The organism is Ruegeria sp. CDSB086, assembly GCF_059611065.1.
The window spans coordinates 288,129-392,162 of sequence record NZ_JBXWOV010000005.1; the positions used below are offsets into that span (position 1 = coordinate 288,129).

Genomic DNA, 104,034 nt, shown 5'->3' on the forward strand with positions numbered 1-104,034 from the left:
TCAACCGGCCCCGCCCCAAACAGGTTCTGAAAAATGAAATATACACGCTCGGACTTCCCCAAAGATTTTCTCTTTGGTGTCGCAACCTCGGCTTATCAAATAGAAGGCCACGCACAGGGTGGCGCAGGGAAAACCCATTGGGATAGCTTTGCCGCTTCACCCGGAAACGTGGTGCGAAACGAGAATGGAGATCTGGCCTGTGACCACCTGAACCGTTTTCCACAGGATTTCGATCTGGTGCGGGACGCGGGTTTTGATTGCTACCGGTTCTCGACAAGCTGGGCGCGCGTTTTGCCTGAAGGGCGTGGCCCGGTAAATCAGGCAGGTCTGGATTATTACGACCGACTTGCCGACGCCTTGTTGGAACGCAGCATTCGGCCCTGTGCGACCCTTTATCATTGGGAATTGCCTTCTCCGCTTGCTGATCTGGGCGGCTGGCGCAACCGGGATATCGCAAGCTGGTTTGCCGATTTCACCGAGGTCATCATGGGCCGCATCGGCGACCGTATGTACAGCGTCGCCCCAATCAATGAGCCATGGTGTGTCAGTTGGCTGAGCCATTTTGAAGGACATCACGCGCCTGGAATGCGCGACATCCGCGCCACGGCTCGCGCGATGCACCATGTTCTGCTGGCTCATGGCCGCGCCATTGAGGCGATGCGTGGTCTGGGTATGTCAAACCTGGGCGCTGTGTTCAATCTGGAATGGGCCGAGCCCGCTGATGACAGCCCCGCCGCGCGCAAGGCGGCTGAGCTTTATGACGGGATCTACAACCGGTTTTTCCTAGGTGGTGTGTTCAAAAAAGCCTATCCGCAAAACGTTCTAGACGGGTTGGAACCTCATCTTCCATCCGGCTGGCAAGACGACTTTGACACCATTGGTGCACCCGTCGATTGGTGCGGTCTGAACTACTATACCCGCAAACTGATCGCGCCTGCCGATACCGCATGGCCAAGCCTGGAAGAAGTACCCGGCCCGCTTCCCAAAACACAGATGGGGTGGGAGATTGAACCCGATGCCCTGACGCGCTTTCTGACCCGTACGGTGCGCGATTATACCGGCGACTTGCCGATTTATGTCACCGAAAACGGCATGGCAAGCCCGGAACGCAAGCAAGATGACGACCGCATTGACTACCTCAACAAACACCTTGGTGCCGTTCAAAACGCGCTGGACGACGGCGTTCCAGTCAGGGGCTATTTCATCTGGTCCCTGTTGGATAACTACGAGTGGTCCTTTGGCTATGAAAAGCGGTTCGGGTTGGTTGATGTAGATTTCGATACGCTCGAACGGACGCCAAAAGCCTCGTACAACGCGCTGAAATCGGCCTTGTCCGGTGGGCCTGTTTCTCTGCCGATGGCTCAGCCTGCCGGAACAATGCACGAGCACTGGAATCTTGTCGCGGACATCGGTGGCACAAACACACGACTGGGTGTCATCTCGAACGGACAACTGACGGACCTTCGCAAATACCCAACCGGGTCGTTGCCAGAGCTTCTAGATGCGTTCCACAGCCTGCGTGACGAGATTGGCACCGACCCACGCGCCGTCGTCGCGGCCGGAGCAGGTCCGGTCAAAGACGGGACAATCCGCCTGACAAATGCACATCTTGATTTGTCCGAAAGCGACATCGGCAAGGCAACAGGCGCGCAACACACATTTGTTATCAATGACTTCACCGCGGCCGCCTGGTCGGTCGCCGAAATCACCGGTGATCATGTCGAGGTCCTGCAAGGGGCTGAGACACCGCCGGTCGGAACCCGGCTGGTTGTGGGCCCCGGCACTGGCCTAGGCGTAGGCGCATTGCTGTATTCCCAGGGGCGATACCATACCGCGTCGGGCGAAGGAGGCCATGTCGGACTGTCCCCACGCCACGAGGATGAGGTCGAAGTCTTCAAAGCGGCGCGCCATATTGCGCCCGAATGCTTCTTTGATGACAGCCTAGTGCTCGAAGCGGAAATGTTCCTTAGCGGAACCGGCCTTCCCATTCTGTACCAAGCCGCCAGCATGGCCGCTGGACAGTCCGATGCTCCAAGGCGCAGCGCCAAGGATATACTGCAGGACGCGCTGGCGGAATCCGACCCGATTGCGGTCAATACTGCGCATATGTTCAAAACCCACCTTGGGGCTATTATGGGCGATCTGGCTGTCGCCTACATGCCGACAGGAGGTGTTTTCCTTGTGGGTGGCGTCGCCGAGAAAAACCGGTGGCTGTTCAAGGATGCGTTCCGGGATGCCTTTAACGCCGGTGGGCGTTTCAGTGACTTGCGGCGTTCAATGAACCTGTATGTGTCCGAGCAAGATGAATTTGGCATTGTTGGCGCTAACAATTTCTGTAAAAGTGCGCTCGCGCGGTAAACTGGCCGCCTGACCTGATTACAGAAAGGACCACGGCATGATTTTGTGCTGCGGTGAAGCCCTGATCGACATGATCGCCGAGCCAACCGTTTCTGGGTCGCGCGGTTTCGTACCCCATTCCGGTGGTGCCGTCTTCAACACAGCCATTGCTTTGGGTCGGCTGGGCGCGCCGGCAGGTCTGTTGACAGGCTTATCGACAGATATGTTCGGACAGCAACTGGCAGACGCGCTGCAAGCCAGCCATGTGGAAGCAAGCCATTTGATCCGATCGGATCGCCCCACGACACTGGCCTTTGTGCAGCTAGTGGACGGCCATGCCACCTACAGCTTTGTCGACGAAAACTCGGCTGGGCGCATGTTGATGCCTGAGGACATGCCAAAACAGCTGCCTGCTGTATCCGCCTTGTATTTTGGTGGGATCAGTCTTGCTTGTGAACCCTGTGCGGACGCCTACGCGGCCCTGCTGGAGCGCCACGGATCAGACCGGGCAGTCATGTTGGACCCAAACATCCGACCCGGATTTATCAAGGATCAATCACGGTATCGTACACGATTGAACCGTATGATCGCTCAATCTGATATCGTGAAAGTCTCGGACGAAGATCTGGACTGGATAGTTCCAGGGCCTGAAACACTGGCCGAGAAAGTCCCACTACTCCTGCAAGCAGGACCTTCCGTAGTTATCGTAACACGCGGCAGTGATGGGGCGTCGGGATATCTGGTGGACGGGTCCGAAACTTCGGTGCCTGTCAAAGCGGTCGAGGTGGTCGATACGGTGGGTGCCGGTGACACGTTCAACGCCGGTGTCCTTGCTGAATTGGACCGAACAGGTCGATTGACCAAGTCCAATCTGCGGACGTTAGGCCAGGACAACTTGCGCGCGGCGTTAGCCAAAGGTGCAGACGTCGCCGCCATCACCGTTTCCCGCGCTGGCGCAAACCCGCCCTGGGCGCATGAACTTTGACCCCCTGAGGGACCGAGATGAAAAGATCAGATATCAACAACATCAAAACCGAAGCCGAGGCCTTCATTCGCTCGTTCGGGGCCGTCCTGCCCCCCTTTGCCAACTGGTCGCCGGAACAAATGCGCAGCTCACAGGCACAAGGCATACGTGACCGCGGCCTCGGGTGGGATATTACCGATTATGGTCAAGGCCGGTTTGATGAGCTTGGCCTGTTCCTATTTACCCTGCGCAATGGCGATGTGCAGGATCTGAACAAAGGTCGCGGCATGCTTTACGCAGAGAAGCTTTTGGTTTCTCGGGACAAACAACTCTCCCCGATGCATCGCCATATCATCAAGGCCGAAGACATCATCAACCGGGGCGGCGGCGATCTGGTCATGGAGATTTATGCCTCAGACCCTGAAGGCGGTATAGACCGGGAAAACCCGGTGGTTGTCCCCAGCGACAACTGCCCTGTCACCATCCAACCTGGTGAGTTGCTGCGGCTGAAACCCGGTCAGAGCGTAACCCTGATGCCGGGTATCTGGCACGCATTCTGGGCGGAACAGGGCGACTGCCTGATTGGCGAGGTGTCAACTGTCAACGATGACCGGACCGATAATGTATTCGAGGATCCCATTCCGCGCTTTGCAACGATTGAAGAAAACACAAAGCCCGATTTCCTGCTGGTATCGGACTATTGATAAACGGATAGCACGTGCGCCGCTTTGGTCACATCCGGGCCAGGTGCTGATCGCTGCATCGGGATAACACCCTTTCCCGAATTCAAAAAATCGAATTAACATGGCCCTCGACAAAGGAAAAAGTCGCGAGCCTGATTTTTGCGCGACCATCGAAGGACCCAAGTGATGGTAACCAAAGCACAGCTAGAAGCCGAAGTCGCAGAGTTGCGGCGCCAGCTGGCCGAACAATCCAGCGCACGAGAAGGCATCTCAGATTCGAACAGCGGCAAACAAGCTGATCCACACAAATCGATGACGGACGGAATTGTCGAAAGCCTGGATGAGTGGTCAACGCAATTGGAAGAAGTCATGACAGAGCTTGAAGAATTTCCCCATAAAAGGCCGATCCTATTCGCCCTTGGGATTTTCACACTTGGCTATCTTCTAGGCCGTTCCCGGTAGGAGCCCGAACATGAACCGCATTTCACGCAACATTTCGATCATCCTGCGAGCCGAGCGACTTATTGCTCAAAGGCAACTGTCCGTCGCGGCAAAACGCACAGGCTTTTACGCTGCTGCCGGGTTAGCCGTTGGGCTTGCAGTAATCATGCTGAACGTCGCCGGGTTCTTTTGGCTGTCCGAGACCATGTCAAAGTCTCTTGCCGCGATCATAGTGGCCGGGGTGAACCTTGTTCTGGCCGTGATCCTCGCACTGGTCGCAAATTCCATGACCGCCGAAAGTGACACTTCGGCTGCCGTCGAATTGCGGGATATGGCGCTGCACGACATCGAGGACGAAGTCCGGGACAACTTCGCCGAGGCGCGCAACACAATCGTCGGCCTAAAGCGCGATCCGATCGGGATGTTGTCACCCGATATTATCAGCACGGTTCTAGGCGTTCTGCTCAGATACGCGCGACGTGGAAAAAACAAACCGGATTAGGAGTTATTCTGCCATTCTGGCCGCTGCACGCGCGATCACCATCTCTTCGTTCGTGGGAATAGCCAGAATACGTACCCGGCTGAAATCAGTGGACAGAACCGTAGCGTTGTCTGCATTTCGGTTCGGGTCCATATCAATCCCGATCCAGCGCATCCCTTCGCAAACCATCTGACGGATACGGGCGGCATTTTCACCGATGCCTCCGGTAAAGACCAAAGCGTCAATGCCTTCCAGCGCGGCAGACAAGGCGCCCAGTTCACGGCGGATGCGGAAGACATAATACTCAATCGCTTTGCGCGCATCCGGAGTATCTGCAGCCAACAGGGTGCGCATGTCCGAGGACATGCCGGACAGGCCAAGCAAGCCGGACTTTCGATAGAGAAGCTCGGCGATTTCGTCTGCCTCCATCCCTTCTTGCTGCATCATGTAAAGCACGACCCCCGGGTCCAATTGCCCGCTGCGGGTGCCCATGGGCAGACCGTCGAGCGCCGAAAACCCCATGGTCGAGGCCACGGCCCGACCACCCGACACCGCACACATCGACGCGCCATTTCCCAGATGCGCAATGACGACGCGGCCGTCGTACAAACCCGGCGCAATTTCTTTCAGCTTTTGCGAGACGTAGTCATAGCTGAGCCCGTGAAACCCGTATCTGCGAACGCCCTTTTCGTAGAATCTTTGAGGCAATGCGAAGGTATCATTCACCCAAGGGTGTGTCCTGTGAAACGCGGTATCGAAGCACGCAATCTGGGTGGTACCAGGAAAGGCTGCGGCGGCCGCCTTGATACCCGCAAGGCTGTAGGGTTGGTGCAAGGGCGCGAAGGGAATGAAACCACTTAGCGTATCAAAGACGTGCTCGTCCACCACGACAGGTTCCGAATAGACTGGTCCGCCGTGAACGACGCGGTGGCCCACGGCCCGGACGTAAATGTCCGGCAGGTATTCGCGGGTAAGTTCAAGAAACGCGCTGATGGCCTCGTCATGTGTTTTGGCTCCAGACAACTGACGGTCGACAGACCGCCCCCCTGCTGATTGGGCCAACAAGCGTGGTGCATCCCCCAACCGCTCGATCTGACCGCGCCAGCGCATACTGGGACGTCGGTCCTCGACCAGTTCGTAAAGCGCGAATTTCAACGAGGACGACCCGGCATTCAGCGCCAAAACATGTTCAGCCATGGATTTTGCTTTCATTCGCAATTGCATGCAGCGCCGCGACAGCACAAGACGCCAGCCGCGAAGCATCATCATCTGCCCGAGATGTCAGGATAATCGGTGCCGCAGCACCTATCACAACGCCGGCAGCCTCGGCATGAGAGATATATGTCAGCTGTTTGGCTACCATGTTGCCGGCTTCGATATTCGGAACAACCAGAATGTCTGCGACCCCCGCGACTGGTGAGGTGATGCCTTTTGTCCGCGCCGCGTTCAGATCAACCGCGTTGTCCATGGCCAAAGGACCATCGACCAGCCCGCCGGTGATCTGTCCACGCTCGGCCATTTTCGACAACAGCGCGGCATCGACAGACGACGGTAAATGCGGATTGATGGTTTCAACCGCTGATAAGACACCAACCTTGGGCATCTCGATGCCAATAGAATGCGCAAGATGGATGGCATTCTGAACAATGTCGGCCTTGGTTTCGAGATCCGGTGCGATATTCACCGCCGCATCTGTAACCATGATGGGCCGGGACATGCCTGGCACGTCCATCACGAACACATGCGACAGCCGCCGCCCGGTTCTCAGACCTTTTTCCCTGCGCAGAACGGCGCGTAACAAGACATCCGTGTGCAAATGACCCTTCATCAGCATCCGGGCCTTACCTTCAACGACAAGCCCGACCGCGCGTTGGGCAGCCACTTCGTGGTCTCGCGCTTCAATGATTTCAGCTCCGGACAAATCGGCCCCAAGCTGGGCGGCAGCGGCGGTGATTTTGTCCGGATCGCCAACCAAAATCGGAGTAATGATGCCGTTTTCCAACGCGAGTAATGCCCCGCCTAGCGAATTCGGCTCTTCCGGGGCGACGATCGCTGTGGGCATCGGGTCCAAAGGACGTACCCTTTCCAACAAAGCGTCGAAATGCCGGTGACGCTGAACGATCAGTCCCGGCACCTCGACCGAGTCGAAGGTCAAATGCCGCGACGGTGGCGTGACCTGTACGGTACCGCTCAGGATCAATGCGTTATCCCCGACCCGGCGCACCTCGGCGGAACAGGTCAGGTCGCCGTCTTCACGCTTTTCGGTAACAGCCACAAAGGCGGTCAGTTCTTCGCCCGCCATAACCGGAGCATGAAAACTCAGGTCCGCCCGACGTGTTTGCGTACCGGCCCCCGGTAAGATGTTTCCAATGACTGCAGCCACCAGACCCGCGGGCCACAAGGCGGGCGCGACAGCCTCGGGGTGTCCATCTCCATCTCCGTCATAGGCCGCCAGATTCAGCGGGTTGTGGTCACCCGAAGCCGAGGCAAACGCGTACAAGTCGTCCACGGTGCACAATCGGGTGACCTGCGCCTTGTCGCCTACTTTCAATTGAGAATAGGTTCTGTTTTCTTGAATTTTCATCTCGTCCGGCTTTGTTTTTGAATGCGTGTTCGTCGTTTCAAACATTGGATGTGCGGCCCCCCGGAACCAGAACATATCCACCTTTGCCCCTACATTTCTGCGACGCAGCGTAGTCAGATCGTTGGCAAATGACAAATGACCTCTGTGCGTGGGGCGCTGAGTATTATCGCTTGACCCAAAATCGGAACTCGGGCAAGCATCACCGCGATGGTTCCCTGTGGTTCGCCAAGGGATGAAAAGGGAATACGGTGAGGTAGCCAACAAGCGCCAAGTCCGTGACTGCCCCCGCAACTGTAAGCGGTGAGCGACGCCAAATACCCACTGACCCCAAATGGGTCGGGAAGGATGGCCAAGCCACGACCCGCAAGTCAGGAGACCTACCATCCGATGTTCAACCAACCCGGGGCGGGGCGTCCTGGAAGGAGGCTTTATGACACGTCTAAGACGTGATGGCATGATTGGTACCTTCTGTCCGCGCTTGGCAACAGGCGGAGTGGGCCATGTCGATCAGTCCTGATCATTTCCTTCTGATTTGCGAGACCTGCGAGGGTTCTGACCGGGCGGATTCATTGCGCGCTGCGCTTGCAAACAAGCTTCCATCCAGTTTTGACATCCAAAGCGTTTCCTGTATGGCCGGTTGCGGTCGTCCCACAACCGTCGGGTTTCAGGCATTAGACAAAGCGCAGTACCTTTTCGGTGACATCCAATCGGCTGAGGACGTGGATGCTTTGGCCGAATTTGCACATCAATACCATCGCATCGCGGATGGGTGGACCAACGCAACGCAGCGCCCGCCTGCCCTTCTTGAAAAGACTCTGGCGCGCCTGCCGCGGCTAAAAGTGGAGACAAGCGCATGACCTGCGGAGCTTTCCTTGAGGCGCGCGGGCTGGAGTTTTACGCCCTGAACGGCGACGTACTGCTGCAAAACATCAATTTCGAACTGAATGAAGGGGCCACTCTGGCAATTGCCGGCCCAAACGGTGCGGGTAAGACAACGCTGCTGAATCTTTTGTGCGGCGGTGAAGAGATTGTGCTGGGGGACGTTTTGGTAAAGGGGCGCAGCCTTCGGCAGCTTTCGGCGATGGACCGCGCCCGAATGATCGCCGTGGTCAGTCAGCAGGAATCGCCGGACGGGCGTTTGTTTCTGCGCGACTACGTGGCCCTTGGGCAAATCCCAATCCGCGCCGACCGATCTGCGGCTGAGCACGCCCTGGAATTGGACCGCATCCTGAATCTGACCGGACTGGTTGCCCTCGCTGACAAGCGGATGGCCGTGTTATCCGGCGGGGAACGCCAGCGCGCTCATATCGCAAGGGCGCTGGCGCAGAACCCGTCGTTGCTGTTTTTGGATGAGCCGACGAACCATCTGGATCCGGACGCCAAGGGACGCATGCTGTCGCTGGTCGCCGAGCTGGGCATTACGGTGGTCATGATCGTCCATGATCTGGTCATGATCCCGGAATTCGCGACCCATGTCGCGTTGATGAAATCCACACGCCTGACCGGTTTCGGCCCAGTGCACGAAGTGCTGACACCCGAAAGGGTCCGTGAAACGTTTGGTGTCGATTATCTTAGCTTTCAGCATGAAGGCCGCATGATCCCGGCACTGGATATCAGAAGAACCACTACCTCAAACTAGGAAAAATAACATGAACAAAACTCTCTGGTGCGCTGCACTGATCAGCGGCATTGCAACTGCCGCAACAGCGCGCGAGATCACCGTCGACAATTGCGGCGAGCCGATGGTGTTTGAAACTCAACCCGAGCGGCTGGTCGTACACGACATGAACATGACCGACATGGCCTTTGCGCTGGGTTTGCAGGACAAGATCGTGGGCCTGACGGGCATCACCGGCTGGTACAAAACCAGCCCCGAGTTTGACACCCTGCGCGGCGACATCCCGGAACTTGCACCCAAGTATCCGTCAGTAGAAAATCTGGTCGCTGTCGAACCCGACCTTTTCTTTGCGGGCTGGTACTATGGCATGAAGCCGGGCGGTGACGTGACCCCCGACACGCTTGCGCCGTTTGGCATCAAAACGATGATCCTGACGGAAAGCTGCGTACACCTGGATAAGGATCGCCCAGAAGCCAGCATGGATTTGCTGTTCACCGACGTCCTTCGCTTGGGCAAAGTAATGCACGTTGAAGACAAGGCAGAAGAGCTGGTTTCCGGCTGGAAGGAGGAACTGTCCGCGATTCAAACACAGACAGCCGACCTGCCGAAGCCCCGCGTTTTCCTGCTGGACGGCCCCGCCGATGCCCCGTTTACGGCTGGTAAGTTTGCCATTCCCGACGCGATGATTGCTGCCGCTGGCGGCGAGAACGTCACCCATGACATGGACACCAGCTGGGGACGTTCCTCGTGGGAGGCTGTTGCCGCTTCGAACCCGGAATTCCTGGTTTTACTTGATTATCAAACTGGAAATGGCGCCGCAGATACCTTCAAGTTCCTGCAGGACCATCCCGTGATGTCTCAGACGGACGCGGTCAAGAACGAACGCTGGATTGGTCTGCGCTACGAGGAACTGACACCCGGACCGGCAAATATCGAAGCAATTTCGAAAATGGCCAAAGCCATGCACCCGGGCCTGAACTGATATGGGCCGACTTGGCCTTACACTCTTTCTGGGGGCGGCTGTATTGGCCGCCCTTTTGCTAACCTCGACGGTCTACGGGACCACATCCATTCCGGCCTCTGACGCACTGGCCGGTGTCTTGTTGGGCACGGGAATAGTGGAAGGGGAAATGTCTCCGCTCCACCGCATCGTGTTTGACCTGCGCTTACCACGCGCGCTGTTTGCCGCCGTGATCGGTGCCGGGCTGGGCATCGTCGGCGTTGTCCTGCAAACCACCACACGCAACGATCTGGCGGACCCGTTTCTGTTCGGCCTGTCCTCTGGCGCTGCGGCGGGAGCTGTCTTTGTCATTACAGTAACCGGAGATGTGCTGGGCTTTTGGACCCTGCCACTGGCCGCGTTTTTCGGAGGGCTTGTCGCATCAGGTATTGTGCTGGCTTTGGTTCATGGGCTGCGCACAAGCGCGCCCGAAAAACTGATCCTCGCGGGGCTTGCGGTTTCGTTTTTGTTTTCAGCTATTACCAATTATCTGATTTTCGCGGGCGACAGCCGTGCGGCCCATTCGGTTATCTTCTGGATGCTTGGGGGTTTGGGTCTTGCCCGGTGGGAGACATTCCCGCTGGTCTGCGCAGGTTTAGCATTGATCCTCGCCTATGCAATGTACCGTAGCCGCTGGCTTGATGCACTGCTGACTGGTGATTTGACGGCCGCCACCCTGGGTGTGCCCGTTCAAGGCCTACGGTTCCGAATGTTCTTCGTCGCAGCTCTTGCAACCGCTGTATTTGTGTCCGTCGCGGGTGTGATCGGTTTTGTCGGCTTGATGGTTCCCCACATCGCACGCGGTATCGCGGGGCCTTTGCACAGCCAGCTCGTGCCTACCGCCGCCATTGTCGGAGCAGCTTTGCTTACAGGCTCGGATATCCTGAGCCGTCTGTTGCTTGCCCCGCAAGAGCTGCCTGTTGGGATTGTCACGACATCGCTGGGATCGGTTTTTGTTTTTCTTCTACTAATCCGAACCGCGCGCCCTCGCAGATGATCTCAAAGGGTCGCTTCGGCAAAAAAATTAAAGTTTCCTAAATGACTAATATTTAACAGGCCAAATGACCTAAATCAAAAAAGGCCCCCACAGATCACGGTATGCGATACACTCGATTACAGGAATCGAGTGTAGCCAGGTCGCATGCAATGCAACAACTGACCAGCCGACGCGCGTTTCTAAGCGCAAAGATCAGACCAGAGGACGGCAATATCGCCAGACCTCCGGGCTCGGTTGAGCTGTGCTTTGTTGAAACATGCAGTAAATGTGGTGATTGCGCAGATACTTGCCCCGAAGATGCGATCGTCATCGGGACAGATGGATATCCCCGCTTCCAGCCCACTGACAATCCCTGCACCTTCTGCGGTGACTGCGCCCGTATTTGTCCAACCGAAGCGATATCGATTGACCGTTTGCCAGATTGGCCATGGCGCGCCGCGCTTACATCGGACACCTGCCTATCTATGAAAGGCATCAGTTGCCGCATCTGTCAGGACAATTGCGAACAAAGCGCGATCCGTTTCAAACTGATGACCGGCGGCCGCGCAGAGCCGGTGCTTGACCTTGATACATGCAACGGCTGCGGGATTTGCCCAAGTTTATGTCCCGCCGATGCCATTGCGCTGGAACGCCAACCTCAACCACAAATGGAAGCTACTCAATGAACATCTGCGGTTGTCTCGCCCATGTCGCACCTGATCACACGAGCGCAGCAGCGCGCGTGATGAAGGGCACGCCGGGTGTCGAAATTCACGCTGAAACGGAAGATGGCCGATTTGTTGTCGTCGTCGAAGACACTCCAACCCGTCTTGCATCCGAAACCATCATGGATCTGCACCAGATCCCAGGCGTCATCTCTTTGACCCTGACTTATCACCATTTCGAGGATCTCGCGGACGCCCATCCGCAGCCCGATGCCCCAAGCCCAACCACCAGCCGGAGGCCCACGCAATGACACATTCTGAATCCCGTCGGACTTTTCTCAAGGCCTCTGCGGCCGCAGCAACGGCGTCAGCCGCTGGTATTCCGCTGGCGGCCGGTCAAGCCAATGCCCAGGCCGGAGCGCCAGACATCCGGTGGGACAAGGCGGCTTGCCGGTTCTGTGGTACAGGCTGCTCTGTTCTGGTTGGCACCAAAGAAGGTCGTGTCGTTGCGACGCAAGGCGACCCCGACGCGCCGGTGAACCGGGGGCTGAACTGTATCAAGGGTTATTTCCTGTCCAAGATTATGTACGGCAAGGATCGACTGACTACACCTTTGCTACGCAAGACCAATGGCGAATACGACAAAAACGGTGAATTCGAGCCGGTAAGCTGGGACGAAGCGTTCGATGTCATGGCCGCAAAATGGAAAGAGGCGCTGGCCAAGAAAGGCCCGACCAGTGTCGGTATGTTTGGTTCCGGGCAATGGACGGTTTGGGAAGGCTATGCGGCATCCAAACTGATGAAAGCCGGGTTCCGGTCCAACAATATTGACCCCAACGCACGGCACTGTATGGCATCAGCCGTTGTGGGCTTTATGCGCTCCTTCGGCATTGATGAGCCAATGGGATGCTATGACGATTTCGAGCACGCGGACACGTTCGTTCTGTGGGGTTCGAACATGGCCGAGATGCACCCGATCCTGTGGTCGCGCCTCACCGATACACGTCTGACCAAACCGGGTTGCGAAGTGCATGTACTGTCGACGTTTGAGCATCGCTCGTTTGAACTGGCGGACAACGGCATCGTTTTTGAACCGCAGACCGATCTGGCGATCCTGAACTACATCGCCAACTACATCATTCAAAATGGCGCGGTAAACGAAGACTTCGTCAAGAATCACGTCAACATCACCAAAACCGCCACCGATATCGGCTATGGTCTGCGCGACACCAACGCGCTGCAGCAAGAAGCTGAAAATCCGAACTCGGGCAAGATGGATCCGATCAGCTTTGAAGAATACGCCGAAGCCGTCGCGCCCTACACGCTGGAATATACCTCTGAACTGTCTGGTGTCCCTGCAGACAAGCTGGAGAAACTGGCCCAGCAATATGCCGACCCGAACCGTAAAGTGATGAGCTTGTGGACCATGGGCTTCAACCAGCACACCCGTGGGTCCTGGGTGAATTCGCTGATGTATAACGTGCACTTGCTGGTGGGAAAGATTTCCGAACCCGGAAACTCACCGTTCTCGCTGACGGGTCAACCGTCGGCCTGTGGTACGGCGCGTGAGGTGGGGACCTTTGCCCACCGTCTGCCGGCGGACATGGTTGTTACGAGTGATAAGCACCGCGAAATCTGCGAAACCGCATGGAACATCCCCGAGGGCACTATCCCGCCCAAGCCCGGCTTCCACGCCGTGTTGCAGCACCGCAAACTGAAGGACGGCGAACTAAATGCCTATTGGGTCCAGTGCAACAACAACATGCAAGCCGCGCCCAACATCAACGAAGAAGGCTATCCTGGTTACCGTAACCCGGAAAACTTCATCACAGTCTCGGATCCTTACCCAACTGTCACCGCAGTTTCGGCCGACTTGATCCTTCCCACGGCCATGTGGGTTGAGAAAGAAGGCGCCTATGGCAACGCCGAACGCCGTACGCAATTCTGGCGTCAACAGGTGCAGGCACCGGGTGAGGCCAAGTCGGACCTATGGCAGCTGATGGAATTCGCGAAACGTTTTACCATCGAAGAGGTCTGGGGCGAAGAGCTGCTGGCCAAGATGCCCGAGCATCGCGGCAAGACCATGTATGACGTGCTTTATGCCAACGGTAAGGTCGACCAGTTCCCGCTGTCGGAAACGGCGGAAGGGTTCCACAACGACGACGCGGAGCATTTCGGCTTCTACGTTCAGAAAGGTCTGTTTGAAGAATATGCCGATTTCGGACGCGGCCACGCGCACGACCTTGCTCCGTTCGAGATGTATCACGAGGCCCGTGGCATGCGCTGGCCTGTCGTCGACGGCAAGGAAACACTCTATCGCTTCCGCGAAGGGTATGATCCGTATGTGCCGGAAGGCGCAGACGTTAAGTTCTACGGCTACGAGGACGGCAAGGCCAAGATCATCTTTGCCCCCTATGAGCCCGCCGCCGAGGAACCGGATGAGGAATTCGATCTATGGCTATCCACCGGTCGTGTGCTGGAACACTGGCATTCGGGTTCGATGACCCGCCGCGTGCCCGAACTGCATCGCGCGTTTCCGTCAGCCGTTGTCTACATGCACCCGGAGGACGCCAAGGATCGCGGTCTGCGCCGTGGGCAAGAGATCGTACTCTCCACCCGCAGGGGCGAGGTGACCAGCCGGGTTGAAACGCGCGGCCGCAACAAGGTGCCACGCGGATTGGTCTTTATGCCATGGTTCGACGAGCATCAGCTGACCAACAAGCTGACGCTGGACGCAACTTGCCCGCTGTCGAAAGAGACCGACTACAAGAAATGCGCCTGTAAGGTCGAGCGCGCGTAACGGACAAGCGAGGCAAAGGCCGTCCCCATGCCCTTTGAAGGTAAACCTCTTTCGCCGCAACGGCGTCGCTTCCTGCAGGATGCGGCGCGTGCGTCGGGCGGCTGTGTGGTCGCCGGGTCATTGTTGGCATGGCTTGCCCGCGATGCCCGCGCGTTGCCGGCCGAAGCGTTGCGCCCCCCCGGCGCGCTACCGGAAGAGGCGTTTCTGTCCGCTTGCATTCGCTGCGGGCTTTGCGTGCGGGATTGCCCTTACGACACATTGAAACTGGCAGAATTGGGCGTGGATGCGGTTGCTACTGGGACGCCCTATTTCACAGCGCGGGATGTGCCTTGTGAAATGTGTGACGACATCCCTTGCGTGGCCGCCTGCCCCACCGGTGCATTGGATCCAGCCCTCGACAATATTGATGATGCCAAGATGGGCGTTGCCGTCCTTGTCGATCAGGAGAACTGCCTGAACTTCCTTGGCCTGCGCTGCGATGTCTGCTATCGCGTCTGCCCCGTGATTGATGAGGCAATCACGCTGGAAACGGCCCATAACGAACGTTCAGGCCACCACGCACTGTTCATCCCGACAGTTCATGCGGACCACTGCACAGGCTGCGGCATGTGCGAGAAAAGCTGTGTTCTGCCCGAGGCTGCGATCAAGGTCCTGCCTGCGCGCTTGGCCCGCGGCAGCAGTGCCGATCACTACCGCAAAGGCTGGGAAGAGAAAGAGGCCAAAGGCGGTCCCCTTGTTGAAGGCCTCATCGATCTGCCGGACCGACTGCCCGGACCGGGCACCGACAACCTTGCCGCACCGGGCGGGTTCGCACCAGCATACGATTTGCCGGGGGTCGGACAATGAGTGCACGCACACATATGCCGGCCGGAATGGAGGCCATCGAAGAAAAAGGTTGGGTGCGCGCCCACAAATACCTGCTGCTGCGCCGCGCAAGCCAGTTGCTCTTTCTGGCTGTGTTTCTTCTGGGACCGTGGTTCGGCATCTGGATCGTGCAAGGCACGCTCGCGGGTTCTTTGACGCTGGGCGTGCTACCGCTGACCGACCCATTTATCTTACTGCAAAGCGCGATCGCCGGGCATTGGCCGGAATTGACGGCCCTGATCGGCGGAGTGATCGTTCTCGCCGCTTACGCTCTGATTGGTGGGCGCGTCTATTGTTCATGGGTTTGTCCGATCAACCCAGTCACCGACGCAGCCAACTGGTTGCACAGACGTTTGGACCTGCCGAAAGGCTGGCAGCCCAAGCGCAGCACCCGCCTTTGGATATTGGCTACCGTCCTAATCGTCTCGGGCGCTACAGGCATGATCGCATGGGAGCTGGTCAACCCGATCACCATGCTGCATCGCGGGCTGATTTTTGGCGCGGGGTTCGTGTGGGCCATGATCATTGCCATCTTCGTGTTCGACCTGTTCGTTTCGCGCCACGGCTGGTGCGGTCACATCTGTCCGGTTGGCGCATTTTACGGCCTGATTGGTGCCAAAGGTTTGCTGCGGGTCAGCGCCTCAAATCGCGCAGCCTGCGATGATTGCATGGATTGCTATGCCGTTTGCCCAGAAAATCAGGTCATATCTCCTGCGCTGAAGGGTAAGTCGGGTTCCACACCACTGATCCTTTCCCCTGACTGCACCACCTGCGGTCGTTGCATCGACGTGTGCGCCGTCGACGTCTTCAAATTTACTCACCGGTTCGACGACAAGGTCGCCGCACCTACTGATCCAGTTCCCGCGCCCGATCCGCGCGCAGCCAGACCTATCTGAGGGAGTGCCAAGATGAACAAGCCAACCCGAACAGGCCTTATAGCCCTTATCCCCGTTTTACTCTTGGGCGGATTCGCCCTTGCGCAATCAGCTCAGGTAGAATCCCTGCGGGGTGCCGATGTGGATGAACTGATCCCTCTGGAACAGATCCACAAGAACGTCGAAGGGCGCATGCAGCGCAACTATCGCCAACAACCGCCGCTGATCCCGCACTCGGTCGAGCAATACCAGATCGACACGCGCACAAATCAGTGCTTGTCCTGCCACGACTGGACCAAAGCCGGCGAACGCAACGCCCCGACATTGTCGATGACACACTATCTGGATCGCGACGGCAACGAGTTGGATCACATCGCAGGCACACGTTATTTCTGCAACCAATGCCACGTACCGCAAGCAGACGCGCCGCCATTGGTTGACAACGTCTTTCAACCGTCCTCGGGCAATTAATCCAACGCAAGAATGAAAGGAGCACCAACATGGCAGACTCTCCTGAAAAACGCGGGTGGATTGGCCGCATCTGGAACTGGATCTGGACCCCGGCGGTTGCCTTTAGCTCGGGCTTTCTGATCCTTGCGGGTTTTCTGGCTGGGATCCTGTTCTGGGGCGGCTTCCACTGGACGCTTGAGCTGACGAATACCGAGGAGTTCTGTACCTCATGCCATACGATGGAGACTAATCTGGGCGAGTATCGTGAGACGATCCACTACAACAACCACTCCGGTGTGCGGGCCATCTGTTCCGATTGCCATGTGCCGCATGAATGGAACCACAAGATCAAAGCCAAGATCATGGCGGTCAAGGACGTCTATCACGAGCTGGCAGGCACGATCAGTACGCCCGAGAAATACGAAGAGCATCGTCTGAGCATGGCGACCGCCGTCTGGAAGAAGATGAAGGCCTCCGACAGTCGCGAATGCCGGAATTGCCACAACTTCGACTATATGGATTTCACGTTGCAGGAAACGCGCGCTGCCTCTGAGCACCAACGCGCCATTGATGAAAGCATGACCTGTATCGATTGCCACCAGGGCATCGCCCATAGCCTGCCACCCGGCTATCAGGAGCGGTATCAGGAAGTGACCGAAACTCTGGCCAGCAAAGCGCAGGGTTCGTTGCAACAACAGGCCGCAGCTGACGGCGATGACATCAAGTCATTCCTGAGTACTCGGGCAGACTGAAAAGGGACACGACATGCTGGAAATTCTGGGAACAATCGGGGCCAACGTCATCAGTCTGCCGGGTATCCTTGGGCTGGCCCTGGGAATGATGACTCGCCGCGTTTGGCTGGGCGCATTGATGGGGGGCATTGTCGGGGTGTTGGCAACCTTCGTATTCGCTCATGGTTCATTTGCCACGGTCGATACATTTGAGCTGTTGGTCGCAATTGGCATTGGCCTTTGCGCTGGTAGCGTGGGATCGGCCATACGCATCAAGGGTGCAACGGTCTGACATTATTGGCGAACTAAGCTCCTAATAAATTTACTTTGCCGCATGTGAAATTGCGGCAAACACGCCCAACGATGCCTCAACGTAAAAGTTCAGGAAACGCGACAAACGATATCAATTCAGTAGTATAACCCTGTTAAAGCCTTTGGGCTTGGCGTGATGGTCAATGAAAACAAACCATTCAGACGGGGGCATCTATGCTGCGAACATTACAAGATTGGTGTTTTTTCACCCGTGTTTTAGCGGCTTCGATTGCATTTTTGCTTGCTGATCAGGGTTTGGCCCAGTCAAACGCAGAAGCACCCGGCGCGACCATTGACGACAAGCTGGAAAATGCGGACTGGGCTAACGTGCAGGATATCCTGAACCACCGCTGCGTGGTGTGCCACAGCTGCTACGACGCACCCTGCCAACTCAAGCTGACATCCCCTGCCGGCCTTTTGCGTGGCGCCAGTAAAGAGGCGGTCTACCACTCCGAACGACTAAAAGATGCGCAACCAACACGGCTTGGCATCGACGCGCACACAATTCCCGGGTGGCGGGATCTTGGTTTTTTTCCCGTTCTTCCGTCATCCGAGGTGACCGGCACGGGCGGGTCGGTGTTAGAGCTCTCTCTTAACCTCGGCAGGCAAGCCCGTTTGACGGCTAACGCACCTGTCCCAACCCAACTTGGTTTGTCGATTGATCGCCCCTTGACCTGCCCTACAACGCAGGAATTCGACGCCTTCAGCACGGCAAACCCAAGGGCGGGAATGCCCTACGCCACAGCCCCACTGAGTGAGCAAGAATACCAAACCCTCATGTCATGGCTTAAAAATGGTGCGCCCTTGCCATCGGCCACTCCACAAATCCCTCAGGACATTCAGGATCAGATCACAAATTGGGAGGCCTTTCTGAACGTGCCCGACCTGCGCCATCAATTGATGAGCAGATATGTATACGAACATCTGTTTCTGGCGCGTCTCCATTTTCCATCCGACAATCCAAGACAGTTTTTTCAGCTGGTGCGGTCCGCCAGCCCGCCAGGATCAAAGATTGAAATCATCGCGACACGCCGTCCCTTCGATAGTCCCGGCCCAAGGCCGTTCTACTATCGCCTGCAGGCATTCGACGAAACGATCGTGCACAAAGATCATCTGGTCTATAGTTTTGGTCCGGATCGTCTGGCGCGATACCAGCAGCTATTCCTTGATCCGGCGTGGTCCGTCACCGAGTTGCCTGCGTACGGAGAAGACGAAGGCGGCAACCCGTTCAGCACCTTTGCCAACATACCGGCCCGCAGCCGTTATCAGTTTCTTTTGGACGACGCATTGTTTTATGTGCGCAGCTTCATCCGCGGACCGGTCTGTCACGGCGAAACCGCTGTTGATGTGATTGAAGATCGGTTCTGGGTCAGTTTCCTTGATCCGGATGCGGATCTGTCCGTCACAGACCCCAGCTTTTTGGCGGACGGGGCGGCCTTTCTGGAATTGCCAGTGAGTACTGCAGATATAGGGTTCTTGGGTGACCTTCACGGAATGTCCCACGAAAACCAGATCAAGTACCTTGAGTTTAGGGATGCCCGATATCGCAACAGCGCGGCGCACAAAAACGGGTTTGGATATGACGCAATCTGGGATGGCGAGGGCACCAATCCCCAGGCGCTGATTACCGTGTTTCGGCATTTCGATAATGCCTCTGCTATGACCGGGTTCCACGGCGGCATCCCCGAAACCGCATGGGTTATCGATTATCCGGTGTTCGAACGCATTTATTACGACTTGGTCGCAGGCTTTGATGTTTTCGGTCGGCTCGAACACCAGCTTTCAACCCGGTTATACATGGACGAACTGCGGATGGAGAGTGAGGATAACTTCCTGAACTTCATGCCGCGCGGTGACAGGCAAAGGATACACAAAACCTGGTACCAGGGGGCACTGGCCGAGCTACACACCTATTGGCACCGGCGTCGTGTCGATGACAGTTTTCCGACTGGCATAGATTTTGGATCGGGCACGCCAAAGCAAGAGTTCCTTCTGGAACTTCTAAATCGCGGCAACGGACTTTGGGCTGTCGAGGACACGATCAACAGATGCAAAGGGGCCGTCTGCTCGAATGGCAATTCAGATGTTGTGGACAACTTGCGGGCGCTCGCGGTTCAAACCGGCGATTGGGTCAGGTATCTGTCAGATGTTTCCCTGCTTTTGGTGGACAACGAAGATGGTTCCACATCTCTCTATTCGCTGCTCCACGACAAGGCCCATTACAATGTGGCGTTCTTGTTTGAAGAAAAAGATCGCAGGAATCCGCAAGCCGACGTGCTGACCATCCTGCCCGGAGTGATCGGAAGCTATACTAACTTCTACTTTCGAATTCAGGAAACCCAGCTGGCGTCTTTTGTAACCGACCTCAAATCAGTGCGGTCGCAGGCCGAATGGATCGATTTCGTAGCCACTTATGGGCTGCGCAGGACAAACCCGGGGTTCTGGGAAACCAGCGATCAGGTGATGACCATGTTTCAGGCAAGCGACCCTATTCAGGCAGGCGTGCTGGACCTGAACCGATATAAGGACCCTCGATCCGATAGCGATCCTGAAAACAACTAAGTCCGCCCATTGAAAAAGGGGCGCCTGATCATTCGCATTTTATCAACTCGACGCAGAAAGAAAGCCTAATACCTAGGCCACGTCATCGGGCCAAACTGAAGTAGCAGGAAGCACAGCAAACGCGGTTGATACAGCATTTTCAAAAGCCGATGCCGCCTCGTTTACTTTATTTTCTGGCATGACAATATACTGCATGCAAGAGCTCCGTCAGCCCCAGATAATCGGCGGGAATCCTTGTTTGTAACCCGAGCGGAAACAGAACGAAAATAAACCCCGGCAAGCGAATAGCGAGATGGCGGAGTATTGGTCCGCAACTTAATTTTCACCCGTCAGGTAGCCTATGATGCTTTTTAGGTGCTGCGCGATGTCCTCGGCGGTGATTGGCATCCCGGCAATGCTTTGCTGGATGTAATACCGATAGGCGCCATCCAGCATCACATAGATGTCCACACCACGCACATCATTGATCGCAAACTTCTTTCCAAGCTCGTCACAAATTGCGATATACCGGGCCTCGACGTCAGCAACTCGCGGCCAGAGCAAACCATCGAACATAGCCTGATTGCGGATATCATACCAAAGCCTGTGCAGATGCGCATAGTTGATGATCGAATGGGCAAACAGATCGATATAGGCGCTGCGCGCCTCGCGCGGGCTGAGTTCTGCATCTAGAATCTCGTTCAGCTGTGACGTGAAACGGTCGACCGACAGATCTACGCAATATAACAGCAATCCCTCTTTTTCGGGAAAATAATACTGTATTTTGCCCAGCGACACGCCTGTCGAGGCCGCGATATCCCGCAAGGTGGTGTTGGCGTATCCAGCCCGCGCAATTGTCGCAATCGCGTTCTCGGCAAGATCGCGTCGCTTCTGTTCTCGGTTCCTGTCGCGCTGTTTGGCCCGATTCTCTTTCAAATTTTGCGTCATCCGCCTTTCCTAGCGCAAATCCCGCAAAAGTTTGAGCGGAACCCTGGTGTTTGCGGGAACTGGATCAAAGCCCTGAAAATACAACGTTTACCACGAAATAATATTTCAATTCAAACGTTCAATACAAACGTATTGAAAAGGTGTCAGCTATGTGCAACAAATAACTGTCATAATCGACAAACAAATAACCAACAGGCAAGCAACAGGAGCAAATCCGTGACCTATCCAGAATACGTTCGGGTCGTTGGTAGGGTTCGCGCAGAACAGTTGTTCCGTAACGCGGCGCAGACCCAAGAGGAGCGTGCCAATCAAAACATCTAAACAACGAGGAGGTGTCAGCCCGGGGATACTCGCACCGCAATAATCAGATCAAAACCCGGCCTAAGACTGGGCTGCAATAAACGACAGGGACTATGAAAAATCGCGCAATCGGCTTGTTTGCCGAACCAATTGGTATTGCCTGCTGCAAAGCGGCCCACATCAGGGTCGAGGCATTGCATTCAACGGAAAACAACGTTCCGCCATCGCACCTAATTGCGACGGCCTCACGCTGCGCGCCTCCCTGCTGCACCACAAACAGTTTCACAGGCCGGAAGCGCAATCATTTGAAGACACGTCATTCGATGGTTGCACGACCATGCGCAAACCACGGCGCTTTCAACATGCCGCCGCGCCCTAGCGCCACGGTCACATCAGGTTCCCTCGGCACAATCAAAGACACAAAGCCGAGGAAAGGGAGGGAAGAATGAATAAAATTGCAACATTGGCATTGGGCGCGGGCTTGATTTCAAGCCCAGCATTTGCCGGCGGAATCGAGGGGTTTCCATCGGTAAACCGGTTCCTTTTTGAGCAGGGCCGTTATGTCGAAATCACCGGAGGATGGGCCGATTCAAAAACCGAAGGCACTGAGTTTGGACAGCCAACAGGTAACGTCACCCCCAGCATTAGCGGCCTGTCCCTGGCTTACAAACAGGATGTAGGCGACAAATGGGCAGTCGCAATCCACGGCTTCAACTCGGTCAACTATAAGCTACTGTACCCAACCGGTACCGGCGCTCCGTCAGCTGGCACCAACGTCCGGTATCGCGGCACTGAAGTCGCCCTGATGGCGCGGTACAAGTTCAATGAAAATTTTAGTGCCTTCGCCGGGGTACGGTTCGAAAAGATTAACGATTTCAGCGGTGCACTGATCAATCCTTCTCTCAGCTACTCGCTGGATTCCGAGGGTGACTTCAACCCCGGCTTCCTTGTGGGTGCCGCGTATGAGATCCCGGCGATCGCGTTTCGCGCCGACCTGACATACTACTCGGAAATCGATCACGATCTGGATGGTGTCGAACAACTGCAACCCCTTTCGCCATCTGACGTGACGACGCAATTGAGCACCCCTCAGACAGTCGCACTGAACGTGCAAAGTGCGATCAGGGGCCCTTGGGGTGCCTTTGGATCGATCCGTTGGAGGAACTGGGATGATGTCGCCGTAGAATCTCCGGTTCTTGGCGGTCCGCTTGCGGAATTTGCGGAAAACTCGGTCGACTACCAAATTGGCGTCGGCTACCTGCTGAACCCGAAATGGTACTTCTACGGCATTCTGTCCCGCTCTGAACCTGAAGGCGGTTTTGTTGGCTTTGACTATGAAGGCGGCGGCAAAGGTATCACACTGGGTGCCGTGCACTCGATTGGTCAGACCCGAATTCTGGTTGATGTCACGTATGGCACGCTTGGCGATGTGAACGAACCTGACGCGGGCCTGCAGATCCGGGATGTTTCCGGCACCGCTGTACGTGTGAGCCTGTCGCATAACTTCTGATCAAGCACCCGACTGCGAACGCGGTCGGGACTTGCACTCCACTACGCGAATGGCCCCTGCTTGTTGCCTGTTGAATCGGCGGTCATTTGCTTCTCAAACGCGGTCGTTAGGCACCTTTTCTAACACCTTTGACAAAAAACGATCCTTGTGATCTGCTTTGAGTGATCGATCACTCACCGTTTTGCTGCAAGAAGATCCGGAGGAGAAAATGAACACCAGTACTGAAAGCCCACCGGTCAGCATGCAACTGTTTTACGGGGCGGGCGGCATAGCCAACGGCATCTTGTCGAACGGGCTGAGCTTTTTCCTGCTTATCTACTACAATCTGGTCATCGGCCTTCCGGCCGAGACGGTGGGGTTTGCGCTTTTCATTGCTCTGATGTTCGACGCTGTGTCCGATCCTGTTGTCGGTTACTTGTCGGATAACACGCGCTCTCGGGCCGGCAAGCGCCACCCGTTCATCTACGCGGCGATAATACCTGTCGCGCTCCTTTTCTGGTTAATTTGGAACCCACCTGCAGCACTGACCTCAGAGACCCAGCTGTTCTGGTTCCTGCTGATCACAACGATCCTTCTGCGGACGGCGATGACGTTGTTTGACGTTCCACACAACGCGATGGTGCCAGAGTTGACCAAGGACTATGGCGGAAGAACCATGTTGTCTGGCCTCAAGGTCTCGGTCACCTGGATTGCCGGTCAGATCATGGTCATCGCGATGTATGTGATCTGGTTGGTTCCGACCGAAACGATGCCTTACGGCATCCTCAACCAGGCCGGCTATCAGGAAGCAGGCCTTGTCGGTGCAATCCTCATAGCGCTGGCTATCACTGTCACCGCCTTGGGCACGCGCAAATGGCAGAATAGAATGCTGGATATTTCGCATGTGGCGACCTACAGCATCTCTGGGTTTTTCAGACAGTTTTTCGCGGCGTTCAAGCTGCCTGCATTACTTGCCATCTTTGTCAGCTCGGCGGTTTTCGCGGTGGGCGCTGGGATCGGAGCAGCTTTGTGGACCTACCTGACCTCGTTCTTTTGGGAGCTGAACAATGACCAAATAGCTCTGATCCTGATGGCCAACCTGATCGGTGCTTTGATAGCGGGCGTAACCCTGAAACCTATCGCAGGATCCGGCGACAAAAAATCGAGCGCCATATACTTGTCGATCCTCTCGGCAATTGTCGGTGTCGCCCCTTACGTGCTGCGTGAAATCGGGTTCTTCCCTGCAAATGGCACCGAACTTCTGATCTGGTTGCTGTTTGTTCACGGCATTCTGCAAATCATCCTGATTGTCTGGACCACATCTCTGCTGACGTCGATGACCGCGGACGTCGTTGAATTGGGTATCAGCCAGAACGGTTTCCAGAACGAAGGGATCATCACATCGGTCATCACATTCGTGCTAAAGGCGGGCACGGCTGGCGGGTTAGCGATCTCAGGAATGTTTCTGGCATATGTAGGCTTTCCGGAAGCGCCAGACCAATCGAACCTTACCCCCGAGGTCACCCGTGCACTGGGATGGAACTATGCCTGCCTTAGCCTCGTCATATACATGGCCTCGATTGTTGCCCTGATGTTCTACCGGTTGGACAAGGCGCAGTTCGACCAGCTTCAGGCAATCCATGACTAAACAGCTGGCAGGTCGCCCGCGTGGACGGAACTTCAACTGATCAGCAATGGCGGCAAGCCAGAATATTACACAGCCTCTTCAAAGCCACGCAGTTTTTTGAGGCATAGGTAACCCATCGTCGTGCCCACTTTGATGCGGGCACAAACCCCGAAAATAGATAGAGAAGTTCAATGCAATACCTCAAATCCCACCCCCTTTCTTGGATCATCTTCTTATGTTTGCTGTTGGCCACATGGTTTCAGGTCTACGCGATCTGGGGGTTGCTGTTCATGTGGTGGGCCGCCTCATCCTTCATGACCGGCCAGGCCTTTTTGATTGAAACAATCGACAGCCGAGAAAACCCGCCGCTTTTCTACGCCATCACGATCATGTGGTTCACCTTCGGGCTGCTTTACGTCGTGCAGGATCTCGCATGGCGTCTGTTTGGAATTTACATCGGTTAACTGTTCAGGAGAAACTCAATGACCAAAACTGCATTCATCGCTGGCCTTATGGCTCTTGCAGCATCTCAGGCGGCGGCCGGGGATATACAGATCGATATCTCTGGTGTCGATTCTAGACGCGGAGGCGTCCTTCACATCCTGGCCTTTGACGATAAGACCGCGTTCGACCAAAGCCAGATGGCGAAAATCGTAGGCTACGCGAAGATCCCCGCCTCAGGTAGCACAGTTTCCGGAACGCTCGAGAACCAGAAACCCGGACAGCTTGCGATCATGATACATCATGACCAGAACGACAACGGCCAGTTCGAGATGAAAGGGCCGATCCCGCAAGAAGGTTGGGCATATTCCAAGGGCGCAGGCGTCAGATCGTTGCCGGCGTTCGAAGACGCAGCGATTGAATACGATGGCAATACCTCATCGCTTGGTTTGAAAATGAATTACGCAAACTAAAGCTACCTTTCAAATTTGACCCCAACTGCCCCGGAAACGGGGCATTTTTTTTGCGGATTTCGAATTCTTCGAGTTGAAACGGCGGGGCTAAGTTTTATTTTGTCTCAAATGACAATTTATGCCAATCCCAGTTACTGTCGTAAGATCTAAAGGACCGCCATCCACCATGAAGTCATCCTTGGAAGACACCAGTCAATTCTTGATGCAGGCCACGCTTGGGGCCGATCAGAGATTACTGCATCAGGTCAGCAAGACCGGCCCGGAACGCTGGTTGGATGATCAGCTAAACGCCTCGATCGGTAACAATGGGCCGTTCGAAAAGTCCACTCGCAAGATTTGGAAGAGCTTCCGAAAGCGCCTAAAACGCGCGCATGGCGAATGGGCGATCAACGGCGACGGCAACAACCCCGCCCTACCCTATAAATGGTATTTCCACATGGCCTGGTGGAACCACACGCTGACGCAGCGCGACGACCTATTGCGTCAGCGTGTTGCGCAGGCGCTGTCCGAGATTCTGGTTATTTCGGACGCATCTTCGCTGGAGCTGGATGCCATCGGGATGGCGAATTACTATGACCTGCTCTATAAGCACGCGTTCGGCAGTTATTCAGACCTTCTGTACGATGTGTCGATGCACCCGATGATGGGTATCTACCTGTCGCATATGACCAATCAAAAGGCGAACGAGGCCAAGAACATCCATCCGGATGAAAACTATGCGCGTGAGATCATGCAGCTGTTTTCCATTGGCTTGTTCGAACTGAACCCCGATGGCACGGAAAAACTGGATGCCAGTGGGGATCCGATCCCGACCTATGACAATCGCGACATCAAGGAACTGGCTCGGGTCTTCACCGGCTTGCTGCCCGCGGCCTATGAATACGAGTGGAACACATCGTTCTGGGAAGACAGCTATAATGGTTATCCAGTTCAGTTCGATGATGGGGTCGAAAAGGCCTATAAGACAGTGCCCTTCATTGACGCGACCAAACCGATGATCGTGGAAGAAGCCTTTCACGACCGTGGCGCAAAATCCCTGCTGAACGGTCGTCTGACCTTGCCCGGCGATCAGTCCGGCCCAAAAGAAATCCGTTCGACCATCGACCAACTGGTTGCCCACCCTTCGACCGCGCCGTTCATCGCAACCCATCTGATCAACCGGCTGGTCACCTCCAATCCCTCGCCCGCCTATGTCGAAGCGGTGTCGCAGGCATTTGGCCCAAACGGAGATCTGAAAAGCGCAGTTCGCACAATCCTGACCTACCCATTGACCAATGAGGTTGCCGCTAAACGTCTGCCGTCGGCATACAAATCCCCGACAAAAATAGTACAGTCCCAAAAGCTGAAATCGCCCCTGCATCGCGTCACGCAGGTTCTGATTGCGTTTGGAGCGCATAACCAGACCGGCAAGCTGTGGCTGCTGGGTGATGACATTCAAGAGGCGCTGCAGATGCATCCACTGTCCGCGCCCACTGTGTTCAATTTCTACAAACCCGATTTCACCCCTCATGGCGCATTGCAGAAGATGGGCCTTCGCGCTCCCGAGTTTGAGCTGCACACGGCCGCAACCTCGGTCGCTTATGTCAACAACATCTACTACTGGTTCTTTGGCGGCTATCTCCCGCTGGTTTCGACCCAGATCGGCGCGGGTCCCGAGCAGATGATGGTGATGGAGTTTGACCCCGATACGCTATGGGCCAATTCCAAGAACGCGCTGAGCTTCGATCTGAGCGAAGAGATCAAAATAGCAAAGAACCGAGGCCGTCATGATGAGCTGATAGATCGGATTTCGGTCCTATTGACCGGTCGGACTGATGCCGTAGTGCGCAAACGGATCAAGCAAGCCTATGTGCAGTATGCGGACAATCCCGAATGGGTGGTGCAGACCATCGCCTTCATGATTGCCGTTTCCCCAGAATTCACCGTGCAGGAGACCTGAGCCCATGCTGACCAAATCCTTTACGCGCCGGCAGTTTTTGGCCTCGACCGGTGTTGCCGCAACTGGCGCATTGATGGGTGCCGCCCTGCCCGGCTTGGCGCAAGCTGGGACGGGAATGATCAAGCCCGCCCGCAGGGCGCTTGTTTTTGTTATGCTGGATGGCGGCAATGACAGCTTCAACATGCTGGTACCAAAGGACAAAATCGCGCATGGCCAATACTCGGAAACGCGGGCGAATCTTGCCCTTTCGCGAGGTGAGCTGCTGGACTTGGATACGCCCAAAGATCGGCTGGGCCGCAGCTTTGGCCTGCACCCGTCGATGCCCGAAATGGCCGAGCTGTTCGATCAAAGGCGCCTCTCTTTTGTCGCCAATGTTGGGCCCTTGGTCGAACAGGTCCGGAAAGAGCAGTTCTATGACGGCTCGGCCGCACTCCCCCTAGGACTGTTGAGCCACGCAGACCAGTTCAAACATTGGCAAACCTCGCGCCCGGATCTGCGTGTGAATGTCGGATGGTTCGGGTTCTTTGCCGACGACCTGCAGCCCTCAAAGTCGGCGCACGAGATCGGAATGAACATCTCATTGGCCGGAAACAACATTGCGCAAAACGGCAAGATCGACTTGCCATATTCAATCACAGACAAAGGCAGCGTCGGTCTGTATGTGAAAGAAGAGAAGAGCCCACTCAACGATCTGCTTTTGGACAGTTTCAACCGAATGATGAACGCCGATCAAAACGGCGATCCCTTCCGCGCGACATATCTGAACCTGACCCGCGACGCGCAGTCCAAACACGAGACGTTCAAATCAGCGACCCGCGGGATCAAGATACCCCGGTCCTTCCCGTCTTCGGACCTTGCACAGCAATTGCGCATGGTCGCCAAAACGATTGCTGCCTCGGACCGGCTGGGTCACGAGCAGCAAACGTTTTTTGTGCGCTATATCGGCTGGGACCATCATGATGAACTGTTGGCGAACCATGCCCGTATGCTGCGCGTTTTGTCCGAAGCGTTGGGAGCGTTTCAGGCAACGCTTGACGATATGGGCTTGGCGGATCGTGTTGTGACGTTCACGGGATCAGATTTCGGCCGGACGCTGACGTCGAATGGCAACGGTACGGATCATGGTTGGGGGGGCAATACCCTCGTTATGGGAAATTCTGTCAAAGGTGGGCAGATTCTGGGGGACTACCCCGAACTTGGCCTAGCCAGCGACAACGCGCTTGATGTAGGCGACGGCGTTTTGATTCCAACGACCTCGACCGATCAACTTTATGCTGACCTGTCTCTTTGGTTTGGTGTGCAACCTTCGGCATTGAACACTCTGTTCCCAAATCTCAACAGATTTGCGGATGCGGCGGGCGGAGAAAGGCTTGGGCTTTTCGCCTAGACCCACCGCCCCAAACAGGTCGCCCAACCGGGAAGCTTGAACACTGCTTGCGTTTGATTATCGTCTGGAACGATGGGCACTAATGTAGAAAGCGCTGAAGAGTGGTAGACACTCTAAACTTAAATTGACTGTCAGTATTGACAGTCAATTTCAACTAAGATATCTCTAAAATTCCGTTTCTGTGTAAGGGTAATCGCATGGGTCGCCCCTCGGTACAAGATCAACGTAAAAAAGAAGTCCTCGATGCCTTTATGTCGTGCGTCGTTCGCTACGGCGTCGAAGGGGCCACACTTGAACATATCGCGGCACAAGCCGGGCTGAAGCGCCCACTGATCCGCCATCACCTTGGCAACCGCAAAGCCATGGTTCTGGCGCTAGGTGAGCATGTCGTCGAAACGTTCAGCAAACAGACCGAAACATTGCGCGTTGCGCTGGACGAACATCCCGATGTCCGCAATCTGATCGAGGCCCTGTTCAACTCTGACGGTGAGATGGATCCCCGGATAAACATTTGTTACCAGGCACTCGTCAACTCGATTGAGATCTACCCGGAGCTTCGCAAACCGTTGCTGGAATCGATGGAGGCTTTTTACAAGGTCGCGATAGATATTGTTCTTGCCTCACACCCAAAAGCCGACAAACAAGCCTGCGAGATCGTCGCACACGGAATCATAAACCTTTTTATCACCACGGATGCTTTCGTTCCGCTTAAACCGCCAAAAACATGGGGTTATTCGTCCTACTTCGCCGCGCTGAAACTGGCTGAAACATTGGAAGAAAAAACCTGACGGCGACGGCCAGGCCAACGGCCGGGTTAATCATAACTAACCGCAAGCTTGTCCGTCGTGGCAACCGCCTGGCAAGACAGGACCGCACCTTTCGCGATCTCATTATCATCCAAAGCGGTTCGCGCCCGCATATGAACTGCGCCCTTTTTCACCTGACACCGGCACGCGCCGCAGACCCCAGACTGGCAGGAATATGGCGGCTCCAACCCCGCCTGTTGAGCAGCTTGTAAGATCGTCTGACCGGATGCCATCTTAACCGATTGTCGCTGACCGTTCAGCGTTATGTCCACAACAGCATCAACGCCCTTGATACTGTCATCGGTCTCTTGAACGCCGCCGTAGCTTTCCATGTGAATCCGATTGGCAGGCACATCCAAAGACATAAGCGCGTCTCGAACCGCTTTGTTCATCCCGCCGGGACCACAGATGTAGTACTGGGCATTCTGGGCATAAGGCGGATTTTCTGTGGTCAGCGCCTCGATCGCATCCTTGTCGATGACACCCCGGCGCCAATAAGCGAAACTGGACCACATTGAGGGTTTGGACAAAAGGTGATGCACCGTCAGGCGTTCAGAAAAAGCCTGCTGGTATGCGGCAAACTCATCTTTGAACAGGATACTGTCTGCGTTCGCATTACCATAAGCCAGATGTGCAACCGACCAAGGTTCGGCCAAAAGCACGGACTGAAGCATGGAATGCAACGGGGTGATGCCACTGCCAGCCCCAAAGAAGTAGTGTGTGCGCCGTTCCTCCGGGTCTGTATCCAGACAAAAACAGCCAAATGGCGGCATGACGTCGATCACATCACCCTTTTGAACCGTATCGTTGATATGGTTGCTGACGAGTCCCTTTTTCACCCGTTTGACGGTGATACGCAGCGGATCCCCTGAGACGGGCGAAGACGAGATCGAATAACTTCTGCGCACCTCTTCACCTTTAATCCAAAAGCGAAGGGTCAGGTGCTGACCGGCACGCCAGGCAAAGTCTTGGGCCAGATGTGGCGGCACGTCGAACATGACGGATTTGGCCTGCCCGCCGATCTCGTTGCGCGTTTCAAGCACCTCAAGCGGGTGAAAATCTCTGGTCATTTAAGCCTCCGAAATTCGTGCCAAGCGAATGGGCGGGATGTGTGATGATACCCGAAATGGGCCGGGTGTTTGAATTGAACGGTTTAGGCATTGGCACCCTGTTTTGATGCTGGCGCGTTGATCCGCTCGGTAATCTCGGACAAGCGCGCGAGGCTTTGCAGGACCATCGGCAAAACCACGACCGATTGCACAAACTCGAACGAATAGGTGACAACCGAGAATATCTGCCCTGCCGTCGCCCCGCTTTGCGTCGCCGCAAACCACAGATTGAAGGCCAGCATACTGAGCAAGACAGCAAAAATCGCAGCGTAGACAAGTGCCTCGGAATCCGACAACCGAACCTCATGCGTGCGCAATCGAAACAAGTGTTGGCCGATCTTTTTCAGATCCATGCTTTGCAACGCAGTCACCTGTCTTTCTGACTGGTGGTTCAACAGCCCATTCAGGCGGAAGAAGCGACGCGAAAACAGGGTAAAGATGATCAGGATAATCACAGCAGCGGTCCCTGCGGCGGTGGCAAGTGCCCCGTGAAAGGACATCAGAATACCGACCGAGACCAGAACCTGCACAACTGCACCCATCGATTCAGGGGCCTCATTTTCCAGAAAATCAACCAACTCGCGGGCCATCAGAACACGCGCATTCAGCACCGAGACTTCGCGCCCCGCATCCCGTTCGGCCTGCGCCTTGCCCAATTCGACGCGGATCGTACCATAGGCCCGCGTGTCGTAAACACGCCGCAACGTCGACACAACCAGCAGCGCTGCCATCGCAACACCGAAATGGATGAACGACGTGTAGTCCCCATTCGACAGGCCGTCGATCGAATAGCCGATCAACAGGGGAAGGAAGATAAACAACCCCGTTGCAACCAAGGTCAGACCCCAGGTCGTTGCGATCTTTGTGCGGAAGACCCGCAGCAAGGTCGCAATCGACAACCGGTCGTCGGAGTTGATCATTCTTCTTGCAACCAATCGCGAACGACCCTTTGGTGTTGAACCACGGGGCTTTCCCCAACGGCGGCTGGACCGACCTCAAAATAGGGCGATGTCAGGGATTTCTGTTGCTGTTCACAGGCATAGATGTCCTCTTGCGTGAAATCGCCCGAGGCCATCGGATCGTTTTCATCATACGCATCATCACCGTCATATTTGCCTTTGATACCAAAATTGTTCCAGAAAGACGCCGACCGGGTGGCCTGTTTCGAAAACTCCCAGCCCGAGGCATTGGCAACACGCGTCCGGTTCAGAATCCGCGTCCTGTCCGGAGCAAGCGGGGTAATGATAAAGACGTTCCACACGTCCTCAGACGCGCCAATTCCAACCCCTGGAAACAGCATCGGCACCCATGCACCATTCTGATCTTCAGGAACGACCCGAGGCATCTGAAGCTTTTTGTTCTGATCTTTGGCGAACTCTTCGACCGGCGGTTCCCAAAAGATGTAGTGCGGCCCGTACCAACCATATTGCGCATTGGCGTGGTCATACATTTGTAGGGTGTTCGAATGAAGGTGGCTCAGATGGTAGACGTCGATGTAATTCTCGACAACGATCTTCCAATTGGCTTTGATTTCATAGGTGTTCGAGGTGTCCTCGTGTTCCACCAGCTCTTCTGGCACGTGTGGTCCAACCTTATCGTCCACGTCGCCAAACCATTTCATGATCGACCCTGCGTTCGGGTCGGGATGCACAAACAACATACCCTTCCAGATATCGACCGAAGCAGGTTTCAGGCCAAGGCAGGATTTGTCGACGGACTTATATTCGCGATGCTCATCCGGGACCGAGATCAGGTTGCCCTCAAGATCATAGGTCCAGTCGTGATAGGGGCAGGTCAGCGCTTTTTGGGTCTTTCCCACAGCGCGGATCAATTGGGTGCCCCGATGTCTGCAGATATTGTGGAAGGCCCGCAGCCTGCGATCCCTCCCCATGACGATGAACAAGTTGTTCAATCCCGCCTGAACCGAAAGATAATGGCCTGGCTCGGGCAAATCTTCCATAAAACCAGCAAAACGCCATGTTTTTGAGAATATCTCTCGCTGTTCTCGGTCGAACCACTCCTGCGATGTATACGCCTCTGCAGGTAACTCATGGTACATTTGCGGCATGCTGTCCCCTCCTAGGGCCGTCGTCTTCACGGTTGGCAAGCTAAACGTTTTGACCTCAGCAACAGTGGTTAACACATGCCCGATCTTACGGTGCTTTGAAACGAGATAGGCAAACAGCAAACAACTGTCAATGGTGACAATTTAAAGAATGAAATCAGCCGAAACATGTAAGCAATTTTTTGCGATGTCCGCTGTTTCGATCGGTGTCATCTCGCATATTACCTAACGATACAATTGGATTAAGGCGCCTGCAGAGATTTGGCACTCAACAAAATATGCTTGGCAATATACAGAACGGCACCACTTTCAAAACAGACAATTCACCGATGCCCTCATTCAAGATTTGTGTCAATTTCGCCCTCGCGCTGATGCTAACCGCATGTGCCGGCAGCTATGATCGGACAGCACTTACGCCGACGCCCGAGAATTACGAGACCTTTCTGCCGGTTGGAATAACCCCGGACAGCCAGTATTTCGAGGATGATAGCCGCGACCCTCTGGCAACTCTCAATGCGGAAATGCGCAAGACGCTAGCACAGGTTCCAAGGGGGCAAGGTCTGAACATTCTTGCGCTGTCAGGCGGCGGCCAGCACGGCGCTTTTGGAGCCGGCGTTCTAAATGGTTGGACCGACAAGGGCACCCGCCCTTCCTTTGGTGCGGTCACCGGAATCTCCACCGGCGCGCTAATTGCGCCCTTCGCATTCCTCGGCCCGGATTATGACAGCCGCCTGAAGCGGTTCTACACCGAAACCGCGACCCGGGATGTCGTGCGATTAGACGTTTCGGGTACCGTCTTTGGGCGCGGTTTTCTGACCAAAGCAACGCCACTGAAAGCGGCAATCAAGCAAGAACTGACCGACGATCTGATCCGCGAGATCGCGGAGCAGCACAGATTGGGCCGCCAGCTTTTGATCGGCACCACCAACATCGACGCGGAACGTCCGGTGCTGTGGAACATCGGAGCTATGGCCCAAACCGACACACCGGGCGCACGGGAGCTGATCCGGGATGTAATTTTGGCCTCGGTCTCGATACCTGTCGTATTCCAACCAGTTACAATCAAGGTGACCAATGGCGAAGTTCAACGCGAAGAACTGCATGTGGATGGCGGTCTGACCCGCGAGATTTTTGCCTACCCATACGACTTGCAGATGCGTCAGCTATTGCGGGACGCTGGGCTGAGCAACCAAAAAAACCGCATTTGGTTAATCCACAACAAAACGCTGGAACCGAGTTTCGATCCCTTGCCCGGAAATGCAACCGCAGTGGCTAACCGCGCGTTCGAGATGCTGATCCGTTCGCAAAGCCTTGGCAATATCGAAAGCATCCTGACCCTCGCGAACCGGGACGGGTTTCAAGCCAATATCACCTATATCCCCAAGGAACTTCAAAGAAAGCCGCAGGAACCCTTCGACCCCGAATACATGACCGAACTGTTTGCGATCGGTTATTGGGCCGGACAGCATAAGGAAGGGTGGATCTATGATGCGCAGCAGTGGCAGTGACGAGGACTTAAGGCCCGGCCAATTACTGAAGCAGACAATCAACAAGATGTTTGAACAAAGCGCAAATAACTGCAAGATAACGGGGCAATTCATGAGCAGATCGCATAGATGGTAACGCCACGCCGCCTCTTCCCCTCAATTTCATCACTCCGCGCCCTTGAAGCGCTGGATCGCTTAGGCTCGGCTTCTGCGGTCGCTGATGAGCTTGTCCTGACCCAAAGTGCCGTCAGCCGGCAATTGCAAACATTGGAAGCCCAGCTAGGTGTCGATCTGATCCGTCGGGATCGCAAACGCCTGCTGCTGACGCCAGTTGCGCAGGAATATGTTGCCGAGGTTCGGCAAGGCCTGAACCAGATCGCTCAGGCCTCGCTAAAGCTGCACATGGCTCCTATTGGTGGCACCTTGAACCTTGCGATTTTGCCGACGTTCGGAATGCGGTGGCTAGTGCCCAGATTACCCGAATTTGCCCGAATGCACCCGGAAATAACCATCAACATGTCGACCCGCCTGCGTCCGTTCAGTTTCACCGCTGAACCCTTCGACGCGGCGCTGCATTTTGGAGAACCCGATTGGCCCGGCACGGATCGGCTGTTGCTGCGTGTGGAAAGTGTATTGCCGGTTTGCGCGCCATCCCTGCTGCCCAAAGGCGCGCCGCCATCACCGCGAGATCTGCTGAAACTACCATTGCTGCACATCCAGACCCGGCCCCACGCCTGGCAAGAATGGTTCAGTCATATGGGGACAAGCCATCCCGACGCATTGCCCGGAACGATTTACGATCAATACACAACGATCAATCAGGCGGCGGTTCACGGTCTTGGCGTTGCGTTATTGCCCAATTATTTGATCGAACAGGACCTCGCGACAGGCAAACTGATCGCAGCCTTCCCGGACGCGGTTGAGATGATGGGCGCCTACTATCTTGTTTGGCCGAAAACCAAGTCGGACGACCCGTCGCTGCGCAGCTTTCGTCACTGGCTGTCCACGCAGGCCCAAACCGAAGAGGGCCTGCCGCGCTGACGTCGTCGGATGCGACCCGACTTGGCAATCACAAAGTTTCCGTCAGCAATGAAGCCGCCCGCCTCAATTCGGTGCGCCAATTTGACGGCGCATCAAGTGCGGCCAGTGAATCGAGGGACAGGAAGATCGTTGAAATGCCCTGCGCCACGGCCTTCACCCGTTCTGGTGTGGCGTCGGGCGACACGCGAGCAAGGAACTTCTCAAGAACCGCCACAAAACGTGCCAGGACTTCCAGCAACGCCTCCGCGAGTCCGGGATGATCCCCGACTGATGCCGATAACCCCTGCCACGCAGCAGCAAGCCGCGGATCGATCTCTTCATCTTCGGCAAATAGGATTTCCAAGAACTGATCGCCTGTTTCGATCTGTGTAAGATGACAATCCAACTCCAATGTCAGATTGTTGAACGCGTCTGCGACATGCTGATTTAGCGCACCAATCATCTGGTCACGATTGCCAAGGTAGTGCCGTAACAAAGGTCGCTTCACACCCGCCTGGGCCGCGACACGCTCTTGAGTGGCGCCATCAAGCCCGTACCGGGCCACGCAGGTCATATAGGCATCAAGGATTTCTTCTGACCGTTGCGGTTTTAAGCTCGGGCGCGGCATAGCGTTTCCAGTCTCTTCATCAGGCTCAGGACAAGAGCCCTTGAAATCGTGATTATCCGCAGTTTTTGCGGCCAATTTCTTCCAAATCGTCAAAATTAGTGAACGATCACTTTGCATTGACTTATGCCGCGCTCCAGGTTACCTGTCAACGTTGACAATAATGAAAACTTAGCAGCCATTTGTGAGATCCTTCATGCAACAGCCAAACCAAATGCCAGAGGTCGCTACCCAGGAATTGCCACCCGAAGCCTACACATCAGATGAATGGCTGGCGCAGGAAAACAAGAAGCTGTTTTCGCGCAGCTGGGTGTTTGCTGGCGTCGAGTCAAAAGTTGCCAATGCGGGCGATTACATGACGACCAAGGCAGGGCACTTTACCCTGGTCGTAATCCGCGGAAACGACGGCGAACTGCGTGCGTTCCACAACATTTGCCGACATCGCGGAACCGAACTGTTGGACCACGGCTGCGGCAATGCGGGCAAGACGATCGTGTGCCCCTATCACTCGTGGACTTTTGGCCTGGATGGCGCGTTGCGTGGTATCCCCGACCAGCAAGCCTGTTTCCCTGACATTAACAAAAAAGAAAACGGCCTGCACAGGGCTTCGGTCGCGGTCTTCAAGGGCATTGTCTTTGTCAATCCCGAACCCGATCAGGACTTGTCAGAATGGCTCAGCGGATTGGAAGATGTCGTCTGGCCGCACGACATCACCAGCCCTGAACTGATATCTTACGGTGAACTTGTAACCTATGAAATGCAGTGCAACTGGAAAGTGTTCTTCGAGAACGCCATCGACGGATACCACCTGGCCTATCTGCACAAGAACACACTGGGCGGCCCAACTCAGGACAAGAACATCTGGGACCCTTATGGCGACAATCAGGTTTGGTACTCGACTGAAAACGAAACCGTGCGTTCGCGTGTTCCGAATTTCGTGTCAACGCGAATGGACAAATGGAACGCGAAGAAAATCCCGCATGCTGAGAAAGAAGGCTATGGCGGCGTCTACATGTTGTTCCCGACAACCCTGATCGTGGCAAGCCCGTGGTCCTACTCGATATCCGTGATGGAACCTGTAAGCGCCGGTGTGACACGGTTGCATGCTTATGTCTGGGCCGCAAAATCATGGATGTCGAGCCGCGGTTCCGTCAAGGATATCCCCGGCTATGACAAAGTATCCGGCATGATCAAAAGCTCGCACTGGAAAGTGCATCCGCTGGAAACGCAGGACTTCCAGACCGAGGATGTATATGTCGTCGAGAAAATGCAGCGTGCGATGATGTCGCCCAAATACACGGTCGGCAAAATGGCCTCTGGTCCGGGTGCTGAATCTCCGCTGACCTACTTTCAGAGATCGGTTCTGCGCCACATGGAAGCGTAGGTACACGCGGCAAGCGACAGAGATTTCACTGGGTCACTTTCTCAACCGGATGGCCTGCTTCATTTGAGGTGGGCCATTGAAACGACGAGGCTTGACCGCATTTCAACGATCAAGCCTCACACTGTTTTTCGAACTTTCATTTCCTGACCAAGAGCATTCGGTCAGGAACGGTGCTTATGCCGCACCGCTTTGGTCGTCGCGACTGCAAATCTCGATGATCTCGCGTTTTTGAATTTTACCTGTCGGGCCTTTGGGCAATGCATCCCAAATCTCGATATCTTTCGGGATCTTGAAGTTGGCAATCTTACCCCGGCAGTACTCACGCAGTGCCGCGCCGCTAACAGCGGTATCCGAGTTCAGGGTGACAACGGCATGAATCCGATCCCCCCATTTTGGATCGGGCAAGCCGAACACACTGACTTCGTCGATTGCATCATGTTCAGCCAGACAGTTTTCGACCTCGATCGGGAACACGTTATAGCCGCCGGACTTGATACGGAACTTTGCCCGGTCCTTGAGATGCACGTAACCCTCTGCATCGATCACTGCGATATCCCCGGTATGCAACCAACCATCGCGGACAGTTTCCGAATACTCCACCGCTTGGTTCCAATAGCCAGGTATCACATAGGGCGAGTGTATCAGCAGCTCACCCGCCTCACCGCTGGGAAGATCATCGCCCTGCTCATCCACAACACGGACGTCCACGTAGTAAAGTGGTCGACCCGCGCTTTCCAGACAGTTGTGCCCGTCTTTCAAGGCGCGTTCGTGATCGGTTGCTGTCAGCATCATACCCATGCCCATCAGCTCGGTCGTGCCAAACATCTGCAGGAATTTGCACCCGAAAGCCTTGAGCGCATCCCGCACCGTCGCAGGTGGAATTGGCGCCGACCCATACCCCAACTGCCGGATCGACGAGCAATTGTATCGCGTGATCAGCCCGGAAGACAGCAGGTCATTCAGCATCGTTGGCACCAGAACGCAGATCGTCGCCTGCTCGCGGTCAATAAGCTTAAGCGCCGTTTCGGCATTCCATTCGCCGACAATAGCGCATTTGGTGCCGTGGAACATGTTACGCAGCAGGTGAATGATCGGAACGCCCGATGCCGGCATCGCGTGCAGCCAGACATCATCCGGACCCGCACCTTCCGTCAGAGCGATTACACCCATCGACTCGATCATCAACGCGTGAGGATAGATCGCACCTTTCGGCAAACCGGTTGAACCGGTGGTGTAGCAGATCATCAATTGCTCATACGGGGTATGGATGAAGGCTCCGCGATCAGATGCTGATGCGATCAGGGTTTCATAATCCCGCTCCAGCGTATGCTGCGCACCAACTCCCACCAGCACCGGCTGGCGTTTGCTGAAGGTCAGTGCCTCTTGGGCGATTGCAACTTTCGTGTCCTGCACGATCAGAACATCCAAGCCTGCGTCGTCAATCAGCGCGCCAATCTCGCGCGGGGCAAGGCGATAGTTCAGACCCACTCGAATCGCACCGGCCTTGGCGCAAGCGCCTATGGTTTCCGCAACCTCGATGCAGTCAGGCAGGATCACCCCGACCCTGTCACCCTTGCGGACATCCAGCGGCCGCAACGCATGCGCCAGCGCATCTGTTCGCTGGCCTAACTCGCGCCAACTGCAACGGCGGTCCAGTTCCACATAAGCATCTTGATCCCCAAAGCGGTCTGCGTTTCGGTCGATCAGCTGTCCAAGCGTCGGCATTGGTGTCTCCTCCCGGGCATCACGGCAATTCTTAAGTTACGTGATTGTCGTTTTTGGTGGTGTGGGGCGTGCGAGGTCAGGTGAAAATTCACTTTGACCCTACATCAGCCTTCCAGCGGTGTGAGTTTGTGAAATCCCTTGCGCCCATAAATAAGCGCCGACTTTTCCGGGTTCAGGTGAACTTCTTTCACCATACCGAAGAACACCGCATGTGTCTTCGTGTTTGCCCAGTTGTCGACCACGCATTCAAAGGACACGACGGACTCTTTCAAAACAGGCAGACCCAGATCTCCTTTGATCCATGTCCCGGCTGCCTGGAACTGTTGTTCCTTGTCCATTTTCGACGAAAAGGCACCGACAACCTCGGTCATGTCATCAGGTATGAGGTTTACGGCAAACTTTCGGCTGTCCATGACGACGCCATATGTTCGCGCTGTTCGGTTGATGCAAACCAACAAAGCTGGCGGATCGGCCGTTAGCGAACATACCGCTGTCGCCGCCATTCCAGCACGCGAATCTTCGAATTCTGAAGTGATGATGGTCGTTGAGGCCGCCAGCAACTGCATGCCGGTCTTGAACCTGTCTTCTGTGGTCAGGGTCATACTGCGCTCTTGCTAATTAGTGAACGATCACTTACCTTCCACATCGCCGGATAAATGTCAACGCAGACTTCGCAGCCCGGCGGCAAAGAAACGAAACCCGACCCTTGTGACCAAGGGGACAGAACGGGCACACAGACCAACAGGAAGGCGGTTGCACACCGCAAAGCCAACCGCAGGAGACGCGTATTGAACCAGCATAGCCCCAACCCCGCCGAGAGCCTCGCGACGCTTTTGGAGACACAAAAAGCCCACCAGGCCGAACATGGCGTGCCAAACGCGGCTGAACGCAAGGATCGCATCACGCGGTTAATCGACCTAGTACTGGATAATCGCGATGCCATGATTGACGCGATCTCGTCCGATTTTGGCAATCGGTCACAACATGAAACGATCGCGGCCGACATCGTTGGCACGGTAAAACAGGTAAAATTCGCGCGGGACAACCTTGATCGTTGGATGCGCCCTGAGAAGGCAAAAGTCGAGTTTCCCCTGGGATTGCTGGGCGCGCGCGGTCGCATCCATTATCAACCCCTGGGTGTCATTGGAATTGTCAGCCCCTGGAACTTTCCGATCTATCTGGCCATCGGCCCAATGGCCGAAGCCTTTGCGGCAGGCAACTCGGTTATGCTGAAGCCGTCAGAGTTCACACCCCGCACATCCGACCTTTTGAAGTCGCTGATAGAAGCAGACTTCGCCCCGCACGAAGCCGTGGTTGTGACCGGTGGCGTCGACGTCGCACAGGCGTTCACTGCCCTTCCTTTTGACCACCTGCTGTTTACCGGCGCCAGCACCATTGGCCCGCACGTCCTTCGTGCAGCAGCAGAACATATGGTGCCCACAACACTGGAACTTGGAGGCAAGAACCCCGCCATCATCGCCCCCAGTGCAGATATGAATCTTGCGGTCGCCCGGATCGCTGCGGGCAAAGGGTTCAATGCGGGTCAGGTTTGCCTGGCACCGGACTATGTCTTGGTCCCACGCGCAAAGATGGAAGAATTCGCCACCCAGCTTGCGGCAAAACTTGCCGAGGCCTTCCCGACCCTGTCCGGCAACCCGGATGTAACACATATCGTGACCGATCGCCAATTCGACCGGCTCAAGGGCCTTGTGGAGCAGGCACGCTCGGCAGGGGCGCGGGTCGTTCAGGTCAATCCCGCAAACGAAGATCTCTCAGCCACAAATGAGAAAATTCTGCCCCCGACACTGATCGTCGGCGCCGATCCGGCGCTGGACGTCATGCAAGATGAAATCTTCGGGCCGATCCTGCCAATCCTGCCTTACGACTCGCTGGATCAGGCCATTAGCTTTGCCAACACCCGTCCGCGCCCTCTGGCGGCTTACGTGTTTGCCAAGGACGCGGGCGAGCAGGAACAGGTGATGGAAAGCACCATTTCCGGCGGAGCGTGCATCAACGAGACCATCATGCATTCGACCCAGAACACCCTGCCCTTTGGCGGTGTCGGAAACAGTGGCATGGGCGCTTATCACGGCCTGCATGGCTTCCAACGGTTCAGCCACGCAAAAGCTATTTTCAAGCAGATCAATATGGATGGCGTCTTCAAGGCTCTTCGCCCGCCCTATGGCGAGAAGTTCTTTAAGACAATGGCGCCGTTCCTGAAAAAATAATCTGGTGCACCAAAAAAGAAGGGAGCTCTGCATTTGCGGAGTTCCCGTCAGTCGTTTTGCGGTAATGCCGGCAGCGCGGCTTGTTATAAGCAAGATGCCTGCGGCGATACCTCAGACCTCCAGCCATTCCTTCCGGATTTCGTCATTTTCGCGCAATGCCTGCGGGGTGCCTTCGTAAACCATGTGCCCGTGACCCATGACGTAAACCCGGTTGGTCACACGCAAAGCGATGGTCAGCTTTTGCTCGACCAACAGGATCGAGACGCCACGCTCGGCAATCTGCAGCAGCAGATCCCCCACTTGCTCAACAATCTTCGGGGCCAGACCTTCGGTCGGCTCGTCGATCATGATGAAATCGGGGTTGCCCATCAAAGCGCGGCAGATGGTCAGCATTTGCTTTTCGCCGCCCGACATGACCGAGGCATCCACATCCGCACGATTGCGCAGGTTCGGAAACATCTCGAACATGTCCTCGATACGCCAGCGGCCATCGCCGTCCTTTTGGCCGGGTTTCAGCCCCAGCATCAGGTTCTGGCGAGTTGTGAGACCGGGAAAGATATCCCGATTTTCAGGCACATAACCAATCCCGGCCTTGGCAATCTCAAAGCTCTTGCGGTCAGCGATCTCCTGGCCGCGGAACTGGATCGACCCGTGCGGGGCGACCTCGCCCATGATGGCCTTGCAGGTGGTAGACCGCCCAACCCCGTTCCGCCCCAACAGCGATACGATTTCGCCCTCGCCCACCTTAAGGTTAACACCCTGAAGAATGTGGCTCTTGCCGTAATAGGCGTGCAAGTCGGTGACCTGAAGCATTACACAGCCTCCTCTTCCAAACTTGCGCCCAGATAGGCTTCTTTCACTTTCGCCGATGCGCGTACAACATCCGGCGTGTCGGATTCGATCACTTCGCCATAAACAAGGACCGAGATCTTGTCCGCCAAATCAAAAATCACGCCCATGTCGTGCTCGACAATCAAAAGCGTCTTGTCCTCGGTCACGTTGCGGATCAGGTCGACGATCAGGTCGGTTTCCGAATGGCTCATCCCGGCGCAGGGTTCGTCCAGCAGTATGATATCCGCCCCGCCTGCGATCGTGATCCCGATCTCAAGCGCGCGCTGCTCGGCATATGCCAGCGTGCCAGCCAGTTCATTCCGGCGCGAACTCAGATTGATCTGCGTCAGAATACCGTCAGCCTTTTCGGTAACGTCCAGCTGGCGGCCAATCATGTGCCAAAAAGAATACCGATACCCCATTGTCCACAACAACCCACACCGAATGTTTTCGAACACGGTCATGTTGGGAAATATGTTGGTGATCTGGAAAGATCGGCTGAGGCCGCGGCGGTTGATCTCGAAGGGCTTCAATCCGGTGACATCTTCGCCGTGCAGAAACACTCCGCCCGAGGTCGGCGCGAACCGCCCGGTGATCAGGTTGAACAGGGTCGATTTCCCGGCCCCGTTCGGCCCGATGACCGCGTGGCGTTCACCCTTGGCGATCTGCAGGTTCACGCCTTGGATAATCTTGGCCAGACCAAAGCTCTTCTCGAGGTTTTTTAGCTCAATAGCAGGAGCGCTCATGCCCGATCCTCCGCATGGTTCGCATTGTCCCAGGCTTCACGGGTTTCCGGCAAAACGCGCGACACTAGGAAGAGGGAGATTGCGGCGATGATTGTTGCAAACGCTACGGCCTGATAGCCGCCACTATCAAAGGCAATGCCATAGAGATGCATCTCGTGATCGCCACCGTATCCGTGGCGCTTGTGGAAAAGGATTTCCAAAATGGCGGCCAGGGACAAGACACTCGTGATCGTAGGGATTGCCACTTTGAGATACGGCTTGATCAGCAATTTCAGTTTACCCAAGGCGAGCGGGCGTCGATGCATCGCGATCAACCCGGCAAAACCAGACGGGAAGAACATCACACAGGCCACGAACAAAATGCCCAGATACAACGCCCATAATTCGGTATGCAGGCCAAGAACCGTTTGCAGCAAGGTGAACACGACCGCCCCGATAATCGGCCCGACAAAGAAGCCAGCACCACCAATGAAGGTGATCAGCAGGATCGAGCCGGACGTCGCAAGGTTCAGGTTTTCCTCGGTCAGAATCTCAAAGTTGATCGCGAACAACGACCCGGCAACACCGGCAAAAAAGCCCGAAGCACAGAAGGAAATCCAGCGAACGTTGCGCTGGGAATACCCCAGAAACTCGGCGCGTTCTTCGTTGTCGCGCACAGCGTTGGCAATCCGCCCGATCGGCGTGCGCGAGAACAGATACATCAGCAGCGCTGCCACCAACAGCCACACGACCGTAAGGTAATAAACCTCTTGCTGTGTAAGGAATTCATACCCGAACACTGGCGGACCCATGGTCCGGTCGCCCGAGATGCCTTCTTCGCCGCCAAAGAACACGACGATGATGACGGAACAGGCGGCGATCAGCTCTCCGACACCAAGCGAGATCATAGCGAATACAGTGCCTGCCCGACGGGTCGAAAAACTACCGATCAGGAAGGCGAAGACCATGCCGAACAAGCCTCCGACTATCGGAAGAAACGGCAAAGGCAACCACAGCCCGTCCTCGACCATGTTCATCACGTGCATGGCGAAGAACCCGCCAAGACCCATATAGACCGCATGACCAAAGGACAGCATACCACCCTGCCCCAGCAACATGTTGTAGCTCAGCGCGAAGACGATGGTGATCGCCATCTGGTTCATGATCGTCAGCGCCGAACTGGACTGGAACACAAATGGCAGGCACAACAGGAACAGAGCGGCAAAAGCCCAAGGCATCATGTTCGATAGCGATATCAGCCGGGTAGTCCCCGCAGTTAAGGGTGTCTTACTGGCGATACTCATGATTCACGGTTCCCCATGAGACCTTGCGGGCGCAGAACAAGAACGATGATCATCAGCAGGTATGGCAAGATCGGGCCAAGCTGAGGCAGCGTCAGTGTCCACAGGTCCTGCAGCGGATGATCCCAGATCATCTCTGGCTTGGTAAAGCCGATCGCGGTCAGCACTTGTTCGGCCGTGACGTCATAGGCGGTGGCAAAGGTCTGAAGCCAGCCAATAATCAGGGATGCAACCAAGGCGCCCCAAAGCGAACCCAGACCGCCGATCACAATGGTCACAAAAACGATCGAACCAAGCTGCAAGGCCATGCCTGGGAAAACGCCCAGAACCGGACCGGCGATGACGCCAGCCAGACCGGCCATCGCGGTTCCCACGCCAAACACGCACATAAAGACCAGCGGTACGTTGTGACCCAGATTCTGCACGGTTTCGGGATAGCTGAGCGCGGCCTGAATGGTCATGCCGATACGGGTTTTGGTCAGAATGTATAGCAGCGTCAGGAAGATCCCCATCGCAACGGCGATCATGAAAACCTTGTAGGCAGGAAAAGCATTTCCAGCGATAGCGAAAGCTGCAAAATCCAGCGCGGCAGGTTCCGAGAATGGAAGCTGACTTTTGCCCCAGAAGAATTGAATCGTTTCTTCAATCAGCAGCGCAAGACCAAAGGTAAAGATCAGTTCTGGCACATGCCCGTATTTGTGAACTCGCCTTAACCCGTATCGCTCGATCAGAGCCCCGATCAAACCGACAATCAATGGCGCGACAAGCAAGCCGATCCAGAACCCGGTGACGAGGCTGATCTGATAGGCGAAATAAGCACCCAGCATGTAAAAACTGGCATGAGCAAAGTTCAGAACGCCCATCATGGAAAAGATCAGTGTCAAACCGCTGCATAGCATGAACAGCAACAAACCAGTCACAAATCCATCCAACACGTTCACGAGGAACAGCGCCATTACGTGTCTCCCTGCATATTATTGAGTGGCAGCCTGGTGGCCCGCCCGAATTTCAGACGGACCACCAGAGTGGTTAGAGGCTTATGGGCGCTTCATCTCGCATGTGGTGGACGAGTCATTGGACGCCAGTTCGACAACAGTTTCTGCAACCATACCGCGGCCAGACTTGTCGTATTCAAAAACGACCTCGGGTGTCTGGCCCTGCACGGTCACGGTTTGGATCGTCTGGTGATCGCTTTCACGCATCACGGTCTTGCCAGTGACAATACTGTCGTATTCCATGCCTTCCAGCGCGTAGGCGATCGCCTTGATATCCGTGGCGTTGCCAACTTCGTTGATCGCGGCTGCCAGCATCGGTGCGACATTCGCCATCTGAGGTTGACCAAAGTCCAGATCCGGGAAGCTTACATAGAAGGCCTCGATGAACTCCTGCGCTTCTGGTGTCGGGGCCGGATTTACCTGACCTGCACCGACCAGCTTGACGATTCCGTCGCCTTCTTCACCAAAGGCCGCGGTGATGCCTGAGGTCGCGCCATAGTAGGTGTAGATCGGCTTGTCGAAACCGGCACCCATGACCGCTTTTCCCAGGCCGACCATATCGCCACCCCAGTTACCGGTGATCACGGCATCTGCGCCCGAACCAACAATCTTGCGCGCGTAGGGCGTGAAGTCTTTGACTTTGCCGATCGGGTGCAACTCGTTCCCGACAATCTCAATATCGGGGCGCTTTTCCTGAAGGAACCGCTGAGCGGCCGCAGCAACAGCCTTACCGAACGAATAGTCCTGACCGATCACATAGACTTTTTTGATATCCGGGTTGGCTGCAATGTCATCGGTCAACGCGTCCATTTTGATGTCAGCATTGGCGTCAAAGCGGAAATGCCAGAACTGGCACTTGTCATTGGTCAACGCCGGGTCAACGGCCGAGTGGTTGAGGAAGATAACCGGATCATCAGGATTGCGACGATTGTGCTTGGCAACGGCTTCGGTCAGCGCGTTCGCCACACCGGATGATGCGCCCTGAGCGATGATGCGAATGCCCTGATCCATGGCAACCTGCAACTGGATGAGAGATTCCTTTGCGCTGATCTTATTGTCGAAAGGCACCATCTCGAATTCGGCATTCCCATCCAACAGCCCGCCAGGTTCGTTCACCAGCTCTTTGACGCTGTGGCGATAGATCGCCAGGCCTTGTGTGCCCGTCGTCGCAAATGGCCCGGATAGCGGATCAATGAAAGCGATTCGTACTTTTTCCTGTGCCGCAGCGGCCCCTGCAACAAGACCAGCAGCAAGTGCGGTCGCCATCATCAAATTGAACTTGTTCATCTCTTCCTCCCTATTGACACCAGGCGGTAGGTTTCAGCCCGCTGTAAGATCCACACATGGGTGAGTGATCGATCACTATATTTATGACTGTTTGTTAGTGTGTCAACGAATTACTGACCGAATTTGGAACTTCTGGACATTCGTGAAACAAAATCGGCATTGCGCCGTCACATCGCCCAATTTTATCGCGACTAGAGTGGCTGCTCCTCAATTAGCTTTGAAAATAAGGGGAATGATCAATCGACTGAATATCCGTGATCCAATCTTCTGCCCGCGCTCATGATAAACAAAACTGGCCCAAACAAATCGTTGACATTTTTTTTGTTCGCGTAATATCATTTGTGTACTAACGAGAAATTTCTCATCAGGATAGACACTTTGCGGTATCTTTCTCCCAACACGCTCGATGATGCATTTGACTTGCTGACCAGCAATGATCTGACGGTTGTCGCTGGCGGCACTGACTTTTTCCCATCCCGGCAGCGTCATGAGCTGCACACCGACATATTGGACGTCACACGCATCAATGGTCTTTCGGGCATCCAACTTGTGGATGACCGTTGGAGAATCGGAGCCACAACAAGCTGGACAGACATTGCCCGGGCCAATCTGCCCGTAGCATTTAAGGGCCTGCAAATGGCAGCGCGGGAAGTCGGTAGCCTGCAGATCCAGAACAGCGGCACGATTGCAGGGAACCTGTGCAATGCCTCGCCTGCCGCTGACGGCGTGCCACCGCTGCTGACGCTGGAGGCTAGCGTTGAGCTTGGCTCGGCCCGTGGCTTTCGCGAGGTTCCGCTGTCAAAGTTCATCACTGGCGTGCGCAAAACGGCGCTGTCCGGCGATGAGATTGTGACGGCGATCTACCTGCCCGACCCGCCCAAAGGGACTGTTGGACATTTCGAAAAACTCGGCGCGCGACGATACCTTGTGATCTCGATCACGATGACTTCTGTCATCATCGGCCTCGATGAAAACCGCCGGATCAACTATGCGCGCGTCGCCGTGGGGGCTGCGTCAGCCGTGGCACAAAGGCTGGTACAGCTCGAAGCCGATTTGATCGGGAAATCCCCTGAAACGGTTGAAGTTTCATCAGAGCATTTGGCACCGCTTAGCCCCATTGATGACGTCCGCGGGGACGCCGCATTCCGACTGGACGCGGTGGCAGAACAATGTGTCCGGGCAATCGCAGAGGCGGGACAACATCATGGATAAACGCGCTGATGAAATCACGACCGAATTCACCCTGAATGGCCACCCCGTCAGCGCGGTGCCGCGCGTGGGTGAGCGCCTGTCGGAAATGCTGCGCGAGCGGCTGTCAGCACGCGACGTCAAGATCGGATGCAATGCCGGCGACTGCGGTGCTTGCACCGTTCTGGTCGATGGTGATCCGGTCTGTGCCTGCCTGGTTCCGGCGCAACAGGCTGCTGGGCGGTCTGTGGAAACGGTGTCCGGGCTGACGCAAGATGACCAGATTGCCAAACGTCTGGCAGAAAGCTTTCAAAACCACGGTGCGGCGCAGTGCGGTATCTGCACGCCGGGCATGATGACCGCTGCCGTCGCATTGCTGCGCGAGACTCCTGAGCCAAACAATGAGCAGGTCCAGGATGCCCTAGGCGGCGTTTTGTGCCGCTGCACCGGGTATCGCAAGATTATCGATGCCGTTGTTGCCGCTGGTGCGCCTGCTTTGCCCGAAGCATCATTGGGACACGCGGGCGAAGCCATCTGGCGCGTGGATGGGCACGACAAGGTCACAGGCACAGAGCTTTTTGGCGATGATGTTGCCCCGGCAGGTACATTGGAAATCTATGTCATCCGTTCCCCTTACCACCGTGCCAGGTTTACACTTGGCGATCTGGACACTTGGGCCAATAAGACCCCTGGGATCGAAGCAGTCCTGACTGCGGCCGACATTCCCGGGCGCAACAACTTTGGCGTTATTCCCGACTTTGCCGACCAACCTGTATTCGCGGAGACCGAGGCTCGGTTCCGTGGCGAGGCTGTCGCCGCCATCATTGGTCTGCCCGAGATTCTGGCAACATTCGATCCAGCAGATTTTCCAGTAACGTGGGAAGAAAGACCCGCAGCGCTGGATTCACCGGACGCCATGACACCCCTAGCCGCGCAGCTACACCCAGATCGCGACGGCAACGTTATGTGTGCCGGTTTCGTGAAATGCGGAACACCAGAAACCGCGTTGGATAACGCAGATGTTGTGGTCGAAGGCCATTTCCGCTCGGGCTTTGTCGAACATGGGTATATCGAGCCTGAGGCCGGGTTCGCCGAGATCGTGAACGGGCGGGTCGAAGTCCATGCCTGCACGCAAGCCCCGGTGATGGATCTGGACGCGCTGGAGATCATTCTGGGGATGCCGCGCGATCAGATCCGTATTGCCCCGACCGGGGTCGGCGGCGGGTTCGGTTCAAAACTCGATATCTCGGTGCAGCCTTATCTGGCACTTGCCGCGCTCAAAACCGGCAAGCCGGTGCGACTGACCTATTCCCGAACCGAGTCGATGCAGTCCACCACCAAACGCCACCCTTCCGACCTGCAGGTCAAGATCGGGGCAACCAAAGACGGTCGTATCAGTGGGATGACTTTTGATGGGCTGTTCAACACAGGCGCCTATGCCAGCTGGGGTCCGACCGTGGCCAACCGGGTTCCTGTTCATGCCTCGGGGCCGTACAAAATCACCGACTACCGCGCCGAAGCCAAAGGCATCCATACGCATTGCCCGCCATCGGGCGCATTCCGCGGCTTTGGCGTTCCACAATCAGCCATCGCGCAGGAATGCCTGTTCGACGAGTTGGCGGACAAGCTAGGCATCGACGCGCTTGATTTCCGCATCAACAATGCGCTGGAGAATGGGGTCCCCACCGTTTGCGGGCAGGTCTTCGATCAGAGTGTTGGCATTCGCGCCTGCCTCGAAGCGCTGCGTCCCGCGTGGGCTGAAGAAAACAAAGCAGCTCAGGCACACAACGAACAAAACAATACCTTGATGCGCGGCGTTGGGCTGGCGGCAGGCTGGTACGGGTGCGGCAACACTTCGTTGCCCAACCCGTCGACGATCAAATCGGGTATCCGGTCAGATGGCAGTGTGGTCCTGCACCAAGGAGCGATGGATATCGGCCAAGGGGCAAACACCGTCATCACGCAGATCTTTGCCACGGCGCTTGGTGTCCCGGTTGCGCAGATCGAAATCATCGGGGCCGATACGGATGTCACGCCAGACGCGGGCAAAACTTCGGCCTCACGTCAGACCTATGTCTCTGGCAGCGCTTCACGTCTGTCGGGCGAAGCGATGCGGGCGCAGATTCTGTCCCGCGTGAACGCCGGGCCTGATGCTGTGATCACCCTGAACGCAGGCGCAATTGCTGTGGATGATAACGGACAGCAGCACACGATCGACCTGACCACGCTGGAACCGGACGCCGAAGGGTATGTTCTGCGTTCCGAAGAAACCTATGACCCGCCCACAAAACCGTTGGACGAAAACGGTCAAGGGATACCTTATGCTCAGTTTGGTTATGCTGCGCATCTGGCTGTTGTCGAGGTGGACACAAAACTTGGCACGGTGAAACCGATCAAATTCGTGGCCGCCCATGACGTCGGCAAAGCGATTAACCCGATGCTGGTCGAGGGTCAGGTGCAGGGCGGTATCGCGCAGGGTCTTGGCATGGCACTGATGGAAGAATACCTGCCCGGCCTTACCGAGAACCTGCACGACTATCTGATCCCGACCATTGGAGACATCCCCCCGATCGAAACCCTCATCATCGAGGAAGAGGATGCCCACGGCCCCTACGGTGCCAAGGGACTGGGAGAGCACGTTCTGATCCCGACGGCCCCGGCCCTTTTCAATGCAATCAATCGCGCCTGCGGCGTTCGGCTGACGCAAGGTCCTGCCACGCCTGCAAAGATGCGCGCAGCAATCAAGGAACTGAAAGATGGCAACTGAACGCGCCACACCAGAGAAAATTCGCTGCGATGCCTGCCCGGTGATGTGCTACATCGCGGACGGTAAAATCGGGGCCTGCGACCGCTATGCCAATCATGGTGGCGACCTAGTCCGTTTGGATGCGTTGACGATCATCGAAAGCACTGAGGACACGCGCCTTGTCCCGTTCCTGAAAGACGGTAAAGACCCCGAAGACTGGGACGGCGACATCGTGCAAGGCAAGCGGCCCTTTGTGACCGCCGTCGGTGCGGGCACGACCTACCCCGACTACAAACCTGCGCCCTTTATCGTCAGCCAGGACGTGGAAGGCGTGGATATGGTTACTGTCGTGACCGAGGGGATTTTCTCGTATTGCGGTGTCAAAGTGAAGATCGACACCGATCGCCATATTGGTCACGAGCGCGATGTCGTCCGCGTGGACGGTGAGCCCGTCGGGCATGTGATGACCTCGGAATACGGGTCCAAGATGTTGTCGCTGGGTGGGGTCGAGCATCTGACCGGCGGTTCAAAGAAAGAGGGGCGGATCACTTGCGACGCCCTACTGCGGCTGTGCAATCGCGAGGCCGTTGAAATGGTGATCGGCGATGAGGGGCACGAAACGACGATTGTGGTTCAGGCCGGTAAAGCGCCCATCATTAATGGGGTCGAAGAGAAACTGATGCGGGTGGGCTGCGGCTCGGCAACGATCGGAATGTTCGCCAAGCAGTGGATTGAACATGTGGATGACGTGGTGGTGGTCGACGACCACATTACCGGCGTTCTGTCCGAGCATCAGGCAGGCAAACTGCTGGATGTCGAACCAACGGGCATCAAGATCAATGGTCGTCGTTCCACCCCGGGTCGCTATTTTCAGGTCGCAGAGCCTGGCACCGGCTGGGGCGGTACGGATATCGAGGATCCGCTAAAAATTCTGGGCGACTTCAATCCAAAATTCGCGCGTAAAGGTATGAGCCTGTTGATGGTATCCACCACTGGTGAGCAATATGGCTATTTTGAACTGGATGCCGAGCTGAAACCTCAGCTCGTCGAGATTCCCCCGGCGCTGAAGGCGTCTGCTGAGCTGATTGCCGAAAACTGCGAACCTTCGGTCTGCTCGGTTCTGTTCATGGGCGGCGCAGGCGGCAGCCTGCGGGCAGGTGTCACGGAAAACCCGGTGCGGCTGACAAAATCGGTCAAGGACTCGCTGACCTTTGTATCCTGCGGCGGGGCCGAGGCTTACGTTTGGCCTGGCGGCGGCATCACCGTGATGGTCGACGTTCTGGGCATGCCCACCGGATCGTTCGGGTACGTGCCAACACCAGCGCTGGTCGCCCCCATCGAGTTCACGATGCGTGTCAGCGACTATGGCACGCTGGGCGGACACATGGATGAGATCAAGCCGGTTTCCGAGGTTGTCTCGGACGAAACCCGCAAGGTGGATCAGTTCGAAAACCAACCCGACCCGATGTCTTCGAAAAATTATCGCTGGGCGAAAGGAGCATAAGGCCGGATGCACCCCACCTCTGCCATATTGCCCTGCGGCCGCAGATTGCATCTGCAACACGGACCGATCGACCTGATCGTCGAGGCAGATGGCGCGCAAGATATCGCATTCGAAGCTGCCCAGTTCCGGTTCCAATCCTTGCTGCAGGGCTTGGTGGATGAACTGGGGTTGCTGAAAATGCCCATGACCGCTGAATGCGCCCGCCCTCAAGGACGGGTAGCGCGCCGCATGGATGAGGCTGCGCGCCCTCATTCCAACGTGTTTGTTACACGCATGGCCGCCGTTGCCGGAGCTGTCGCGGACGAAGTACTGGCGGCCATGCTTCACGCCACACCTCTGGATCGCGCGTTGGTCAACAATGGCGGAGATATTGCTGTTTATCTGGGCTCGGGTCAGGACTATCGCATCGCAATGAGCGGGCTTAACGGATGCGATCTGGGCCGCATTGCTATCCGTGCAAGCGACAAGATTGGCGGCATTGCCACGTCGGGTCGCGGCGGGCGCAGCTTGAGCCTTGGCATCGCCGACAGCGTTACAGTGTTGGCCAGCAACGCAGCAATGGCCGATGTGGCAGCGACGCTGATCGCCAATGCGGTTGATCTGCCCGGGCATCCGGCCATCCGGCGCCTTCCGGCCAATCAACTACGCGATGACAGCGATTTGGGCGACCTGCCCGTTCCGGTTTCTGTCGGCCAACTCTCTGCCCAAGATATTCAAGATGCCCTGTCACACGGCCTGAATACTGCCGAGACCTTGCTTGGACGCGGTTTGATCTCTGCCGCCCATCTGTCTCTTGGCTCCCACTCCCGCCAGACGGGCGCGTCTCGACTGGTGATCTCAACCACTCAAAAGGTTCCACAATATGCCTGACGTTCAACTGCGAAAAAAGCTGTTTTCGCTTGAAGAAATTTATCACGAAGGCGGACCGATGTCCGACGCGCCGCTGGTGCGGGTGGCTGCAATGGCCGTTATCGCCAACCCGTTTGCAGGGCGGTACGAACCCGAAATTCAGGGCTTTATGGAAGACCTCAAACCTCTGGGTCTGGAAATGGCACAAGCCCTGATCGACATGCTGGGCGGTCCGGAAAACGTCCAAGGCTATGGCAAAGGTTCTTTGGTTGGTGAAGGCGGCGAGCTGGAACACGGCGCACTGTGGCACGCCCCCGGCGGCTATGCGATGCGCCAGTTGCTAGGCACGGCAAACGCGATTGTGCCCTCATCCAAAAAAGTCGGTGGCGTGGGTGCGCGGCTGGATGTGCCGATCACGCATATCAACGCCTCATATGTGCGCAGCCATTTCGACAGCATGGAGGTGGGTTGCAATGACGCCCCGCGCGCAGGCGAGCTGGCTTTCTCGCTGGTCATGACAACCGGGCCGCGGGTGCATTCGCGCTCGGGCGGGCTTGAGGCGTGGGACATCAAAGGAGAGGACGGCCTAAGATGACAAAGATCCGCAAAATCGCAGTCAACGTTGAAGAAACCCATATCGAGGCAGGGCGCCCGATCTCGCCCGCCACACGCAAGGCGGTGGCAATGGCCGTGATCGAAAACCCCTTTGCCGGGCAATATGTCGAGGATCTGACACCGCTGATGGAAACTGGTGCTGAGTTGGGCGCTTTGCTGGGCCGCCGCTGCGTCGAGGCCCTTAACATCACACCGGAACAGGCCGAAAGCTACGGCAAATCGGCGATGGTCGGTGAGAATGGCGAGCTGGAACATGCCGCCGCCATCCTGCACCCCAAGTTGGGCGCGCCACTGCGCAAAGAGGTCGAAAAGGGCGCTGCCTTGGTGCCTTCTTCGAAGAAGATGGGCAGTCCTGGGCAGGTACTGGACGTACCGCTTGGTCACAAGGACGCGGCCTATGTGCGCAGCCATTTTGACGGCATCGAAGTGCAGTTGAACGACGCGCCCCGCGCGAATGAGATTATGGTGGCAGTTGCGGTCACCGACAGCGGACGACCGCTGCCGCGTGTAGGCGGACTGACGAATGAGGAGGCAGAAGGCAAAGACGGGCTGCGCTGAATGTAGCAGCTGCGCTCTTTAGGGCTGACAACACATTAAGAAGCCGGGATAACTGGCCGTGAACAATGATCATTGGGAGGAATTTGAAATGAATCTGATCAGACGCACGGTACTGGGCGCGCTTGCGGCGTTGCCCTTCACCGGTTTGACGGCTGGGGTCAGTCTGGCCCAGGACACAATCGTTTTGGGTGAAGTAAACAGCTATACCCGTCTGCCCGCCTTTACCGAGCCCTACAAGAAAGGTTGGCAACTGGCGGTCGAACAGATCAACGCCGCAGGCGGGATCGACGGCAAGCAACTGGAAGTGATCAGCCGGGATGATACCGGTGATCCAGCCACCGCAATCCGGATCGCCGAGGAACTGGTCTCAAAAGACGGTGCAGTTCTAATCTTTGGCACCTTCCTGTCCAATATCGGTCTGGCCGTTTCCGATTTTGCCAAACAGAAAGAAGTCCTGTTCATCGCGTCCGAGCCCCTGTCCGACGCGATTGTCTGGTCCAAAGGCAACAAATACACCTATCGTCTGCGCCCCTCGACCCACATGCAGGCCGCGATGCTGGCCGAACAGGCCGCCAAGCTCGACGCCGTGAAATGGGCGACTGTCGCGCCGAACTACGCCTATGGGCAGGATGCGGTGAAGGCCTTCAAATCCGAACTGACCAAATTGCGCCCCGATGTAGAATTTGTCGAAGAACAATGGCCACCGCTGTTCAAGATCGACGCGGGTTCCACCGTACGCGCACTTGAGGCCTCGAAACCGGATGCGATTTACAACGTGACCTTCGGCGGCGATCTGGCCAAATTTGTTCGCGAAGGTTCGCTGCGGTTCCTGTTCGAGGATCGCGACGTGGCATCATTGCTGACCGGAGAACCGGAATACCTCGACCCGCTGGGGGCTGAGGCTCCTGAGGGTTGGATCGTCACCGGATACCCCTCGACCGACATCGCAACGGACGAGCACCAGGCCTTTGCTGAAGCCTATATCGAGAAGTTCGGCGAAGCGCCCAAAACCGGCTCTATCGTTGGATATAACTCGATCCTCGCCATCGCCGCAGCACTAGAAAAGGCCGATTCCACAGACACTGACGCCCTGCTGGCCGCGATGGAGGGCCTGACCGTCGACAGCAGCCCGACCGGCCCTTTCACCTTCCGTGCGGCTGACCATCAGTCCACGATGGGCGCCTATGTCGGCAAGACGGGAACAGTCGACGGCAAACCGACTATGGTCGATTGGTCCTATGCCGACGGGGCTGATTACTTGCCCAGCGAAGACGACGCAGCAGCCTTGCGTCCGGCGGAATAAGCCGAATTAGGCGGGGCAATAGCTGCCCCGCCCCACAAAAAGAACACGAACAAGGGACGGTGGCCCGATGGGGTTCTATTTTGCACAGCTACTGACTGGATTGGCGAACGCTTCCTCGCTTTTCCTGATCGCATCCGGGCTTTCGATCATCTTCGGCGTCACGCGGATCGTGAACTTTGCGCATGGCTCGTTCTACATGGTCGGCGCCTATCTCGCTTACACGCTGGTCACACTCTGGAGCGGCAGCATCCTTGGCTTTTGGGTCAGCGTCATTTTGGCCGCTATGATCGTCGGAGTGATCGGCCTGATCATCGAACTCACTATCCTGCGCCGCATTTACCACGCCCCCGAGCTGTTCCAACTGGTCGCAACGTTTGGCGTCGTATTGATCTTTCAGGATGGCACGCTGGCGATCTGGGGCGCAGAGGACCTTTTGGGCCCGCGCGCGCCGGGATTGGATAGCGCAGTTCGCATCATGGGTGAACCAATTCCCGAATATGACCTCGCCTTGATCGCTATCGGGCCGGTCGTATTGCTGGCCATCTGGCTGCTGTTTCACAAAACGCGATGGGGTGTTCTGGTGCGTGCCGCGACCCAAGACCGCGAGATGGTCGGGGCGCTAGGCGTCAACCAAGCCTGGTTGTTTTCGGCAGCATTCGTATTGGGCTCGTTCTTGGCTGGATTGGGTGGCGCACTGCAAATCCCGCGCGAGGCGGTATCGCTGCAGATGGATCTGTCCATCATCGGTGAGGCTTTCGTCGTGGTTGTCATTGGCGGTATGGGCAGCGTGTCCGGCGCGTTTGTAGCGGCGGTTCTGATCTCGGTCCTGAACGCTTTTGCAATCCTGATCTTCCCGCAAATCTCAATCGTTTTACCCTTCGTCATTATGGCGATTGTCCTGATCTTCCGGCCCCATGGCTTGTTCGGCAAACCCGGCAGCGAAAAGGGCGCGCCGGAAGAACCGGACCAACCACTGGCGCTGATGGATCAGAAATCAGCAATGGTGCTGATGGCCGCGCTGCTGGTGCTGGCGCTTAGCCCCTTGTTCACTGCTGATTTCACTTCGGTCCTGATGGTCGATGTGATGGTCGCGACGTTATTTGCCGTATCGCTGCATTTTATGATGGGTGTTGGCGGCATGGTCAGCTTTGGGCACGCCGCTTATTTCGGCGTTGGCGCCTATGGCGCGGCGATGGCGGTCAAATTCCTTGGCCTCGGCATGATCTCGGCTATGCTTTTCGGCCCGGTTTGCGCGGCCATAGCAGCGCTGTTCTTCGGCTGGTTCTGTGTCCGGCTGTCGGGCGTTTACCTCGCCATGTTGACCTTGGCCGCAGCCCAGATCCTATGGGGTGTCACGTTCCAATGGCAGGAATTCACCGGCGGGGATGATGGCATCCTTGGCGTATGGCCTGCCAAATGGGCCAGCTCCGACAAGGTTTATTTCTACATCGCCTTCGTCCTATGTATCGGCGGGATATGGGCTTTGCGTCGTGTGGCCTTCTCTCCATTCGGCTATATCCTGCGCGGCATACGCGACAGCCAGACCCGGGCTGAATCGATCGGCATCGATACCCGGTTTCATCAATGGATGGGCTTTGTGCTGGCGGGTGGCTTTGCCGGTTTGGCCGGGGTCGTCTTTGCATTTTCAAAGGGCAGCGTCTTTCCTGACAGCCTCGGCATCGCGCTGAGCATCGACGGTCTGATCATGGTTCTTCTGGGTGGCATTCACGCGCTGGCGGGTCCGATCCTTGGGGCCGGTGCCTTTGTCCTGATCGAAGATTGGGTCACGCGGTTAGACTACTGGCGCTTTATCTTCGGGGCCATCATTCTAATCGTTGTCCTAGTGGCACCTGACGGGATTGCGGGCGGTGTCCAGCGCCTGCTGCGCGGCTTGAAAGGAGGCCGGGCATGACCAACGTTCTCGAAGTCCGTAACCTGTCCAAATCCTTTGGCGGCGTGCAGGCCGTGAAGGATGTGAATTTCGATCTGAAGGAAGGGGAATTCCTTGCCCTGATCGGTCCCAACGGCGCGGGCAAAACCACATGTTTCAACATGCTGAATGGCTACCTAAAACCGAATACAGGTTCCGTATCCTTGCGCGGCCAGGCCCTGATCGGCCACCCGCCGCGCAAGATATGGCGTATGGGTGTCGGTCGAACGTTCCAGATTACGGCAACCTTCCTGTCGATGACCGTTGTGGAAAATGTCCAGATGGCGCTGATCTCGTATCACCGCTGGGTGTTTGACCTGTTTTCACGCGCAACGCGGATGTATGTGGACGAGGCAATGGCGCTGCTGGAACTGGTCTCGATGCAGGATCAGGCCGAGCGGGCATGTTCGGAACTGGCTTATGGCGATCTGAAAAGGCTGGAACTGGCGATTGCCCTGGCGCATGAGCCCGCCCTTCTATTGATGGACGAACCGACGGCGGGCATGGCACCATCCGAGCGGCTAGCCCTGATGGCGCTGACTGCCGAAATCGTGGCCAAAGGCGGCGTAAGCGTGGTGTTCACCGAACATGACATGGATGTCGTTTTTGCCCATGCCCATCGTATTCTGGTCCTGAACCGGGGTGAGTTGATCGCCGAAGGCACAGGGTCTGAAATCCGCACCAACCCGTTGGTCCAAGAGGTGTATCTGGGCGGTGGCTCAGTCTTTGAAGCGGAGAGCGCCCATGCTTGATGTCAAAAACCTTGGCGCCTGGTACGGCCGTGCCCAAATCCTCAATGGTGTTTCGCTGAGCGTCGGCGAAAACGAGGTGGTTGCGCTGATGGGCCGGAATGGTGCCGGCAAATCAACCACCATGAAGTCCATCATGGGATTGGTGCGTCACATTGATGGCACCATCCGCTATGCCGAACGCGAGGTTCAGGGGAATACCCCTCATGCGATCTGTCGCCTTGGCATGGGTTATGTCCCCGAAGACCGTCGTATTTTCGGAGATCTGACCATCGAAGAAAACCTCGAAGTCGGACGCCGCGAACCACGTCCAGATGCACCCCAATGGACACAGGAACACTTGTTCGAGTTGTTCCCAAATCTGGCTGAGCGTCGCAAGAACCTGGGCAAGCAACTTTCGGGTGGGGAACAACAGATGTTGACCATCGCCCGTACGTTGATGGGCAATCCCAAGCTGGTCCTATTGGATGAGCCATCAGAAGGGATTGCCCCGGTCATTGTTGAACAAATGGCCCGCGTGATTGCAGAACTGAAACGAGAAGGGCTGTCGGTGCTGATCAGTGAACAGAACCTGCACTTTGCGCGCATCGTGTCAGACAGGGCTTATATCATCGAAAAAGGCGAAATGCGGTTTGAAGGTAGCTTTGCTGACCTCGACGAAAACCCAGAAATTTCAAACACCTATCTTGCCGTCTAATACCTTAGTCTTGTGGGAAGGACTAGGCTTTGTTTATTATAGTACAAACAATTGAATCAGGCAGGAGCCGTCATGACGGAATCCATTGAAAGCTATGCGCTTGACGAGCAGGTCGGCTACCTTTTGAGGCTGGCCAATCAGCGCCACGCGTCGATTTTCCAGTCACACACATTGGACGGCCTGACGCCCACGCAGTTTGCTGCGCTGATCCGTATTGCCGATTTGGGCAAGTGCTCTCAAAACCGGTTGGGGCGGCTGGCGGCAATGGATGTTGCGACGATCAAAGGGGTCGTTGATCGCTTGCGTCAAAAGGGATTTGCGGTTGTCGAGCCCGATCCGGACGACAAGCGACGCACACTGATTTCGCTATCCCCCGAAGGCGAGGCCATGGTCGCGCGCATGAAGGATGTTGGTCAGCAGATCACCAACGAAACGCTCAAGCCGCTGACGGCCGCCGAACAGCGCAACCTGATTCGGATTTTGCGCAAAATCTCATGATTTGAAGGGCCGTTTGGCAGACGCCTTATCCAACTGCAATTCAGACCGGGAAAACCGGATCGGAGTGCGCAGACCGGGCACGCCCTCCGGGTTAATCTGCATCTCGCGATGCTGAATCTGCGGGTCGCTTAGTGCCTCGTGCACTGAATTGATCGGGCCACCGGGCACGCCATGTTGTTCAAGGGCCGCCAACAGATCGACCTTGGTCCATTTCAGACAGGAACTCGTCAGCAATTCAGTCAACGCAGCGCGATTTTCCACACGGTCCGCATTGGACATGAATCGGGTATCGTCGATCAACCCCGACAGGCCCAGTATTTCGCACAGGCTTGCATATTGCCGGTCGTTTCCACAGGCGATGATGATGTGCCCATCCGCCACCGGAAACACTTGATAAGGCACGATATTGGGATGGGCGTTACCCAGTCGCGTTGGGCACACACCCGAGGCCAGATAATTCATCGCCTGATTGGCCAGAACGCCCGTCATGCAATCCAGCAGGCTCAGATCCACGTGTTGTCCCTGCCCCGAACGCTCTCGTTCAGCAAGTGCAGCCTGAATGCCGATTACCCCGTAGAGGCCCGTGAAGATATCTGCAAAGGCGACGCCGATCTTTTGCGGCTCTCCCTCGGGGTCGCCTGTCAGGTCCATGATCCCGCTCATACCCTGGATAAGAAAATCGTACCCCGCCCGATGGGCATAGGGCCCATCCTGACCGAACCCAGTGACGGATGCGTAAACAAGTCCGGGGTTGATCTGTTTGACGCTATCATAATCCAGGCCGAATTTCTTCAACCCGCCGACCTTGAAGTTTTCGATCAGCACATCCGCATCGCGGATCAGATCCAGCAACTTGGCCCGATCACCCGCATCCCGGAAATCCAATGCGATACTGTCCTTGCCCCGATTGGCCGCGTGGAAATAAGCGGCTGTCTTATCGCCATCGCGTTCGATAAACGGAGGGCCCCATTTTCGGGTATCATCCCCCTCGGGGCTTTCGACCTTGAGCACATCCGCCCCCAGATCGGCCAATGTCTGCCCGATCCAGGGCCCGGCCAGAATGCGGGCAAGTTCGATCACTTTCAGTCCGTGCAAGGGGGTGCTCATGGGTTGAACCTTTCAAAACTCTGCTGCGATCGGCCAACTTGTGTCCGGGATCGAATCCTGCATCTCCCCAACAGCATAAGTCCGATGTTTCGACAACCCGCTTGTCAGTCATGCCACCCTGCCGAAGCGCAGCATTTTCGTTAGTACACTAACTTTTTTCACATTTGGGTCAAGAGCCCGACTCAGGAAAATTTCATTCGTACAGAAACGTATTGACAGGCACGCACTTCTCACAATACTCATTCGTACACTAACGAATAGGCATTCCATGACTTACGTCGTCACCGAAAACTGCATCAACTGCAAATTCACCGATTGCGTGGAGGTTTGCCCAGTAGATTGTTTCTACGAAGGGGAAAATACACTGGTCATCCATCCCGACGAATGTATCGACTGCGGTGTGTGTGAACCGGAATGCCCCGCCGACGCAATCCGCCCGGACACTGAGGACGGGATGGAGACGTGGGTCGAACTAAACGGGAAATACGCAGAGGCGTGGCCCGTCATCACCGAAAAGAAAAACCCGATGCCTGACGCAGACGATTGGAACGGCAAGGACGGCAAACTGGAGCTTCTGTCCGAAGCCCCGGCAGAATAGGAGATCAAGATGTCGCTGGATTCCATGACCAAAACCGAATTCCCCATTCCGGCGGGCGTGTTCGCCGAAACCGTGACCGAGGTGAAACACTACACTGATCGCTTGTTCAAATTCCGCATCACGCGCCCGGCTTCATTCCGGTTTCGGTCAGGTGAGTTTGTGATGATTGGTTTGCCGAACGCGGAAAAACCCGTGTACCGCGCCTATTCCATCGCATCACCCAGCTGGGACGAAGAGATCGAGTTCTATTCCATCAAAGTCCCCGATGGCCCGCTGACCGAACACCTGCAGAAGATTCGCGAAGGTGATACGGTTTTGATGCGCAAAAAGCCCACAGGCACGCTGGTCAATGACGCGCTATTGCCGGGCAAACGGCTTTGGATGTTCTCGACCGGCACCGGCATCGCGCCTTTTGCATCGCTGATCCGCGACCCCGAAACCTATGAGAAGTTCGACGAAGTGATCCTGACCCATACCTGCCGGGAACAGGGTGAACTGGACTATGGCAAGGATCTGGTCGCGGAGCTCAAATCCGATCCGCTGGTTGGCGAGATGGCACAGAATTTGCGGCACTATTGCACCCTCACGCGTGAGGACTATCCGTTCAAAGGTCGGATCACCGATCTTATGGCATCGGGCAAAGTGTTCAATGATTTGGACCTGCCGCTAATCTCACCAGAAACAGATCGCGGAATGATCTGCGGCTCGATGGCGATGCTGCAGGATACCAAGGCCGCGCTGGAAGGGTTCGGCCTGGAAGAGGGCGCGAACAACAAACCTGCAACTTTTGTGGTCGAACGCGCCTTTGTCGATTGACCAACCGGGGCTCTGCCCCGCCCTACACCGGGATCTGGTGAAACGCTCTCACACCAGATCCCGCGTGTCTCGGGACTTACTGATTGTCCCGCTTTCCTGTCTTGTTCAGAAACGCCTCCATCCCGGCCCGCGCTTCGGGTGAGGATTGGGCAATCGCAGCAGCCAGGCTTTCGGTAAAGAAGCCATCACTGGCCGACATGTCATTGATGCGCGTGATCGCCTGCATCATCATGTAATTTGACAGTGGCGCATTCTCGGTCACACGCCAGGCCAGCTCCATCGCTTTGTCAAACACGGATCCGTCCGGTTCAACATAATGCGCCAGCCCCAGTTGCAACCCTTCGTCCGAGCCATAGCGGCGACCGGTCAGCATCATCTCCATCATCCGGCTGGCCCCGAGAATCCGGCCAACACGTACCGTTGCGCCGCCACCCACAAAGATCGCGCGGCGTCCTTCGGGCAGCTCATAGAATGTGTCCTGCTGCGAGACGCGGATATGCGCGGTCATTGCCAGTTCCATCCCGCCGCCCAGCACACCGCCGTTCATTGCGGCCACAACCGGAACCCGGCCGCATTCGATCTTGTCGAAAATCCGGTGCCACAGGCGACATTCATGCATCGCCCCTGCGGCGTCGCGCATCGAATGTTCCAACAGGTCCAGCCCGGCACAGAAATGCTGACTGGAACTGCGGATCACAACGGCGCCGATCTCATCGGGAAGGGTGTCGAAATAGTGCTCGATCTCGAACAGCAGCCCGTGATTGATCGCATTGAACTTGGCAGGTCGGTCCAGCGTCAGGATACCGACCGGGCCGTCTGTCTCTGGGGTGATATGTGTATATTCCATTGCAAAGCCTTACTTGGGTTCCAGACGGATCGCGCCGTCCAGACGCACGCATTCACCGTTCAGCATGGTGTTTTTGATCATGTGCCCTGCCAAGCGCGCAAACTCAGCCGGCCGTCCAAGACGCGACGGGAAGGGAACCTTGGCCCCCAGACTGTCCTGAATCTCTTGCGGCAGCAAATCCATCATCGGAGTCGAGAAGATACCCGGTGCAATCGCCATGACCCGAACGCCCGAGCGCGCAAATTCCCGCGCCGCAGGCAAGGTCAAGCTGGCGACCCCACCTTTCGAGGCAGAATAGGCCGCTTGTCCGATCTGCCCCTCAAAAGCCGCCGCCGACGCGGTGTTGATGATAATCCCCCGCTCGTTATCCTCAAGCGGTTCATTTTGCATGATCCGCTCAGCCGCCAGGCGCATGACATTAAAGGTGCCGATCAGGTTGATCTGGACCGTTCTGGCGAACCCGTCCAGCGCCGCCGGGCCGTTGCGCCCTACGATCCGTTCGCCATGTGTGACGCCGGCGCAATTGACGACAACACGGGGTAAACCATTGGCCGCAATTGCCGTGTCCAGCGCCGCAGAAACCTGGGCTTCATTGGTGACGTCGCAAGGCGCGGCAATTGCCCCCAGTCGCATTACGGCCTCGTCCAGCTTGTCGCCGGGCAAGTCGAACAGGGTCACTTTCGCCCCGCATGATGCAAGATACTCGGCCGTCGCAAACCCCAACCCCGAGGCACCGCCAGTCACGATTGCGGATGCGTTTTCGATTTTCATTACATGTCTCCCTGTGCGCCCCGAACGCCATGACGCAACGAAATCAGGCTTCGGTCTTGCGCGATTTCCTAATGCGTCATACCCGTTGAATTGGTATTTAGTGAACGATCAATATTACATTTGCATACTAACAATTTTTTGGATAGCCTGATTTTCAAAATATGCATCATGTCGCGCCCAGTGCGACCCGATGACAGGGAGAGGAAAAATGAGCATTTCAGCCCGGCAAAAAGAACACGACTTGGGGCATCTCAAAAAATTCGCCCCTTCACAGGTGTTACGAGAAGATCTGGGCGATGGCGCTTTTGTTTTACGCAGCCCCTACCTGCTGGATATGGACGTAAAATGTGTTTCCGAATATTTGGAACGCTGGGCCGAAGAAGCACCTGATCGCCTTTTTCTGGCAGAACGTGGGCCAGACGGTGAATGGATCAGCGTCACCTATTCCGAGGCTTTGGCGCAAACCCGCTCACTGGCTGCGTTTCTTCTGAGCATGGGGCTGGCTCAAGACCGCCCACTTTTGATTCTGTCAGGCAATTCGGTCCGGCACGGTCTGCTGATGCTGGCTGCTATGCATGTGGGCATTCCGGTGGTGCCGGTTTCTGTTCCTTACTCTCTGGTCGACGAGTCGCTGGCCAAACTGCGCCATATCGTCAGGACCACAAATCCCGGTATGGCCTATGCCGATGATGCCAAGGGCTTTGCCCATGCTTTTGAGTTTCTCGCCTCGGAAGGCATCGAACAGCTGTCGGACAATGGCGCACTGACCTTTGAGCACGCCCTAGAAGCCACAGCTGGCGAACCGGTTGCCCAAGCGCGTGCCACGATTGACCATGACACGCCGGCCAAGATCCTGTTCACTTCTGGCTCAACCGGGTTGCCCAAGGGTGTGATCGTTACGCAGCGCATGATGTTGGCCACTCAAGAAGCCGTGGTGCAGATTTGGCCGTTTCTGGAAAGCGCCCCACCTGTCGTGGTTGATTGGCTGCCCTGGAACCATACATTCGGCGGCAATTTCAACTTCAACATGATGCTGCGCAACGGCGGCAGCTTCTATGTCGATGATGGCAAGCCCGTGCCGGGTGAAATCGAAAAGACAATTCGCAACGTACGCGACGTATCACCCACTCTGTTCTTCAACGTCCCACGCGGCTTTGACATGCTTTTGCCGGTCCTGCGCGAGGACGCAGCCTTTCGCAGCGCCTTTTTCAAGCGGCTTGATCTGATCTTTTACTCTGGTGCGGGGCTACCCGACCATCTTTGGGAAGGTCTGGAACAATTGGGCGTGCAGGAACGTGGCGAGAAAATCCCGTTTGTAAGCGCCTGGGGCCTGACTGAGGCGATGATGGCCACCTGTGTGCACTTCCCCATCGACAAGGCTGGCGTCATCGGGGTCCCGGGTCCGGGATCCGAGCTGAAGTTTCTGCCCAATGGTGGCAAGCTGGAAATGCGGGTCCGCGGACCGCATGTGACAACAGGTTATCTGAACAACGCCGAAAAAACCGCCGAGGCGTTTGATGACGAAGGGTACTTCCTGACTGGCGACGCGGGACGTTTGCAAGATCCAGATGACCCGTCGAAGGGCATCGTATTCGATGGCCGCATCTCTGAGAACTTCAAACTGATGACCGGCACTTGGGTCGCCGTCGGCAACTTACGTGTTGCGTTACTGCAGGCGCTTAGCCCGATTGCCTCGGATGCGGTCATTACCGGCCATAACCGGACCGAAATTGGTGCGCTTCTGTTCCTAAACATAGATGAATGCAAAACCCTGGCCGGACGGGGCGACACATTGGCAGGTTACGCTGATGATCCGACTGTGCGCGCCTTCATTGCCGAACGTTTGGCTGCATACAATGCCGACCAAACCGGCAGCGCCACACGCGTGAAACGCGTTCGCATCGAACACGACGCCCCGTCGGTTGAAAAGAATGAAGTCACGGATAAAGGCTATATAAATCAACGCTTTGCGCTAGAACTTCGGGCCGACGCGGTCACTGGATTGTATGAAGGGTCCGAGGATGTGATCGTATCAGGAAAGGCTACCACATGATCGACTACACCGCCTCTGAAGCCGAGATTGCATTCGTCCTCAAGCATATCGGTCGGCCCGAGCGGCTGCCCGGTTGGAGCGACGATCTGGCCGAGGCTGTAATCCCAGCCTTAGGCCGCTTCATCAACACCGAAATTGCCCCTTTGGACATGATCGGCGAGGCACACGGCACGCGTCTGGAAAATGGCCGTGTACGGATGCCACCGGGCATGGTTGCCGCCTATAAGCGCTATGCCGATGCCGGTTGGCCGGGCTTGTGCGCACCTGAAGAATATGGCGGGCAGGAATTGCCACACATTCTGGGTGCGGTTCTGGCGGACATGCTGGCTGGCGCGTGTATTTCCTATGAGATGGTGCTGAGTCTGGCGCAAGGCTGCATTCGAACTCTGAATGCCTCAGGCAATGACGATCAAAAGGCGCGACTGCTGCCGTCGCTGGTGTCCGGCGAATGGATGGCATCGATGTGCCTGACCGAGCCGGATGCGGGGTCAGATCTGGGTCGGATCAAAACGACCGCTACGCCGGATGGTGATAGCTATGTGCTCAGCGGTACCAAAATCTTCATCTCGGGCGGTGATCACGACTATACCGACAACGTATTGCATCTGGTGCTCGCGCGCACTCCGGACACGGCACCGGGGGTCAGGGGTCTCAGCCTGTTCGCCTGCCCTGCCGTGTTACCCGATGGGACACGTAACCGGGTTCAGACCGTACGGATCGAAGAAAAGATGGGGATGCATGCCTCACCCACCTGTCAGATGGCGTTCGACGGCGCAAAGGCCGAATTGTTGGGCCAGTTAGGCCAGGGGCTGGCCGCCATGTTCACTATGATGAATGCCGAGCGTCTGGATGTGGCCCTGCAGGCCGTGGGCCAAATGGACGTGGCTTTTCAGCGGTCGCGTTTGCATGCCGCAGGTCGGCGCCAGGGCACAACATCAGAAGGCTCGGCGCTGATCATCAAACACGGTGACGTTCAGCGGATGTTGCTGGATATCTACGCCTACACGCTGGGATGCCGAGCGATGGTCTATCGCACTTTTGTGGATATGGATTTGGGCATTGATCAGGGGTTGCTGGATATCCTTACTCCGACCTGCAAGGCATTCGCGACCGACGCAGTCAACGCGGCCTCAAGCCAGGCAGTGCAAATCCACGGCGGCTATGGATTCTGCAAGGAATACCGCGTTGAACAGATCATGCGCGACAGCCGCATCATGGCGATTTACGAAGGCACCAACGGCGTTCTGGCGACCGGAGTTGCCCGCCGCGCGATCCGCGCAAATGGCGGTGCGGCGGCGCAGGCTTTTGCCGATTTGGCCTCAACGGGCCCCAGCTCGGTCGAGCTGGCCGATGCGATCGACGCCTGGAAATCCGCAACCCAAGCCATGCAAAGCTATATGGATATCGGTCCGTCGGTCTCGGACTATATGCGGCTGACCGGGCTGGTATATTTTGGTCGCGTCTGGGCGGATCTCGAGGCCGCCTCGGACAACGCCCCGGAACCCGAATTGTTGCGCGCCACTGCGGCCCATGTCCGGGCGCGCATCCTGCCCGAAGCCGGTTTGCTGCAGCACCGCATCCTTAATCCAGAACCCACGCATTCTGCGGCGATCTTTGCCGCGTGAACATCAAGGACGACACATGACTGACTTTACTCTTCCCGAAGCCAGCCCACAGGCCGACGCGGCATTCCGATCCGGTCTGGCCGCTGGAAAATTTCTGATCCAGCGCTCAAAAACTACCGGTGAATACAACTTCTACCCACGCGCTCTGTCCCCTAGTACCGGAGCAGACGATCTGGAGTGGGTCGAAGCCTCGGGCCGCGGCACTGTCTTTGCCTCGACCATCATCCGGCGTCCGGCAAAATACGGTGGTGACATCAACAACGTACTAATTGATTTAGACGAAGGTCCTCGCATGTTCAGCCGCCTGTTGGACGTGGACAACGAAGCGATCAACATCGGTATGAAAGTGCAGGCCGTTGTCATGACCCCCGACTTCGGACCCAACGCAAAATCCGGCGAAGCCGCCGTGTTCTTCAAGCCCGCGGAATAAGGAATTCAATCATGGCACATGCACTTCGCGGCAAATCCGCAATCGTTGGCAAAGGCTATTGGGGCCTGGGCAAAACGCCAAACACCTCACCAATGGAACTGATTGCCAAAGCAACGCAGAACGCGCTGACCGATGCAGGCATGGACCTGTCCGAGATCGACGGCGTCTGTGGCGGCACCTTCTACCACTTCTTCCCCACCCTTTCGATCGCCGAGTATCTGGGCATCAAGCCAACCTGGGCGAACTCGGACATGGTGGGCGGATCGTCCTTCATGTCCTATCTGGTCGAAGCGACCATGGCGATTCAGGCGGGCTTGTGTAAGAACGTGCTGATCTGCTACGGCTCGAACGCGAAATCCGCGCGCGATCTCAACGGGTTGATCGAAACCCCGCAATGGGAACGCGCCTATGAACCAATGGTGCCGGTGCCGGGATATGCCTTCACCGCGCAACGCTATATGCACGAGTTCAACGTCCCCAAAGAGCATTTCGGGCATGTCGCCATCTCGGCCCGGAAATGGGCCCAGCTGAACCCCGATGCGACAATGCAGGATGACCTGACGATGGAGGAGTATCTGAACTCGCCCATGGTTGCCGATCCACTGGCCGTTCTGGATTGCTGCCTGATGTCGGATGGCGGTGCCGCGATAATCGTGACCTCAGCCGACCGCGCAAAGGATTATCAGGAAAAACCCGCCTATTTCCTGGGCGGCGGCAATGCCATTTCCCACCGTGAGATCAGTCAGGCGGCAACGCTGACCACAACCTGTGCCACCGAAAGTTCGAAACGTGCGTTCGAGATGGCCGGCGTCACTACCAAAGACGTTGACGTCGTCGAGCTTTATGACGCCTTCACGATTAACACGCTGCTGTTCCTCGAAGACATGGGCTTTGTGAAGAAAGGTGAGGCCGGGGCCTTTGTGGCCGATGGCAACATCGCGCCGGGCGGCTCGCTGCCGGTTAACACCAATGGCGGTGGGCTAAGCTGTGTTCACCCCGGCATGTACGGCCTGTTCTGCTTGATCGAGGCGGCTACCCAGATACGGGGCGACGGCGGCAATCGTCAGATCGATGATGTTAATATTGCGATTGCCCATGGCAACGGCGGCACGTTCTCGAACGAGTTCACGACCGTTCTGGGCAGCGAAGCGGCGCTTTAAACGATCAAGGGGGGGGGGCCAAATCCGCCCCCCCAAAACTTGTGATTTTGCCAAAACGATAAAACGCAACCTGCCGTAGACGTACCCTCGGCAAGGGGCATTTAGCGTCAGTAGCAGACAATCCAAGTTCGTACTGTTGGTAAAGCCCTAAGCCCGACCGCCAATCTGGCGGCCGGGCTTAGGCTTCAAACCTACGTTTCCCGTGCCTTTAAAGTACAGGTACGCGCGCTGCAGGAGGGGTCGAGCGCGACCGTCCGGTACGCATCTTACCATCGATCATAACAGCCCCAACTCCGGGGATGTTACCGACGGCCATGCCTTCCAAAACGTTCTTACCGTCCGATCCTTCAGGGCGGTCCATGAACACCAAATCGGCTGGGCGGCCTGGTGCGACGATCCCTTGTGCAAGATCCCGTCTCTTTGCCACGTTTCCGGTGCCACAGCACCACGCCTGTTCGGCAGGCAATCCGCCAATACTGGCCAGCAGAGTTGCCATTCGCAGCATTCCGTTCGGCTGTACGCCGGACCCCGCTGGGGCATCTGTTCCAATCAGAAAATCGGCAAGGCGACCTTCGGCCAGAGCGCCTTCCAGTGTCACAAGTACCGATTTCTCGTTGCCATTGTGTACCGCTTCAAGCGCTCCTTTCGCGTGACGGCAAAGCTCTCGGATTTCATCCTGAGAAATTGAGGTTGGTCCGCCATTGATATGACTGACTACGTCCGGTTGCGCCTCTAGCACATCTGCTGCTCGAACATCGTGAGAGCCCGCAATCGAAGGGCCGCCAGTATGCATAATGGTTTCTATTCCCAATTCCCGACACCAGCCGGTGACGCGGGCCGCGTCGGGACCTTTGGCAACTGTCCCAAGGCCGATCTCTCCAATATGCCGGATACCGGCCGCCTTTATTGCCGCATAGAAATCGCGATCAAAATCAAGTTCGGGCACTGGCGCTCCTGCCAAAACCTTGGCACCGGACGGGCGGAAATTTGAATAGCAACGTTGTGCCACCATCGCCAAAGCCTTGACGCCTTCGGCATCCTTGGGGCGACCAGGCAGATGTACTTCGCCGGCGGAAACAAAGCTTGTGACGCCGCCGTTAACATTCATTTCGATCCAGCCAATCTGGCTTTGGCGCGGGGTCCAATCGCCGAAAACCGGGTGGCAATGGCCATCAATCAGGCCCGGTGCGACCGCACAACCAGAGGCGTCAATGACGCGATCCGCGTCGCCGGCCTCAAGGCCCACAATCACTCCGTCTTCGATGAGAAGGCAATCACTGTCGGCAATAGGCGATTCCAGATCACCGGTCAGAAGCAGACCGATGTTACGGATTAGTGTGCGACCCTGTTCCGGTGTGTCTTTTGGTGCGTCAGCCATCTGATCCCCCATTTAGCGTGTGATTTCCGGTTCATATTTGGATCAAAAAAGCACGCCAAGAAATCGTTCGGCCGTCGTGCTTTCTTCATCCATTTTCATTAGTATACAAGCGATATTAGAACGCCTGTGTCAAGACCTTCTAACTGGCACTACGCCGGGATTGGCTACCCTTGAGCGGCTGATTGACCAGAGCCGACCAATCCTCGCCTGTTAGTAAGAAACCTGCATTCGGCAAGCCACCGACTAGTACCGCGGCTTGGGCGTTGTTGCCCCTATTGCCGCGGGTCAGGAAAACGCCGTGATGACTTTGGCGTAGTTGTTCATGATCTCAAGATCTTCATCCTGCGTGAAGTAACCGACGTGATGCCAGACGACGAATTCCTTGGTCCCGTGTTTCTCTTTCAACGCACCAACCTGATCGATCACCTGGTACACGGCGCCTTTCCAGACCCGCCACATCGGCACATAATATGGCGGGGCGTTAGGGGCGAAAATGAACAATTCCTCAAAAACGCGGTAGTGCTGCCCGGCCTGCGCTTCGGTCGATCCGATGGTAAGATTGGATTGTGATGATATAAAGATGCCACGCCAGTGTATTCAGCCAGCGCGGCGTGTTGTCCCAACCAAAACCACAGAACAGTCGGCCACCGGGCACGTGATCGATCGTTGCCAGATCCTCGGCCAGACGCATCGGGTGATGCGCCGTCAGCGCCATACCCACCTGCCCCACCATCGGGTTTTTGGTGTTTGCAGCGATGTGCATATTCCACAAAGGCGGATTGGTCGTGGTTTCGATCCCTTCCATCTGAAAATGATGCTCGGTCATGCAAAACCCGGCATACCCGTTTTCGTCGGCAAATCTCATCTACTCGGTTGTCCGTTCTAACAGCGTTTCATACCGATCCGGGTCCGAGCCGGGCAGAACGACATCTTCGCCCTTTGAATGCATATAAAGTTGTACAAGGTTGTGGGTTTTCAAGACTATACCTGCCTTTAGTGCCCGTTCCCGAAATTCTACTGCTGACCGCTCAACGGAGCTCGATTTGGGTCAAGAAACGCAAAAAGGGCGCCCTGTTTCCAGAACGCCCTTTAGCACCGCTGTCTGTGAAAAAGGAGGGGTTACAGACAGCGATCAGCCCGACATACAACGCTGGGTTCACCGGCCTGCATGATCAATTCGTTGCTGACAGCACGGGGCAATGCCCGCGCCATAAAGGCGCGCGCTGCATCCACCCGATCCGCATAGTACTCTGGCGATTGAGCGCCCGCTGCAGCCTTGGCCACCCGTGCAATCCGTGCAGACATCCAGGCCGATACACTGAGGGCTACAATTTCAAGATAGTCACAGGCCCCGGACAGCACGTCACCTTGCGCTGTGCCCAGCACCCAATCCGTCGAACGTCCAAGCCGGGATGCCGCATCGCGCAAGCTTTTCTCTAAGTCAGAGAGGTCGTTGCCCAATTTGCCCGCCTCGTCCAGCATATCGGCCACCAGACCCTTGATGACGGCACCATTGTCGCCGCGCACCTTGCGCATAACCAGATCGCGGGCCTGAACGGCATTGGTACCTTCGTAGATTTCGGTGATCCGCACATCACGCACCAACTGTTCGATGCCATAATCTTTGATGAAGCCATGCCCGCCATGCATCTGCACAGCCTCATTCGCCATTCGCGATCCCATGTCCGAAAGGTAGGACTTGATGACCGGCGTCAGTAGCGAAAGGCGCGCGTCTGCAACTTTGCGCTGCTCGGGCGTTGCGGCACGATGAACTTCATCCAACAGGCCCGCTCCGAAATAAGCCAGCGCACGGGCAGCGTCCATTTCGCCCTGGGCGGTCAGCAGGCGGCGGCGTACGTCCGCATGGGCAATCAGCGGATCCGCAGGACCGTTCGGGTTCAAAGGTTCCCCGTCTGCGCGACCCTGACGGCGTTCGTGGGCATATGCCGACGCGGTTTGTACAGCGGCCTCAGCTACGCCCAACCCTTGCAGGCCGACCGACAGGCGCGCGGCGTTCATCATTACGAACATTGCGGCCAGACCTTTACCCTCGTCGCCGACGATCCAGGCCTTGGTGTCCTCGAACGAAATGGCGCAGGTGGGTGAGCCGTGGATACCCATCTTGTTCTCGATCCCGGCAATGGTGATCGTGTTCTGCTCGTCCGTCGTGTTGTTATCTGTATCCAGCATGTATTTCGGCGCCAAAAACAGGGACAGTCCACGCGGTCCAGGCTCAGCGCCCTCGACCCGTGCGAGGATCAGATGGGCGACATTTTCCGACATGTCATGGTCGCCCCAGGTGATGAAGATCTTGTTGCCGGTGATGGCATAAGATCCGTCATCATTTCGAACGGCCTTGGTGCGGATCAGGCCCAGATCGGTGCCGCAATGCGGCTCGGTCAGGTTCATGGTCCCGGCCCAGTTGCCGGACGTCAGCTGAGGGCAGTAGACCGCCTTTTGTTCGTCCGAGCCATAGGCCATCAAAGCTTCGACAACGCCAAAGTTCAGTTCGTGGATCAGGGCAAAAGCCAGATTGGTTCCGGCCATCCCTTCACGCAGGGCAGCATGCAGGACGAAGGGCAGTTGTTGGCCGCCATATTCTTCTTCCAGCGCCAGCGCGTTCCAGCCGTCTTCGCAGAATACCTTGTAGGCATCGCCAAAACCGGGCGCGGCATAGACTTTACCATCTTCAAGCCGTGCGCCCGGGCTGTCGCCCGCCTCATTGCACGTTGCCAGATTGTCGCGCACAAAGCCGTTGATCGCGTCAACGACCGCAAAGAACGTATCTTTGTCGCAATGCTCATACCCAGGCAGTGCCAGCGTCTTGTCGAGGTCAAGAACCTCGTCCAACAGAAAAGTAATGTCCCGCTGCGGGAGTTGATAGTCCATACCTATGGTCCCTCAGTTTTTAAGCGGCTTGCCGGTCGTCATGGTGTGGCGCATCCGTTCGAGTGTCTTATCCTGTCGGATCAAGCGCATCATGCCTTCGGCTTCCAGCCTGTGCAGCGCTTCTTCATCCAGAACGCCGCCCTCACCCCCGGCCAGTACGTGCGCCGTTTCACACGCAATCTCGACCGTGTAGGGCGCGTCTGGCATAGCCTCGGCCAGTGCGGCCAGCTTTGGCTCCAACGCGGCGTTGATAGCTGCGGCATCCAGTGTGATCTCAGCCTTGGGCGCGGGTTTGTACCCGTCGACCAACGCCAGAGCCGCCACCTTGGCTTCGGCCAAAAGGCGGTCGCGGTTCATCACCACGCCATCGGTTTTCCGCAAGTAACCCGCATGCTGCGCCATAGGGGCAGAGCCGGCCATCAAAGCGACTGAAATCACGTCGAACGCAGCCTCGGCCCCTTGGACGGCATCACCAAGTTCCGCAGCCTTGAGCAGCAACAGCGCGGTTGTTCCGCCCCATGCGGGCAGCAGACCAACATTGGCCTCGACCAATCCGATATTGCTTTCCAAAGCGGCCATAACCCGATCCGAATGCATTAGGATTTCGCAGCCGCCGCCAAGGGCAAGCCCACAGGCGGCCGAGACAACCGGGAACGGCGCGTACTTGATCTTGCGCATCGTGGCCTGACCGATGGCCAATTGCTCTTCGACTAGAACCAATTCCCCCGCATCAGCACGATCCAGCGCTTTTTTCAGGTTTGCGCCCACCGAAAAGTGGTTGCCGTCCGACCCGATGACCATCGCTTTGAAATCTCGGGCCACGACGTCCAGTGCTTCGCTCACACCTGTCATCACCTGATCGTCCAAAGCCGCATTAGGTGCGGTGATCGTCAGCAGAGCGACACCATCACCCATATCGCGCAGCACAACAGCATCGGCCTGGAACACAGGAGCAACCGTCAGATCAGATGCAAAGATCACCCCGGGCCCACGCGGCACATCTGCCTGTTCGCCCGAAGGCAACAGCACCTTACGGTCACGGCCCTGACCTGAATAAATCCCGCCGCGTTCAGCGGCCAGCGCCAGCAAGGGCGGCACATCCTGACCCTCGGCCTTCAAGCGAGCCACAATCTTGTCCGCACCAATCTTGTCGATCAACTTGAATGGGCCCATGCGCCAATTGTATCCCAGCTCCATCGCTGCATCGATATCCGCCGGGTTGGCGGTAATCTCGGGCACGCAGTAAACTGCGTAAGACAAAGTCGGCCCCATTACAGCCCAGGCATAATCAGCCAACCGATCACCGGCCTGATCAATGAAGTCGACACCAAAGCTTTTGGCCAATTCCGGACCCTTAGCCTGCGCACGATACTCTAGCGTTGCCAGATCAACGGTTTCGGCGACTGGTTTGCCATTTTTGTCCTTGGATCTGCGATAGAAACCCGCACCAACCTTACGACCGGCCAAACCCTTGGCAGCCATCTGATCGAACAACTCCAGACCGTCGGTATGGAATTGCTGCGGATCATCAGCCTCAAGCAGATTGCGCATAGACAGGCGCGATTTGCCCATCAGGTCGATGCCGATCAGGTCCATCAACGCGAATACACCCGTTCCGGGCACGCCGAAGGGACGGGCCAGCTCTGTATCAGCCTCTTCGATAGTGATGCCACGCGCCACGGCCTCGCGGGCGGCGGCGTTCATCCACAGTCCGCCCAGACGATTAGCGATGAACCCGGGGCGGTCGTTACAGGGAACGACAGTTTTGCCGAGGCGTTCATCGCTGAACGCACGTGCACGTTCCGCAGCAACCGGATCTGTGTCCGGTCCGGTCACAAGTTCAATCAGGCGCATAAAGCGCGGCGGGTTGAAGAAATGCACAATGATGAACCGCTTGCGCAGGCTGTTATCCATCTGGCTGACCAAATCGGCCAACGGAATGGTCGAGGTGTTCGAGCTCAGTAGTGCATCGTCGCGAAGGAAAGGCGCAATTTTCGCATAGAGCGCGTGTTTGATGGTGAGGTCTTCCAGAACGACCTCGACCACCCAATCACAGGTCGAAAGCTGATCCAGATCATCATCCAGATTGCCCGCTGTCAGCCGGGCCGCATAGGCCGGGTCGGCCAGTTGCGGCGCGCGGCCCTTGGTCATGCGTGCAACGGCACCTTTGGCCAACATCGAGCGGTCTTCGGCATCCTTTGGGACGATGTCCAGCAAAACGACTTCGGCACCGGCATTGGCGAAATGGGCGGCAATGCCTGCCCCCATCACGCCCGAGCCGATGACAGCAACTTTGTTGATCGCAGTCATTTAGAGAACCTCGAACAGACCAGCAGCACCCATGCCGCCGCCGATGCACATAGTGGCAACGATGTACTTCGCGCCGCGTTTCTTGCCCTCGATCAGCGCGTGACCGACCATACGCGTGCCCGACATACCATAGGGGTGGCCCACGGAAATCGCGCCGCCATCGACGTTCAGGATCTCATTCGGGATGCCCAGCTTGTCACGGCAATACAGGGCTTGCGATGCAAAGGCCTCGTTCAATTCCCAAAGGCCGATATCGTCCATCTTGAGGCCATTACGTTCCAGCAATGTCGGCACTGCAAACACCGGGCCGATACCCATCTCATCGGGCTCACAACCCGCGACGACATAGCCCATGTAGCGACCCAACGGCTCGAGCCCGCGCTTTTCAGCCAGTTTCTCTTCCACCACGACCTGCGCCGAGCCACCGTCGGACAATTGCGAGGCGTTGCCAGCCGTGATCCATTTGTCCTCACCCATCACTGGGGTAAGACCCTGCAGGCTTTCCAGCGTGGTCGAAGGACGGTTGCACTCGTCCTGCGTCAGCGTGACCTCTTCATAGGTGATCTCGCCAGTTTCCTTGTTCTTGTTTGCCTTGGTGACCGTGATTGGCACGATCTCGTCATCAAACTTGCCCGCAGCCTGCGCCGCGGCGGTGCGCTGCTGCGATTGCAGGGCAAACGCATCCTGCGCTTCGCGGCTGATACCATAGCGTTCGGCCACAGTATCGGCGGTCTGGATCATCGGATCGTAGAACCCACGAATGTTCTGCGCGATCCAGTCCTCTTTCAGGCGATAGGTGTTATCGCGACCCATCACCAGCGAAATGCTTTCTACTCCGCCGCCAACGACAACGTCACAGCCGTCCACCATGACCCGAGAACAGGCGCGCGTCAGGGCCTCAAGACCGGACGAGCAGAACCGATTGATGGTCTGGCCCGATGCGGTCACGGGCAGACCGGCGCGCATGGCGACCTGACGACCCAGATTTCCGCCGTTTGCACCTTCGGGGACGGCATTGCCGATGATCACGTCCTCAATTTCAGACGGGTCAACACCGGCGCGTTTGACCGCCTCGGCGACGGCATGGCCACCATAAACGGCGGGGTGAGTGTCGTTGAAAGCACCACGAAAGGCTTTGCCAATTGCAGTACGGGCGGTCGAGACGATTACAGCAGAACGCATTAGATTGATCCTTGAAGGAAATTTTAAATGTCAGTGGGCAGCTTGTAGTCGGCGTATTGCTCACGCAGATGCAGCTTTGAAATTTTGCCGGTCGCGGTGTGCGGAAGCTCGGCGTGGAACACCACGTCGTCGGGCGTCCACCATTTGGCGATCTGGCCGTCATACAGCGCCAGAATGTCCTCGCGGCTGACATCCGATCCCTCACGCTTGACAGCAACGATCAACGGGCGTTCATCCCATTTACGGTGTTTGGCGGCGATACAGGCAGCCTCCAGAATATCCGGGTGGCTCATGGCGATGTTCTCCAGATCGATCGAGGAAATCCACTCGCCGCCCGATTTGACGACATCCTTGGTTCGGTCGGTCAGGCGCAGATAGCCTTTCGGGTCGATCGCCGCGACATCTCCGGTGATGAACCAACCGTCCTCGGTAAAGGCATCAGCACCGGCCCCGCCCCAATAGCTTTCAGCAACCCAGTGACCGCGAACCTGCAACATGCCAGAGGCGACGCCGTCATGCGGCAACAACTCACCTTCGTCATTAACGATGCGCATCTCGACCCCATAAAGCGCACGGCCCTGTTTGGTTTTCAGCGCAAGGCGGTCGTCGATTGGCAGTTTATCCTCGCCCCATTTGGGCACCGAAAGCGTCCCGACCGGGCTCAGCTCGGTCATGCCCCAGCCATGCACCACGTCGATCCCGTGGCCTTTTTCGATCTGCTCGATCAGAGACAGTGGCGCAGCGGAACCTCCCATCATAGCGCGTTTGACCGTTTTTAGCGTGGCGCCCTGCTGATCCAGATATTCGAACAAACCTAGCCAGACAGTCGGCACACCCGAGATCATCGTGACCTCTTCGTCGTCCATAAGTTCGCGCAGCGGGGCCGGATCCATGCCCGGTCCAGGCATAACCAGTTTGGTGCCGTTCATCAGGGCCGCATACGGAATACCCCAGGCACAGGCGTGGAACATCGGCACCACGGGCAAAGTGGCGTCACGCGAGCTGAGCGCCAGCCAGTCGCCGCCGGACACGCCCATGGCGTGCAGCACGGTCCCACGATGGGAATACAAAACGCCTTTGGGATTGCCAGTTGTACCAGATGTGTAACACAGCGCCATGGCCGCGCTCTCATCCAGTTCGGGCCAGTCATAAACCTCGGGCTTGCCAGCGATCAGAGATTCGTAGTCACTGACGGGAGTCTTCATTTGCGGCACCTGATCCGGGCCAGTCAGGCTGAACCAGGCCTGGACGCTGGGGCAGCGGGCCGAGACAGCATTGATCAGCGGCGCAAAAGTCGTGTCGAAGAACATATGCGTGTCTTCGGCGTCGTTGATAATGAACGCGATCTGATCGGGATGCAGGCGCGGATTGATCGTGTGGCAAATCGCACCGATGCAAGCCAATGCATAATAGAGTTCCAGATGCCGATTGTTGTTCCAGGCCAGCGTCGCGACGCGGTCACCCGGCCCCACACCCAGTTCGGTCAAAGCGTGGGCCAGTTGCTGGGTGCGTCGCCCCATATCCGCAAAGCTGTAGCGATCAATCGTCATGTCCGAGTTGCGCCAGACAATCTCCGCCTCGGGGTGCGCACGCATGCCATGACGGAAAATGCTAGTCACCGTCAGTGGCATCGTCATGATCTGACCGGGAATCGTCGTTTTTTCTGCGCTCATTTTTTGCCTCTTAATGTGTTTTTCTGCATCTGCGCCCGTCACAGAGGCGCAGGCGGCATTTCTCCGATGTCCAGTTCGATCCGCCACGACATTTGCAAAACGCCCAGATCGTCAAAGCGGCGTCCGACCAGTTGAATACCGATCGGCAACCCGTTGCGGTCTAGTCCGACCGGAATGCTGGATGCCGGTTGCTCAGTGAGGTTGAACAGGAAGGTATTGGCCCAGCTTTCGAACGGCTTATCGGGGTCAGACCCCGGCAGGTCGGCAGCAAAGGCGGTGTCCGGTGTCGATGGCAGCAGGACAAAATCATGGCCGTCAATCAGCGCCAACGCACGTTCGCGTAACGCCTGCGTGTGATCGAAGTTCCGCTGATGCTCAACAGCGGACAATGCGCGTGCATTGTTGGTCCAGTCGCGGATATAGGGCGTTTTCGCCTGTTCGGCCACGGGTTGGCGCATCAGTTCGGACAGGGTACGTATTTTGTAGAACGCCTCGGCGGGTCCCCAGTCCGCTCGACTGAACGGTGCGGTTTCAAGATAGGTGACCTGAACGCCCATATCCCGCAAAACCTGTGCCGTCCGTTCCAGCGCTGCCTCAACATCTTCCGCCACCGGTTCGCCCAAGCCCAGCTCGGGGATAACCAGTACCGACATGCCTTTGCGGTCGCCGCGCGTCAGGCGCGAGACATAGTTCACACCGTCCCGTGCCAAAGCCGCGAAATCGCGCGTATCCTTTCCGGTCAGAACATTCATATGCAGCGCGACGTCGCCAAAATTGCGGGCCAACGGCCCTGCCGTGATCGCCGGGCTGTTGCAGACGTAATAGGGCACTCGCCCCTGGCTGGGCTTCAGCCCGGCCAGGCCGCAATACGAGGCTGGCAGACGGATGGATCCCACGATGTCGGTGCCGATCGAAACCGGCTCGATCCCGGCGGCAACACTAGCCGACGCGCCCGAAGATGATGCGCCTGTCGTGCGCGATACATCCCATGGATTGCGGGTAACCCCGTGCTTTGAGCTCACTCCGCCTGCAAGAATGCCATAATCGCACATAGTATTTTTGCCCAGGATCACGGAACCGGCCTCGCGCATGCGTGCGACTGTGGGATGATCGGTTGTGCTGACCGATGCCTCACCTGCCGCCGAGCCGCGATAGGCGGGCATACCGATGCAATCCATTGCGTCCTTGACTGTTGTCGGCACGCCATCCAGCGGACCCATTGGTATGTTGTCGTGCCAACGTTTCTCGGACGCCCGGGCCGCTTCAAGCGCGCCCTCGGCATCCACGTGGTAAATCGCATTGATCCTAGGATTTACCGACTCAATACGGGCCAGCGCAGCCTGCGTGACCTCGACCGGAGACAGCTCTAGCCGGGCAAAGGCTTGCACCATGGCACGCGCCGAAAGTTGGGAATTTGGGGCGGTCATTCGGGGACTCGATCAGATAAAGGGGATCAGTCTTGGTTGCGCTGGACGTAATAGACCTTGGCCGCAATCTTCCAGCCCTCGCCTGTGCGGACCAGCGACAGGTAGTCGATGAAGTATCGGGGTTGCACGGCGCAGTCGATCTTGACAAAGGCTGTATTCGGCCCTGATTGATCGATCGAGATTGTGTGCCCGTAGACAGGATAGCCTTTGGATTTCGGGCTTTCGCGACCGCCGATGACCTCTTTGTATTTCTCCAGCGTCATGTGGATATAGCTGCCATCCTCGTTGGCGCAGCAAAGATCACATTCAGGCAGAAACATCTGGTCGGTCTTGCTGATGTCTCCGTCATGCAGGTTTTCGATATACGCCTGCATCAGGGTTTCGATCTCGGCAAATGCGGTCATAGGATATCCTCGGTCATGAGTGTCTTGAAACGCAGGTGGTATTGGCTGTCAGGCGGCCTTGTTGGAAAGCAGGTCCTGGCGAAACCGTTTGAGGTCTTCGATCGTGCCGACCTTAAGGCCGTGCCGGGCCCCAAATTCCAGCAGATCCGGCAGGCGCGCCATTTCACCATCATCATTCATGATTTCGCAGATCACGCCGGAATCCCCCCGCCCGGACAGGCGGGCCAGATCAACAGCGGCTTCGGTGTGACCTTCGCGTTCCAGCACGCCGTGCGGTTTCGCCACCAATGGGAACAGATGCCCGGGCGAAACCAGATCTGCCGAAGAGCCGCTGTCGGAAGCCAAAAGTGCGACGGTCCGCGCCCGGTCGCTGGCGGAAATGCCGGTGGTCGCGCCTTCTTTTGCGTCCACTGAAATGGTGAACGCCGTATGATGTGGATCCGTGTTCAACGCTGTCATGGGACCAAGGCTGAACTGCTCGGCCCGCTCGGGCGGAATGGCCATGCAGATCAAGCCCCGACCAAAGCGTGCCATGAAATTCACCGCGGCCGCATCCGCGCAGGCCGCTGGGATCACCAGATCGCCCTCGTTCTCGCGGTTTTCATCGTCGACAAGAATTACCATACGGCCTTGTTCGCAATCCGTAATGATCTCTTCGATGGGTGACAGCTGATAAACTTCATGCAGATCGAACACGGTCTTCCCGTTATCCGTTCAGAGGCTTGATGACGCCTTCGGCAAATTCGATCAGAGCTTCCTGCTCGATCTCGTCGCCAAAGTAGTTCACGTGGTGCCAGACAAAGAATTCGTCGATCTGATAGCGCTCGGCCAGTTCACCGACCTGGTCCAGAACCTGTTGACGCGAGCCGTCCCAGACGCGGCCCAATGGGACGTGATAGGGCGGCGCGTCGTAGGCCGAGAACCACAGGTTGTCGAACATTTCGCGGTACTGTTTGGTTTTGGCCGGTGTCTTGCCCATCATCAGATGCGCACCCAGAGCCAGAACGTCGTTGTTGGTGGTTTGAGGCAGCCCGTTTTCATGCGCGGCCTTCAGGCAGTTCTCAAGAATCACCGGCATGAATTCTTCTTTGTCGGCGGTCACGAAGGACACCATCTTGGCCCCTTCCGACGCCCAGAACTTGGCAGTTTCCATCGAATACGAGAACGGCGCATATACTTTTGGGTGCGGCTTTTGCAGCGGCCGGGGAACGATGCCCGATTTGCGCAGGATCTTGTTGCTATCAACCGGGCTGTCACCGCCCCAGAGTTTGGTCGGATTGAACTCCCACTCGACATTCGACGGGAAGCTCCAGAACTCGCCCTGATGTTCGGTCAGGTCATCGGTCCACAGCGATTTGATCAGACGCCAGTTTTCGTACAGCGCGCGACGGTTACGCTGGTCGGCCTCGGACTTGTCGGATTCAGCCGAGGTGATGTCCAGGTGCTGCCCCATGGTCGCTGTCCAGCGCGGCGTGTTCCCGCGCGAGAACCCTGCGAAGACGCGGCCGCCGGTCATGTGGTCCAGCATGGCGATGTCTTCGGCAGTCTTGATCGGGTTCATCGCGGTCAGGTTCATCCCCAACTGACCAACTTTGAAGTTCTTGGTGTGCTGGGCGATGTACATGTTCCAGAACAGCGGGTTCGTGGTGCATTCAACGCCTTCGACCTGCATGTGGTGCTCAGTCAGGCAGAAGCCGTCATAACCAAGCTCCTCAGCAAGGACCATCTGATCACGCATCGTGTGCATCATCTTGTTGAACCGCGCAGGGTCACGTCCAGCAAGCTGAGTGTCCTCGCCATGCTGGCGTGCGAATGGAATGGCGAGAATCTTGAACTTCATGCAGGCGTCCCCTGGCGTGTAATTGAACGTTCACTAACCCTCCCATACGGCCGGCAATTTCGTCAAGCCCCGAATTGTTTTTCCCTACGTCGCAACGACACTGCGACGATTTCCAACTGGACAACACATAGGGATTTCAACATGTTGCCCTCAGGTAGGGTCCTATGGAGGCAAGCCACGTGTTTTTGTATTCCGCTGCGCAAGTTGATGAATTTATTAATAAATCGCAGCTAGATGGCGTGTGCGTTGCGCTGGCGATTGATGCTGCGCGCGAGGAACTCAGACGCCTCGGCGACACTTTGCATCCAACACTGGTCAACACCTCGGCCACGAATCTGGCAACCCCGGGACAGGGGCAAATCGAGGCCCAGGCCATGCGCATGTCGCCTGAAGATTCGCTGCTGACCTCATACCGTGTCTCGATCGTTCAGGCCGGGCACAATCCCGGTGAAGCCGCCACGCTGATGGAAGTGACCTGCACGTTCTCAGTCGAAGCGCAACTGGCGGAAACGCCAAAATCCACTCAGGCAGAAAAGCCGCCCCGCGCCCTGTCCGACACCGCCGAGGAACGGCGGCGACAGATCTTTGAAGGCGCGTGCAAGGTGATAGCCAAGCATGGGTTCGGCAATGCTTCGATGCGCGAGATTGCCAAAACATCCGGGCTGTCGGTTCCGCTGATGTACAAGTACATCAAGGACAAGGATGACATACTTCACCTGATCACCACGATGTGCATGCAGGACATCATCGACTTTTTCGATACCGGAGAACTGTTCACCGGCCCCGCCGATCAAAACCTTGAAAAAGCGGTTGACCGGTACATCGACTACATTGGTGAAAACCGCCGCTACATCAATCTGGTCTATTCGGAAACACGGTCCATGTCTGCCGAGAACCGCGCGCGTGTATTTGATATGGAGCGTGAATTCATGGGCCGCTGGAAAGGCATTCTGGATAAAGGGGTCGAGCAGAAAGTGTTCCGCCCCATGAACACAGAACTTATGGCCAATTATCTGTATTTCCTTTGTAATGTCTGGTCACTCCGGCATTGGAGCATCGGAAAGTTCCCGGAAAGTGAAATCCGGACCAGCCTGAAGGCGCTTATCATGGATGGCGTTTTGGTCAGGGCTGATCTCTCCAAAAAATCCTGAGCGACCATCGACCGCTCAGGACTGGTGATGCACCAACGCTTAGGCAATCAAGTCGCACATCTCTGTCGCTTCCGGGCAATTTGGTCGCAAACCAACTTGCGACACATCTTGGGCGTGTCAAACTGCGTATATGACACCGCTCTCTAGTCCAAACCCTCTGGATCGCCGCGCAACCGGTTGTGACCTCGTCGTAAGTGGATGATGGCAGGCGCTCTGCGCCCTTTGCCACCTGCCCAGACAACGGACAATTCGGACACCCTCATGACATCTCAGACCTTACGCCTGGCCATTGATATCGGCGGCACCTTTACCGATACGGTACTCGTCTCAGACGATGAGACCATATTGGCTTCGACCAAGACGCTCACGACGCACCAAAATCCTGCAGATGGCGCGATGGAAGGCGCAAAACGTGTCATGGCGGAATCGAGCCGGTCGTTGAATGAAGTGACAGGTTTCATCCACGGAACGACGTTGGCGACCAATGCATTGATCGAACGTCAAGGCGCTGTTGTGGCAACTGTGACGACCGAAGGGTTTCGCGACATTCTGGAAATCGCGAATGAGCGGCGATACGCGCAATATGACATCAACCTGGAAAAGCCGGACCTGCTGGTCCAACGCGAACGGGCGCTGACCATTCGCGAAAGAATGGCTGCCGATGGGAATGTGCTGATCCCGCTGGACGCCAGTTCGATTGACGCGCTGTTGGCCGAACTGGATGCCACCGGTGCGGAAGCGGTCGCTATCTGTTTGATGCATGCCTATGCCAACCCGTCGCACGAACGCAGGCTGCGCGACATTCTGGCGGAAAAACGCCCCAGCCTGACAGTTTCAATTTCCTCTGATGTAAGCCCAGAGGCGCGAGAGTTTGACCGGCTTTGCACTACGGTCGCCAATGCCTACATCCAACCGTTGATGGAAAGATACCTGGCGCGGTTTGCCACCCGGTTTCAGGCAGAAGGCGTGAAATGTCCGATCCTGATGATGACGGCCAGTGGCGGCATGTGCACCGTTCAAACCGCCTCACGCTTTCCGATCCGGCTGGTCGAAAGCGGCCCCGCGGGCGGAGCAATTTTGGCCGCACGGATCGCAGCGCGGGCCGGGATTGACGAGGTTCTATCTTTCGACATGGGCGGGACGACTGCGAAGCTCTGCCTGATTGACAATGCACGGCCGCAAACCTCGCGCCAATTCGAAATCGCGCGGGCCGCGCGGTTCATCAAGGGATCGGGCATGCCAGTACGTATCCCAGTGGTCGAAATGATCGAAATCGGCGCAGGCGGCGGCTCAATCGCCGGGGTTGACCGTCTGGGACGGTTGACCGTGGGTCCAAAATCGGCCGGGTCAGAACCCGGTCCGGCGGCCTTTGGGCGGGGCGGCACCGAGCCAACCGTGACTGACAGCGACATCACCCTGGGCTATATCGTGCCGGACACATTTGCCGAAGGGTTTATCAAGATTGACCCCGCAGCGTCTGAAGCTGCGCTGAACCGGGTCATCGCCGCGCGTCTGAACACGAACGCCACAGCGGCGGCGGACGGCGTCAGTCGCATCGTCGATGAAAGCATGGCCAGCGCGGGTCGGATGCATGCGGTGGAATCAGGCAAGGACCTTGGTTCCCGTACGATGATCGCCTTTGGCGGTAATGGCCCCCTGCACGCAAGCCGTGTGGCCCGATCCGCCGGGGTCCGTCGCATCGTGATCCCGCCCGATCCGGGCGTCGGATCCGCAGTCGGGTTTCTGTTTGCTCCGGTCAGTTTTGAGATCGTCAGATCAAGTTATTCTCTACTTGAATCCCTGGATCTGGAGCGGGTCAACGCCCTGTTTTCCGACATGATCAACGGGGCAAGCCGTGTGGTTGCCCAAGGCGCAGGTGATGCACCCACCGAAACGCAACGCACGGCCTTCATGCGCTACAATGGTCAGGGCCACGAGATCGAGATTGCTCTGCCCGATCGCAATTTAACTTTCGAAGACATAGAGCCGCTGACTGATGCGTTCGAGGCGGAATACGGTAAACAATTCTCGCGTCCCGTGCCGGGAATGCAAATCGAGATCCTGAACTGGGCTGTCCGCGTCGCAACCCCAGATGCGGATGTTCCAGATTTGCCGGAAACACCGTCTCTGACAACGATCACACCAGCCCAGACCCGCCCCATCTCCTGCGATGTAGATGGTCAGATAAAGCAGGCTGGTTTTGTGTCACGCGACAGCCTGAGCCCGGGCGACCGGGTTTGCGGCCCTGCGCTGATCACGGAACCGCAGACGACGACTTTGGTCTCATCAGACTTCTCGGCGTATTTAGATGCCATTGGAAACCTCATCCTTATCCAAGATCAGAAAGGAGGTGTATGATGACTGCCGATCAGTCCCCCGCCCGCCTGCAAGTCATGTGGAACCGCTTGCTTGCGGTGGTCGAAGAACAAGGCCAAACCCTGATCCGCGCCGCATTCTCACCCATTGTGCGCGAATGCGGCGACATCTCTGCCGGGATTTTTGACGCCGGGGGTCGGATGCTGGCACAGGCAGTTACCGGAACGCCCGGACACATCAACACGATGGCCGAAGCCGTGATGCATCTGCGCGGTCATTTCCCGGTTCAGAACATGAGGCCCGGTGATATCTACATGACCAATGATCCTTGGCTGGCTTCGGGACACCTCAACGACTTTTTGCTGATGATGCCCGCATTCAAAAACGGCAAAGTCGTCGGCTTTACTTCATGCACTTCGCATCTTGTGGATCTGGGCGGCCTTGGAATGGGCCCCGAAGGGTCAGATATCTATGATGAGGGCCTGCTGATCCCACCCTGCAAACTGGTCGAACAAGGCGTCCCGAACGCCTTGCTTTTGGACATTGTCCGCGCCAACAGCCGCGAGCCTATTGCTAATGAGGGCGACATATATGCACTGGTCGCTTGCTGCGAAGCGGGCGTGAACCGCCTGCTCGATATGATGGATGAGTTCGGAATCGACGATCTGGATCAACTGGGCAGCTACATCATCGACACCTCGCGCCGCGGCACGCTTGAAGCCATCGCTGAAGTGCCCGCAGGCACCTATAGAAACCTTCTGAGGATGGACGGTTATGAAAAAGAACTGGAACTGCACGCGACCTTGACGGTCAGCAAAACGGGCATGCATGTGGATTTCACGGGAACGTCGGGTTGTTCGGGCAAGGGTATCAATGTGCCGCTGAACTATGCGACCGCCTATACAGTCTTCGCCCTGCGCTGCATCGTCGGGTCTGACATCCCCAACAACGCCGGATCGTTGGAGCCGTTTACAGTGGACGGCCCAAAAGGCTGCATCCTCAATGCACAACGCCCCGCCCCGGTGGCAATGCGGCACACGCTAGGACAGGTAACACCAGATCTGGTGCTTGGATGCCTGCATCAGGCCCTGCCAGATCAGGTCCCCGCCGAGGGCGCGTCCTGCATGTTCGATCTGCCGATGCGGCACGCACCCGAAGTGGCGCGTGATGGAGGTCGGGAATTCGCGGTTGAACCTGTGCATAATGGCGGCACCGGCGCTCGGCCACACGCGGATGGCTTGTCTGCCACAGCCTACCCTTCGGGCGTGTTCGGATCTCAGGTCGAGATCACGGAAAGCGTGGCCCCGGTCACAATCTGGAAACGCGAACTACGCCAGGATTCAGGAGGTGCAGGCAAGTATCGCGGCGGTCTCGGCCAACGGATCGAGATGACCTCGGCCAATGGCGCACCCTTCCTCGTTTTCCTGTCGGTTGAGCGCCTCAAATTCCCCGCCCTCGGACGCATGGGTGGAAAACCCGGCGCACCCGGTCGTATTCGTTTCCGCGATGGCGAAAATGATATCCCGGGCAAAGGAGAACTGCGCGTTGAAGCTGACGACTACCTGGTCTTTGAAACCCCCGGGGGCGGTGGTTTTGGCGATCCGGCCGAGCGGGACCCGCAGGCAATCTCCCTAGACCTCAAGCGCGGGCTGATCAGCGCAAAAGGCGCAAAATCCTTTGGGGGCACATCATGATCCGCCCGGTTCCCCACATAAGTGCAATGGCGGCCTATGCGCTGGCCGACCTTGGCGGCGAAAACACTATCTCGTTGGCCCAGAACGAAAGCGCCTTTCCCGCAAGTCCCGCAGCCATCAAGGCGGGTCGTGACGCACTGGCCGATCTGCAATTGTATCCTGATCCGGAATGGTTGGAACTGCGCACAGCAATTGCAGATGTGCATGGACTCGATCCGGCACGGGTGCTGTGCGGAGCAGGCTCGATGGAGCTGATCGGCTGTTTGATCCGCGCCTATGCCGGGCGCGGTGATCGGGTCCTTGGCACGGATTACGGATATGCGTTTGTCGCCTCAGCAGCCGCTCAGGTTCAGGCCGATTACGTCAAGGCGCGTGAAGTGGATCTGACCGTATCCGTCGACGATATCATCGCTGTGGTCACACCTGAAACGCGGATCGTCTTTGTCTGCAACCCTGGCAACCCGACCGGCACCCTGATCCCCAATTCCGAAATCCTTCGTCTGCGCGATGAACTGCCCACCGATGTTCTACTGGTCGTCGATCAGGCTTATGCTGAGTTTTCCGATCACATAGATGATCCGGCCGACATATTCGCGCTGAGCGATCGAGGGGACACCGTGATCATGCGCACCTTTTCCAAGGCCTATGGCCTGGCAGGCGCGCGTGTAGGATGGGGATACTTCCCGCCCGAGATTGCGGCTGAACTGCGCAAATTGCTTAATCCAAACAATATTTCCATCGCTTCACAGGCGGCGGCAACTGCAGCGATCCGCGATCAGGCGCATATGCAAAATGTGGTTGCCCGCACGACTGAAATCCGTGAACGATTTGCCGCGGAATGTCGTGCGTTGGGCCTAATCGTTCCTCAAAGCCACACAAACTTTGTGCTATTGCGCTTTGCCTCAACGCTGGATGCGCAACGGGCAGACGCGGCGCTGCGGGCGGACGACCTACTAATGCGCGGCATGGGAGGATACGGCTTAACCGACTGCCTGCGCGCCACAATCTGCGAGACGCCGATCATGGATCGGTGCCTGACCGCCCTGAAGGGAGCATTGAAGTGACCGAAACACGAACCGCAGCCAAAATCGGTGTTCTGGTACCTTTCACCAACACCAACCTCGAACCGGATATGGAGTTGTTGAGGCCGCCCAACACTACAGTCCATTTTCAACGTATGGGCGGGTATGACGTGGATGAAATCCCCGGCTCGGATCAGATGGCGGGGTTGGGTGCATCGGATATCACTCACGACCTGCGGATGATCTCGGGCATACGCCCCGATGTGGTATTGTATGGCTGCACCTCGGCGACGCTGACCCACGGACCGTCTTTTGATGCAGAGCTGGCCCAGCAGATCAAGGCGGGCTCGGGTGCAGTTTCGCTGACCGCTGCAGGGGCGTTGATCGCTGGGATCAAAGCAGTCAGCGCAACAAAGGTCGGTTTTTCATCGCCCTATTTGGGCGAGATCAATGAACAGGCGATGGACTTCATGCTCCGCAATGGCATTAAGACTGTCAAATGTGTCGATGTCGGCCGCGAACTTGGCAACTATGGGCAAGGTGAACTGACCCCGGGTGAGGTGTTCGACCTGGCGTGCAGAGCTGATCACCCGGACGCGCAGGCGATCGTCCTAAGCTGCACAGACATGCGCTCGGTCGAGGCGATTGAACGGATTGAGGCCGCGCTGAACAAACCCGTCATTACCTCCAATCAAGCGATGGTCTATGGATTGCTGAAAGCGCTGAATCTACCGCGTCACGAAACGTTACCTGGGCGTCTGTTCCACACTCTTTGATCAACAGCGTAGTCAAGTGGCACTTCTACGCCCCTCTTACATAAGCTGCCGTTCTTAGGCGACTGTCAGGAGTTGGTATGACGCTGCCAACCAAGCAGGCTGAAACAGGCAAACAAAATGGCGGCAACACAGACAATCGAGGGCCCGGCCGGCGTGTCGAAGACATAAGCAGCCCGCAACCCTGCCACAGCCGACGTCGCCCCGATTGCCGCTGCAATCAGGGCCATCGTTTCCGGTGACCGCGCCAGATTACGCGCCGCAGCGGCTGGTATGATGAGCATCGCCGCTATCAACAGAACACCCACAACTTTGATGGCGACTGCCACCGTGATGGCCAATGCAAGCGTCAATATCAGTTGTTCGCGCTTGGGATCGAACCCGCTGGCATAGGCCAGTTCCTCGTTCAACGTCGCCGTCAACAGCTGGGACCAACGCCAGGCAATCAAAATTACGACCAGTGCAGCGCCGCCCCAGATGACGGCCAGATCCGAACGGGAAACGGCCAGAATATCTCCAAACAGATAGGCCATCAAATCAATCCGGACACCGGAGAGGAATGAAACCGCCACAAGGCCAAAAGCCAGAGCGGAATGTGCCATGACACCCAGCAACGTATCCATTGCGTACCCACGACCTGCCAACAGCGTCACGGTCAGCGCCATCAACAAGGCGACGGCCAGCGCACCTGTAAAAACCGACATCTGAAACGTTAGCGACAAGGCCACGCCGAGAATGGCTGCGTGCGCTGTGGCATCGCCGAAATAGGCCATACGGCGCCACACCACAAAACACCCCAACGGCGCCGCAGCAAAGGCCACGCCTACACCGGCCAGCGTGGCTCGGGTCATGAAATCATCAAGCATTATTCTGCGGCTTCCTGTGAATCTGTTCCATGGTCATGATGATGATCGTGGTTGTGATCATGATCATGGCGGTAAAGGGCAAGCGCTCCACCTGTTCCGGTTCCGAACAACGCGCGGTATTCGGGGGCCGAGGCCACAACCGCAGGTGAGCCCTCGCAACAGACATGGCCGTTCAGGCAGATCACCCGGTCCGAGGCGCTCATCACCACGTGGAGCTCGTGGCTTATCATGATGATAGCGCACCCTGTTTCCTGACGCACGTCTTCGATCTGGCGATAAAACGCAGCCGAACCAGGCTGGTCCAACCCTTGCGTGGCCTCATCCAGCAACAGGATTTCGGGTCGGTTGATCAAGGCCCGCGCCAGCAGCACGCGCTGGAATTGTCCGCCCGAAAGCTGTGACATCTGGCGCTTGAGCAGATCGGGCACACCGGCCGTTTCCAGCGCAGTCGCGCAATCCTTCTTTGACGCGCGATGGGTCAGCCGCATAAACCGTTCGACGGTGATCGGCAGGGTCGGATCGATATGCAGCTTTTGCGGGACGTAGCCAATTCTCAGCCCCAGCTTTCGCTTTACCTGCCCGGCAGACGGTTTGATTGCACCGATTATGGCGCGCAGCAGGCTTGTCTTACCCGATCCGTTAGGGCCGACGATGGTCACAATTTCACCAGGTTCGACACCCATGTTGATGTGCCGTAACACGGTATTGGCCCCATAGCTAACGCTGAGGTCTTCTACGGTAATCAGGTTCATTTCTACGCCTTTTCGGTGCAGTCGGGGCAAACGCCTTCGGCTTCTACAACGGTCCGCTCGATCTCGAAACCCACTGCCCGCGCGGCTGCGCCCAGCTCTCCCTTCGCGGGTGTTGAATGTGTTTCGGCCACAGCATCACATTTCCTGCAAATCATGAAGGCCGGAGAATGCGTTGCCCCGGGATGTGCGCAGGCGACAAATGCGTTCAACCGTTCGATTTTGTGGACAAACCCGTTCTCGACAAGAAAATCGAGGGCGCGGTAAGCCACTGGTGGCTGCGATCCGAAGCCTTCGTCGCGCAATCGATCAAGAATTGTATAAGCACCCAAGGCCCGATGTTCCTGCAGCAGCATCTCCAAAACCTTGCGCCGCACGGGAGTCAGCCGCAGACCTTCTTCTTTGCACCGGGTCTCGGCAACGGTCAGGCTACTTTCGACGCAGTGCGCGTGGTCGTGCTTTTGGAATCCGACAAGGGCGGAGTCTTCAGCAGGTGCAGGTCTCATCTCACTTGTCATGTTATTCCATATCATATATGCCACTCGCAACGTTATAAAATCACATAGAGGGTTTGATGTCCAGAAAGCTTCTTCCTGTTTCGGTCACGGCTGCGTTGATGGGGGGCACAGCGATGGCCGATGTCCCAAATGTTGCCGTTGATATTGCTCCGGTGCACTCATTGGTGGCGCGCGTGATGGAAGGTGTTGGCGCACCGAACCTGATCGTACAAGTCGGCGCGTCCCCGCATGAATACAACCTCCGCCCTTCCGAGGCGGCTGCCCTGCAGAATGCGGATTTGGTATTCTGGATGGGCGAGGACCTGACCCCATGGATGGAAGGCGCAGTCGAGAACCTGACCAACGGAGCGACAGTCACCCCCCTGCTCGAAACGGATGGCACCGTCCTACTGGATTTCCGCGAGAACGCGCTGTTTGAAGCGCATGATCATGGCGATGAAGATCACGCTGAAGAGGAGGACCATGACGATCATGGTCACGAGGATCATGCCGACGACAAAGACCATGACGATCATGACCACGAAGAGCATGCCGCGGATGAAGACCACGATCACGAGGATCATGCTGAACACGACGACCACCATGACCACGCGCATGGCGATCATGATCCGCATGCCTGGCTTTCGCCCAAAAACGCCGACACCTGGCTGAACGTGATTGCCGCGCAGCTTTCCGCAGCGGACCCGGAAAATGCGGGTGCATATTTCGCAAACGCGGCGGCTGCCCGCGAAGAGATGGCATCCCTTTCTGCTGAAGTGAGTGCCACTCTGGAACCTGTACGCGGCAGTAACTTCATCGTTTTCCACGATGCTTATCATTATTTCGAGAACGCCTTCGACTTCCCCGCGTCGGGTGCGATTTCGCTTAGTGACGCGTCAGATCCAAGCCCGGCGCGGATTTCTGAGATTCAGGGGCGCATTCGCGAAGAAGGGATCAATTGTGTTCTGTCAGAGCCGCAATTCAACCCAGGCATCGTCGCCACTGTCTTGGTCGGAACCGAAGCGAATACCGGTGTGATAGATCCACTAGGTTCTGATCTTGAACCCGGGGCTAAGCTGTACCCGCAAATGATCCGGAACATCGCAAAAACATTGGCGGAATGCCTATGACCTGACAGGGCAGCCCGTTTTGGCATGGAAATCCAGAGCGGGCTGAACATCGCCGGGGGCACAAAGGTTTCTCGGAAACTTGGTTTTTTCGTTTCGGTGCTCGCGGCATTCGCCCGTTTGGAAACTCAGCCAGATTTCTTCTAGAGTTCCCAACAGAACGACGCAGTCAGAGGCCGTAGCGGTGTCGGGATCAACGATCCGGACACTAGTTACGGGTCAGGCATGCGCAATCCCGGCTCACGACGCGCGCCCGTAAAACCCGATGCGTTCTTCGTGTGTGAACTGAACGTTTGGCCGATCATAAAAGGAAAACACGGCAATCATACGGTCGCGGTCGCCTTGAACAGGCGAGACGCGGTGCGCCGTGTTTTTGCCTTTGAAGATGTTCAAAGTCCCCGGCTGCAGTTTCATGAGCGTGGGCTTGCGCCGGCCTTCCAGCAATTCAGCCACCCCATCGTAATTCGGGTTGTCATCACTACGCAGGTCTTTTTCGTACTCAAATTCACCCCCCGCAGACGGCGCTTGCAACAGCAGCGTTGTGGTGAATTCGGACCTGTCGAAATGCCAGTTCAGGGCCTGCCCGGCTGAGTAAGCCATGACGTTCACGCGGGCCAGCGGATCATCCATCACAAAAAGCTTTGGCTTTTTCATGACCGCAGCCAGAAACTGCGCAAATGGCGGCCAATCGTAGAGGCGGATCACAATGGCCTGCCCCAACTGATCGGCACAAATCGTTCTGTTAGACGTCTCAAATTGGGTCAGGGCCGGATGGTCGCTGCCGAGGCCCTCGATAGACGTCCTGAAATAGATGTTGTGCCGCCGCGCGTGGACAAAAGCCTCTTCGGCAAAAACCGGTTGCAGCTCAGACACCGCCGATTCCAGCGCACTGTCGCGAACAAAGCCAGGCAGGTTAAATAGTCCATTCTCAGAAAGATCGGCTTTGCAGCGTTCGATCAGGCTGTGCCAGGCCGTGCTGCCCGGCTGGTCCAGTGGATACAAATCCAAGTTTAAGACATCACGCATCTTCGACCCTCCCTTCCTGTTATCCTGAGCAGGGCTTGAAACAGGGTTTTATAAATGGATAGCCTTTTTGGAGAGCATAAGAAATTCAAAAACTCTGACCGAAAACGGATTGCCCGGCGGAAAGCGCCTATTCCTGAGGGCGCTTGTTCAGTAGAAATGGCGGCGATGGATTTAAAGTCGGAGACCCTCATAAGGATGAGCATGTCGCCGATCCCTTTGCGGCAGGGTTACCGGATAGCTTACGCAAAAAGACGTAGATCTCCACCAGATGTAAAAAAATTCGTAACTGCGCTGCAAAGTTAAGGCACCACTGAATTCAGCAGTGGGGATCAATCTGGCACACTCACCCGGCGACGTGAGGTAACCGCCCTGATTTGTTGACGCAGGCTATTTGCCCGCATACGAACTTGCCCACATGCAGGAAACCCACAGCCGACGCGGCACAAATTCCGCCGGACATCCAAGGAATAACGCCATGAGCGAACATATCATCGTCAGCACTCAGGATCGCGTCACCACAGTCACGATTTCTCGCACAGACAAGAAAAACGCGATCACTTTTGCCATGTATTCCGCGATAGCTGAAGCCATCGAAGAATACGGTCAAACCGATCAAGCCCGGGCGCTGGTCATCACTGGTGAAGGCGATATGTTCACGGCCGGGAATGACCTGCAGGACTTTATGACAGGCGGTCTTCCGGCGGGTGACGCTGAAAATCCGATTATTCGGTTCCTGAATGCGATCCGGGATTGTCCGAAACCCCTGATCGCCGCAGTCAACGGTTCTGCAATTGGTGTTGGCCTGACCATGCTGCTGCACTGCGATCTGGTCTATTCCGCGAACAGCGCTACATTCAGCGCTCCATTTGTCCAACTGGGTCTGGTGCCCGAGGCCGGTTCTTCGATGTTGCTGCCTGCGTCTCTCGGTATGGCTGTCGCCAATGACGTCTTGCTGGCCGGGCGGGTTCTGACGGCATCCGAGGCCCTGAACCACGGGTTGGTCGCGCGCGTCTTTGCCGACGGTGAGTTGATGAACGAAGTCCAGGAGATCGCAAAAGCCATTGCAGCCTCATCCCCGGTAGCGCTCAAACAGTCAAAGGCCCTGATCCGCAATCAGCGTGACGAAGTGGCCGGACACATGGCCGCGGAAATCAAGATTTTTGCCGCGCAGCTACAATCCCCGGATTTCGCCGAAAGCGTTGCGGCCAAACTGCAAAAACGCGCACCGAATTACAGCTGACCCGCGCTTGAGCTATTACGGCTTTCCACGCTTCGAAGGCAGCCCCAGTTATTTCGGAAACGGAAACTGAGGCACAAAACGCCACTGACGCAAGCCCAAGCTGAATCCAACCTTCCATTATTGGCCTACATGGCGAATAACGGAAGGATATCGACTTAATTTCATTACCGGGCTGGTCAATTCCGCCCGGCAATGGAATCAGTGCGCATCAACAAATTTTGATTCGCCCTGACACGCTTTAACAAGCCGAAATAGGGCGTGCCCTGTGGCTGTTGGATGGCGTTTCACCCGATAGCCGCGTGAAGTCAGAGGAAAAGCATGGGCCTAACCTGCTATGACGTGATGGTACCGCCTGAGGTACAAAAGACCATTCTGCCGGATGAAAGCATCGCCACGGCCTTCAACATCATCAGGGGCAGCCGGGCACGATTTCTGCCTGTCGTGGCTGAAGACGGGACTTATGTTGGCGTCTTTACCGCCCCGACGCTGCTGAAACTGATTCTGCCGAAGGCGGCGACAATCGGTCTGAATGATGATGCGTCGCGCGTCGCGATCGACTCGCTCAGCTTCATGAACCTGACGCGGGATGATTTCGAACAACAGATGGAGAGGCTGAAGACCGAAAAGGTTCGCGACAACATGTCGAGGCCTTCGAACATTCCCGTTGCTGCACCCGACACGCCAGTGATGGAAGGTATCTTCCTGATCTACAAATACAAACGGCACGTGATTCTTGTTGAGCCCGAAACCAACCGTTTCGTTGGCACCGTAAGCGCTAACTCGCTTTTGGATCGCGCACTCAGCTAACCCTATACAAACCGGACTAAAACCTTGGCTACGCATTCGACGTCACACGGAGAGGCCGCTCTCTCTGTTCCACAACTATTGGGCATTGATCCGCTTTGGATCGCGACCGGAATTCTGATTTTGGTTTATGCGGTCCTGATCACAGAAAAGGTCAACCGCGCCATTTTGACGATGCTAGGCGCGTCCCTGATGGTCCTGTTTGGCATCATCAATCAGGAACAGGCCGTGGCGGGTGTGGACGCCAACACTCTGGCACTGCTTATCGGCATGATGGTCATCGTGGGGATCACCAGCAAATGCGGATTGTTCCAATACGTAGCGATCAAGGCCGCAAAAGCGGTGAAAGCCAATCCAACCGGCATCCTCATCATGCTGACGCTGATTACGGCGGTGTTCTCGGCCCTGCTGGACAACGTAACGACCGTTTTGCTGATCGCCCCGATTACGCTGCTGATCACTGAAGCCCTGGAAACGCGTGTGTTCCCGTTCTTTGTCGCCGAGATCCTGGCCTCGAATGTGGGGGGAACAGCGACGCTGATCGGTGACCCGCCCAACATCATCATTGGCTCGGCCGCAGGGCTGAGCTTCAACGATTTCGTGGTGAACCTGGCGCCTATCTCGGCCATATGTCTGGTTGTCCTGACCGGCATTATTTACCTTATGAACCGCAAGGAACTGGCCCGCATTCCGAAATCGGCCAGCGATCGGATTATGGGTTTCAACGAATCCGAAGCGGTCACTGATGTTGTCTTGATGATCAAGTCTCTGGCCGTTTTGGCTCTGGTTTTGCTGGGGTTCACGCTGGGACACAGCTACGGCATTCAGCCGGGTACGTCAGCGTTAGCCGGTGCAGGCCTGTTGATGCTGCTGGCCTATGGCCACCAAAGCGGTGAAGAACAGTCGGAGTCGGTTCACCACATCTTTGGTGAAGTTGAATGGGTCACAATCTTTTTCTTCGGTGGGCTGTTCGTCATTGTTGCCGGTGTCGAACATGTTGGACTGCTGGCATTCTTCGGTGAGAAAGTGCTGGAGCTGACCCAAGGCGACATGATGTGGACCGCGTTCTTCATCTTCTGGGCCTCTGGCATCCTGTCGGCCATTCTGGACAACATCCCGTTTGTGGCAACGATGATCCCTCTGATCGAATCCACCGCGGATACATTTGGCGGCGAAGACGCGATTGAGCCCCTGTGGTGGTCGCTGGCGCTTGGCGCCTGTCTGGGCGGCAACGGTACACTGTTGGGGGCAAGCGCCAACCTTACGGTGGCTGCTTTTGCGGAAAAGGCCAAGCAGCCCATCGGCTTCATCGCCTTCGCCAAAATTGCATTCCCGATCATGATCCTGACCTTGATGATCGCAAACGTTTATATTTGGCTGCGTTACTTCTGACCCTATGGCCCTTTGAACCAAACGTATTACAGGTTCAAAGGGCGTCTGGCTCCGGACAGGCTTACTTGCCCACATACGACACGCGCCGCGCCGAGGCGCCGAATTTGGTTGTCTTTCTGGCCAATCCCCCCTAGTGACGGCCTCACCTCGGGGAGCACGGCATGCCGCGCTGAGATGCTTATCAAGCGAACCCGTAGAACCTGAACCGGCTAGAACCGGCGGAGGGAAGGGTTTCGGTTTCATCCATCCTTACCCTCTCGCCGCAATGGAGGATGACATGAAACATCTGCTAATTGCTGCGGGACTTCTGAGTGCAACTACGGCCATCGCCGCCGACAAGCCTCAGCTGACCGTTTACACTTATGACAGCTTTGTATCCGACTGGGGCCCCGGCCCGCAGGTCAAAGAAGCCTTTGAGGCAACCTGCGACTGCGAGCTGAACCTCGTGGGCGTCGAAGATGGTGCCGCACTTTTGTCGCGTGTCCGGCTTGAGGGTGAAAACTCTGACGCCGACGTCGTGCTTGGTCTGGATACCAACCTGATTGCAGCGGCCCGGGAAACCGGCCTGTTTGCGCCCAATTCCGTTTCTGCCGACTTCGCGCTGCCGATCGAATGGACCGATGACACGTTCACACCGTATGACTGGGGCTACTTCGCCTTCGTTCACAAAGCGGATGCGACCGCGCCTGCGAACTTCCGGGAGCTGGCGGACAGCGACACCAAAATCATCATCCAGGACCCTCGCTCGTCCACGCCCGGTCTGGGTCTGCTGATGTGGGTTAAAGCGGCGTATGGTGATGATGCACCCGAAATCTGGACTGGTCTTTCCGACAATATCGTGACGGTCACAAAAGGCTGGTCCGAAGCGTACGGCCTGTTCCTTGAGGGCGAGTCGGACATGGTTCTCAGCTATACGACATCTCCGGCCTATCACCTGATTGCCGAGGACGATGGCAGCAAGGCTGCGTCCGCTTTTGACGAGGGCAACTATCTGCAAGTTGAGGTTGCGGCAAAGCTGGCCGCGACGGATCAGGCCGAATTGGCGGATCAGTTTTTGCAGTTCATGGTCTCGGATGCGTTCCAGCAAATTATACCGACAACCAACTGGATGTACCCGGCCGTAACCCCGGCAGAAGGTTTGCCTGCAGGGTTCGACACCCTGACAGTGCCGGCAAAGTCGCTGCTGTTCTCCCCCGATGAAGCCGCCGCCGTGCGGGATCAGGCCCTGGCAGAATGGCAGAACGCGCTCAGCCAGTAAGCCCATGGCCCGGTATCGGTGCGGCAGCTCTGGTCGCCGCGCTAATCCTGGGCACTCTTACGGCGGTTGCACTGCGTGCTGAAACCAGCGGCGGGTTCAGTCCCGCTGACTGGGCTGCGCTGCGCTTCACGCTGACCCAGGCCACGCTGTCCGCATTGTTCAGCGTGGTGTTGGCCGTGCCGGTTGCGCGGGCTTTGGCACGTCGGAGGTTCCCCGGCCGACGGGCTTTAATTGCGCTTTTGGGTGCGCCCTTCATCCTGCCGGTCATCGTTGCCATTCTGGGTCTGCTGCAAGTCTTTGGCCGGTCGGGATGGATCTCGGACTTCCTTGGCATTTTCGGCCTGCCGCCCATACGCATCTACGGCTTGCATGGGGTCGTACTGGCGCATGTTTTCTTCAACCTACCCCTGGCCACACGCCTTGTGTTGCAAGCCTGGCAGGAAATTCCGGCAGAACGGTTTCGCCTGGCCGCACAACTGGGCTGCAATGGTATGGCCATGTTTCGACTGATCGAGATGCCCATGCTCAAACGGACCCTGCCCGGGGTTCTGGCGGTAATCTTCGCCATCTGCCTGACCAGCTTCGCCGTCGCCCTGACCTTGGGCGGAGGGCCACGGGCTACAACAATCGAACTGGCAATCTATCAGGCTTTTACCTACGATTTCGACTTGGGTCGCGCCGCCCTGTTATCCGCCCTGCAACTTGCCCTGACAGCTGCGACCGCTTTGGTGGCGCTGAAGTTTTCGCGCGGGGACGGTTTTGGAACAGGTCTCGATCGCGCCTTGCGCCGCTGGGATGGGGGTGCGCCGACGATAGATGTATTCTGGATCGTCGCAGCGGCCGTCTTTTTGCTACTGCCTTTAGCATCGGTCGTAATTTCGGGAGTTGCCGGGTTGTTTGACTTGCCCGCAATCGTTTTTCGGGCTGCGCTGATCTCGGTCCTTGTTGCTGCGGCAAGTACTGCAGTCCTACTATTGCTAGCTTTGCCTATGGCCACCGCCGTCGCGAGCGGCCGGTACGGGCTTGTGGAACTCAGTGGCATTTTGGGTTTGGCGGCATCACCATTGGTCATCGGTACGGGCCTGTTCATCTTAATCCGGCCTTTGGCAAACCCGACGACATTGGCTCTGCCTGTCACTGCTTTGGTAAATGCTGCGATGGCCCTGCCCTTTGCTTTACGCATTCTGGTCCCCGCCGCGCGCGACATAACCGCCAGGCACGGACGTCTCGCGCTTTCATTGGATATGACAAAATGGACGTTTTTCACGCGCATCTTGCTACCGCGCATGCGTCCGCAGATTGGGTTCGCCGCTGGTCTTGGGGCGGCTCTGTCAATGGGTGATCTGGGTGTGATCGCTCTGTTCGCCGATCCGCAGATCGCGACCCTGCCCTTGCAAATCTACCGCTTGATGGGTGCCTATCAGATGCAGGCTGCTGCCGGCGGGGCATTACTGCTGTTGCTGCTGTCCATGGGCGCATTCTGGCTATTGGACCGAGGAGGGCGCTGGCATGCTGAAGCTTGACGACTGCGTGATTGAAAACGGGAATTTCACCCTAAACGCCGATATCCAGATCGAGGTTGGCAACAGCATTGCCATTGTCGGCCCGTCCGGGGCGGGCAAGTCCACATTGTTGGAGACTATCGCTGGATTTCGGGATCTGAAAAAGGGTCAGATCTTTTGGGGTGGTCAGCAGATTTCCAACTTGCATCCCGGCAAGCGCCCTATGGCGATGCTGTTTCAAGACGGAAACCTGTTTCCGCATCTGACGGCTGAACAAAACATCGCCCTGGGCCTGCGCCCAAACGGTCGGTTGTCCGCAGACGAGGGTGCACAGGTTCAGTCCGCTCTGGGCCGGGTTTCTTTGCATGGTATGGGCGCGCGCAAACCCTCGGAACTGTCCGGAGGACAGCAAAGCCGGGTTGCCCTGGCCCGCGTACTTGTGCAGCGGCGCGAACTGTTGCTTTTGGACGAACCGTTTGCCGCCCTTGGGCCAGCCTTGAAAGCCGAAATGCTGGATTTGGTGGCCGATCTGGTGGCCGAAACCCAAACGACCCTGTTGATGGTCAGCCACGATCCGCAGGATGCACGCCGTATTGCCGACCAAACCGTACTTGTTACAGACGAAACGGTGCATGCCCCCGTTCAGACAACGGAACTCTTTGACAACCCGCCGCCAAGCCTGCGTGCGTATCTTGGCTAGCGGCGATCCCGTCTCAGACGTCAACGAGACGTTGTAACGGGTCGCCAAGCTAAATATCGTTCAAAGATGGTCAACGAAGACAAGCATACGCAGCACACTGGCGTGATCGACAAAAGCGCCCGGGCGCAAAGCAACCGCCAGACAAGGTTAAAAATCCGGATTTCTACTCTGCTGGCGCTGACCATTGGCGGACTGGTGGCAATATCGGCTGGCGCAGTTCTGTTGGTTTCGACTTATGCCAATTTTCAGAACACGACGGAACTGTTGAATACGTCTGCCGCGATGATCGTCGAATCCATCGAAGACGATATCTTTAGCCTGACGACACCGATCGAGGAACTGGCGCAATCCCTACAAGAAGACGCAAGCACGGGTGAAGTCGATCTGCACGACACCGATTTTCTGAAAGCCTACTTCAAAGGCGTGGTGGCTTCGGTCCCATATCTGACAGATCTTGCCATCGTGTATCCTGACGGCAGTCTGTTCATTTCAACACATATCACGGATGTTGAGGGGCCACGTTTAATAACGTCATACGAGCCTCCGGCTGCAGGCACGCTTCAGTATCTTAAAGATGTTAAAGGCTATGATGGTTTGGTCTGGAACGAACCCTTCTTTGACCAGGGCCGGACACATATCTCAGCGACTGTACCTGCCTATAAAGACGGTATTTTTCTCGGGGCCGTGCTCGTTTCTTCTACCGTTCACCATTTCTCGGGCCTGGTCGACGAGTTAAGCGGGAAATACGGGGCAACCGGTTTTGTTCTGTACGGTGACAACCGCGTTCTGGCCCATCCCAAATTGCTGAACCTGTCTGCAAACACGTTAAGTTCAAACGCCCCCTTGCATTCGGTCGCAGCACTTGATGACGCGGTCATCTCACAAATGCTGATGCAGCCACCCGAGTTTCAGGGCAACGATGGAACATTTGTCGGATATGTGGTCGAGGCGCTGGACGGAGAACACCTGGTTTTGACAAGCATCGTCAGCGGCTTCGGATCTGAGCCGTGGGTGATCGGGCAGTATTCTCCACTGAGCGATTGGAGCAACCAATGGTCCCGGCTGAGTGATGCCGCCCTGGTCAGTCTTGGTTTACTGATCGCTTCGGTCATTGCGGCGCTTGTGTTGGCCAGACGATTGGCGGCACCCATTCACAGGTCGACCGAAGAAGCCATCAAAATCAGCGAGCTGAATCTGAACCAAATCGACCACCTGCCCCCCTCTCGGGTCTCTGAACTGAACCTTCAGGCTGTGGCCTTCAACAAGATGCTCGACGGGCTGCGCTGGTTTCAAACTTATTTGCCCCGAACCCTTGTACGGCAAATGCTAAAGACCGGAGACCCTAACCTTGTGTTGCCGCGCGAAGTCGAACTGACCGTCATGTTTGCCGACATCGTGGGGTTCACACCCGCATCCGAGGCCATGACGCCACAAGCCACGGCAGCAATGCTGAACCGGCATTTCGAGATCCTGAACCGCTGTATAGAAGCCGAGGGCGGAACGCTCGACAAATACATCGGCGACGCCGCGATGGCGTTCTGGGGCGCGCCCCAGGACCAGACGGACCATGCCGAACGCGCCTGCCGGGCTGCAATGGCAATCAAGCGATCTCTGGCTGAGGCTGGCGTCGAGTACGGCGTCAAAATCGCGGTGCACACCGGGCCGCTGATTGTCGGCAATATCGGGGCCGTCGACAGGATGAATTACACGGTGATCGGCGACACGGTGAACACCTGCGCCCGGATCGAGACCCTTGTAGGCGAGCTGCCAAGTGACGAGCAAACCAGAATTTTGATCAGCGATGCCACAGCGCGCCTGATCAGCCCGGCTTTTCATCTGATCGACTGCGGCGAATTCACGGTCAAAGGACGTTCAAGGAAAGTGAATGTCTACCGCCTTTGCGATGCAGATAAGACCCTTCGCCCCTCAGCATAACCTGCCAGGAATTCCAGTGGCCGTATAATGGTCACTCCGTGCGCCGCAGTTGTTTTGGTGTTTTGCCGTATTCGGCCTTGAATGTCTGGGCAAGCGTAGAGGTTGACGCAAAACCGCAGGCTATGGCGATGTCAATAATCGGCATTTGCGAGTTCGAGACCAGAGTAAACGCTTTTTTCAACCTGATCTTTCTATAAAATTTTCCGGGCGACGTGCTCAGGTGCAGCATGAACTGACGCTCTAACTGCCGGGTAGATACGCCCACGCGGCGGGCAAGGCTGGCCGTTGGCAACGGGTGTTCGGTGTTTTCTTCCATGATGCGGATCGCGTTTTGCAGCCGCTTTTCCAGGAAATTCGGGTTCGCGCTCAGACCTTTGGGTTGCTCTTGCGCGTGGCCCCGAACGTCGTTCAGCATCAATTGACAGGCCAGTTCAGCCCTATCTTGAGGCTCAAGAACCTCGGCCAGAATGCCGATGATCGCCTCGGCGGTATGACCGTGCCCGGCGCAAGTCAACACTGCTCCATTTCGGGCAACAAGACTCTCAGAAAGCATGGGATAATCCCCTATCTCACGCAGCAAACCAATGTCGCGCCAATGTGCCGTGACCGGCCCGGATTGTTGCACTGTCGCCTTGATGTATTCGCGTGCCGCGTCCGAAAACAAGGCAACTGGTCGTTTGTGTTTTTGCATTGCCCGGACGCGTCGCAGCCATGTGCTGACATCTCCCAACTGACCGCCCACAACACACAGGCAATCGCTCAGATACTGGTCAGAGATGGCAGGCGTTGCCCGCACAATCAGGTCTGAACTGCTGGACACCAGACCGGGCGTGTCCGACGAAATCTGCCACCGAAAAAGATCGCGGTTGAGAACATCATTTGCCGTCTGCAAAACTGCAATGATGGATGACAGCTCAAGATACGCAAACTCGGCCTGCACGAAGATCTCGAATGTTATTCGCTGTTCAGTCTTTGATCTGTCTGTAGGTGCTAACATTCGATGAGTTCTTGTTGTTCTTTGCCAGCACGTTAGCCCTTTTTTGCAAGAGCCGGTCAGTCTTTGGGGCAGCTGTAAATCAACTGGCGAGGGCTTAGTTTGAACCGATCATCAGATTGAAAGCAAGGTGCAAGTCCGCGCGCAAATCCAAGGTGCCGGTCGCGGCGATAATATGTAGACCACGAGACGTTAAGACCCAATCGCGGGGCCCAAAAGACCCCGCGCCAAGGAATGCTTGTAATACAGATGCTTATGCCGCAGCGATTTGACTAGCCTTTTCGACCAGTACTTCGGCCTGACGGATCGAGGCATAGTCGATCAGGCGACCATCCAGAGACACAGCGCCTTTGCCAGCCGATTCAGCCTCGGACATGGCTACGAGTATGCGCTGTGCTTTGGTGACTTCGGCATCTGATGGCGACATGACCTCATTGGCCAGGACAATCTGGCTGGGGTGGATAGCCCATTTTCCTTCACATCCCAGTACGGCCGCGCGTTTCGCTGCCGCGCGATACCCGTCTGGATCCTGAAAGTCACCGAAGGGCCCGTCGATCGGGCGCAGGCCGTTGGCTCGGGCGGCGACAACCATGCGGGCTAGCGCATAGTGCCACATATCGCCCCAATGCGTCATGCGTCCGCCATCTGCATCCGCATCGGTCAGAACGGAATAGTCGGGGTTTACACCGCCGATGATTGTGGTCCGGGCACGGGTCGATGCCGCATAGTCGGCGACCCCGAAATGCAGGCTTTCGTTGCGTTTGGATGCGGCCGCAATCTCGCTGACGTTCTGCATGCCAAGCGCGGTTTCGATGATGTGTTCGAATCCGATCCGTTTCTTGTAACCTTTGGCGTCCTCGATCTGCGTCACCAGCATGTCGACTGCATATACGTCAGCTGCGGTTCCAACCTTGGGGACCATGATCAGGTCCAGGCGATCACCGGCCTGTTCGACCACATCCACCACATCGCGGTACATGTAGTGCGTGTCCAGCCCGTTGATCCGCACCGACATGGTCTTGTTGCCCCAGTCGATATCGTTCAGCGCTTCGATGATGTTCTTGCGCGCCTGTTCCTTTTCATCAGGCGCGACAGCGTCTTCCAGATCAAGGAAGATAACGTCCACATCCGATTTCGCTGCCTTTTCGAACATTCCGGGCTGGCTGCCCGGAACGGCCAGCTCGCTGCGGTTCAGGCGTGCGGGGGCTTGGTCGATGTTGTGAAAGCTCATGGTTTTGGGATCCTTCGTCTTACAGGTTTGGATAGATCGGGAATTTAGCGCAAAGCTCTGCAACCTCGGCTTTGACCTTGGCTTCAACCGCGCCAT

Annotated in this window: 94 protein-coding genes, 3 pseudogenes and 2 riboswitches (1 of these 99 cut by a window edge); of the genes and pseudogenes, 62 read left to right on the forward strand and 35 right to left on the reverse strand. The window is 56.6% G+C overall.

Going from position 1 to position 104,034, the window contains the following annotated elements; all coding sequences use genetic code 11:
• From AC2FIO_RS12445 to AC2FIO_RS12475, 7 genes and pseudogenes are all read left to right on the forward strand, one after another.
• Positions 1-30: the 3' portion of a LacI family DNA-binding transcriptional regulator gene (locus tag AC2FIO_RS12445; protein ID WP_496697970.1), read on the forward strand. The gene continues 1,002 nt to the left of window position 1, outside the view; 30 of the gene's 1,032 nt are visible here — the last part of the coding sequence; its start codon lies off the left edge, out of view; the stop codon is at positions 28-30.
• A gap of 3 nt (positions 31-33) precedes the next feature.
• Positions 34-1,335: pseudogene (locus AC2FIO_RS12450) on the forward strand (GH1 family beta-glucosidase); the annotation flags it as partial.
• 42 nt (positions 1,336-1,377) lie between these two features.
• Complete coding sequence (locus AC2FIO_RS12455; RefSeq protein ID WP_496698104.1) at positions 1,378-2,358, forward strand: glucokinase; 981 nt, start codon at positions 1,378-1,380, stop codon at positions 2,356-2,358.
• Between the two features lie 37 nt (positions 2,359-2,395).
• Positions 2,396-3,322: a carbohydrate kinase family protein gene (locus AC2FIO_RS12460; protein ID WP_496697972.1), complete on the forward strand. Its 927-nt coding sequence runs from the start codon at positions 2,396-2,398 to the stop codon at positions 3,320-3,322.
• Positions 3,323-3,339: 17 nt separating this feature from the next.
• A complete protein-coding gene (locus AC2FIO_RS12465; protein ID WP_496697974.1) occupies positions 3,340-4,005 on the forward strand; it encodes a D-lyxose/D-mannose family sugar isomerase in 666 nt (221 codons plus the stop codon).
• Positions 4,006-4,170: 165 nt separating this feature from the next.
• A complete protein-coding gene (locus AC2FIO_RS12470) occupies positions 4,171-4,446 on the forward strand; it encodes a hypothetical protein (protein ID WP_058276655.1) in 276 nt (91 codons plus the stop codon).
• Between the two features lie 10 nt (positions 4,447-4,456).
• Positions 4,457-4,927 (forward strand): phage holin family protein, encoded by a 471-nt coding sequence (locus AC2FIO_RS12475; RefSeq protein WP_058272016.1) that lies wholly within the window; start codon positions 4,457-4,459, stop codon positions 4,925-4,927.
• Between the two features lie 3 nt (positions 4,928-4,930).
• Here AC2FIO_RS12475 and AC2FIO_RS12480 read toward each other — a convergent pair whose 3' ends face one another.
• Together AC2FIO_RS12480 and AC2FIO_RS12485 are read right to left on the reverse strand one after the other, a co-directional pair.
• Positions 4,931-6,103 (reverse strand): acetate/propionate family kinase, encoded by a 1,173-nt coding sequence (locus tag AC2FIO_RS12480; protein WP_282119349.1) that lies wholly within the window; start codon positions 6,101-6,103, stop codon positions 4,931-4,933.
• A complete protein-coding gene (locus AC2FIO_RS12485) occupies positions 6,096-7,535 on the reverse strand; it encodes a bifunctional enoyl-CoA hydratase/phosphate acetyltransferase (protein WP_496697977.1) in 1,440 nt (479 codons plus the stop codon). The genes AC2FIO_RS12480 and AC2FIO_RS12485 overlap by 8 nt, the downstream gene beginning before the upstream one ends.
• A 148-nt stretch (positions 7,536-7,683) precedes the next feature.
• Positions 7,684-7,889: riboswitch (cobalamin riboswitch) on the forward strand.
• A 101-nt stretch (positions 7,890-7,990) separates the two neighbouring features.
• Between AC2FIO_RS12485 and AC2FIO_RS12490 the strand changes: the two genes are divergently transcribed.
• The 14 genes and pseudogenes from AC2FIO_RS12490 (at position 7,991) to AC2FIO_RS12555 (ending at position 20,343) form a co-directional block, all read left to right on the forward strand.
• Positions 7,991-8,347: a DUF1636 family protein gene (locus AC2FIO_RS12490; protein ID WP_496697979.1), complete on the forward strand. Its 357-nt coding sequence runs from the start codon at positions 7,991-7,993 to the stop codon at positions 8,345-8,347.
• On the forward strand, positions 8,344-9,129 hold the full coding sequence (locus AC2FIO_RS12495) for an ABC transporter ATP-binding protein (RefSeq protein WP_496697980.1): 786 nt from the start codon (positions 8,344-8,346) through the stop codon (positions 9,127-9,129). Before AC2FIO_RS12490 ends, AC2FIO_RS12495 begins: the two co-directional genes overlap by 4 nt.
• A 10-nt stretch (positions 9,130-9,139) precedes the next feature.
• Positions 9,140-10,090, forward strand: a complete 951-nt coding sequence (locus AC2FIO_RS12500) for an ABC transporter substrate-binding protein (RefSeq protein WP_496697981.1) — start codon at positions 9,140-9,142, stop codon at positions 10,088-10,090.
• A 1-nt stretch (position 10,091) separates the two neighbouring features.
• Positions 10,092-11,105 (forward strand): FecCD family ABC transporter permease, encoded by a 1,014-nt coding sequence (locus AC2FIO_RS12505; protein WP_496697982.1) that lies wholly within the window; start codon positions 10,092-10,094, stop codon positions 11,103-11,105.
• A gap of 149 nt (positions 11,106-11,254) precedes the next feature.
• Positions 11,255-11,509: pseudogene (locus AC2FIO_RS12510) on the forward strand (4Fe-4S binding protein); the annotation flags it as partial.
• Between the two features lie 60 nt (positions 11,510-11,569).
• On the forward strand, positions 11,570-11,770 hold the full coding sequence (locus AC2FIO_RS12515; RefSeq protein WP_496698106.1) for a 4Fe-4S dicluster domain-containing protein: 201 nt from the start codon (positions 11,570-11,572) through the stop codon (positions 11,768-11,770).
• Entirely contained in the window at positions 11,767-12,060 is a 294-nt protein-coding gene (locus AC2FIO_RS12520) for a chaperone NapD (protein WP_058276663.1), read from the forward strand. Before AC2FIO_RS12515 ends, AC2FIO_RS12520 begins: the two co-directional genes overlap by 4 nt.
• Positions 12,057-14,549 (forward strand): nitrate reductase catalytic subunit NapA, encoded by a 2,493-nt coding sequence (gene napA / locus AC2FIO_RS12525; RefSeq protein WP_282119342.1) that lies wholly within the window; start codon positions 12,057-12,059, stop codon positions 14,547-14,549. Before AC2FIO_RS12520 ends, napA begins: the two co-directional genes overlap by 4 nt.
• 27 nt (positions 14,550-14,576) lie before the next feature.
• Positions 14,577-15,395 (forward strand): ferredoxin-type protein NapG, encoded by an 819-nt coding sequence (napG, locus tag AC2FIO_RS12530; RefSeq protein ID WP_496697985.1) that lies wholly within the window; start codon positions 14,577-14,579, stop codon positions 15,393-15,395.
• Positions 15,392-16,309, forward strand: a complete 918-nt coding sequence (gene napH, locus AC2FIO_RS12535) for a quinol dehydrogenase ferredoxin subunit NapH (RefSeq protein WP_109311112.1) — start codon at positions 15,392-15,394, stop codon at positions 16,307-16,309. Before napG ends, napH begins: the two co-directional genes overlap by 4 nt.
• A gap of 12 nt (positions 16,310-16,321) precedes the next feature.
• Complete coding sequence (locus AC2FIO_RS12540; protein WP_282119339.1) at positions 16,322-16,759, forward strand: nitrate reductase cytochrome c-type subunit; 438 nt, start codon at positions 16,322-16,324, stop codon at positions 16,757-16,759.
• Positions 16,760-16,788: 29 nt separating this feature from the next.
• Positions 16,789-17,490 carry a NapC/NirT family cytochrome c gene (locus AC2FIO_RS12545; RefSeq protein ID WP_496697988.1) on the forward strand — a complete coding sequence of 234 codons (702 nt, stop codon included), beginning with the start codon at positions 16,789-16,791 and terminating at the stop codon, positions 17,488-17,490.
• 13 nt (positions 17,491-17,503) lie between these two features.
• The gene (locus AC2FIO_RS12550; RefSeq protein WP_496697990.1) at positions 17,504-17,761 is read left to right on the forward strand and encodes a hypothetical protein; all 258 of its coding nucleotides are present in this window, start codon (positions 17,504-17,506) and stop codon (positions 17,759-17,761) included.
• Between the two features lie 194 nt (positions 17,762-17,955).
• On the forward strand, positions 17,956-20,343 hold the full coding sequence (locus AC2FIO_RS12555) for a fatty acid cis/trans isomerase (protein WP_496697992.1): 2,388 nt from the start codon (positions 17,956-17,958) through the stop codon (positions 20,341-20,343).
• 72 nt (positions 20,344-20,415) lie between these two features.
• On the opposite strand, the gene AC2FIO_RS12560 is transcribed toward AC2FIO_RS12555, so the two are convergent.
• Both AC2FIO_RS12560 and AC2FIO_RS12565 read right to left on the reverse strand, forming a co-directional pair.
• On the reverse strand, positions 20,416-20,538 hold the full coding sequence (locus AC2FIO_RS12560) for a hypothetical protein (protein ID WP_496697993.1): 123 nt from the start codon (positions 20,536-20,538) through the stop codon (positions 20,416-20,418).
• A gap of 120 nt (positions 20,539-20,658) precedes the next feature.
• Complete coding sequence (locus AC2FIO_RS12565) at positions 20,659-21,270, reverse strand: TetR/AcrR family transcriptional regulator (RefSeq protein ID WP_496697994.1); 612 nt, start codon at positions 21,268-21,270, stop codon at positions 20,659-20,661.
• A 745-nt stretch (positions 21,271-22,015) separates the two neighbouring features.
• On the opposite strand from AC2FIO_RS12565, the gene AC2FIO_RS12570 reads away from it, so the two are divergent.
• The 7 genes from AC2FIO_RS12570 to AC2FIO_RS12600 all read left to right on the forward strand — a co-directional run bounded on the left by AC2FIO_RS12570 (position 22,016) and on the right by AC2FIO_RS12600 (position 29,714).
• Positions 22,016-23,080: a hypothetical protein gene (locus AC2FIO_RS12570; RefSeq protein WP_496697996.1), complete on the forward strand. Its 1,065-nt coding sequence runs from the start codon at positions 22,016-22,018 to the stop codon at positions 23,078-23,080.
• Between the two features lie 208 nt (positions 23,081-23,288).
• Positions 23,289-24,707, forward strand: a complete 1,419-nt coding sequence (locus tag AC2FIO_RS12575) for an MFS transporter (RefSeq protein ID WP_496697998.1) — start codon at positions 23,289-23,291, stop codon at positions 24,705-24,707.
• A gap of 170 nt (positions 24,708-24,877) precedes the next feature.
• Entirely contained in the window at positions 24,878-25,150 is a 273-nt protein-coding gene (locus AC2FIO_RS12580) for a hypothetical protein (protein ID WP_496698000.1), read from the forward strand.
• A gap of 18 nt (positions 25,151-25,168) precedes the next feature.
• A complete protein-coding gene (locus tag AC2FIO_RS12585; protein ID WP_496698002.1) occupies positions 25,169-25,600 on the forward strand; it encodes a DUF2141 domain-containing protein in 432 nt (143 codons plus the stop codon).
• Positions 25,601-25,766: 166 nt separating this feature from the next.
• The gene (locus AC2FIO_RS12590) at positions 25,767-27,539 is read left to right on the forward strand and encodes a DUF1800 family protein (protein WP_496698004.1); all 1,773 of its coding nucleotides are present in this window, start codon (positions 25,767-25,769) and stop codon (positions 27,537-27,539) included.
• Positions 27,540-27,543: 4 nt separating this feature from the next.
• A complete protein-coding gene (locus AC2FIO_RS12595) occupies positions 27,544-28,926 on the forward strand; it encodes a DUF1501 domain-containing protein (RefSeq protein ID WP_496698005.1) in 1,383 nt (460 codons plus the stop codon).
• A gap of 197 nt (positions 28,927-29,123) precedes the next feature.
• The gene (locus AC2FIO_RS12600) at positions 29,124-29,714 is read left to right on the forward strand and encodes a TetR/AcrR family transcriptional regulator (protein ID WP_058276671.1); all 591 of its coding nucleotides are present in this window, start codon (positions 29,124-29,126) and stop codon (positions 29,712-29,714) included.
• Between the two features lie 26 nt (positions 29,715-29,740).
• Here the strand turns inward: AC2FIO_RS12600 and AC2FIO_RS12605 are convergent, their stop codons facing one another.
• The 3 genes from AC2FIO_RS12605 to AC2FIO_RS12615 all read right to left on the reverse strand — a co-directional run bounded on the left by AC2FIO_RS12605 (position 29,741) and on the right by AC2FIO_RS12615 (position 32,909).
• Complete coding sequence (locus AC2FIO_RS12605) at positions 29,741-30,802, reverse strand: 2Fe-2S iron-sulfur cluster-binding protein (RefSeq protein WP_496698007.1); 1,062 nt, start codon at positions 30,800-30,802, stop codon at positions 29,741-29,743.
• 83 nt (positions 30,803-30,885) lie between these two features.
• The gene (locus AC2FIO_RS12610) at positions 30,886-31,761 is read right to left on the reverse strand and encodes an ABC transporter six-transmembrane domain-containing protein (RefSeq protein WP_496698009.1); all 876 of its coding nucleotides are present in this window, start codon (positions 31,759-31,761) and stop codon (positions 30,886-30,888) included.
• Positions 31,758-32,909 carry an aromatic ring-hydroxylating oxygenase subunit alpha gene (locus tag AC2FIO_RS12615; RefSeq protein ID WP_496698010.1) on the reverse strand — a complete coding sequence of 384 codons (1,152 nt, stop codon included), beginning with the start codon at positions 32,907-32,909 and terminating at the stop codon, positions 31,758-31,760. Before AC2FIO_RS12615 ends, AC2FIO_RS12610 begins: the two co-directional genes overlap by 4 nt.
• A gap of 275 nt (positions 32,910-33,184) precedes the next feature.
• Here AC2FIO_RS12615 and AC2FIO_RS12620 point away from each other — a divergent pair, with 275 nt between their 5' ends.
• Complete coding sequence (locus AC2FIO_RS12620) at positions 33,185-34,414, forward strand: patatin-like phospholipase family protein (protein WP_496698012.1); 1,230 nt, start codon at positions 33,185-33,187, stop codon at positions 34,412-34,414.
• 108 nt (positions 34,415-34,522) lie between these two features.
• A complete protein-coding gene (locus tag AC2FIO_RS12625) occupies positions 34,523-35,434 on the forward strand; it encodes a LysR family transcriptional regulator (protein WP_109311124.1) in 912 nt (303 codons plus the stop codon).
• Between the two features lie 28 nt (positions 35,435-35,462).
• Here the strand turns inward: AC2FIO_RS12625 and AC2FIO_RS12630 are convergent, their stop codons facing one another.
• Positions 35,463-36,041, reverse strand: a complete 579-nt coding sequence (locus AC2FIO_RS12630; RefSeq protein WP_496698014.1) for a TetR/AcrR family transcriptional regulator — start codon at positions 36,039-36,041, stop codon at positions 35,463-35,465.
• Between the two features lie 193 nt (positions 36,042-36,234).
• Between AC2FIO_RS12630 and AC2FIO_RS12635 the strand changes: the two genes are divergently transcribed.
• Positions 36,235-37,422 (forward strand): aromatic ring-hydroxylating oxygenase subunit alpha, encoded by a 1,188-nt coding sequence (locus AC2FIO_RS12635; RefSeq protein WP_496698016.1) that lies wholly within the window; start codon positions 36,235-36,237, stop codon positions 37,420-37,422.
• Between the two features lie 174 nt (positions 37,423-37,596).
• Here the strand turns inward: AC2FIO_RS12635 and AC2FIO_RS12640 are convergent, their stop codons facing one another.
• Both AC2FIO_RS12640 and AC2FIO_RS12645 read right to left on the reverse strand, forming a co-directional pair.
• Entirely contained in the window at positions 37,597-39,147 is a 1,551-nt protein-coding gene (locus AC2FIO_RS12640) for a class I adenylate-forming enzyme family protein (RefSeq protein ID WP_496698018.1), read from the reverse strand.
• 104 nt (positions 39,148-39,251) lie between these two features.
• The gene (locus AC2FIO_RS12645) at positions 39,252-39,749 is read right to left on the reverse strand and encodes a flavin reductase family protein (protein WP_109311127.1); all 498 of its coding nucleotides are present in this window, start codon (positions 39,747-39,749) and stop codon (positions 39,252-39,254) included.
• Between the two features lie 186 nt (positions 39,750-39,935).
• Here AC2FIO_RS12645 and AC2FIO_RS12650 point away from each other — a divergent pair, with 186 nt between their 5' ends.
• Complete coding sequence (locus AC2FIO_RS12650) at positions 39,936-41,375, forward strand: coniferyl aldehyde dehydrogenase (RefSeq protein ID WP_496698020.1); 1,440 nt, start codon at positions 39,936-39,938, stop codon at positions 41,373-41,375.
• Between the two features lie 111 nt (positions 41,376-41,486).
• Here the strand turns inward: AC2FIO_RS12650 and AC2FIO_RS12655 are convergent, their stop codons facing one another.
• The 5 genes from AC2FIO_RS12655 to AC2FIO_RS12675 all read right to left on the reverse strand — a co-directional run bounded on the left by AC2FIO_RS12655 (position 41,487) and on the right by AC2FIO_RS12675 (position 46,514).
• Entirely contained in the window at positions 41,487-42,188 is a 702-nt protein-coding gene (locus AC2FIO_RS12655) for an ABC transporter ATP-binding protein (RefSeq protein ID WP_496698022.1), read from the reverse strand.
• Entirely contained in the window at positions 42,188-42,952 is a 765-nt protein-coding gene (locus tag AC2FIO_RS12660; protein ID WP_496698024.1) for an ABC transporter ATP-binding protein, read from the reverse strand. The genes AC2FIO_RS12655 and AC2FIO_RS12660 overlap by 1 nt, the downstream gene beginning before the upstream one ends.
• Positions 42,949-44,235 carry a branched-chain amino acid ABC transporter permease gene (locus AC2FIO_RS12665; RefSeq protein WP_496698026.1) on the reverse strand — a complete coding sequence of 429 codons (1,287 nt, stop codon included), beginning with the start codon at positions 44,233-44,235 and terminating at the stop codon, positions 42,949-42,951. Before AC2FIO_RS12665 ends, AC2FIO_RS12660 begins: the two co-directional genes overlap by 4 nt.
• Entirely contained in the window at positions 44,232-45,188 is a 957-nt protein-coding gene (locus tag AC2FIO_RS12670; RefSeq protein ID WP_496698027.1) for a branched-chain amino acid ABC transporter permease, read from the reverse strand. Before AC2FIO_RS12670 ends, AC2FIO_RS12665 begins: the two co-directional genes overlap by 4 nt.
• An 81-nt stretch (positions 45,189-45,269) precedes the next feature.
• The gene (locus AC2FIO_RS12675; RefSeq protein WP_496698029.1) at positions 45,270-46,514 is read right to left on the reverse strand and encodes a branched-chain amino acid ABC transporter substrate-binding protein; all 1,245 of its coding nucleotides are present in this window, start codon (positions 46,512-46,514) and stop codon (positions 45,270-45,272) included.
• Between the two features lie 378 nt (positions 46,515-46,892).
• Here AC2FIO_RS12675 and AC2FIO_RS12680 point away from each other — a divergent pair, with 378 nt between their 5' ends.
• From AC2FIO_RS12680 to AC2FIO_RS12730, 11 genes are all read left to right on the forward strand, one after another.
• Positions 46,893-47,726, forward strand: a complete 834-nt coding sequence (locus tag AC2FIO_RS12680) for an FAD binding domain-containing protein (protein ID WP_496698030.1) — start codon at positions 46,893-46,895, stop codon at positions 47,724-47,726.
• Positions 47,719-50,469: a molybdopterin-dependent oxidoreductase gene (locus AC2FIO_RS12685; protein WP_496698032.1), complete on the forward strand. Its 2,751-nt coding sequence runs from the start codon at positions 47,719-47,721 to the stop codon at positions 50,467-50,469. The genes AC2FIO_RS12680 and AC2FIO_RS12685 overlap by 8 nt, the downstream gene beginning before the upstream one ends.
• Positions 50,459-51,952 carry a 6-hydroxynicotinate reductase gene (locus AC2FIO_RS12690; protein WP_496698034.1) on the forward strand — a complete coding sequence of 498 codons (1,494 nt, stop codon included), beginning with the start codon at positions 50,459-50,461 and terminating at the stop codon, positions 51,950-51,952. The genes AC2FIO_RS12685 and AC2FIO_RS12690 overlap by 11 nt, the downstream gene beginning before the upstream one ends.
• A 6-nt stretch (positions 51,953-51,958) precedes the next feature.
• Positions 51,959-52,822 carry a UPF0280 family protein gene (locus AC2FIO_RS12695; RefSeq protein WP_496698036.1) on the forward strand — a complete coding sequence of 288 codons (864 nt, stop codon included), beginning with the start codon at positions 51,959-51,961 and terminating at the stop codon, positions 52,820-52,822.
• On the forward strand, positions 52,815-53,396 hold the full coding sequence (locus tag AC2FIO_RS12700; RefSeq protein ID WP_496698038.1) for an amino acid synthesis family protein: 582 nt from the start codon (positions 52,815-52,817) through the stop codon (positions 53,394-53,396). Before AC2FIO_RS12695 ends, AC2FIO_RS12700 begins: the two co-directional genes overlap by 8 nt.
• On the forward strand, positions 53,393-53,974 hold the full coding sequence (locus AC2FIO_RS12705) for an amino acid synthesis family protein (protein WP_496698040.1): 582 nt from the start codon (positions 53,393-53,395) through the stop codon (positions 53,972-53,974). The genes AC2FIO_RS12700 and AC2FIO_RS12705 overlap by 4 nt, the downstream gene beginning before the upstream one ends.
• 88 nt (positions 53,975-54,062) lie before the next feature.
• Positions 54,063-55,277, forward strand: coding sequence for an ABC transporter substrate-binding protein (locus tag AC2FIO_RS12710; RefSeq protein ID WP_496698042.1), 1,215 nt, complete (start codon positions 54,063-54,065; stop codon positions 55,275-55,277).
• A gap of 67 nt (positions 55,278-55,344) precedes the next feature.
• Positions 55,345-57,189: an ABC transporter permease gene (locus AC2FIO_RS12715; RefSeq protein WP_282119305.1), complete on the forward strand. Its 1,845-nt coding sequence runs from the start codon at positions 55,345-55,347 to the stop codon at positions 57,187-57,189.
• Positions 57,186-57,959 carry an ABC transporter ATP-binding protein gene (locus AC2FIO_RS12720; protein WP_496698045.1) on the forward strand — a complete coding sequence of 258 codons (774 nt, stop codon included), beginning with the start codon at positions 57,186-57,188 and terminating at the stop codon, positions 57,957-57,959. The genes AC2FIO_RS12715 and AC2FIO_RS12720 overlap by 4 nt, the downstream gene beginning before the upstream one ends.
• Complete coding sequence (locus tag AC2FIO_RS12725; protein WP_496698047.1) at positions 57,952-58,653, forward strand: ABC transporter ATP-binding protein; 702 nt, start codon at positions 57,952-57,954, stop codon at positions 58,651-58,653. The genes AC2FIO_RS12720 and AC2FIO_RS12725 overlap by 8 nt, the downstream gene beginning before the upstream one ends.
• A 72-nt stretch (positions 58,654-58,725) precedes the next feature.
• Positions 58,726-59,151, forward strand: coding sequence for a MarR family winged helix-turn-helix transcriptional regulator (locus tag AC2FIO_RS12730; protein WP_108859585.1), 426 nt, complete (start codon positions 58,726-58,728; stop codon positions 59,149-59,151).
• Here AC2FIO_RS12730 and AC2FIO_RS12735 read toward each other — a convergent pair.
• A complete protein-coding gene (locus tag AC2FIO_RS12735) occupies positions 59,146-60,258 on the reverse strand; it encodes a CaiB/BaiF CoA transferase family protein (protein ID WP_496698049.1) in 1,113 nt (370 codons plus the stop codon). The genes AC2FIO_RS12730 and AC2FIO_RS12735 overlap by 6 nt on opposite strands.
• A 268-nt stretch (positions 60,259-60,526) precedes the next feature.
• Here AC2FIO_RS12735 and fdxA point away from each other — a divergent pair, with 268 nt between their 5' ends.
• Together fdxA and AC2FIO_RS12745 are read left to right on the forward strand one after the other, a co-directional pair.
• A complete protein-coding gene (gene fdxA / locus AC2FIO_RS12740) occupies positions 60,527-60,856 on the forward strand; it encodes a ferredoxin FdxA (protein ID WP_282119302.1) in 330 nt (109 codons plus the stop codon).
• Positions 60,857-60,865: 9 nt separating this feature from the next.
• Positions 60,866-61,672: a ferredoxin--NADP reductase gene (locus AC2FIO_RS12745; RefSeq protein WP_496698051.1), complete on the forward strand. Its 807-nt coding sequence runs from the start codon at positions 60,866-60,868 to the stop codon at positions 61,670-61,672.
• A gap of 76 nt (positions 61,673-61,748) precedes the next feature.
• Here the strand turns inward: AC2FIO_RS12745 and AC2FIO_RS12750 are convergent, their stop codons facing one another.
• Entirely contained in the window at positions 61,749-62,519 is a 771-nt protein-coding gene (locus AC2FIO_RS12750; protein WP_496698053.1) for a crotonase/enoyl-CoA hydratase family protein, read from the reverse strand.
• 9 nt (positions 62,520-62,528) lie between these two features.
• Positions 62,529-63,290 (reverse strand): SDR family NAD(P)-dependent oxidoreductase, encoded by a 762-nt coding sequence (locus tag AC2FIO_RS12755; protein ID WP_496698055.1) that lies wholly within the window; start codon positions 63,288-63,290, stop codon positions 62,529-62,531.
• A 208-nt stretch (positions 63,291-63,498) separates the two neighbouring features.
• Here AC2FIO_RS12755 and AC2FIO_RS12760 point away from each other — a divergent pair, with 208 nt between their 5' ends.
• Genes AC2FIO_RS12760 through AC2FIO_RS12775 form a run of 4 tightly spaced genes read left to right on the forward strand, consistent with a single transcriptional unit; the run spans position 63,499 to position 68,558 of the window.
• Positions 63,499-65,343 (forward strand): feruloyl-CoA synthase, encoded by a 1,845-nt coding sequence (locus tag AC2FIO_RS12760; RefSeq protein WP_496698057.1) that lies wholly within the window; start codon positions 63,499-63,501, stop codon positions 65,341-65,343.
• Positions 65,340-66,968 carry an acyl-CoA dehydrogenase family protein gene (locus tag AC2FIO_RS12765; protein ID WP_496698059.1) on the forward strand — a complete coding sequence of 543 codons (1,629 nt, stop codon included), beginning with the start codon at positions 65,340-65,342 and terminating at the stop codon, positions 66,966-66,968. Before AC2FIO_RS12760 ends, AC2FIO_RS12765 begins: the two co-directional genes overlap by 4 nt.
• A gap of 16 nt (positions 66,969-66,984) precedes the next feature.
• Entirely contained in the window at positions 66,985-67,398 is a 414-nt protein-coding gene (locus AC2FIO_RS12770) for a Zn-ribbon domain-containing OB-fold protein (RefSeq protein ID WP_496698061.1), read from the forward strand.
• A gap of 11 nt (positions 67,399-67,409) precedes the next feature.
• The gene (locus AC2FIO_RS12775) at positions 67,410-68,558 is read left to right on the forward strand and encodes an acetyl-CoA acetyltransferase (protein ID WP_108859576.1); all 1,149 of its coding nucleotides are present in this window, start codon (positions 67,410-67,412) and stop codon (positions 68,556-68,558) included.
• A gap of 208 nt (positions 68,559-68,766) precedes the next feature.
• On the opposite strand, the gene AC2FIO_RS12780 is transcribed toward AC2FIO_RS12775, so the two are convergent.
• From AC2FIO_RS12780 to AC2FIO_RS12830, 11 genes and pseudogenes are all read right to left on the reverse strand, one after another.
• Positions 68,767-69,936: an amidohydrolase family protein gene (locus AC2FIO_RS12780; protein ID WP_496698063.1), complete on the reverse strand. Its 1,170-nt coding sequence runs from the start codon at positions 69,934-69,936 to the stop codon at positions 68,767-68,769.
• A 285-nt stretch (positions 69,937-70,221) separates the two neighbouring features.
• Positions 70,222-70,371 carry a hypothetical protein gene (locus AC2FIO_RS12785; RefSeq protein WP_282119293.1) on the reverse strand — a complete coding sequence of 50 codons (150 nt, stop codon included), beginning with the start codon at positions 70,369-70,371 and terminating at the stop codon, positions 70,222-70,224.
• A 70-nt stretch (positions 70,372-70,441) separates the two neighbouring features.
• Positions 70,442-70,801, reverse strand: coding sequence for an LLM class flavin-dependent oxidoreductase (locus tag AC2FIO_RS12790; protein WP_496698065.1), 360 nt, complete (start codon positions 70,799-70,801; stop codon positions 70,442-70,444).
• Positions 70,802-71,055: 254 nt separating this feature from the next.
• Positions 71,056-72,825 carry an acyl-CoA dehydrogenase family protein gene (locus AC2FIO_RS12795; RefSeq protein ID WP_496698067.1) on the reverse strand — a complete coding sequence of 590 codons (1,770 nt, stop codon included), beginning with the start codon at positions 72,823-72,825 and terminating at the stop codon, positions 71,056-71,058.
• Between the two features lie 12 nt (positions 72,826-72,837).
• Positions 72,838-75,135 carry a 3-hydroxyacyl-CoA dehydrogenase/enoyl-CoA hydratase family protein gene (locus AC2FIO_RS12800; protein ID WP_496698069.1) on the reverse strand — a complete coding sequence of 766 codons (2,298 nt, stop codon included), beginning with the start codon at positions 75,133-75,135 and terminating at the stop codon, positions 72,838-72,840.
• The gene (locus AC2FIO_RS12805; RefSeq protein WP_496698071.1) at positions 75,136-76,317 is read right to left on the reverse strand and encodes an acetyl-CoA C-acyltransferase; all 1,182 of its coding nucleotides are present in this window, start codon (positions 76,315-76,317) and stop codon (positions 75,136-75,138) included.
• A 23-nt stretch (positions 76,318-76,340) separates the two neighbouring features.
• On the reverse strand, positions 76,341-77,990 hold the full coding sequence (locus AC2FIO_RS12810) for a long-chain-fatty-acid--CoA ligase (protein ID WP_496698073.1): 1,650 nt from the start codon (positions 77,988-77,990) through the stop codon (positions 76,341-76,343).
• A 38-nt stretch (positions 77,991-78,028) separates the two neighbouring features.
• Complete coding sequence (locus tag AC2FIO_RS12815) at positions 78,029-79,417, reverse strand: amidase family protein (RefSeq protein WP_496698075.1); 1,389 nt, start codon at positions 79,415-79,417, stop codon at positions 78,029-78,031.
• A 26-nt stretch (positions 79,418-79,443) separates the two neighbouring features.
• Entirely contained in the window at positions 79,444-79,821 is a 378-nt protein-coding gene (locus AC2FIO_RS12820; RefSeq protein WP_496698077.1) for a nuclear transport factor 2 family protein, read from the reverse strand.
• Between the two features lie 54 nt (positions 79,822-79,875).
• Positions 79,876-80,517 (reverse strand): annotated as a pseudogene (ribB, locus tag AC2FIO_RS12825) (3,4-dihydroxy-2-butanone-4-phosphate synthase); the annotation flags it as partial.
• A gap of 10 nt (positions 80,518-80,527) precedes the next feature.
• Positions 80,528-81,661 carry an LLM class flavin-dependent oxidoreductase gene (locus tag AC2FIO_RS12830; protein WP_282169632.1) on the reverse strand — a complete coding sequence of 378 codons (1,134 nt, stop codon included), beginning with the start codon at positions 81,659-81,661 and terminating at the stop codon, positions 80,528-80,530.
• Positions 81,662-81,840: 179 nt separating this feature from the next.
• On the opposite strand from AC2FIO_RS12830, the gene AC2FIO_RS12835 reads away from it, so the two are divergent.
• The 5 genes from AC2FIO_RS12835 to AC2FIO_RS12855 all read left to right on the forward strand — a co-directional run bounded on the left by AC2FIO_RS12835 (position 81,841) and on the right by AC2FIO_RS12855 (position 88,620).
• The gene (locus tag AC2FIO_RS12835; protein WP_496698080.1) at positions 81,841-82,812 is read left to right on the forward strand and encodes a TetR/AcrR family transcriptional regulator; all 972 of its coding nucleotides are present in this window, start codon (positions 81,841-81,843) and stop codon (positions 82,810-82,812) included.
• A gap of 261 nt (positions 82,813-83,073) precedes the next feature.
• Entirely contained in the window at positions 83,074-85,170 is a 2,097-nt protein-coding gene (locus AC2FIO_RS12840) for a hydantoinase/oxoprolinase family protein (protein WP_496698082.1), read from the forward strand.
• Positions 85,170-86,822 carry a hydantoinase B/oxoprolinase family protein gene (locus tag AC2FIO_RS12845; RefSeq protein WP_496698084.1) on the forward strand — a complete coding sequence of 551 codons (1,653 nt, stop codon included), beginning with the start codon at positions 85,170-85,172 and terminating at the stop codon, positions 86,820-86,822. The genes AC2FIO_RS12840 and AC2FIO_RS12845 overlap by 1 nt, the downstream gene beginning before the upstream one ends.
• Positions 86,819-87,886, forward strand: a complete 1,068-nt coding sequence (locus AC2FIO_RS12850; RefSeq protein ID WP_496698085.1) for a pyridoxal phosphate-dependent aminotransferase — start codon at positions 86,819-86,821, stop codon at positions 87,884-87,886. Before AC2FIO_RS12845 ends, AC2FIO_RS12850 begins: the two co-directional genes overlap by 4 nt.
• A complete protein-coding gene (locus tag AC2FIO_RS12855) occupies positions 87,883-88,620 on the forward strand; it encodes a maleate cis-trans isomerase family protein (RefSeq protein ID WP_496698087.1) in 738 nt (245 codons plus the stop codon). Before AC2FIO_RS12850 ends, AC2FIO_RS12855 begins: the two co-directional genes overlap by 4 nt.
• 65 nt (positions 88,621-88,685) lie before the next feature.
• On the opposite strand, the gene AC2FIO_RS12860 is transcribed toward AC2FIO_RS12855, so the two are convergent.
• Genes AC2FIO_RS12860 through AC2FIO_RS12870 form a run of 3 tightly spaced genes read right to left on the reverse strand, consistent with a single transcriptional unit; the run spans position 88,686 to position 90,750 of the window.
• On the reverse strand, positions 88,686-89,483 hold the full coding sequence (locus AC2FIO_RS12860; protein WP_058272042.1) for an iron chelate uptake ABC transporter family permease subunit: 798 nt from the start codon (positions 89,481-89,483) through the stop codon (positions 88,686-88,688).
• Complete coding sequence (locus AC2FIO_RS12865; protein WP_282169639.1) at positions 89,483-90,235, reverse strand: metal ABC transporter ATP-binding protein; 753 nt, start codon at positions 90,233-90,235, stop codon at positions 89,483-89,485. The genes AC2FIO_RS12860 and AC2FIO_RS12865 overlap by 1 nt, the downstream gene beginning before the upstream one ends.
• A gap of 2 nt (positions 90,236-90,237) precedes the next feature.
• Positions 90,238-90,750 carry a Fur family transcriptional regulator gene (locus AC2FIO_RS12870; protein ID WP_108859557.1) on the reverse strand — a complete coding sequence of 171 codons (513 nt, stop codon included), beginning with the start codon at positions 90,748-90,750 and terminating at the stop codon, positions 90,238-90,240.
• Between the two features lie 56 nt (positions 90,751-90,806).
• On the opposite strand from AC2FIO_RS12870, the gene AC2FIO_RS12875 reads away from it, so the two are divergent.
• Positions 90,807-91,859, forward strand: a complete 1,053-nt coding sequence (locus tag AC2FIO_RS12875; RefSeq protein WP_496698090.1) for a zinc ABC transporter substrate-binding protein — start codon at positions 90,807-90,809, stop codon at positions 91,857-91,859.
• A gap of 237 nt (positions 91,860-92,096) precedes the next feature.
• Here the strand turns inward: AC2FIO_RS12875 and AC2FIO_RS12880 are convergent, their stop codons facing one another.
• Positions 92,097-92,882 (reverse strand): HalD/BesD family halogenase, encoded by a 786-nt coding sequence (locus AC2FIO_RS12880; protein ID WP_108859555.1) that lies wholly within the window; start codon positions 92,880-92,882, stop codon positions 92,097-92,099.
• A 475-nt stretch (positions 92,883-93,357) separates the two neighbouring features.
• Here AC2FIO_RS12880 and AC2FIO_RS12885 point away from each other — a divergent pair, with 475 nt between their 5' ends.
• From AC2FIO_RS12885 to AC2FIO_RS12915, 7 genes are all read left to right on the forward strand, one after another.
• Positions 93,358-94,122, forward strand: a complete 765-nt coding sequence (locus AC2FIO_RS12885; RefSeq protein WP_496698092.1) for an enoyl-CoA hydratase — start codon at positions 93,358-93,360, stop codon at positions 94,120-94,122.
• Between the two features lie 318 nt (positions 94,123-94,440).
• Positions 94,441-94,929, forward strand: coding sequence for a CBS domain-containing protein (locus tag AC2FIO_RS12890; RefSeq protein WP_496698094.1), 489 nt, complete (start codon positions 94,441-94,443; stop codon positions 94,927-94,929).
• Positions 94,930-94,953: 24 nt separating this feature from the next.
• A complete protein-coding gene (locus AC2FIO_RS12895) occupies positions 94,954-96,318 on the forward strand; it encodes an ArsB/NhaD family transporter (RefSeq protein WP_113788495.1) in 1,365 nt (454 codons plus the stop codon).
• A gap of 138 nt (positions 96,319-96,456) precedes the next feature.
• A riboswitch (TPP riboswitch) is annotated at positions 96,457-96,562 on the forward strand.
• Between the two features lie 33 nt (positions 96,563-96,595).
• Complete coding sequence (gene thiB / locus AC2FIO_RS12900) at positions 96,596-97,576, forward strand: thiamine ABC transporter substrate binding subunit (RefSeq protein WP_282119270.1); 981 nt, start codon at positions 96,596-96,598, stop codon at positions 97,574-97,576.
• Positions 97,552-99,099: a thiamine/thiamine pyrophosphate ABC transporter permease ThiP gene (locus AC2FIO_RS12905; protein WP_496698096.1), complete on the forward strand. Its 1,548-nt coding sequence runs from the start codon at positions 97,552-97,554 to the stop codon at positions 99,097-99,099. The genes thiB and AC2FIO_RS12905 overlap by 25 nt, the downstream gene beginning before the upstream one ends.
• Positions 99,086-99,778 carry a thiamine ABC transporter ATP-binding protein gene (locus AC2FIO_RS12910; RefSeq protein ID WP_496698098.1) on the forward strand — a complete coding sequence of 231 codons (693 nt, stop codon included), beginning with the start codon at positions 99,086-99,088 and terminating at the stop codon, positions 99,776-99,778. Before AC2FIO_RS12905 ends, AC2FIO_RS12910 begins: the two co-directional genes overlap by 14 nt.
• Before the next feature lie 66 nt (positions 99,779-99,844).
• A complete protein-coding gene (locus AC2FIO_RS12915; protein ID WP_496698100.1) occupies positions 99,845-101,713 on the forward strand; it encodes an adenylate/guanylate cyclase domain-containing protein in 1,869 nt (622 codons plus the stop codon).
• A gap of 31 nt (positions 101,714-101,744) precedes the next feature.
• Here the strand turns inward: AC2FIO_RS12915 and AC2FIO_RS12920 are convergent, their stop codons facing one another.
• Both AC2FIO_RS12920 and AC2FIO_RS12925 read right to left on the reverse strand, forming a co-directional pair.
• The gene (locus AC2FIO_RS12920) at positions 101,745-102,710 is read right to left on the reverse strand and encodes a GlxA family transcriptional regulator (protein WP_282169647.1); all 966 of its coding nucleotides are present in this window, start codon (positions 102,708-102,710) and stop codon (positions 101,745-101,747) included.
• A gap of 250 nt (positions 102,711-102,960) precedes the next feature.
• Positions 102,961-103,938: an HpcH/HpaI aldolase/citrate lyase family protein gene (locus AC2FIO_RS12925; RefSeq protein WP_282119228.1), complete on the reverse strand. Its 978-nt coding sequence runs from the start codon at positions 103,936-103,938 to the stop codon at positions 102,961-102,963.
• Between the last annotated feature and the right edge of the window lie 96 nt (positions 103,939-104,034).

Bases quoted from the DNA above. Each gene is read 5' to 3' on its own strand.
- AC2FIO_RS12645 (WP_109311127.1), bottom strand. From the start codon at position 39,749: ATGACCCTGACCACAGAAGACAGGTTCAAGACCGGCATGCAGTTGCTG.
- AC2FIO_RS12745 (WP_496698051.1), top strand. From the start codon at position 60,866: ATGTCGCTGGATTCCATGACCAAAACCGAATTCCCCATTCCGGCGGGC.
- AC2FIO_RS12875 (WP_496698090.1), top strand. From the start codon at position 90,807: ATGTCCAGAAAGCTTCTTCCTGTTTCGGTCACGGCTGCGTTGATGGGG.
- AC2FIO_RS12705 (WP_496698040.1), top strand. From the start codon at position 53,393: ATGACAAAGATCCGCAAAATCGCAGTCAACGTTGAAGAAACCCATATC.
- AC2FIO_RS12865 (WP_282169639.1), bottom strand. From the start codon at position 90,235: ATGAACCTGATTACCGTAGAAGACCTCAGCGTTAGCTATGGGGCCAAT.
- AC2FIO_RS12545 (WP_496697988.1), top strand. From the start codon at position 16,789: ATGGCAGACTCTCCTGAAAAACGCGGGTGGATTGGCCGCATCTGGAAC.
- AC2FIO_RS12710 (WP_496698042.1), top strand. From the start codon at position 54,063: ATGAATCTGATCAGACGCACGGTACTGGGCGCGCTTGCGGCGTTGCCC.
- AC2FIO_RS12915 (WP_496698100.1), top strand. From the start codon at position 99,845: ATGGTCAACGAAGACAAGCATACGCAGCACACTGGCGTGATCGACAAA.
- AC2FIO_RS12780 (WP_496698063.1), bottom strand. From the start codon at position 69,936: ATGGCTGACGCACCAAAAGACACACCGGAACAGGGTCGCACACTAATC.
- AC2FIO_RS12475 (WP_058272016.1), top strand. From the start codon at position 4,457: ATGAACCGCATTTCACGCAACATTTCGATCATCCTGCGAGCCGAGCGA.
- AC2FIO_RS12465 (WP_496697974.1), top strand. From the start codon at position 3,340: ATGAAAAGATCAGATATCAACAACATCAAAACCGAAGCCGAGGCCTTC.
- AC2FIO_RS12460 (WP_496697972.1), top strand. From the start codon at position 2,396: ATGATTTTGTGCTGCGGTGAAGCCCTGATCGACATGATCGCCGAGCCA.
- AC2FIO_RS12665 (WP_496698026.1), bottom strand. From the start codon at position 44,235: ATGAGTATCGCCAGTAAGACACCCTTAACTGCGGGGACTACCCGGCTG.
- AC2FIO_RS12715 (WP_282119305.1), top strand. From the start codon at position 55,345: ATGGGGTTCTATTTTGCACAGCTACTGACTGGATTGGCGAACGCTTCC.
- AC2FIO_RS12920 (WP_282169647.1), bottom strand. From the start codon at position 102,710: ATGTTAGCACCTACAGACAGATCAAAGACTGAACAGCGAATAACATTC.
- AC2FIO_RS12925 (WP_282119228.1), bottom strand. From the start codon at position 103,938: ATGAGCTTTCACAACATCGACCAAGCCCCCGCACGCCTGAACCGCAGC.
- AC2FIO_RS12660 (WP_496698024.1), bottom strand. From the start codon at position 42,952: ATGAGCGCTCCTGCTATTGAGCTAAAAAACCTCGAGAAGAGCTTTGGT.
- AC2FIO_RS12750 (WP_496698053.1), bottom strand. From the start codon at position 62,519: ATGGAATATACACATATCACCCCAGAGACAGACGGCCCGGTCGGTATC.
- AC2FIO_RS12800 (WP_496698069.1), bottom strand. From the start codon at position 75,135: ATGACTGCGATCAACAAAGTTGCTGTCATCGGCTCGGGCGTGATGGGG.
- AC2FIO_RS12455 (WP_496698104.1), top strand. From the start codon at position 1,378: ATGCACGAGCACTGGAATCTTGTCGCGGACATCGGTGGCACAAACACA.
- AC2FIO_RS12615 (WP_496698010.1), bottom strand. From the start codon at position 32,909: ATGCCGCAAATGTACCATGAGTTACCTGCAGAGGCGTATACATCGCAG.
- AC2FIO_RS12575 (WP_496697998.1), top strand. From the start codon at position 23,289: ATGAACACCAGTACTGAAAGCCCACCGGTCAGCATGCAACTGTTTTAC.
- AC2FIO_RS12860 (WP_058272042.1), bottom strand. From the start codon at position 89,483: ATGCTTGATGATTTCATGACCCGAGCCACGCTGGCCGGTGTAGGCGTG.
- AC2FIO_RS12775 (WP_108859576.1), top strand. From the start codon at position 67,410: ATGGCACATGCACTTCGCGGCAAATCCGCAATCGTTGGCAAAGGCTAT.
- AC2FIO_RS12815 (WP_496698075.1), bottom strand. From the start codon at position 79,417: ATGACCGCCCCAAATTCCCAACTTTCGGCGCGTGCCATGGTGCAAGCC.
- AC2FIO_RS12675 (WP_496698029.1), bottom strand. From the start codon at position 46,514: ATGAACAAGTTCAATTTGATGATGGCGACCGCACTTGCTGCTGGTCTT.
- AC2FIO_RS12830 (WP_282169632.1), bottom strand. From the start codon at position 81,661: ATGAAGTTCAAGATTCTCGCCATTCCATTCGCACGCCAGCATGGCGAG.
- AC2FIO_RS12820 (WP_496698077.1), bottom strand. From the start codon at position 79,821: ATGACCGCATTTGCCGAGATCGAAACCCTGATGCAGGCGTATATCGAA.
- thiB (WP_282119270.1), top strand. From the start codon at position 96,596: ATGAAACATCTGCTAATTGCTGCGGGACTTCTGAGTGCAACTACGGCC.
- AC2FIO_RS12480 (WP_282119349.1), bottom strand. From the start codon at position 6,103: ATGGCTGAACATGTTTTGGCGCTGAATGCCGGGTCGTCCTCGTTGAAA.
- AC2FIO_RS12635 (WP_496698016.1), top strand. From the start codon at position 36,235: ATGCAACAGCCAAACCAAATGCCAGAGGTCGCTACCCAGGAATTGCCA.
- napG (WP_496697985.1), top strand. From the start codon at position 14,577: ATGCCCTTTGAAGGTAAACCTCTTTCGCCGCAACGGCGTCGCTTCCTG.
- AC2FIO_RS12885 (WP_496698092.1), top strand. From the start codon at position 93,358: ATGAGCGAACATATCATCGTCAGCACTCAGGATCGCGTCACCACAGTC.
- AC2FIO_RS12870 (WP_108859557.1), bottom strand. From the start codon at position 90,750: ATGACAAGTGAGATGAGACCTGCACCTGCTGAAGACTCCGCCCTTGTC.
- AC2FIO_RS12700 (WP_496698038.1), top strand. From the start codon at position 52,815: ATGCCTGACGTTCAACTGCGAAAAAAGCTGTTTTCGCTTGAAGAAATT.
- AC2FIO_RS12890 (WP_496698094.1), top strand. From the start codon at position 94,441: ATGGGCCTAACCTGCTATGACGTGATGGTACCGCCTGAGGTACAAAAG.
- AC2FIO_RS12625 (WP_109311124.1), top strand. From the start codon at position 34,523: ATGGTAACGCCACGCCGCCTCTTCCCCTCAATTTCATCACTCCGCGCC.
- AC2FIO_RS12670 (WP_496698027.1), bottom strand. From the start codon at position 45,188: ATGGCGCTGTTCCTCGTGAACGTGTTGGATGGATTTGTGACTGGTTTG.
- AC2FIO_RS12765 (WP_496698059.1), top strand. From the start codon at position 65,340: ATGATCGACTACACCGCCTCTGAAGCCGAGATTGCATTCGTCCTCAAG.
- AC2FIO_RS12655 (WP_496698022.1), bottom strand. From the start codon at position 42,188: ATGCTTCAGGTCACCGACTTGCACGCCTATTACGGCAAGAGCCACATT.
- AC2FIO_RS12760 (WP_496698057.1), top strand. From the start codon at position 63,499: ATGAGCATTTCAGCCCGGCAAAAAGAACACGACTTGGGGCATCTCAAA.
- AC2FIO_RS12880 (WP_108859555.1), bottom strand. From the start codon at position 92,882: ATGCGTGATGTCTTAAACTTGGATTTGTATCCACTGGACCAGCCGGGC.
- AC2FIO_RS12790 (WP_496698065.1), bottom strand. From the start codon at position 70,801: ATGAGATTTGCCGACGAAAACGGGTATGCCGGGTTTTGCATGACCGAG.
- AC2FIO_RS12725 (WP_496698047.1), top strand. From the start codon at position 57,952: ATGCTTGATGTCAAAAACCTTGGCGCCTGGTACGGCCGTGCCCAAATC.
- fdxA (WP_282119302.1), top strand. From the start codon at position 60,527: ATGACTTACGTCGTCACCGAAAACTGCATCAACTGCAAATTCACCGAT.
- AC2FIO_RS12630 (WP_496698014.1), bottom strand. From the start codon at position 36,041: ATGCCGCGCCCGAGCTTAAAACCGCAACGGTCAGAAGAAATCCTTGAT.
- AC2FIO_RS12795 (WP_496698067.1), bottom strand. From the start codon at position 72,825: ATGGACTATCAACTCCCGCAGCGGGACATTACTTTTCTGTTGGACGAG.
- AC2FIO_RS12470 (WP_058276655.1), top strand. From the start codon at position 4,171: ATGGTAACCAAAGCACAGCTAGAAGCCGAAGTCGCAGAGTTGCGGCGC.
- AC2FIO_RS12500 (WP_496697981.1), top strand. From the start codon at position 9,140: ATGAACAAAACTCTCTGGTGCGCTGCACTGATCAGCGGCATTGCAACT.
- AC2FIO_RS12610 (WP_496698009.1), bottom strand. From the start codon at position 31,761: ATGATCAACTCCGACGACCGGTTGTCGATTGCGACCTTGCTGCGGGTC.
- AC2FIO_RS12850 (WP_496698085.1), top strand. From the start codon at position 86,819: ATGATCCGCCCGGTTCCCCACATAAGTGCAATGGCGGCCTATGCGCTG.
- AC2FIO_RS12505 (WP_496697982.1), top strand. From the start codon at position 10,092: ATGGGCCGACTTGGCCTTACACTCTTTCTGGGGGCGGCTGTATTGGCC.
- AC2FIO_RS12905 (WP_496698096.1), top strand. From the start codon at position 97,552: ATGGCAGAACGCGCTCAGCCAGTAAGCCCATGGCCCGGTATCGGTGCG.
- AC2FIO_RS12910 (WP_496698098.1), top strand. From the start codon at position 99,086: ATGCTGAAGCTTGACGACTGCGTGATTGAAAACGGGAATTTCACCCTA.
- AC2FIO_RS12540 (WP_282119339.1), top strand. From the start codon at position 16,322: ATGAACAAGCCAACCCGAACAGGCCTTATAGCCCTTATCCCCGTTTTA.
- AC2FIO_RS12485 (WP_496697977.1), bottom strand. From the start codon at position 7,535: ATGTTTGAAACGACGAACACGCATTCAAAAACAAAGCCGGACGAGATG.
- AC2FIO_RS12595 (WP_496698005.1), top strand. From the start codon at position 27,544: ATGCTGACCAAATCCTTTACGCGCCGGCAGTTTTTGGCCTCGACCGGT.
- AC2FIO_RS12495 (WP_496697980.1), top strand. From the start codon at position 8,344: ATGACCTGCGGAGCTTTCCTTGAGGCGCGCGGGCTGGAGTTTTACGCC.
- napH (WP_109311112.1), top strand. From the start codon at position 15,392: ATGAGTGCACGCACACATATGCCGGCCGGAATGGAGGCCATCGAAGAA.
- AC2FIO_RS12600 (WP_058276671.1), top strand. From the start codon at position 29,124: ATGGGTCGCCCCTCGGTACAAGATCAACGTAAAAAAGAAGTCCTCGAT.
- AC2FIO_RS12685 (WP_496698032.1), top strand. From the start codon at position 47,719: ATGGATAAACGCGCTGATGAAATCACGACCGAATTCACCCTGAATGGC.
- AC2FIO_RS12570 (WP_496697996.1), top strand. From the start codon at position 22,016: ATGAATAAAATTGCAACATTGGCATTGGGCGCGGGCTTGATTTCAAGC.
- AC2FIO_RS12590 (WP_496698004.1), top strand. From the start codon at position 25,767: ATGAAGTCATCCTTGGAAGACACCAGTCAATTCTTGATGCAGGCCACG.
- AC2FIO_RS12720 (WP_496698045.1), top strand. From the start codon at position 57,186: ATGACCAACGTTCTCGAAGTCCGTAACCTGTCCAAATCCTTTGGCGGC.
- AC2FIO_RS12580 (WP_496698000.1), top strand. From the start codon at position 24,878: ATGCAATACCTCAAATCCCACCCCCTTTCTTGGATCATCTTCTTATGT.
- AC2FIO_RS12805 (WP_496698071.1), bottom strand. From the start codon at position 76,317: ATGCGTTCTGCTGTAATCGTCTCGACCGCCCGTACTGCAATTGGCAAA.
- AC2FIO_RS12690 (WP_496698034.1), top strand. From the start codon at position 50,459: ATGGCAACTGAACGCGCCACACCAGAGAAAATTCGCTGCGATGCCTGC.
- AC2FIO_RS12515 (WP_496698106.1), top strand. From the start codon at position 11,570: ATGAAAGGCATCAGTTGCCGCATCTGTCAGGACAATTGCGAACAAAGC.
- AC2FIO_RS12620 (WP_496698012.1), top strand. From the start codon at position 33,185: ATGCTTGGCAATATACAGAACGGCACCACTTTCAAAACAGACAATTCA.
- AC2FIO_RS12555 (WP_496697992.1), top strand. From the start codon at position 17,956: ATGCTGCGAACATTACAAGATTGGTGTTTTTTCACCCGTGTTTTAGCG.
- AC2FIO_RS12845 (WP_496698084.1), top strand. From the start codon at position 85,170: ATGACTGCCGATCAGTCCCCCGCCCGCCTGCAAGTCATGTGGAACCGC.
- AC2FIO_RS12810 (WP_496698073.1), bottom strand. From the start codon at position 77,990: ATGAGCGCAGAAAAAACGACGATTCCCGGTCAGATCATGACGATGCCA.
- AC2FIO_RS12730 (WP_108859585.1), top strand. From the start codon at position 58,726: ATGACGGAATCCATTGAAAGCTATGCGCTTGACGAGCAGGTCGGCTAC.
- AC2FIO_RS12640 (WP_496698018.1), bottom strand. From the start codon at position 39,147: ATGCCGACGCTTGGACAGCTGATCGACCGAAACGCAGACCGCTTTGGG.
- AC2FIO_RS12755 (WP_496698055.1), bottom strand. From the start codon at position 63,290: ATGAAAATCGAAAACGCATCCGCAATCGTGACTGGCGGTGCCTCGGGG.
- napA (WP_282119342.1), top strand. From the start codon at position 12,057: ATGACACATTCTGAATCCCGTCGGACTTTTCTCAAGGCCTCTGCGGCC.
- AC2FIO_RS12560 (WP_496697993.1), bottom strand. From the start codon at position 20,538: ATGCAGTATATTGTCATGCCAGAAAATAAAGTAAACGAGGCGGCATCG.
- AC2FIO_RS12605 (WP_496698007.1), bottom strand. From the start codon at position 30,802: ATGACCAGAGATTTTCACCCGCTTGAGGTGCTTGAAACGCGCAACGAG.
- AC2FIO_RS12735 (WP_496698049.1), bottom strand. From the start codon at position 60,258: ATGAGCACCCCCTTGCACGGACTGAAAGTGATCGAACTTGCCCGCATT.
- AC2FIO_RS12585 (WP_496698002.1), top strand. From the start codon at position 25,169: ATGACCAAAACTGCATTCATCGCTGGCCTTATGGCTCTTGCAGCATCT.
- AC2FIO_RS12520 (WP_058276663.1), top strand. From the start codon at position 11,767: ATGAACATCTGCGGTTGTCTCGCCCATGTCGCACCTGATCACACGAGC.
- AC2FIO_RS12695 (WP_496698036.1), top strand. From the start codon at position 51,959: ATGCACCCCACCTCTGCCATATTGCCCTGCGGCCGCAGATTGCATCTG.
- AC2FIO_RS12840 (WP_496698082.1), top strand. From the start codon at position 83,074: ATGACATCTCAGACCTTACGCCTGGCCATTGATATCGGCGGCACCTTT.
- AC2FIO_RS12490 (WP_496697979.1), top strand. From the start codon at position 7,991: ATGTCGATCAGTCCTGATCATTTCCTTCTGATTTGCGAGACCTGCGAG.
- AC2FIO_RS12565 (WP_496697994.1), bottom strand. From the start codon at position 21,270: ATGACGCAAAATTTGAAAGAGAATCGGGCCAAACAGCGCGACAGGAAC.
- AC2FIO_RS12550 (WP_496697990.1), top strand. From the start codon at position 17,504: ATGCTGGAAATTCTGGGAACAATCGGGGCCAACGTCATCAGTCTGCCG.
- AC2FIO_RS12770 (WP_496698061.1), top strand. From the start codon at position 66,985: ATGACTGACTTTACTCTTCCCGAAGCCAGCCCACAGGCCGACGCGGCA.